Below are 115,343 nucleotides of genomic sequence, written 5' to 3' on the forward strand. Positions count from 1 at the left end.
CAACAGAAGCCTTTTTCAGGCCATTGATGAAGCGGCTGTAAGACATGCCGTTCTGACGAGCTGCTGCGTTGATACGCGCGATCCACAGCTGACGGAACTGACGCTTACGTTGACGACGGTCACGGTAAGCATACTGACCAGCTTTGATAACAGCCTGGAAAGCAACACGGTATACACGTGAACGTGCACCGTAGTAGCCTTTAGCTTGTTTTAAGATTTTTTTGTGACGTGCGCGAGCAACTACACCACGTTTTACACGAGCCATTTAGCTCTCCTGTTTATATTCTGAATTTGGCCGTTTATCTTTCGCTCTGTGACTGCGTTGGCTTCCTTTGCTCACCCCAGTCGCTTACTGATGTAAGCTCAGGGGATTCGCTCAGGTGCCGCCTTATCTCAAAGCGGAATCTGTCAGGCGATAAAAATTTACTTATGCGTACGGCAGGCAGGCGATAACCAGACCCAGATCGCCTTTAGACACCAGACCTTTCGGACGCAGGTGACGTTTACGCTTAGTAGATTTTTTGGTCAGAATATGACGCAGGTTAGCGTGTTTACGCTTGAAGCCACCAGAGGCGGTCTTCTTGAAGCGCTTAGCCGCGCCACGTACAGTTTTAATCTTTGGCATTTCAAAAATTTCCACTTCGCATTGTTAATAAAATGAATCAGACAGGCGAGTTACCGTGCAGCGCGGACGCTGCGCGGATAACTACTTGAATGGCCTACTGCTTCTTCTTGGGAGCGAGCACCATGATCATCTGGCGGCCTTCGATCTTCGAAGGGAAGGACTCGACAATAGCCAAATCCAGATCTTCACACAGGTCTTTACGGACGCGGTTAAGCACTTCCATACCGATCTGCTGGTGCGCCATTTCACGACCACGGAAACGCAGTGTGATCTTGGCTTTATCGCCATCTTCCAGAAAGCGAATCAGGTTGCGTAGTTTGACCTGATAGTCGCCATCATCGGTTCCAGGACGGAATTTAATTTCCTTAACCTGAATAACTTTCTGCTTCTTCTTCTGTTCCTTAGAAGATTTGCTTTTTTCGTAGAGGAACTTGCCGTAATCCATAATACGGCATACAGGCGGTTCGGCGTTAGGGCTGATTTCAACTAAATCAACACCTGCTTCTTCAGCTTTTTCAATAGCTTCACGCAGGCTTACAATACCAAGCTGCTCGCCTTCGATGCCTGTCAGACGCACCTCGGTAGCACGGATTTCACCGTTAATTTTATTAGGTCGCGTCGGTTGAACTCGTTTTCCGCCTTTAATACTTTATTCCTCCAATTGATGAAGATTTCGGCTGCGAATCTCTAGCTGCAGCTTTTCGATAACATCATTTACGTCCATGCTTCCAAGGTCTTTACCACGGCGGGTGCGAACGGCAACTTTGCCTGCTTCCACCTCTTTATCACCACAGACCAGCATGTAAGGGACACGACGTAAAGTGTGCTCGCGGATTTTAAAGCCAATCTTCTCATTTCTCAAGTCCGCTTTTACACGAATTCCCGCATTCTGCAGTTTACGGGTTAATTCTGCAACATATTCGGACTGACCATCAGTGATATTCATAATCACTGCTTGTACCGGAGCGAGCCAGGTTGGGAAGAAACCGGCGTACTCTTCGGTAAGAATACCGATAAAGCGCTCCATTGAACCCAGAATCGCACGGTGAATCATCACCGGCACCTGACGTTCGTTATTTTCGCCGACGTAAGATGCACTCAAACGGCTCGGCAAGGAAAAGTCGAGCTGAACAGTACCACACTGCCACGGACGATCCAGACAATCATGCAGGGTAAACTCAATTTTCGGACCGTAGAACGCCCCTTCACCCGGCTGATACTGGAATTCGATATTATTTTCCTGCAGTGCTTCCGCCAGATCTTTCTCGGCGCGATCCCACATCTCATCGCTGCCAATACGCTTTTCCGGACGGGTCGACAGTTTCACCACGATTTTATCAAAACCGAAGGTGTTGTACATGTCGTACACCATCTTAATACAGCTGTTTACTTCATCACGCACCTGCTCTTCAGTACAGAACACGTGGGCGTCATCCTGGGTAAAGCCACGTACGCGCATCAGACCATGCAGCGCGCCTGACGGCTCATTACGGTGACAGCTACCGAACTCAGCCATACGTAACGGCAGATCGCGGTATGATTTTAGACCCTGATTGAAAATTTGCACGTGACCAGGGCAGTTCATCGGTTTAATGCAGTACTCGCGGTTTTCCGATGACGTGGTAAACATCGCTTCTTTGTAGTTTTCCCAGTGGCCGGTTTTTTCCCACAGCACACGGTCCATCATAAACGGACCTTTCACTTCCTGGTACTCATACTCTTTCAGCTTGGTGCGAACGAACACTTCCAGCTCGCGGAAGATGGTCCAGCCGTCATTATGCCAGAATACCATGCCCGGCGCTTCTTCCTGCATATGATACAGGTCGAGCTGCTTACCGATTTTACGGTGATCGCGCTTCGCCGCTTCTTCCAGACGCTGCAGATAAGCCGCCAGCTGCTTTTTATCAGCCCATGCGGTGCCGTAAATGCGCTGCAACATTTTATTGTTGCTGTCACCACGCCAGTAGGCGCCAGAAGTCTTCTGCAGTTTAAAATGATGACAGAAACGCATGTTCGGTACGTGCGGACCACGGCACATATCGACATATTCTTCATGGTGATACAGGCCAGGACGATCGTCATGGCTGATGTTTTCATCAAGAATGGTGGTTTTGTAGCTTTCACCGCGTGCCGCAAATGCATCACGGGCTTCCTGCCAGCTCACCTTTTTCTTAATGACGTCATAATTCTTCTCAGCCAGCTCGTGCATACGCTTTTCGAGCAGTTCGAGATCTTCCTGCGTCAGGGTGCGGTCGATATCAACGTCGTAATAGAAACCATTGTCGATTACCGGGCCGATCGCCATTTTGGTATCCGGCCACAGCTGCTTGATTGCATGACCTAACAGGTGCGCGCAAGAGTGGCGAATAATTTCCAGACCGGCTTCGTCTTTGGCAGTAATGATAGCGACATTTGCATCATCGGTAATCGGGTCAACCGCGTCGACCAGTTCACCATTCACACGACCAGCAATACAGGCTTTCGCCAGACCAGGACCGATGTCCTGAGCAATTTCCATCACGCTGACGGCGTGATCGAAAGTACGCTGACTTCCATCAGGAAGAGTAATAACGGGCATTTTACATCCTTAATTGCAGTGGTAACCCACACGCAAGGTTACATACAAATCATAGTTTATTGATATACCTCAGGCACTTGAGACTTGAAACCGACTCACAGTTGTCAGTTTGGTACTCGCCAGCGGTACACAGGTTCAAAAGTGAGCAAAAAGCAAAAACTCCTGAAGGACAAACATCTTACACGTCGTAAAGCCTAAATGCACGGGCTGTACCCTTACGGTGAACCGTGAGGCCGTTCACAGTTCTGCTGCGGGCAGCAGATTTTTACAGGTCGGTAGCGACTGCCTCCAGTTTTTCCGCGGCGTTTAACGTTAAGTTAGCGTCTCCAAAACGAGGTAATAATTAATTGCGCAGGAATGAGGTAGATCATGTTTCGCATAGAAAAAAACTATTTAATGTGCTGCCTGTTTTTCTTATTTTTCTTTATCGGCTGGGGAAGTTGTTATCCATATCTTTCATTATGGCTGACTGACACCATTGGCATTGATTATGCCGATGTCGGACTGGTGTACTCTTTTACCGCTATCGTTTCAGTGTGTGTACAACCGTTATTTGGCTTTATTTCCGATAAATTAATTTTCCGCAAACATCTGATGTGGATGCTGGCGATAATTATCACTTTGTTTGCCCCCTACTGGATTTATATCTTTGCGCCGTTGCTGAAATACAATGTGATATTAGGTGCCTTCGCTGGTGGGATCTATATCGGCATGGCATTTGGTGCCGGATGCGGCGTCTGCGAAGCCTATATCGACAAGGTCAGCCGTATGACCGGATTTGAATTTGGCAAGGCGCGGATGTTTGGCGGTATTGGTGCGGCTATCGGCACGTTTATGGCCGGTAAACTGTACGGCATCAATCAGGATTATATCTTCTGGATGGCCAGCCTCGCGGGTCTGGCACTGTTGCTGATTGTCTGGAAAACCCAGCCGCGCGTGGCGATGTGCAGCGGTCCCGCACGACCAGCCTCGGCACCCATCTCACTTAATGACGTGCGTAATTTACTGAAATTGAGGAAATTCTGGTTCTTCGCTCTGTATATGGTCGGCGTCGGCGCGGTGTATGAAACCTACGATCAGCAGTTCGCCATCTATTACAGCCATTTCTTTGTCACCAAGGCGCGCGGTGCAGAAGTGTTTGGGTATCTGTATACCGCACAGATTTTTCTTGATGCGGTGGTGATGTTCTTCTCGCCCTGGTTTGTCAATAAAATCGGCCCAAAAAATGCGCTGATTTACTGCGGCATAATTATGAGCCTGCGCATCATTGGTTCAGCTTATGCCATCGGACCGATCTCCATTAGCGTGGTGAAAATGCTGCACGGATTTGAAAGTTCGGTATTCCTCGTCGCCGGGCTGAAATATATCTCTGCCAACTTTAATCCGTGGTTATCCGCCACCGTTTATTTAATTGGCTTCCAGTTTTCTAAACGCTTTAGCGAAATATTTCTCTCCAGCGGCATCGGTCATATGTACAAGAGCATGGGCTTCGCTGACAGCTATCTGATTCTCGGCATGATTGCTCTGACTTTTACGCTGGTTTCTTATTTTACACTTGAATCTGCCCGCGCCTTCACTCAACGCTCAGCGCTGGCAAAATAATTTGGAGGTGGTATGTCTGAACTCTATTATGGCGTCGCATATTATGATGAGTATATGCCGGAAGACCGGCTGGAAAAAGATATCGAAATGATGCTGGCGACCGGTATTAATATCGTGCGCATCGCCGAATCAACATGGAGTACGCTGGAACCTAAGGAGGGTCAATACAATTTTTATCATGTTGACCGGGTACTTGATGCCATGCACCGCGCCGGGATCGCGGTGATAATCGGCACTCCAACCTACGCTATTCCGTCATGGCTGGCGCGTAAACACCCGGAAGTGATGGTCACCACGCCACAGCGTCAGGAAAAATACGGTCGCCGCCAGATTATGGATATTGTCAGTCCGGTGTTCCGCCACTATGCGGAAAATATTATCCGCACGCTGCTGGCGCACGTTTGTTCGCATCCGGCAATCGTTGGCTATCAGGTGGACAATGAAACCAAGCATTACGATAACGTCGGCGGTGAGATGCAGCAGCGTTTTATCACCCATCTGCAACAGCGTTATCCAGATATTAACCAGTTTAACGCGGATTTCGGCCTGGATTACTGGAGCAATCGCATCGATAACTGGGATGATTTCCCACCGGTTGAGAGTACGATTAACGCCAGTCTCGGCTGCGCCTTTTCGCGCTTTCAGCGTCAGATGGTCACAGAGTATCTCGCCTGGCAGGTTGAGGTAGTTAAGGAATACGCCACGCCACAGCAATTTATTACCCATAATTTTGATTTCGAATGGCGCGGCTATTCCTACGGCGTACAGCCGCGCGTCGACCATTTTGCCGCTGCCAAAGCACTGACGGTAGCGGGCGTGGATATTTATCACCCTTCACAAGCGCAGCTTACCGGCCGGGAAATTGGCTTCGGTGGTGATGTGGCGCGTAATCTGAAAGCCGGTGATAACTATCTGGTGCTGGAAACCGAGGCGCAGGGTTTTGCGCAGTGGACGCCCTTCCCCGGCCAGCTGCGCTTACAGGCGTTCAGTCATCTGGCGCACGGTGCAAAGATGGTCTCCTACTGGCACTGGCACTCGATCCATAATTCGTTTGAAACCTACTGGAAAGGCCTGCTCAGCCACGACTTCAGCCCTAACCCGACCTGGCGCGAAGCGCAAACCATTGGCGCAGACTTCGCCAGGATCGCCAGTGAGGTGGCCGGATTGCGCATCAATAATGATGTGGCGATACTGATCAATAATGAAGCGATGGACGCACTCAACTGGTTTAAACCCGGTGAAACGCAAACCAATGTGTATAACGATATCGTCCGCCGCTTTTACGATGCGCTGTACGATCACAATATTGCCGTCGATATCATTAATGACATTGACGACAGCAGTAAAAAGTATCAGGCGATCATCGTACCGGCGCTGTATGCCGCCGACGATGCACTGCTCGGGCGCATTAATCGCTATGTTGAGCAAGGCGGTCGCGCACTGATTAGCTTTAAGTCCGGTTTCAGCGATGAGAATGTCAAAGTCAGACGCAGCGCTCAACCAGGCCAGTTAACTGCATGTTGCGGCGTCAGTTATAACCAGTTTGTGCTACCGGATGCGGTTACCGTTCGCACCACCGCCGCCGGATTTAGCGACGCTGATGCGCAACCGGTCGAGTTGTGGATGGAGCTGCTGACGCCCACCAGCCCGGCAACCCGGGAAGTGGCTCGCTATCAGCATCCATTTTGGGGCGACTATGCGGCAGTCACCGAAGCCGACTACGGCAGCGGACGGGCGATGTATCTCGGTTTCCTGCCGACCAAAGCCTATATCAGCCAGCTGCTTGATCATCTATGCCGCGATATCACGCTGGCGTCGCGCACCACTGCCGCACATTTCCCGCTGATCGTCCGCCAGGGGCGTAATCGTGATGGTCAGCAGCTGCGCTTTATCTTCAACTATTCAGCCAGTGCGCTTAACTTCACCCTCTCTGATGCTGCCCGCTGTGTATTAACCGGTGAACAGCTTAATGCCGCGCAGCAAATCACTCTGCCCCCATGGGGCTTACGTCTGTTGCTGAGCTGAAGTAAAGTAACGACGCCTGGCAGAACCGGTGAACAGAGAGAGCAGCATGGCCGTGGAATTTGATGTCAGTGATATGGTGAATTATTCACCATTAATGAAAAGTTTTACCTTCAATGCTTATCTGGTCGCCGGTTTTACTCCCATCTCCTGTGGCAGTCGGCTCGATTACTACATTAACCGGCCAAAAGGGATGAAAGGCTATATTATCAACCTGACGCTAAAAGGTCGCGGTCGGGTAAAAGCCGGCGACCACTACCTGCACTGCGAAGAAAATCAGATGTTGTTATTTCCACCCGGCGTCGCGCATCACTATGGGCGTGAGCAACACAGCGAATGCTGGGATCATTTGTGGATCTATTTTCTGCCCCGACCCTACTGGCTCGACTGGCTACGCTGGGATGTCAGTGACGGCGGTATCTGGCGAATGACGCTGCAAAACGCCGCTGGCGTTGAGTCGATGAGATCACTGTTTTCTGAAGTTATTCATCATCATTCGGTGACCGATGCCTTTTCCGAAGCGATGGCGATGAACGCGCTGGAGCGTATCATTTTGTCCTGCTTCCAGGCACAGCCACTCAGCAATCGCAATGCCGTCGACCCACGAATTAATTCACTTTGTCAGTTTATTAACGATCATATTGCTGAAGATCTGAAAATTGAGCAGCTGGCAAAGCAGATATTTCTTTCGCCGTCGCGCGTCGCGCATCTGTTCAAAAGTGAAATGCATCAGACTATTTTTGCCTGGCGCGAAAAACAGCGGGTGATCCGCGCACGCAGCCTGTTGCAGACCACCCATCTTTCAGTCAGCCAGATTGCACAAGCGGTTGGCTACGACGACCCGCTCTATTTTTCGCGTATATTCCGTCATCACTGTGGCGTCAGCCCGCGCGAGTATAAAAAGACCTTTGAAAAAATGAACAGCTTTTAACCGCGTTTGATTGCCATTATGCTGGAGATTACGTTGCCCGCTAAAGTTAACAAGGAGGTGTTATGAGTAATCTGTTTGACGGCCTGCTGAATTTAATCGTCGATTATAATAATTTTATCAATATTGCTTTTATTCTGCTGCTGATCCTTGCTGCCGTCGGGTATATCTGGCGCAAGGCTGGGTCAGCCTACAGCATTATTAACCGCATCTGGTTTTTAATCGTCGGAGGCAGGAAGTATCACGATCCGGAGATAGAAGCCTTTTATCAGTACTCTTCCGACATCGAAAAATTTAACGTCAACTTCAATATGGCGGCCGACAGTACCGGGCATATTATCAAATTCAAACAGTGGACGCTGAAATACGGTGTGGCAGTGAGAATGCTGTCATCGATTCGCGGCTATTTTGATATTGAACGGCTGAAAATCCGCAAAGGTTCAGTGAAGCTGATTCTGCTGGCTCTGTTGTTATGTGCAGCTTTTACGCTGGCGGCGGTGATTCCGGCGATTATCGCCTCGCAAAATGCGGCACTGCTGAAGCTTAAACCTGACGAGCCGTGGATATGGCTGTCTGACGATCATGCCACTAAATTTCTTAAATCCAGCCAGCGCGATCGCTGGAAAATCAGTGCTGAGCAGTGCGCGCGCGATGACGGCGATCAACGGCAGCTAATGACGGCAACCGCGCTGTCAGCAGACAGTATCCGCTCAATATGCCAGGCTTTCAGCAGCAAAAAGGATCGGCAATATATCAATGAAACCATCGCCAGTCAGAAAGTATTCTGGTGGTTTAGCGCGCTGTTTTTATTTATGGCATGGGTTTTTTATCGTGAAGGAATAAAATTAGGCCGCATTTTTGATGGCCGAAAAATGCTGTTAACAAAGTATCGCCACTACCGTAAACAGCACCGATAAAACCGTTTAAAACACGCGCTGACAGTATCGGCCCACGGTAGCAGCGGGCCGAAAGTATTCGGCCCGGGGAGGAATTACATTGCGTAGGAAAGCTGAATTGAGGTTCTGGTGTCAGTTTTATCCGGTGCAGATGCCGGTGGATTCTGGTTCCAGGTCACGTTGTAAGCCAGTTTCAGTGAGAAGTGATCGTTGATCGCCACCTGTAAACCGGTTTCGGAGTTCACCGTGGTATCGTCGCTACCCAGCACGGACACACCCTGAATAAATTTGGTGCTGTCAGTCAGCTGCCAGTTATAGCTCAGTGCGCCGTAAGCCAGTGCCTGAGTATCGTGACCGCCACCATGATATTCGTCGTAACGCACACCCGGACCGGCTTCAATACGCAGAGAGTGTACCGGGCCGTTAAGGATCTGGCGACCGTAACCGGCCGCGAAAATAGAACGACCGTCGTAGCCATTAAACCGGTCGCTTAACCAGCTGGCCTGGCCGAACAGGTAGTCATAGTCGGTCATGTTAAAACGTGAACGACCACCCACCTGATAGGTCTCAGAGGAGCGCTCATCATTGGAAGAGTTATTTGCCGCATTGCCCCAGAGACTCCACGCGGTTCTGGTCTGAAACCAGGTCATATTGGTGGAAGCAGACAGTGCAGAACTGGTGGTGTTGCCGGTTGAAGCCAGGTAACCCGCCGATGCACTGCCCTCAAACGGTTTTTTTGCAGTAGAGGGATCGTCCATTGAAGTAAAGACGTTATTATCAGCCATGGCCTGGTGGCAGAAAGCTCCGGAGAGCAAGAGAATTGCAGATAAATTTTTAAGCGCTTTCATGAAAGTATGACCCGTACGACAGTTTAAAAAAGAGAGAGTCTGAAGCGTTTTCGAGGACGATCAATGTAATTTACGGTAACTTTTGTAAAAAAATATGAAATCGCTTTTTTTATTAAGCACCCTTGCTGAAACGCTCCATTAATAAGATTCTTCTTATTAACGGCGCGCATTATAGAGGTTATTAGACGGCGGTACACTGGCTTTACAACAAGAATTTATGCACGGCGGGCACAACACTGTCGCGCCCGCCAGAGACTTAGTTTTTCGGCGCTTGCGAACCTAATACGCCCTTACCTTCCGGCACCGTGGTAAAGCGAGTCAGAATCTCATGCCAGGTATTTGCCGGGTCAAGATTGCTGAACTGCTGCGGATAGATAAACTTCGCCAGATACTCCAGACCGACGATGTTATACGGATGGTTATAGAAGTTGTGATACAGGCCGTAGAAGCGATCCTGTTTGATCGGCTGAAGCTGAGCAAAACCAGGACGCTGCTTCATTTTTTCAAATGCGGCATCAACCTGCTGCTGCGTAACGCCATAACCAAATGGCACCGCCGCGTTATTTTTACTCGCCCACTGTGATCCGGAAACGATATAAGCATCCGGCTTCATGGCGATCACTTTTTCCAGTGAGATATCACCGGTTGCGCCAGGCAGCAGCTCGGAACCAATGTTCTTCGCCCCCACCGCCTCTACCAATGCTCCCCAGCCGACGTGCGAGTGGGTAAAGCAGCAGGATTCCAGTCCACCCAGCCCGGCTTTGGCTTCAATAAATACCAGCGGCTTTGGCTCGACATCACGCACCTTATCGAGAATCGCCTGATAATGCTGCTGATAGAAATCGGTGTACTGTTTGGCTTCTGCTTCACGATTCAACGCCTCGCCCAGCAGCGTGATGCTTTTTGGTGCATTCTCCACCGGCTTCTGGAAGGTGTCGATAAACAGCACCGGAATCCCCAGCTGCTTCATTTTATCCAGCACGCCGGTCTGCGTCAGTGACGGTTTAGAACGCAGCTGCGCAATCATCAGATCGGGACGCTGAACAATCACGCTCTCCAGGTTTACTTCACCTTTATCACTAAAGCCCATATCGATGATTTTTTTCGACTCAGGCCACTTATCAGCCATCAGTTCCCAGGTGGCACCGTCACTCTTCTTCAGCAGGTTATTCCAGGCGACCACGCGCTCAAACGGATTATCACGATCCAGTAACGCCAGCGTCATGATATCGCGACCATCCTGAACAACCAGCCGTTTTGGCTCCTGTTTCAGCGTCACTTTTTGCCCGTCTGAGTCAGTCAGCGTAAGCGGATAGGTCGTCGCCAGAGCATGGGAAGAGAGCGCCAGCAGTGAGGCCAGCGTGGCAAATTTGATTGCGCGTTGCACGTCGTGCTCCTTTAGGATCGAATTGTTAACCAAGTGATAGTAATGATAATCAATTGCATTATCAAATCCAATTGTGCCGTATTGACCCCATTTTTGTGATGATGGTCTATGCTGAAAAAACGCCATATAACAACGAGGTAAATCATGAGCTCATCATTAACCCGCTATGTAGTGACCTTTCGTTACCAGGAAAAAGGTCTGACTGACCTGAATAAACTCACCAGCACCCTGACCGGTGCGGGCTTTTCACTGACGCATCACGATGACAACGGCGTTCCACATGAGCTGGGCACCAACAGCTTTGGTTTTGTCAGTGCGCTTGAACAGCAGGAAATTAGCGAAATGGCGGCCGGCTTAGGCGAAGTGGCCCTCGGCCAGCGGCCGGAAGTTGAAGTGCAAAGCTGGGAGACTTATCAGCAGCAACAGCCTTAACCGTATGATTATGTAAAGGGAGCTTTAGAGGGTGCAAAAGGCTGGATTTGATTAATATTTAAGCGTTAGAATTGGCATTACGCAGCGAAATAGAGGAAACCCCAATGTGGTCAGCCATTAGTCGTCTGTTGAGTGAGCAGTTAGGCAACGCCGAAATCCACCAGCGCACCGAGCTTCCCGGCGGTGACGTTCATCCTGCCTGGCATATTCGTTACGGCGAATATGACGTATTCGTCAAATGTAATCAGCGCGAGATGCTGGCGCTGTTTACCTGGGAAGCCGACCAGTTGGAGTTGCTGGCGCGCAGCCAGACGGTGCGGGTGCCAAAAGTGTATGGCGTCGGCAGCGACCGTGACTACAGCTTTTTACTGCTGGAATACCTGCCCGTTAAGCCGCTTGATGCCCACAGTGCCTATCAGCTCGGTCAGCATCTGGCGCGGCTGCATCAGTGGAGTGAGCAACCTCAGTTCGGCCTCGATTTTGACAACAATCTTACCACCTCCCCGCAGCCCAACAGTTGGTTACGCCGCTGGTCGGTATTTTTTGCTGAGCAGCGTATTGGCTGGCAGCTGCAACTGGCAGCGGAGAAAGGCATTCAGTATGGCGATACGGAACTGATTGTCGCCTGCGTGCAACAGGCACTGGCCGCGCATCATCCGCAGCCTTCCCTGCTGCATGGCGATCTCTGGCCGGCTAATTGCGCTGGCAGCAGCAGCGGCCCGTGGATATTCGATCCTGCCTGCTACTGGGGCGATCGCGAATGCGATCTGGCGATGCTGCCGTGGTTCGATGAGTTACCGCCGCAAATCTACGATGGCTATCAGTCAGTATGGCCATTGCCGCACGGCTTTATTCAGCGGCAGCCGATTTATCAACTCTACTATCTGCTGAATCGCGCTAACGTGTTCGGTGGCAGCTGGCTGGGTGAGGCGCAACGCGCCGTGGGCGCTCTGCTCGATCAGGATGAACTGGGAGATAAACAGGCAAAACCGGCCTGATGCCGCAGCATCAGGCTGGGAATTAATGAATAAAGCCTAACAGTGACAGGATGAAATAACCCGCGACGGCGATAATTATCGGCAGGATATACAGCGGGAAAATCTGCAAAAAGATGGTGTGGCGCGGCACCACAATCTTCTCTTCCAACTGCTGACGACTGCGTCCTTCGCTGCCTTTGGCATTTTCCAGAATCAGCTGATCCTCTATACCTTCTTTAAGGTGACGTGACTGCCGCCACATCCGTGCTCCGGAGGCCTGTAACGCCAGACCGACGAAAATCAGGATATAAATCCCCCAGAAGCTCAAATTGGTGCCACCGTTGAAGTTCGGCACCGGCGAGTTTTCCCAGAAAAAATTGAGAAACGTCGTATTAAAGCGAATCATATCGATCATCACATGAACAAAATCAAGCATGACCGCATCAATCCCCGGCTGTTTTTCACTGTGCTTAAACATAAAGCTCAGCAGTGAAATCAGGGTTGAAAGTAATGCCGGGATAAAGACAATCCAGCCGACAATGCGCTTGAGGATGGCGACTCTGCCAGCTTGTTGATAAGTCATGGTTTCTCCTTACACCTTATGTTTGGCTGTAAGTCTACCCGCTGGCGAAGAAAACTGCCTGCAAAAAACGTGGTGACCGGCTGATTTTCCCGAATCTGAATGGTTCAGACGCGCCAGGCTTCATGCTAAGGTTAGGAAAACTGTAAAACGGAGCCGTTATATGTCCTATAGCCGACCTGTGCTTGCTGCAATATTCGATATGGATGGTTTACTGATTGATTCGGAGCCGCTGTGGGAACGCGCCGAACTGGATATCTTTGCCACGCTGGGCGGTGACGTATCGCGGCGCAATGAACTGCCGGATACCGTTGGATTGCGTATCGATCAGGTGGTGCGCATGTGGTACGAGACCTGTCCGTGGAACGGCCCGGACCAGGCAGAAGTGACGCAGCGCGTGATTGCGCGCGCCCTGACCTTGGTTGAACAGCAGCGTCCATTGCTACCCGGCGTTGAGCATGCACTGCAGCTGTGCCGTGATAATGGCCTGAAAATCGGCCTGGCTTCGGCCTCACCCCTGTTTATGCTGAAGCGGGTACTGGAATTATTTAACCTGCGTGACTACTTTGACGTCATTGCATCGGCCGAATCACTGCCGTGGAGCAAGCCTCATCCGCAGGTCTATCACGATGCGGCGGCAAAACTGGGCATCGATCCATTGAACTGCGTGACGCTGGAAGATTCGCTCAACGGGATGATAGCCACCAAAGCGGCGCGTATGCGTTCAATCGTGATCCCGGCCAGCGCGGCGCGCGAGGATCCCCGCTGGTCGCTGGCAGATGTGCAACTCGCTTCGCTTGAACAATTAAGCTTACAACATCTTATCGGATAATCGCCTTCTCTCTCGACGGGCCGCAGATTGCGGCCCGTGTTTTTTCTGCTGTCGCAAAAATATGATCCACGCGACATAATAAATAAAACAGCATTTCATTTTTATTGAATTAACGTCCCATCATGCCTATCATCGGTTATCAGCTTCGCACGGCTAACCCGAATCAGAGAGGCATCGACATGCACGTTCGTCAAAGCATTCACCGCGACCACGCCAGACAACTCGATACCGCCGGACTGCGCGGAGAGTTTCTTATTGAAACTATTTTTGCTGTCGATAACTACACCATGACCTACAGCCACACCGACCGCATAATTATCGGCGGCGTGATGCCGCAAAGCCGAAGCGTCACCATTGGCAGTGAAGTGGGTAAACAGCTGGGCGTCAGTTACTTTCTTGAGCGTCGTGAACTGGGCGTCATTAATATTGGCGGTGCGGGCATCATTGAAGTGGATGGTAAATGCTGGGAGATTGACCATCAGCAGGCGCTGTATGTCGGTATGGGCGCACAATCAGTGGTTTTCAGCAGTGTTGATGCGGCAAAACCGGCCAAATTCTATTACAACAGCGCACCTGCTCACCACCGCTATCCTGACAAAAAAATTACCCTCGACGAAGCCGCCACTACCACGCTCGGTGATGCTGCGACCAGTAACCGCCGCACCATCAATAAATATCTCGTCCCGGAGGTGTTGCCCACCTGCCAACTGACAATGGGCCTGACACAGCTGGAAGAAGGCAGCCTGTGGAACACCATGCCCTGTCATACCCATGATCGCCGGATGGAAGTCTACTTCTACTTTGATATGGATGAAGAGACCGCGGTGTTCCATATGCTCGGCCAGCCGCAGGAAACCCGTCATTTATTGGTGCATAACGAACAGGCGGTTATCTCCCCAAGCTGGTCGATTCATGCCGGGGTCGGCACCAAACGTTACACCTTTATCTGGGGCATGGTCGGTGAGAATCAGGTGTTTGACGATATGGACCACGTCAAAGTCAGCGAATTGCGCTAAGCGCTAATCAGCAACGTTGCGGCCAGCGGGCCGAAGAAAAAGAGAGCGAATATGATCCTTAATGCATTTAATCTGGAAGGCAAAGTGGCGCTGGTCACCGGCTGTAACACCGGTTTAGGTCAGGGAATGGCCGTCGGCCTTGCCGAAGCGGGCTGCGATATTATTGGCGTTAATCGTAGCGTTCCGGATGAAACCCAGGCCCGTGTGGAAGCCACTGGCCGCCGTTTCTGTAGTATTGAAGCCGATCTGACCAACAGCGCCACGGTGCCACAGGTGGTTGAACAGGCCATCGCCGCATTCGGTCGTATTGATATTCTGATTAATAATGCCGGTATTATTCGCCGCGCGGATGCACTGGAATTTAGCGAGCAGGACTGGGACGATGTGATGAACATTAACAGTAAGACCCTGTTCTTTCTGTCGCAGTCGGTCGCTCGTCAGTTTATTAAACAGGGCAATGGCGGCAAGATCATTAATATCGCCTCGATGCTCTCCTTCCAGGGCGGCATCCGCGTTCCTTCTTATACGGCGTCAAAAAGCGCCGTAATGGGCTTAACCAAATTGATGGCCAATGAATGGGCACCGCATCATATTAATGTCAATGCCATTGCGCCCGGCTATATGGCGACCAATAACACCGAACAGATCCGTAATGACGAAGGACGTAACCAGGAAATTCTTGGCCGTATTCCGGCTGCTCGCTGGGGAAAGCCAGAGGATATGATGGGGCCGGTGGTGTTCCTTGCGTCATCAGCCTCAGACTATGTTAACGGCTATACGCTGGCGGTGGATGGCGGCTGGCTGGCACGTTAATCTTTCAGTTTTCTGCCGTTGGGCGGCAACGCTGTCGCCCGCGGAAAATCGAACTGCCGTGTTACTGAAGAAAGGTGACAAAATTCACCTTTAGTTACAGCGTCACATATTTAATCTACTGGATATATCCCCTATACTGGATGCATCGACAGCTATGCAGCCAGGTTATCCCCATGACGGCCGAAGGCCATATTATTTTTGCCATCGCCAGCGCAATTTTCGCCAAGCGCGCCGAGCTGACGCCGGTGCTGGCCAGCGCTGACTGGTGGCATCTGATTCCGGCTGCGTTGCTGACCTGTCTGTTACCGGATATCGATCATCCAAAATCACTGCTTGGCCAACGGCTGAAATGGATCGCGGTGCCGATATCCCGCGCCTTCGGCCATCGTGGATTTACCCACAGCCTGCTGGCGGTGCTGGGTGGGCTGGCGCTGTTTCAGATTAATGTGCCCGCCGACTGGCCGGTACCCGCCGACGTATTACAGGGCATGGTGCTCGGCTACCTCAGCCATATTATTGCCGATATGCTGACGCCCGCCGGTGTGCCGCTATTATGGCCGTGCCGCTGGCGCTTTCGCCTGCCGCTGCTTAACAGCCAGAAAGGCAATCAGCTTGAACGTGCACTCTGCCTGGCACTGGTCGGCTACGCCATCTGGTTTTCGCCGGAACAGCCTTATTTAGGCACCCATGGCTGGCCCGCGCAGATAATTAATTCCGTGCAAGATGGCATCAATCGAATAACCAATAAACAGTTAGCACAATAATTATACAATTTAATATCAAAAGGTTATAGCCCATTACTTTTGGATATAATGCTGCGCTTCATACAACTGATAATATCCCCCGCTAATAAATCTTTTTGCGCGATATAAAATATCGCCATTTGGTGATCCGAGCCAAAGCGTCACGGATTGCCCTTCACCGGAGAAATGGGATGAATCTACCGCTGATTCTGAATATCGTGGTTTTTCTCGCGCTGATCGTGCTGCTGGCACGCACCGGCCGCACAAACTGGAGTCTGTCGAAAAAAGTTCTCGCCGGCCTGGTGCTAGGCGTACTGTTCGGCCTTGGCCTGCAACTGATCTATGGCGAAAACTCCGCCGTGGTGAAGGAGTCGATTAGCTGGTTTAATATCGTTGGTAATGGTTATGTGCAGCTGCTGCAAATGATCGTGATGCCGCTGGTCTTCGCTTCGATTCTCAGCGCGGTAGCCCGCCTGCATAACGCTTCGTCACTGGGCAAAATTAGCGTACTGACCATCGGCGTGCTGCTGTTTACCACCGCGATTGCCGCGCTGGTTGGCGTGTTTGTCACTCAGTTGTTTGGCCTGACGGCAGAAGGCCTGGTGCAAGGCACTCAGGAAAGCGCGCGCCTGGTGGCAATTCAAAGCAACTATGCCGGTAAGGTTGCTGACTTAACCGTGCCACAGCTGCTGCTCTCTTTTGTTCCGAAAAACCCATTTGCCGATCTGGCTGGTGCCAGCCCGACCTCGATTATCAGCGTAGTGATTTTTGCTGCCTTCCTCGGCGTGGCAGCACTGCAGCTGTTAAAAGACGACCAGGTTAAAGGACAGCGCGTGCTGGCCGCTATCGACACTCTGCAATCCTGGGTGATGAAGCTGGTGCGCCTGATTATGAAACTGACGCCGTATGGCGTGCTGGCACTGATGACCAAAGTCGTCGCCGGTTCTAACCTGCAGGACATCGTTAAGCTCGGTGGCTTTGTGGTGGCGTCATACCTCGGCCTGGCGATTATGTTTGCGGTACACGCCCTGCTGCTGTCGGTAAACGGCATCAACCCAATGCGCTTCTTCCGTAAAGTATGGCCGGTGATCACTTTTGCCTTTACCAGCCGCTCCAGCGCCGCCAGTATTCCGCTGAGCATTGAGACGCAAACGCGTCGTCTTGGCGTGCCTGAGTCAATTGCCAGCTTCTCTGCATCTTTCGGTGCCACTATTGGTCAGAACGGCTGTGCCGGCCTGTATCCGGCGATGCTGGCAGTGATGGTTGCCCCCACCATGGGAATTAATCCGCTGGATCCGCTGTGGATTGCCACGCTGGTGGGTATCGTGACGCTCAGCTCAGCCGGTGTCGCGGGCGTCGGTGGCGGTGCCACCTTTGCCGCACTGATTGTGCTGCCAACCATGGGCCTGCCGGTCACATTGGTTGCGCTGCTGATTTCAATCGAACCGCTCATTGATATGGGCCGTACGGCGCTTAACGTCAACGGTTCAATGACCGCCGGCTCGCTGACCAGCCGCTGGCTGAAAATGACTGATAAAAAGGTGCTGAACAGCGACGAGCACGCTGAACTCATCCACAAGTAATAGCTAAAGGCCGGAATTTCCGGCCTTTTTATTATCCGCGAAACAAATCCTTACAGCTCTTTTCCCCGCTTCCCTCCGCTGATTTCTGGCATGTTGTGACATATCCATGAACTTTGCAGGCGTATAAACGCCACTGTTCTATAGTTAAGGATGCCTTAAACACGACATCAACGGGAGCACTACATCATGTCGAAAGAAACTGACAGCAAGGAGCTGAGCCACAATGCTCCAACGACAGGCCCTGAGTCGGCAAAACCCGGACTTGATTCACTGGCACCAGCGGATGGTTCTCACAAACCCTCAGCCGAGCCGAGTGCACCGGGCAAGCAGCCGACCGCCCCAGGCAGCCTGAAAGCACCAGATACCCATAACGCCAAGCTGGACCAGCTTGAAGCGCACCGTAAAGGCGGCGAAAACTTTCCGCTGACCACCAACCAGGGCACTCGCATTGCAAACGATCAGAATTCGCTGCGTGCCGGTACTCGTGGGCCAACCCTGCTGGAAGACTTTATTCTGCGGGAGAAAATCACTCACTTCGACCACGAACGCATTCCAGAGCGTATCGTCCACGCGCGCGGTTCCGCTGCTCACGGCTATTTTCAGCCCTATCGCGATATGAGCGATATTACTAAAGCTGACTTCCTGCGCGATCCTGATACGGTAACGCCGGTGTTTGTGCGCTTCTCTACCGTACAGGGTGGCGCCGGTTCCGCCGATACCGTGCGTGATATTCGCGGCTGGGCCACCAAGTTTTACACCCAGGAAGGGGTTTTCGATCTGGTCGGCAACAACACGCCAGTGTTCTTTATACAGGATGCCCATAAGTTCCCCGACTTTGTTCATGCGGTAAAGCCGGAGCCGCATAATGAAATGCCGCAGGGTCAAAGCGCCCACGACACCTTCTGGGATTACGTCTCGCTCCAGCCAGAAACGCTGCATAACGTGATCTGGGCGATGTCGGACCGCGGTATTCCACGCAGTTATCGCACCATGGAAGGCTTTGGTATTCACACCTTCCGGATGATCAACGCCGAAGGTAAAGGCACCTTTGTCCGCTTCCACTGGAAACCGGTGGCGGGTAAAGCGTCATTACTGTGGGATGAGTCGCAAAAGCTCACTGGCCGCGATCCCGACTTTCACCGCCGCGATTTATGGGAAGCAATTGAAGCCGGAGACTTCCCGGAATATGAGCTGGGCGTTCAGCTGGTACCGGAAGAGGATGAATTTAAGTTCGACTTTGATCTGCTGGATGCCACCAAACTGATCCCGGAGGAGCTGGTACCGGTCGAACTGATTGGTAAAATGGTGCTGAATCGTAACCCGGATAACTTTTTCGCTGAAACCGAGCAGGTGGCGTTCCACCCGGGCCATATTGTACCAGGCCTCGATTTCTCTAACGATCCTCTGTTGCAGGGCCGTCTGTTCTCCTACACCGATACCCAGATTAGCCGTCTTGGCGGGCCGAATTTCCACGAAATTCCGATTAACCGCCCGGTTTGCCCGTATCATAACTTCCAGCGCGGCGGCATGCATCGGCAGGATATTGATACTAATCCAGCTAACTACGAACCTAACTCAATTAATGATAACTGGCCACGTGAAACGCCACCGGCACCGCATCGTGGCGGCTTTGAAAGTTATCAGGAGCGGATTGAAGGCCATAAAGTGCGCGAACGCAGTCCGTCGTTTGGCGAATATTACTCGCAGCCACGTCTGTTCTGGCTGAGCCAGACGCCGGTTGAGCAGCAGCATATAATTGATGCTTTCTCATTTGAACTTGGCAAGCTCTCCCGCCCCTATATCCGTGAACGGGTCGTCGATCATCTGTTGCATATCGATGTGTCGCTGGCGAACGCGGTGGCGGAAAATCTGGGTATCGCACTGTCAGATGAGAAACTGCACACCGCGCCGCCAAAAGACGTTAATGGCCTGAAAAAGGATGCCAGCCTCAGCCTGTATGCCGTACCAAGCGGTAATGTTAAGGGCCGTCAGGTGGCGCTGCTTATTAGCGATGGGGTTAAAGCCGCTGATGTACTGGCGATTTTACAGGAACTGAAAGCCAGCGGTGTGCACGCTAAACTGCTGGCATCGCACATGGGCCAAATCCGGGCTGATGATGGCTCAACGCTGCCAATTGACGCCACCTTTAGCGGCCTGCCGTCACTTACTTTTGATGCGGTTATCGTGCCGGATGGCAATATCGACGCCCTGCTGCTGAGCGGCGATGCGCGTTACTACCTGCTGGAAGCGTATAAGCACTTGAAGGTCATCGGGCTGAGCGGCGATGCACGACGCTTTAAAGCACAGTTCGGGCTGGCGGATGACGAGCAGGAAGAAGGCATTGTTGCAGATGACAAAGCAGAAGGCCTGTTTATGAGTGAGTTTCTGTCATTTATGGCCGCACACCGCATCTGGTCACGCAGCCAGAAAGCGCTGAGCGTGCCGGCCTGACCTGATTAACCGGCGGCGATTTCGCCGCCGGTTTCAATTACTGTCTCTGTTTGCAGCCTTGTGGTATCACAACCATAAAAAAGCCGGGAACATTACGTTCCCGGCTTTTTTAAATCAGAGACCTGCGCAGTAATTACTGATTAACCTGCGGATCGGTATCGTAGTCTTTACAGCTCTGGAAGCCATAGTTCATCACACGGCCAGTGTCGCTGTAGCTGACGAAGTAAGTCTGTGCTTTACCGTCACGCTCGCCCAGCACATAAGTCTGGCAAGTACCGCGCGCGTGTACCATGGTGATTTCAGTAGACGGAGCGCCGGCAATCTGGCGAACCTGGTCACGTGTCATCCCTTTCTTGACGTCCTTCACCACCGGTTTGGTGACGTAGCTTTCTGCACGATCATAAGCCGTACAGCCAGATAACATCGCCAGAGCCACTGCAGCACCAATAAGTCCCGTTACTTTAGTCATCTTGTTATTCCTCATTTATTATCCATGCGAATTTAAGCCTGGAATATAAATGCTGATTTATCAAGTTTATGCCGTTAATTTTTGGTTTTTAGGACTCCGCTGATACAGCCCCGCTCAGCTGGAAGCGGCGGCGGATAAAAGGGCTGGGATTCGCAGACGGCTTGGGTATAATGCTGCGAATGAGAATGAACGTTCACACTCACCAGGAATTTGATATGAACCTTGAACGCGATGCCCGCCATCGTCAGCGCCAGGATGACATTATCACTGCGGCGCGGCGCTGTTTTCGTCAGTCCGGCTTTCACGCCGCCAGTATGGCGCAGCTCGCCGGTGAAGCGCAGCTTAGCGTCGGCCAGATCTATCGCTACTTTACGAATAAAGATGCGATTATCGAACAGATGGTAAAGAGAATTATTGATGACCGCATGGCTGAAGTTGTGGTGAACAGCCATACGCCAAAGCTGCCGGCACTGCTTGCCTGGCGTCAGGTTACTGATGAAGACGACGAGGCGCTGATGCTGGAAGTGGCGGCGGAAGCTACGCGTAATCCGCGCGTCGCCAGCATGCTGGTCGAAGCAGACAGCCGCATGTTTGACCATGCAATGCAGACTCTGCAACAGGATTATCCGCAGTTCAGCGAGGAGAAAGTTCGTGCCTGCGTGGAAGTGCTGGCGGTGATGGTGGAAGGCACCGCTTTTCGCCGGCTGACGCCACAAAAAGCATCCGCGGATCGGCTCCACACGATTTACCAGCAACTGATTAAACAACTATTCGAGACAGAAGATAAATGACACCTGCACACCCTGGTCGCATTGGCTATGCGATCACCCTTGGCTTACTGGCGGCACTCGGGCCGTTATGTATTGACCTTTACTTACCCGCGCTGCCGGAACTGGCGCGCGATCTGAACACCCCCACCGCCACCGCGCAGCTGAGCCTGACCGCCGGCCTGCTTGGCCTCGGTGCGGGCCAGCTGATTTTCGGCCCGATGAGTGACAAATATGGTCGTATTCGCCCACTGTTACTGTCGCTGGTACTGTTGTGTATCGCTTCCGTCGGCTGCGCGCTGGCACAGGATATTAATCAGCTGCTGCTGGCGCGGCTGTTTGAAGGGCTTTCTGCCGCCGGTGGTGCGGTGCTGTCGCGTGCTATCGCGCGTGATATGTACAGCGGCCATGAACTGACGCGTTTCTTCGCGATGCTGATGCTGGTCAATGGCCTGGCACCGATTGCCGCACCGGTGATGGGCGGCGCACTGATGGCCTTCTTCGACTGGCGCGGGCTGTTTATGATACTGGCGCTGATTGCCATTCTGCTGCTGGTGCTGGCCCGCACTAAATTAACAGAGACGCTACCGCCAGAAAAACGCAGTCAGGGCAGCCTGTTTTCTGCCTGGGCGGCACTCGGCGAGGTGGTGAAGCATCGCCCATTTATGGGCTTCTGCCTGACGCAGGGCTTTATGATGTCTGGCATGTTCGCCTATATCGGTGCATCCCCCTTTGTGCTTCAGGAACTTTACGGCATGTCGCCGCAGGCGTTCAGCCTCTGTTTTGCCGCCAACGGAGTTGGCCTGATCATTGCTTCACAAACCAGTGCGCGACTCTGTCCGCTGTGGGGTGAATACCGGGTGCTGAAAGGCGGCCTGACGCTGGCATTGATCTCTTCCGCTACTCTGCTACTGGCAGGATTCAGCGGTGCCGCACTACCGCTGGTGTTAGTCGCACTGTTCTTTAGCGTCGCCAGTAATGGCGTGATTGCCACCACTGCGTCATCACTGGCGATGCAAAGTCAGGGGCATCGTGCCGGAAGTGCTTCCGCAGTGATTGGGGTGACCATGTTCACCCTCGGGGCAATCAGCGTGCCGGTCACCGGTATTGGCGGAACTTCGGTGCTGACTATGAACATGACGATTTTTGGCTGCTATATGCTGGCGATTATCATGTTCACACTGTTAGCCAAAAAACCGAAAACTGCCTGATTTAACAGCATTTGATGCGAAGCGACAGGGATTGTGACTTGTCGTTTCGCCCGATGCGCGTTAGCTTTAAGCAACGCTTTCGTAACTGATTTGAGGAGAGGTTCATGGCACTGCAGCAAGACATTATCGCAGCACTCGGCGTTAAGCCGGTCATCGACGCGCAGCAAGAGATCCGCACCAGCGTTGAATTTCTGAAGTCTTATCTGAAAACCTACCCGTTTATACAATCCTTAGTATTGGGCATCAGCGGCGGCCAGGACTCCACGCTAACCGGCAAATTGTGCCAGATGGCGATTAACGAACTGCGTGCAGAAACCGGCAACGGCGATTATCGCTTTATTGCGGTGCGCCTGCCTTATGGCGTGCAGGCTGATGAGCAAGATTGTCAGGACGCCATCGATTTTATTCAGCCTGACCAGGTGCTGACTGTCAATATCAAGGAAGCGGTGCTGGCCAGTGAAAAAGCGCTGAAGCAGGCTGGCGTCATCCTCTCCGATTTTATTCGCGGTAATGAAAAAGCCCGTGAAAGAATGAAGGCGCAATACAGCATTGCTGGCATGAACGCTGGCGTGGTGGTCGGTACCGATCACGCCGCAGAAGCGCTGACCGGCTTCTTCACCAAATACGGCGATGGCGGCACTGATATTAACCCGATTTTCCGTCTGCATAAGGGTCAGGGTAAACAGCTGCTGGAAGCGTTGGGCTGTCCGGAGCATCTGTATCTGAAACAGCCGACTGCCGATCTGGAAGATGACCGACCTGGTTTGCAGGATGAGGTGGCGCTGGGCGTCACTTACCAGCAGATTGATCAGTATCTGGAAGGCAAACAACTCGAACAGCAGACGGCGAAAATTATTGAGGGCTGGTATTTGAAAACCGAACATAAACGCCGTCCACCGATCACCGTGTTTGACGATTTCTGGAAAAAATAATCCCCTGATTCATTCGGGCGGTGATCTCGCCGCCCGCAAAATACAGCGCCTTCCAGATGCTCCCCACTGACTCTTTTTTGTTCTCCCTTCAGCTGCTATACTGGATAAGTAACCAGTAACCGGAGTACAGAGTGGTAAGGCGAGTCGCAAGTCATCGGCTGGATTTTGAACCAGCCACAATTTATGAATATCCTGAACACCTGCGCAGCTGGCTGGATGAGCTCCCCAACCTGCCCGGCGTCTATTTTTTTCACGGTGACAGTGAAGTCATGCCGCTGTATATCGGTAAGAGTGTCAACCTGCGCACCCGGGTGATGTCACATTTTCGCACCACCGACGAAGCCAGAATGCTGCGCCAGGCGCGACGCATCAGCTGGATCACCACCGCAGGTGAACTGGGTGCGCTGCTGCTGGAGGCGCAGATGATCAAAACTCAGCAGCCGCTATTTAATAAACGACTGCGTAAAAATCGTCAGCTCTGCTCACTCCAGTTAACCGACAGCAAACCCGCCGTGGTGTATGCCAAAGAGCTGGATTTCTCTACTTCGCCCAATCTGTTTGGTCTGTATGCCAGCCGTTTTGCCGCCCTTGAGCAGTTAAAGAAAATAGCCGACGAACAGCGCCTCTGTTATGGCCTGCTGGGACTGGAAAAGCTCAGCAAAGGTCGCGGTTGCTTTCGCGCCAGCCTTGGGCGCTGCGCCGGCGCATGCTGCGGTAAAGAGAGTGAAGAGGCGCATCAGCAACGCCTGCTGGCGGCGCTGGAGCAGGTGCGCGTTGTCTGCTGGCCTTATCGGGGAGCGATAGGTTTAGTGGAGAAAGGACCGGCAGAAACGCAGATTCACATCATCGATCACTGGTTCTATCTCGGTTCGGTCAGTGATATCAGTGAGGCATCGGCGCTGTGCGTCACGCCGAAGGGGTTTGATAACGACGGCTACAAGATTCTTTGTCGCCCACTGCTCAGCGGCAAATATCCAATTATTGAGCTGAAATAAATGTAAAACCGCCGGGGCTGACCACAAGCTTTAGGCAATGTGGGCAACACCGGCGGTCTCAAATCATCGCATGCTAACCAGAGTCATTACTCTGCTGGAGGCTGCATTTTACCTTCATGCTTAGGTTTTTCTGTCAGACGCTTCTCAAAATTAGCGTTGTACTGTTTCTTCTGTTCCGGCGTCAGCACGTTATACAGCTTGTTCTGCGTTTCCATCATCGCGACCGCATTCTCTTTGGCGTTAGCGGTCATGGTCGCAGCCTGCGCTTCGGCTTTGCTCTTATCAAAGCTGTCTGACGCGATAATCGCGTGGTTAGCACGGCGCTCTTCCAGTGACGGACGCTTCATCTCTTTACGTGAATCTCGCATGATAGTGCGCATCTGCTCTTTCTGCGCATCGGTCAGGTTCAGACCTTTAAACATATCGTGCATACCACGATGCATCGCTGGCTTGTGCATCGGTTTTTCAGTGCCTGCTGGCGGAGGTGTCAGGTTGTCCGCTGCAGCGTGAACGATATTAGCTGCACCCAGTGCCAGTGTAGTTGCAACAAAAAGGGATGTTAATTTACGCATAATATTGTCCTTACTTTTCAGTTTTATGACGACAGCCTGTGTCGTGAGTACGGAATTAAGTTTAGGGCGCTGAACGTCAAGTACTCAGAGCGTGGGTAAAGCCCTGAAAGCATAAGAGACAATAAAGAAACAATCATGGAGAGAATAAGAAGAATTTGATTAAGAATTGCTAAAGAATATGAATTTGCAGTGATTTCAGTAGAAATTATGGAGGAGTGTAACGCTAAATACAGTTTCAGGGAAAGACTAACCGCGTGGCTTTACACTTTATTGATTTCGGGCGCGGGATGCGCCCGAGGTATTGGTCATGAACCCGTGATTTTATTATGAGCGTTATCTTCCACCAGCATTAAACCTGCCCGCAGCCCGGGGGCAACCTGCGGATTCGGAAACAGCACATATTCTCGCGCCTGCTGAACGTAGTAACGCTTTTCGCCATCTTCCGCCAGCAGTGTTCCCTGTGGAAAGGCGGTAAAATTCAGCGTCTCAGCGCTCATATGCAGTTTGAATGCGGCTGAGGCGCGGGTAATTTGCTGCGAAACCCGATAACGGCGCGGCGCCTCTGCATTGTGCGGCAAAGGCTCACCAAACAGCAGCGAAGCAAGCGCCTGCTGTGCCGCGGCAAACTGCGACAGATCGTTTTCACCAAATGGCCGGGCCTGGCCCAGCTCCAGCGTGCAGCTGGCAGCATTGAAGTGTTCACAACTGTAGTGGGTAAAGGTGCCTGCCGGTGCGCGATGAAACACCAGCGCTTCCAGCCCGGCCGCCGCCAGCCACTGCATAAAGTTCTCTGGCCACTCACGCTGATTAAGCGGCAGCACGCCAAAACGCGGATGATAAGAGCCACGGATAGCGGTGTGCAGATCGATATGCCAGCACACCTCAACATGGTCACCCGCCTGCCAGAAGGTTTCCATCGCCTGCTCCAGCCGCCAGGCGCGTCGCGCTTCCGGGCAATCTTCATACTGTTGCCAGCGCCCGCCAAACATGCGGTTGATATCACAACGGAGATAGCGTTTATCGGCACGCAGCGCCGCCGGGTTACCGAGGATCACCAGAACCCGCGGCACCAGCGCTTTCTCACCTTTTAGTAACTGAGTGATTAACGCGTTCAGAATCTCGACCGGCGCGGTTTCGTTACCGTGTAATCCTGCCGAAATGACAATCGCCTGACGCGTCGCCTGATGCGGCGTTAACTCGAGAATGCCTTCATCCCACCACTGCCAGCGCAGCCGGGAGTTTTCACCGGACTGAGGTTGCGGTGTCACACCAGAAAGCGTTTGCTGTAGAAAATCCTGCATTGATACTCCTTAATATCATCGTGCTCCTTATTATGAAGGCGGCGCTATCGCCGCCCTTACAGTTCATCCATGATCATCGTTGAAAGTGGTAAATGCTGCCTAAGTCTAGCAGCTTAGTCAGCTCATCGAGCGCTTCGCGCCCTTCAATCAGCAATTGCGGATCGGCAAGGTCATCCTGCGACAGGCGATCGCGGTAGTGGCGATCGACCCAATGATTAAGTGTGGTAAACAGCTTTTCATTCATCATCACCGCCGGATTTACCGCCGCCTGCTCCTGTGCATTCAACGCCACGCGCAAACGCAGGCAGGCCGGGCCGCCACCGTTACACATGCTTTCACGCAGATCGAACACTTCCAGCCGATCAATCGGCCCGCCGCTCTCTGACAGTTCAGTAAGGTAACGCCAGACACCAGCATGTTGCCGCGCCTCTTCCGGCAGAACCAGCAGCATTTTACCATTATCGCGGCTTAACAACTGGCTGTTAAATAAATAGGTTTGCACCGCATCACTGACCGACACGCGGTTATCAGCCACCTCAATTGCGGTGAAACCACTGACTTTTTCCTGTAGTTCGGCCAGCAGCTGCGGCTGATGGAGAAAAGCTTGCTGATGGCAAAACAGCACCTGTTGATTGCTGACGGCAATCACATCATTGTGAAATACCCCTTTGTCGATCACCGCCGGGTTCTGCTGGGCAAAAACCGTCGCCTGCGGATTCAGCTGGTGCAGACGCGCCACGGCTTCGCTGGCCTCACGCGTCTGACGTGCCGGATAACGCGCCGGGGCCTGCCCGTGACTGTTCGCCTCACGGCCATAAACAAACAACTGTACCCCAGGCTCGCCGTGATCGGCCGCAAAACGGTTATGATTAGCCGCTCCTTCATCACCAAACAGCGCCACCTGCGGCAGTGCCTGATGCACGCTAAAGTGCTGTTTATCGCGGAAAATGGCGCGCAGCAATGCTTCGGTAGTCGGCGCTTCCATTGCGCGATGAAACTTATTATTCAGGTTGGCAACCGTCAGATGCACCCGGCCATCGCCACTGTCCGCTGACGGAGAAACGGTCGCCGCATTAGCGACCCACATCGCCGAAGCAGAACTGGCAGCGGAGAGCAGCTGCGGCGCCTCTCTGGCCGCCTTCGCCAGCACCTGTGCATCGCTGCCGCTGAAACCAATCTGACGCAGTGCGCAGATATTCGGCCGTTCATGGGGGGGAATAACGCCCTGCAGGTAGCCGAGATCGGCCAGCGCCTTCATTTTCAGCAAGCCCTGCTTTGCCGCCAGACGCGGGTTTGATTGCTGATGCTGGTTGCGGGTTGAGGCTTCATTGCCAAAGGATAACCCGGCGTAATGGTGAGTTAAGCCCACCAGACCGTCAAAATTGACTTCGGCTGCTTTCATCACCGATCTCCTGCCGGACTAAAGTCCAGCCCCGGCGACAGCGCCGTAGGTAATGTCAGCTGCGGGCTTTCCAGCGAGGCCATCGGCCACGCGCAGTAATCCGCCGCATACCAGGCGCTGGCACGATGATTGCCGGAAGCACCGATGCCACCGAAAGGTGCGCTGCTGGCCGCGCCGGTCAACGGTTTATTCCAGTTAACAATACCGGCGCGCGCATCAATTAACAGTTGGTCAAATTTGTCACGCTGCGGCGAGATTAACCCACAGGACAAGCCATAGCGGGTGTTGTTGGCAATTGCAATCGCCTGCTGATAATCGTCATAGCGTATCACCGTCAGCAACGGCCCAAACACCTCTTCATCCGGCAGGTCTTTCAGCTGCGTCACATCAATAATGCCCGGCGTCAGAATCGCGCTGCTGCGCTGCGGCCATTGCATTTCCAGCAGAACTTCACCACCGGCAGCCACGCGCGACTGCCACTCATGCCAGATATGCTCCGCCGCCGACAACGAGATCACGCTCCCCATAAACGGCTGCACCTCGTCATTCCAGCGGCCGGTGGTCAGTCGCCCCGCCACTTGCACCAGACGTTTGAGGAAGGCGTCACCGGCCGCACCACGTTTTACCAGCATCCGGCGCGCGCAGGTACAACGCTGCCCGGCGGTGATAAACGCCGACTGAATGGCGATATGCACCGCCGCATCGATATCATCAGGATCTTCGACAATCAGCGCATTATTGCCGCCCATCTCCAGCGCCAGCATTTTTTCCGGCTGGCCGGCAAACTGGCGATGGAGCTGATAACCGGTACCGGCGCTGCCGGTAAACAGCAGGCCGTCAATTTGTCGATCCTGCGCCAGCGCCTGACCGGTTTCGCGACCGCCCTGCACTAAATTCAGTACTCCCGCCGGTAGCCCGGCACTTTGCCACAAACGCACGGTATGCTCAGCGGTCAGCGGCGTCAGTTCACTGGGTTTAAACACCACGCAATTGCCCGCCAGCAGCGCCGGAACTATATGACCATTAGGCAGATGCCCCGGAAAATTATAGGGACCAAACACCGCCATTACGCCGTGCGGACGATGCCGCAGCGAGCTGTCGCCCTCTTGCTGTTCGCCGGTGCGGGCATGAAAGGCTTTGACTGAGATGGCCACTTTATTGATCATCGCCTGCACTTCGGTTTGCGCTTCCCAGCGCGGCTTTCCGGTTTCTTGCGCAATCACTGCGGTCAGTTCGCTTTTATTTTTTTCCAGCAGTGCGGCAAACTTTTCCACCAGCGCCTGACGTGCAGCAAACGGCTGTCGCGCCCAGCCGGAGAAGGCCGCGCGTGCCGCTTCACAGGCGACAGCCACCTGATCGCCACTGGCCGCCTGCCCCTGCCACAGTTGCACCGCGTCAACCGGATCCCGTTTACTGAAAGCCTCACCGCGGCCGCTGAGCCATTGTCCGTTAATCCAGTGCGTCATGCTTTTTTCTCCTCAGTACAGAGTTTCACTACCCGCAGGTTGTCGCCCGCCTGACATTTCATCTGTTGCGCCACTTCCTCGCTGATAGCGATACTTCCGCTTTTGGTGTCAGCATGCAGCAACATTACGCGGAACTGCTGGTAATGACTGTTAGCCACCAGGCACAGCGGCAGGCTTTCATCCGGCGGAGCATCACTGATCGTTACCGATAACAGCCGACTTTTACGGATGGCGCGCACCCGATCAATATCGCACTCCAGCGTCGGGCCACCGTCGAAAATATCGACATAGTTTTGATACTGAAAACCTTCGGCCTCCAGTACCGCCCGTGCTGGCGCCGTTTGCGGATGCACTTTGCCAATTACCGCCTGGGCCTCAGGCGACAGATAGTCGATATATAGCGGATGCTTGGGCATCAGTTCGGCAATAAACGCTTTCTGCCCGGTGCCGCTGAGAAAGTCAGCATCGGCAAAAGCCATCGAGAAGAAACGGCTGCCGACGCTATCCCAGAACGGCGAGCGACCTTGCTCATCACTGACGCCACGCATCTCTGCCACCACTTTGTCCATAAATCGCTGACGAAACTCAGCCATAAATAAAAAGCGCGACTTCGACAGCAGATAGCCATTTTTACCATCGCGATAATCGGGATCGAGAAACAGCGTACAAAGCTCGCTGCTGCCGGTATGGTCATTGCTGAGCGACAAAGTCGGCAGATTGTTATACACATTCAGCTCTTTCGAAGCGTGAACCTGGGTGCCAACGTGAAAGTTGTACCACGGATCCTGCAAGCCGACCGCGACCTCAATGGCGCAGATGCCGACCGCTTTGCCGCTGCTGCCGTCGGCGAGGACAAAAACGTACCCCTGCTCAGCACGCGGCAAAGCATCCTGCCAGGTCTGGATTGAGCGTTCGATCCGCGCCGACAGGGTATTACTGTCGGCAGGCAAGGAGGTCAGGCCACCACCGGTTTTACCCGCCAGCGCCAGCAGCTGCGGCAGATCGTCCCGCTCAACGGGACGAATAAACATCATACGCTCACTCCTGTAACGACCGCTTCGCAAGCACGTTCAAAGCGGCTCAGTCCCTCTTTAACTTCCTGTTCACTGATCACCAGTGACGGGGCGAAACGCACCACATTCGCACCGGCGATCAGCACCATCAGTCCCTGTTCGGCAGCCGCCAGATTGAACTGTTTCGCTTTGCCGCTGTAATCTTCATTCAGCACGCAACCAATCAGCAGGCCGAGACCACGAATCTCTTTAAACAGATGCAAACGCTGATTAATCGCATTTAATCCGTCGATAAACCAGCGGTGACGCAGGCCGACACCATCCATCACATCCGGACGGTTAATCAGCTCAATCACTTTACCCGCCACCGCACCCGCCAGCGGATTACCGCCGTAAGTGGTGCCGTGAGTGCCAACCCCCATTGCTGAGGCCAGTTTTTCGCTGGTCAGCATTGCACCAATCGGGAAACCGCCGCCCAGCGCTTTGGCGGTTGACAGCACATCCGGCGTCACGCCGTAGTGCATATAGGCATACAGCGAGCCGGTGCGGCCAACGCCGGTCTGCACTTCATCAAAAATCAGCAGCGCGTTATGCTGGTCACACAGCGCACGCAGGCCGCGTAAAAATGCCGGTTCTGCCGGCACTACGCCGCCCTCGCCCTGAATCGGCTCGACGATTACCGCGCAGGTTTCATCATTAATCAGCCGGGCAGCAGAATCTAAATCGTTGAAAACCGCATGCTCAATCGCTCCCGGCAGCGGCGCAAAATCTTTCGAGTAGGCAGGCTGACCACCGGCCGAAACGGTAAACAGCGTGCGGCCATGGAAGGCATTATTGAAGGCGACGATACCGCTTTTATGTGGGCCATAGTGATCATGGGCATATTTACGCGCCAGTTTCAGTGCCGCTTCGTTAGCCTCAGCTCCGGAGTTACAGAAAAATACCCGCTCGGCAAAGGTGGCATCAATCAGCTGTTTTGCCAGCCGCAGAATGGGTTCATTAGTGTAGCCATTACCGGTATGCCATAAACGGGCCGCCTGTTGCTGCAACGCCAGCTGCAATTCAGGATGCGCATGTCCAAGGGCGTTAACCGCAATACCGCCAGCAAAATCGATATAGTTTTTATCATTTTGATCCCACAGCGTTGATCCCTCCGCTCTCACCGGTACAAAAGTGGCAGGTGCATAGGATGGAACCATCCACTGGTCAAAATTTTCACGCGAAACTGACTGTTGCATAGCGGCCTCACTGTTCACTCTGTCAGGTGAACTAAAAGTTTATAAAATGTTAATGAAATGATTCACCACAGCCCTACTGTAAAGTGCACGCATCGTGCCAGCCAGCGCTATAAATGCATAAATCGTTATCACCAACCAAATATCAATAAGTTAGCTCAGCACGATATGCATAATTAATGCATATAAAGTGAATAACAATCCGAAAGCAGGCCATATGCGGAACATAAAAAAGACAAATTATGCATTTGCCAAATAAAATATCGCTTTTGTGATCGATGATGGGATTTGGTTTTATTAAGAAGCATTTAACGCACGTTTATGGCGCATCGCGCACTGGAACAGTGCGAGTGTCTCGCCCTCTGTTATAGGGTAATCACCCTACAATGCATCTGATATAATTTTTGCCGCGGCGCTCACCTGCAATGTTTTTGTCCCTGGTTATGACCGCGTAGTCAGTACGGTGCTGTTTTCATTTCGGCAGCGATACAACAGCTAACCCGTCCAGTTTATATCTGTATTCACCTCATAAAAAACTATTTCCATCAAGAAATATTTGTAACTATGAAAATTAAAAATAAGCATTACATGTAACACGATCATATAATTATTGAGTGACAACAGGGAAGAGAATTAAATAATTCACAAATGGATAAAAATTAACCACTCGTCAGATTGCGAGTTTAGTAAAGCAGGAATTACAATAAATTATCAATCAAATACAATCAATTAAACAACAAACCGCTCACTTAGCGCACTACTCTTCTAAATACGAAAAAATGATAAGCATGGTCTTAATAGTGCGATAAACGTCATAAATGATGATAATGGTCACTTATTTACATTTTGTAACAGTTATGACTCTATTGTAAATTTATTATTTATGACATTTTCTTCCGGTCGCAAATCAGCGTCAAAATAAAAAAATAAATCACAGGATATTTTAATGATGAAGCGTAATGTAATTGCAGTGGTAATACCTGTTCTGCTAGTGCTGGGTAATGCTCAGGCTTCAGAAATTTATAACAAGGACGGGAATAAACTCGATCTGTCGGGAAAAGTTAACGCCGGTCATGTGTTCTCCAATGACGCCAATAATGATGGCGATACCACATACGCCCGCCTCGGCTTTAAAGGTGAAACGCAGATAACCGAACAGCTCAGCGGCTACGGCATGTGGCAATACAATTTTCAGGTCAATAACTCTGAAGGTTCCGATGCGCAGAATGGCAATAAAACCCGCTTAGGTTTTGCCGGTCTGAAATTCGCTAACTGGGGCTCGATCGACTACGGCCGCAACTACGGTCTTATCTATGACGCACTGGCCGCCACCGATATGCTGCCAAAATTTGGTGGCGACTCTGGCTACAGCGATGGCTTCGCCTCCGCTCGTGCCGGTGGCCTGCTGACCTGGCGCAACAACGATTTCTTTGGTCTGGTGGACGGGCTGAATTTTGCCCTGCAATATCAGGGTAAAAACGAGCGCAGCGGCAATGCCGATGCCGTTCGGCGCGCGAACGGTGATGGCTATGCCCTCTCCGCGGCTTATAATCTGGACTCCGGTTTTGGCATAACCGGTGCTTATGCCAGCATTGATCGCACTGCGGCACAGAATGCGGCAGCTCGCGGTGACGGCGATCGCGCGCAGTCCTGGGCTACGTCAATCAAGTACGACGCTAACCAGATCTACCTGGCAACGCTATACGGTGAAACGCGTAACGCCACGCCAATCAGCGGTGGCTTTGCCAATAAAGCGCAGAATTTTGAAGCGGTGGCTCAGTATCAATTCCTGAATGGCTTACGCCCTTCTCTGGCGTATGTTTCGTCGAAAGGCAAAGATATCGAAGGGATTGGCAGCGCCGACCTGTTTAAATATATCGCGGTGGGGACCTACTACTACTTCAACAAAAACATGGTGTTCTACGCAGAATACAAAATCAACCTGCTGGACAGTGATAACCCACTTGGCCTGTCTAATGATGATGTTACCGGTGTTGGTCTGACCTACCAGTTCTGATCTGGCCTGCGATCCTGCGGCAGCGCGACTGACGCGCTGCCTGCCTTCAGGGTGCCATCAGGTCAAAACTGCCGCCACGGTTATTTTCCAGTGACATTGGCGGCGAGGCTTTCAGCGTGATCCAGTTGGAGGTCACGCGCTGTTGTTTACTGTCTTCCAGCGTCACCGACAATCGGTACTCGTTGCTGGCGCCCGGCGAGTTGTCCCACTGCGGCATAATGATCGTCCAGCCCTGCGGATCGCTGTTATTGGCGGGTGGCGTCAGGCTCAGGGTCTGGGTATCACCCTGCCAGCTGACCTTACTGACAGGATTAGCCGCGCGGATTTGCAGTTTCAACGGCAGCGTTTCTCCAGGCTGCAACTGCCACGGCGGGGTCGCGAGGAACACCGACAGCGTTTTACGCTGGCGGAACTCCAGCACCGGCGTATTGTTGCGTTCAACGGTATCATAACGGCTGCCGCGCAGCGAACGCGCCTCTGCGACATTATTAGCCGAAAGCTGCTTGCTCAGCGCCACCCCAATGCGATAATTCACCTTCATACCAAACTGATCCTGAGACTCTCCCCCCTCGCCCTCTTTATGCGAAGCGGTAAAACTCAGCAGCGGCACCGGAGTGTAATTAACGCCAACTTTAACCGCCACCGGATTGCGATAGCGGTTGCCGCTGTTAAACAGATCGACATTGTCCCCGAGATACTGCTCATAAGTCAGCGATACGCCCAGCTGACGGTAAAAAGGCAGATACCCCTGAGTGGTAATGTCATAACCACGCGCCAGACGCGTCTGTGAACTGCTGCTGTCGTCGCGCCAGCCGGCAATCGGATGGTAATAATTGGCTGAAAAACGCAGGAAGTCACCCCAGACCTCGGTGCCAATTCCGGCGCGCTGCAAACCGTTGTCAAACTGGCGGTCGACAAAGGCGTTGTAGCCCAGCAGCCAGTTACCGGCGAACCAACGCTGGCCTAAACCGGCATTGCCGATGGTGCTGTTATCCGCTTCGGTTACGCCGACCTGTGTAAAGGTTAAATACTGATATTTATCCTGCCACGGCGTCAGCAACTGCGCATTGCTGCCGTTTAAGTTGCCTTCCATATCAACCTGCAATGACAAGCTGGCTGAACCATAGGGCGAAAGCAGGCTCTGGCCGCGATCGACGACCCGCTCTGCCAGCTCATCGCGGAAGTGATTGAAGGCCCACTCACCGGCCTGCTTTCTTAGCGGATCGTCAGTCGTACTGTTCATACTGGCCTGACCAATATCCCTGGCGACCGTGGCTAATTTGGTGGCAAACGCGTCACTGCTGGCACTGGCGCCGCCCAGTTCGGGCAAACCGCTTTGCATCTCACTGAAGCGTGCGGGATTGTCGAAAGGATACTCAGCAACCTGCGTGTCGGTTTGCAGCGCGCTGGCTTCAGACACGGCCAACCCGATGCCGCTAAGCATCAGGAGCGTACAGAACCCTTTATTGCGCTGCAATATCGACATCAAACCTACCGTTTAGTCTGGCCGTTGAGCAATTTATGATGGTGCTCACGGAGTTGACATAAAATAGTAGACTTTAGTTTAACATACTGCATCGGTCATTTCGAAAAATGAGCACTGCGTCGCTTCCGGTGGCTGACGATACATTTTTACCACCTCACCAACAATCAACAGGCTGGGTGATTGCGGCTGCTGCCGGGCCACACACTCTGCCAGCTGCTGCAAACGGGTGATGATTACCCGCTGATCGCGCCGGGTGCCGCGTTCCACGATTGCCACCGGCGTGTCGGCGTCGCGACCGTGACCAATCAGTTGCTGGCTCAGCGCCTGGCACCAGGTTAGCCCCATGTAAAACACCAGCGTCTGGCGCTTGTCCTGCAGGCTTTGCCAGTCAAGCTGCGGCTTACCGTCGCGCCCGTGGCCGGTAATAAAACGCACCGACTGCGCCATATCGCGATGGGTCAGCGGAATACCGGTCGCTGCCGCACAACCAATCGCCGCGGTAATGCCCGGCACGATATGACAGGCAATACCGGCTTGTTGCACCCAGCTCATTTCCTCACCGCCGCGACCAAAAATAAACGGATCGCCACCCTTCAGCCTTACCACCTGACGTCCGGTTGCAGCGAGATCGACCAATAGCTGATTAATCTGCGCCTGCTTCATACCGTGAAAGCCCGGCGTTTTACCGACATCAATGCACAACGCCTCTGGCGGTGCCAGTGCCAGAATCTCAGGGCTGACCAGCCGGTCATACACCACCACTTCGGCGCTTTCAATCAAACGCAGTGCCTTCACGGTTAACAAATCGACATCGCCCGGCCCTGCACCCACCAGCCACACCGCGCCCGGTTCACTGCCGGTGGACTTGCCGGTCAGTAACTTATCCAGAGAAGAGACAGTGTAAGTCATCAGAGTCCTCGTTAACCCGGCTGAATGATTTCACTTCGGGTAATTAACTGTTTGAGTTCAGGAATGCAGGAACCACAGTTGGTGCCGCACTGTAATTTTTTACCCAGCGCTTCGGGGGTAACGCAGCCACTGGCGATGGCCGCGACAATTTGCTGTTCGCCGACGCCAAAACAGCTACAAACCGTTCTGCCTTTCGCCTCGCCCTGTGCTGCATAACCGGCAAGTAAAGCGTGCCGGTGCTGCGCCGTCTGCACCGGCTGGCTGAACGCCGCAGCGATAAACGCCTCATCCAGCTGTGGACGAACGCCATCAGCATAAAATGCCAGCACCAGTTCTCCTGACTGCCAGCCGAGCACGCGCCCGAACATCCCTTGTCCGTCGGCATACTGCAAGGTCAGTTCACTCAGATCGAACTGCCGGGACAGCCACTGTTGCGGATCGCCATCAGCGGCCAGCGTATAGCGCGTGGCAGCAGGGTATGGCGTACGCGCCCACCACAGCGCCCGAATATCAGTGACAGTGTCACGCACGAATAACTCTCCCTGCCAGTCGCAATGCCAGCGGCGCAGGCGTACCGGCGTCTGTTTGCTTTCCGGCTGGCCAGACTCCGGGCAAAGATGCGCTGATACCAGCAAATCAACATTGGCCTGCGCGGCGAACTGACGCGTCCAGTGCATCGGTACAAACACGCTGCCGCGCTGTTGCCCGCCGGAAAGCTGGGCGCGCACCACCAGCCAGCCGGTGGCCGACTGCACCCGCACCAAATCGCCCTCGTTGATCTGATGCTGGCGGGCATCCTGTGGATGAATTTCGACAAACGGCTGGTTGTGATGCTGCATCAGGCGCGGCACGCTGCCGGTTCGCGTCATGGTGTGCCACTGATCGCGGATGCGGCCGGTATTCATCATTAATGGCCAGCCAGCGCTGACTTGCGCCACCGGTAAACGCGGGCTGATTGGCAGCAGGCGCGCTTTGCCGTTGGCATGGAAAAACGTCCGTTCACTGAACAGTCGCGCGCATCCCTGAGGATATTGAGCATTGACCGGCCATTGCAGCGGTTGCAGCGCATCCCACTGCGCGTTAGTTAACTGTGCCAGCCCGCTGATATCAAATGCACGCGTACCGTGATTTTCAAAGCCGGAGAGCGCCGCATGTTCGCGAAAAATGTCTGCCGGATGCTGCCAGCTAAACGCATCGGCAAAGCCCATGCGCTTCGCTACCTCGGCGAGAATCCACCAGTCGGGCCGCGCCTCGCCCGCCGCTGCGACAAAACCGCGCTGGCGCGAGATACGCCGTTCAGAGTTGGTCACCGTGCCGTTTTTTTCGCCCCAGCCCTGCGCGGGCAGTAGAATATCGGCCCAGGCAGTGGTGTCGGTATGCTGGCTGACGTCAGAGACGATCACCTTGTCACAGCGTGCCAGCGCCTGAGCCACCCGATGACCGTCCGGTAGCGATACCGCCGGATTGGTGCCCATAATCCAGACGGCTTTCACTTCACCGCGTTCAATTGCCTGAAACAACTCCACCGCTTTCAGCCCTGGCTGTCGCGCCACCCGATCGCTGTGCCAGAAACGTTGCAAACGGTCGATATCGTCCGGCTCGAAGTTCATATGTGCCGCCAGCTGATTCGCCAGCCCACCCACTTCACGACCGCCCATGGCATTAGGCTGCCCGGTCAGCGAAAAAGGTCCGCTACCGGCGCGGCCGATTTTTCCGCTCAGCAGATGCACATTAATAATCGCATTACATTTGTCGCTGCCGCTGCCCGACTGGTTAATCCCCATGCAATACAGCGTCAGCAGGTTGTGACTGGCAACCACCCGCTGATAAAACGCTTCGACCTGAGCCTGTTCCAGCTGGCAAAACTCAGCAACGGCCTGGCTGTCCCACGGCTGCGCCGCCGCCAGTGTCGCCTCAACGCCGTCGAGCTGCGGCAGCATGCTGCTGTCGATGGCCTGATGCTGCGACAGCCAGTGCAGTAAGCCATTAAACAATGCGGCATCACTGCCCGGCCGCAGCGGTAAATGCAGATCGGCGAGATCGCAGGTGGCGGTGCGACGCGGATCGATAACCACCACCTGCATATCAGGCCGCTGTTTTTTCGCCGCGACCAGCCGCTGATAAGCCACCGGGTGCGCCCATGCGGCGTTAGATCCGACCAGAATGACCAGGTCACTGTGGTCAAAGTCGTCATAGCAGCACGGCACCGCATCCGCGCCAAATGCGCGTTTATAGCCAACTACCGCCGAAGCCATACAGAGTCGCGAGTTAGTATCAATATTGCCGACGCCAATAAAGCCCTTCATCAGTTTATTGGCGACGTAGTAATCCTCAGTCAACAGCTGGCCGGAGGCGTAAAACGCTACCGCCTGCGCGCCATAGTTATCAATAATCTGTTGCAGATCGCTGGCAACCTGCTGCAATGCCTCATCCCAGCTGACCCGCTGACCATTGACCTGCGGATACAGCAAACGCCCCTGATGCCCCAGCGTTTCACCCAGCGCCGCACCTTTGACGCACAGCCGCCCCTGATTCGCCGGATGCTGCGTGTCGCCCTCAACCTGAAATGCGCCTGACGGCTGTGGCGTGACTTTCACGCCGCAGCCGACGCCGCAGTAAGGACAGGTGCTGTTCACGACGCCACCGCAATCGCAATCGGTGCCACACTCAGCGGGAAATTTGCCACCAGTACCGCGCCGTTTTCCAGTTTTACCGGCCAGCAGCGCAGTTGCAGATCGAGTCGATCGAGACTCTGCCCGTCGCGCAGGCGGAAACGCTGTTTGTACAGGGGAGAAATCACTATCGCCTCTCCTCCGGCATCGCCCAGTAATCCCCGCGAGATCACGCTGGCATGGGTACCCGGCTCGATATCATCCAGCGCATACAGCTGCTCACCAAAGCGGAACAGCGCGATGCGCACACTGCCCAGCCGCGCACCGATCCCGGCCATCGGCGGGATCTCGTCAAGCTGACAGAGTCGGGTCCACTGCTCTGCAGGCAGTTGCTGCAGCGGAATAGTCGCTTCGGTCGACGGGCAAATCTGCCCGCGCTGATGCTGCCAGCGCACGGTTTCATCCGGTTGATCGCTGTTGAGGGTGCTGCGAAACAGCGCGCGGCGATCCGGATTCTCCAGCGTGGTCTGCCATTCGCATTGATAAGCTTCAACTACCCGCTGCATCTCCTGTTCCAGCTCGCTGGCGATACCGAGGCTGTCTTCGATCACCACCGCCCGCAAATAGTCGAGGCCACCTTCCATATTGTCCATCCACACGCTGGTGCGTTGCAGACGGTCGGCAGTGCGCACATAGAACATCAGCAAGCGGTCGACATAGCGCAACAGCGTTTGATCGTCGAGATCGCTGGCAAACAGATCCGCATGGCGCGGTTTCATGCCGCCATTGCCGCAGACATACAGGTTCCAGCCTTTATCGGTGGCGATCACGCCGATATCTTTACTCTGCGCTTCGGCACATTCGCGGGTACAGCCAGACACCGCCATTTTAATTTTGTGCGGCGCACGCAGCCCTTTGTAACGATTCTCCAGCTGAATGGCGAAACCGGTGGAATCCTGTACGCCATAGCGGCACCAGGTGGAGCCGACGCAGGACTTCACGGTGCGCAGCGATTTGCCGTAGGCGTGGCCGGTTTCAAATCCGGCCGCCACCAGTTCCTGCCAGATTGCCGGCAGTTGGTCGAGTCGCGCACCAAACAGATCGATACGCTGACCGCCGGTAATTTTGCTGTAGAGGTTATAACGTGCGGCCACCTGGCCAATGGCGATCAGTCCTTGCGCGGTAATTTCTCCGGCCGGTACGCGCGGCACCACCGAGTAACTGCCATCCTTTTGAATATTGGCGAAGTAGCGGTCATTGGTATCCTGCAACGGCAGATGTGCCGGTTTCAGCAGATACTCATTCCAGCAGGAAGCCAGCAGCGACCCGACCAGTGGTTTACACACTTCGCAGCCGTGACCATGACCGTACTGCGCCAGTAACTGTTCAAAACTTTTGATCTGATTAACGCGAATCAGGTGATGGAGTTCCTGACGCGACCAGGCGAAATGCTCACAAATATCTTTCTTCACCTCAACGCCAAGATTCGCCAGCTGAAATTCCATCACCTGTTTCACCAGCGCTGAACAACCGCCACAGCCGGTAGCCGCCTTAGTACAGCTTTTTATCGCGGCCATATCTCCCGCGCCGCTGAGTACCGCCCCGCAGATATCGCTTTTACTGACGTTATGACAGGAGCAGATCTGCGCGCTATCCGGCAGTGCGGCAACCCCCAACGCTCTGGCCGGTGCTCCGGCGCTTTGCGGCAGAATCAGCGTTTCCGGCGCGTCCGGCAATGCCATATCATTCAGCATCATCTGTAATAAAGTGCTGTATTCGCTGCTGTCGCCCACCAGCACTCCACCAAGCAGCTTTTTACCGTCCGCCGATACCACGATCTTTTTGTAGATCTCCTGCGGACCGTTGGTCCAGTGATAACTCTGGCTACCCGGCGTGCGGCCATGCGCATCACCAAATGACGCCACTTCCACCCCGAGCAATTTCAGCCTGGTGCTCATATCCGCACCGGTAAACGCCGCCGCCTCACCGGCCAGATTGGCCGCCAGCACGCGCGCCATCTGATAACCCGGTGCCACCAGGCCAAAAATCTGCCCGTTCCACAGCGCGCATTCGCCAATGGCATAAATAGCGGAGTCGGAGGTGATACAGGTATCATGAATATCGATGCCGCCGCGCGGACCGAGGGTCAGACCGGCGTCGCGTGCCAGTTGGTCACGCGGGCGAATACCGGCGGAAAACAGCACTAAATCGGTTTCCAGCTTTTCACCATCGGCAAAGTTCAGCGTCAGGCCGCCATCAGGCTGTTCAGTAATTTCGCGCGTCTCTTTCTGCGTATGCACCGTGACGCCAAGCGCCTCAATTTTGCGCCGCAGCATCTGCGCGCCACCGTCATCCAGCTGCACCGCCATCAGTCGAGGCGCGAACTCGACCACATGCGTTTCCAGCCCCAGCTGTTTTAGCGCGTTCGCCGCTTCCAGCCCTAACAAACCCCCGCCAATCACCACGCCACGTTTAGCCTGCCGTGCGCGTGCGGCGATAGCATCAAGATCGTCAAGGGTGCGATAGACAAAGCAGTTTGCCGACTGGCTGCCCGGAATCGGTGGAACAAACGCCGAGGAGCCAGTAGCCAGCACCAGCTTGTCCCACGCCATTTCATGGCCGTTGGTATCGCGCACGCATTTACGCTGGCGATCGATCGCCACCACTTCGCTGTGGCTGCGCAGCTCTATGCCGTATTGTTCAAAAAAGTTTTCCGCGACCAGCGATAAGTCGGCATGGGTGCTGCCGGCAAAGTATTCCGACAAGTGCACGCGGTCGTAAGCGACATGGCGCTCCTCACCGTAGACCACCACCTGATAATGATGATGCAGCTGCTTATCCACCAGCTGCTCAAGAAAATGATGACCCACCATACCGTGGCCAATAACAACTAATACCGGTTTGCTCATAACATTGATCCCTGCAGCCAGCGGCTGCCTGTAAAGTGGCTCTTCAGCATCAAACAGTGCGGCGGATGTCACTGCGTCACCGCGTTGTAATTTTTTAATCAGCGCCGCTGACTGGCTGATATCGCCAAACAGCAATACGCCGCTTAACTTGCCATCGCGGAGAAACAGGCGGCGATAATCAGCACTAAGCGGATCGAAACTGGTCAGGCTGGTTTGCCCCTGTTCGCCAATATCTCCGGCGCTGAATACGTCAATACCGGTGACTTTTAACCGCACGCCGTTATCCTGCGAATAAAAGTCATTCAGCGGCTGGCCTGCCAGCCGATGTGCGAGAATAGCGGCCTGCAGCAGGCAAGGTGCCAGCAGCCCGAAACTTTCACCGTTGATTTCGCAACACTCTCCCAGCGCGTAAACATCGGGCTGGGCCGTTTGCAGCTGGCCGTTGACCACAATGCCGCGCTGACAAACCAGGCCCGCGGCCCGCGCCACGGTCGTTTCTGGCGTGACTCCGGTGGCAATAATCACCCTCTGAGCATTCAGTTGCTGTCCGCCGGATAACGTGACAGTGTCACTGTTAATCACCCTGATACCGCTACCGGGATAACAGCGAATGCCGCGCTGTTGCAGCGAGTCACACAGCAGCTCGCCTGCCTGCCGGTCCAGTTGGCGATCCATCAGCCAGGGATTACGATGAATCAGCGCCACTTCGCGACCGCGCAAGCGCAGTGCCGCCGCCGCTTCAATGCCGACCAGGCCGCCGCCCAGTACAGCCACCGGGCCGTGATCACTCAGCATCTGTTCGACATCATCCAGCGTGCGAAAGCCGCTGACGTGTGGCCGACCGATACCCTCAATATCCGGCATCGATGGTGAAGAGCCAGTGGCGAAGACCAGCTTGTCCCAGCTCAGGGTGCGCCGATCGGTAGTCAGCCTGTGACGCGCAATATCCACCGATTGCACCGCTTCACCACTTATTAGCGTGATGCCCTGTTCGGCATACCAGTGCGGGGCGTGCAGCACGGTGTCGGCAAACGCTTTTTCACCGCTTAACACTGGCGAGAGCATAATGCGGTTGTAATTACCCCGCGCTTCACGGCCAATCACCGTAATGCGATAACGCGCCGGTGCCAGTTGCAGCAGGGTTTCCACCATGCGCATTCCCGCCATGCCATTACCGATTACCAGCAGATGTTCGACCATTGCCCGCTCCTTACGCCGCGCTGGAGTGCTTTTCGTAAAGGAAATGCAGCACCTGCTGACGCAGATGGTGATAACGCGGATCATCGGCCAGCGCCACCCGCGAACGGGGGCGCGGCAGATCCACCGTCAGAATCTCACCGACGTGCGCCGCCGGGCCGTTGGTCATCATTAACACCCGATCCGACAGCAGCACTGCTTCATCAACGTCATGGGTGATCAGCACGATAGTGGTGTTCAGTTTCTGCTGAATACGCATCACCGCATCCTGTAAATGGGCACGCGTCAGTGCATCGAGCGCCCCGAACGGCTCATCCATCAGCAGCACTTTTGGCTTCATTGCCAGCGCGCGGGCGATACCGACGCGCTGCTTCATGCCGCCGGAGATCTCACCCGGGCGCTTATCCAGCGCATGGCCCATCTGCACCAGTTCGAGATTATGGACGATCCACTCGCGCATCTCTGTCTTGCTCATGCGGCCTTTAAACACCTGATTCACCGCCAGCGCCACGTTGTCGTAAGTGGTCAGCCACGGCAGCAATGAGTGGTTCTGAAACACCACCGCGCGCTCCGGGCCGGGGCCGTCGATTTCACGGTTATCACACAGCAGGCCACCTTCCGTCGGCTGGGTTAATCCGGCGATCAGATTCAGCAGTGTTGATTTGCCGCAGCCAGAGTGGCCAATCAGGCTGACGGTCTCGCCTTCGCTGATATTGAAGCTGACGTTATCCAGCGCGATAAACTCACCGCTGGCGGTGTTGAAGCGCTGACTGACGTTCTGTACCTGAATAATGTGGTTCATCATCTCTCTCCGGTTTATTCCCAGCTAAAACGACGTGCCAGCAGCATCAGCGCCTGCTCAAGCAGCAGACCAACGACGCCGATAATCACAATGGCAATCAGGATGTGCTCGACGTTGAGGTTGTTCCATTCGTTCCAGATCCAGAAGCCAATCCCCAGACCGCCGGTCAGCATCTCGGCGGCGACAATCACCAGCCAGGCGATACCAATCGACAGCCGAACGCCGGTCAGTACCGACGGTAATACCGCCGGAAACAGAATTTTGCGCATTACCGTCCACTCAGAAAGTTTCAGCACTCGCGCCACGTTGAGATAGTCCTGCGGGATCCGCTGCACCCCTTCGGCGGTATTGATGATCATTGGCCAGATCGAGCAGATAAAGATGGTCCAGCTGGAGGCCGGTTCGGCGCGCTGAAACAGCAGCAGGCCAATCGGCAGCCATGCCAGCGGGCTGACCGGGCGCAGCAGCGCAATAATCGGATTCAGCATGCGCGCCAGAAAGGTAAAGCGGCCAATCAGAAAACCGGCCGGAATACCGACCAGCGCCGCCAGCCCAAAGCCGATGGCTACGCGCTGTAATGAGGCCAGCACATTCCAGCCAATACCCTGATCGTTTGGACCGGCGTTATAAAACGGATCGGCAAACAGCGTTACCGCCGCCTGCCAGGTGTCGACCGGCGTCGGAAAACCGCTGCTGTTAAGCGCGGCTACCTGCCAGATGGCAATCAGCACCAGCAGGCCGCAGCACGGCGGAATCACCCGCTGCATCAGCGGGCGCAGGAAAGTGCGGCGCTGCTTCATTGCCGGTTTGTGGGCCGGTTTAAGTGGAGTAATGTCTGCTTTACTGTTCGGGGTATTGGCGGTGATCGCCACCACGCGGGCTTCACTGGTCATCTTCACTCTCCTCAACGTTTGATGGCGAAACTGGCGGCGTATTCGGCAGGTTTACTGCCATCCCACACCTTGCCGTCAATCAGGGTACTGCTGCGCATTTCACTACCCGGCAATGCCACGTTGCCCACTGCGCTGGCCGCCTGTTTATAGATATCGATACGGTTAACTGCGCGGGCAACGGCGAGGTAATCCGGCTCCTGCTTCAGCAGCCCCCAGCGTTGTTGCTGGGTCAGGAACCACATACCGTCGGAGAGATAAGGAAAACTGACCGCGCCATCGTGGAAGAAGCGCATCGCATGTTGATCTTTCCACTGCTTACCCAGCCCATTGTCATAGTCGCCGAGCATGCGGCCTTCAATGGTTTCCACTTTGGTGTTGAGATACGCACGACTGGCGATTGCGACGGCGGTTTCGCGGCGGTTGGCATCGGAAGCATCAATCCAGCGCGCCGCCTCCAGCACCGCTGCGGTCAGGGCGCGGGCGCTGTTGGGATGTTCATCGACCCACGCGGCCCGGGTGCCCAGCACTTTCTCCGGATGATCCGGCCAGATCTGCTGCGAGGTGGCGGCAGTGAAGCCAATATTGTCGCTAATCGCCCGTTGGTTCCACGGCTCGCCCACGCAATAGCCGCTCATATTGCCTATTTTCATATTCATCACCATCTGCGGTGGCGGCACCACTACGGTGCGCACATCATCAAACGGGTTGATACCGGCATTAGCCAGCCAGTAGTAGAGCCACATCGCATGGGTGCTGGTGGGAAAGGTATGGGCAAAGGTGTAGGTTCCGGCCGGTTTTGCCGCCACCGCCTGCTTCAGGCTGGCGGCATCGGTGACCTTCATGGCTTTCAGCTGGTTCGACAAGGTAATGGCCTGACCGTTATTGTTCAGCGTCATCAGATTAGCCATCTGATGCTGCGGCCCGGCAATGCCCAGTTGCAGACCGTATAACATGCCATACAGCAGGTGCGCCGCATCCAGTTCACCGGAAGTCAGTTTGTCGCGCACCGCCGCCCAGCTGGCTTCTTTGCTTGGGATGATGCTGATACCGTACTTTTTATCAAAGCCCTTTAGCGCCGCCATAATCACCGGGGCGCAATCGGTTAATGGAATAAAGCCGACGCGAATTTCTGTTTTTTCCGGCGCGTCCGATCCGGCAGCCCAGACACTGTTGATTAAACCCGGCACGAAATAGCTGCCGGTTAATATGGCGCTGCCGGTAAGGAATCGGCGTCGTGACAGCGGAAATCCGTCTTTGCTCATCATTAGCTTCCTGGAAAAAAGAAATAAAAAAAGGCGTCCTCCGACATGCAAATGCATGCGGCAGGACGCCTTTATCCAAAGCACTCATTACACCGCCGTTGGTGAAACAAATGCGTTATTTGTCCAGAAAGTGTTGCAAGCACTGTGCCAGCTTTTTTATCGGTGGCTAAAGCTCAGTAAATTCGCTATTTAGCCGCTTTACCGCATCGGTTGGGATTATCTGGCGACAGAATATCGCGTATTACGCACTATACTGAGGCATAAAACGCACACCCTTTGTGCAGATACTCATTTCGGGGTATCGGCAAATGCCGCCGCTACCGACAGCATCGCCGCCGCTATCTCCGCCACCCTTTTGTTTTGGTTCATCGCCATTTTGCGCAGTGTCTGCCACGCCTGCTCTTCACTGCACTGGTGATGTTTCATCAGCAGCAGCTTTGCCTGATCAATCTGCTTACGATCGTTAAGCGTGGCACGCATCATCGCCAGTTCATCCGCCTGCGCCTGCAAGCGCTGCGCCTGCTGCTGAATCAGGGTCAGTACCGAACGCCCGAGCTGCGGCGAAACACCTTCAGAATCCAGCGTAGTACTGTGCTGCTCCAGCCAATCCGCGCCGCCAACATACAGGCTGTAGCCCTGCTGCTGATTCAGGATCTGCCATTGTTCACTGGAATCGCCCAGCGCCTCTGCCGTTTCGGCGCGCTTAATGGTGCTGCGGCAGCACTGCATCAGGGTCGTTTCCAGCTGGTCTTCCACCCCTTTCATGCCATCAAGCCGTTTAGTCAACAGCTGGAACCAGCGCAGCGCCCCGCTTTCTTCAGTTTTGCTGCTCATACAGGCCACCCGACGCAGGCGCTCTGTTTCGCTGTCGGCTTCGGCAATAGTGCGCCATAACTGTAAGCTCTGCGCATCGGCAAACTGGCTGAAGGTGGCGAAGCAGCGCTGCTGCTGCTCAATCAATGCCACCAGCGTTTTACTCTGGGCCGTGCTGAAAACACCAGCGGCAAAACCCGCTGAACCGATCGCACGTTCCTGACCCGCCAGCTCTTTTCCCTGCATAAAACTGAACATGGCGATCAACGCGCGCGACACCTGCGGATCGCTGGCGGTATCGGCGGCTTCAAACACCAGGTTAAGCAGCTGGCGAATAATCTGGTTAAAGCGTTCCATCGCCACATCATGACTCACCGCCAGCCGTTTTACCTGCTGTCGCAGCGCGTCAAGGTCGCTCAGCCCCTGTAGCGCGGCGGCAATCCGAGCATACAGACGGCTGCTACCGGCCAGCGGGCCGGTTTCTGTACCCGGCAGTAACGCAGTCATCGCGTCGCACTCGCGGCTGACATCGCGTGCGCGCTGTGGCAACTCGTCGCCAAACAACTTGCCCTGCGAACAGATCCAGATATTTGAGGCTCCACGTTCACGTTGCAGCACATGGATCAACTGGCTAATCTGGCCGATCAGCCGTCCGGTATGCAGCAAATTGCGCAGGCTGGCGATTTCACTCTGACGTGAAGCCAGTAAGTAATTCAGGGCGGATGGCGTGGCGTGATTCATTAAGGCGTTTCCGGCGTGCTGACAAGATAAGGCAGATTAAGCAAAAGCCGTGCCGTCTCGCCCTGGCGCAGGCCGAAATAACATGATCACCTTTAGGCTGCAATGGTTTTAAATCTCAAAAGTGTCAGGTAGACTGACGCCAGCTTTATCTTTTTGTAAAACTGAACAATTTTTCGCGCCGTTGCTGCGGCATTCAGCGGTGAATTAACCGCCTGAAGCTGTTCATTGTTACGCCGTCATGTCTGCAATTGTCCAGACGCTCTGATGACATTCACGAGGATTACTGTGAAAATTCGTATCGCGTTAACGCTGTTAGCTGTGCTTGTTGTCGCGGGATGTAAGGCGCCACCGCCGCCCCTGACGGATGACTCGCTGGTGACCAGTGAGGTTGCGGGAGTAACACTCACTCACCGCTATGCGGTTCAGGCGCCGCAGAGGTTTAAGCCGGTTAATCAAACCTGGCGCGCACTGTATAAATCTTCGGTCATGACCACCCCCGATTACAGTGGGAAAATTGTCGGTTATCTGGACTCCGGTAAGCCATTTACCGTCTTAGGCACGGTGGAAAATCATTGGCTGGCGATTGCCGACGAGGGTCAGCAGCAGTTAGTCGGCTATGTGCCACTGAAAGCTGGCGTACCCAGCGAACGCTATGATGCCACGGTGCAAAGCGATCGCCCACGCCCGCGTAAAGCTGCCAGGCAGCAGGTGTGTGTTGATGTCGGAGGTGACAGTAAAGCCTGCCGCAGCAAGGACACCGCCACCTGGATACTCGATTAGCCCGTTGACGTGTAAGGCGCTAAGCAGCGCCTTTTCTGCTTATTAAACCGATAAAGTGCTCTGATGGATCAGACACCAAGCCAGGATTTACAATCACCCATGACGCCGGAACTTGCTGCCCGCGATACGCACTATGCGAGCGCCGAAAACCCACTCCATGCCGCCGCCGCGCCTTTGCTGAATGCGATTGTGCAGATTCGCCAGGCGGCGACTCATGACGATCCGGCCGGGCTGCGCTACCAGCTGGTCGATGAAATCCGGCAGTTTGAAGCCCGCTGTAAACAGCTGGAACTGCCGTTTGAGATGATTATTGGTGCCCGCTACTGCTTATGCAGCGTGCTGGACGAAGCTGCCGCACAGACGCCGTGGGGCACGCGTGGCGTCTGGTCAGGTAACGGGCTGCTGGTCACCTTCCATAATGAAAGCTGGGGTGGCGAGAAATTCTTTCAGCTGCTGTCACGTATCTCGCAGTCACCGCAACAGCATCTGTGGCTGCTGGAAGTGATTCATTACTGCTTACTGCTCGGTTATGAAGGTCGTTATCGCGGGGCCGCCAATGGACGCGAGCAGTGTGAAGCGATTCGCAGCCGCCTTGCACAATTGATCGCGTCCACCCGCAATAACTCGCCATCGCCGCCGACTTCGCAGGTGGTAGTCAGGCCGCAGCAGAGCACGCTGTGGCGAGCGCCAGTGCCGCTCTGGGCCTGCATTGCGGTGACGGCATTTATCGCCTGCATGATCTACAGCGGGCTGAACTGGCGTCTGGGTAATGCCGCCGAACCGCTGTTACGCGATATCTATCAAATCCCGCTGCCGCAGGTGAAAAACAGCCGAAACTTCAGTTCGCCCCAGCGTCTGCTCGATTTGCGTAAATCACTCAGTGACGTGATTGCTGCCGGTCAGTTGGAAGTCAGCGACGGCCCCTTTGGCAGCAAAGTGATGCTGTCGAGCGATAAACTGTTCGACCACGCGGCTACCGCACTCAATCCGGTTGGCCGGGCGTTGATCGCGCGCGTCGCGGCGGCGATGAGCGATATCAAAGGCAGTGTAGTGGTCACGGTGTACACCGATAATCAACCGCTGAACAGTAGCCGCTTTGCATCCAACTACGAATATTCGCAGGCGCAGGCGCGCACAATTAGCGCCCTGCTACGCCAGCAGCTGGCGATGGGACACAGCATCAGAGCCGAAGGCCGTGGTGACAGCGCAGCTCTGCACCCCAATGACAGCCCGGAGAATCGCGCGCGTAACCGGCGCGTTGAAATCACCCTGTTTGCCACTCCCGAGTCGGCCAGCACGGTTAACAAAGGAACGCCGTGATGCGCAACCTCACCTCACTGCTTACCAGCCGCCTGCTATGGGGCTTTATCGGTATCACCGCACTTTCCAGCGTAATCTGGATGCTGGGACCGCTGATCGCTATTAATGACTTACGTCCGCTGGAAGCAAAAATCAATCGTCAGGTGTTGACCGGCTTCTGCTACTTCCTCTGGATCTTATTGCAGCTGATCCCCCGTTTGTATAGCGCCTGGTTTAACAGCAAGCTGCTGCACAATTTGCAGGACAGCAGTGTCGATCAGGGTGAGCTGATGGCGACGGAAGAGCTGTTAAGCGCGCGTTTTAATCAGGCTGCCACCCTGCTGAAAAAGGCGCATTTCTATCAAAAACCCCGCGTGGGCTGGTTGCAGCGCTACAGTGCTCGTTATCTCTATCAGTTGCCGTGGTATATGATCGTCGGCGCGCCGGGTGCCGGTAAAACCACCGCGCTGATCAACTCTGGCCTGGACTTCCCGCTGACGGATACGCTGGGAAAACAGGCGATACGCGGCATTGGCGGTACTCGCCATTGTGACTGGTGGTTTACCGATCGCGCCGTGCTGCTGGATACCGCCGGACGCTATACGATGCAGGAGAGCATGCGCGCCCGCGACGCCAGCGAATGGCAGACCTTTATCAATCTGCTCAAGCACTACCGCGCACGCCAGCCGATTAACGGGGTAATTATTACCATCAGCGTCGCCGATTTGCTGAGTGACTCTGCCGATGCGCGCCATCGCCAGGCCAGCGCGTTGCGCAGTCGAATGGATGAACTTCATCAGCAGACCGGCATCCACTTCCCGGTTTATCTGATGGTCACCAAGACCGACCTGCTGAAAGGTTTTATGAGTTATTTTGCCAGCCTCGATAAAGCACAGCGCGATCGGACCTGGGGCTTTACCTTTCCATGGCAGCCGAATCGCGACAGTGAACGTGAACTGAACACGCTGTTCGAGCAGCAATTCCTGGAGCTTTCCGCCCGGCTGAACGCCGGACTGTCCGCTAAAATGGCCGCAGAAAATGACTTAACTCAGCGCGCCGACTGCTTCCTGTTTCCGCAGGAATTTGCCTCACTTCGCCCCCTGCTGGCGGAATATCTTGATGTTATCTTTTCAACGGATGCGGGCGACGTTGCGTGGTCGGCACGCGGGCTGTTCTTTACCAGTGGTACTCAGGAAGGATTGCCGTTTGATCGGGTGATGGGTGAACTGACGCGCAAGCTGCAATTACCCCAGCCGCACAGCCATTCAATCGCCAGCTGGGACAGCGTTAATCGTGCAGCGCCGATCCCGGCCAATAAGGGCCAGAGCTTCTTTATTCGTGACTTGCTGTGTGAGGTTATTTTTAAAGAGAGCGGACTGGCAGGCAGCGACCGTTCATGGGAGTACCGTAACCGTCTGCTGCACTGGATTGGCTACGGCGCGCTGGCCGCGATGCTGATGTTCACCACCGGTTACTGGCTGGTGAGCTATTATCAGAATCAGCACTATTTGCAGCAGATTGCGGCGCGCGTCCCGGCCATCAGTCAGCAGGCAGAGAGTTTTAGCCATGTCGACGACGATGCGGCAGATATGCTCGCACTGCTGCCGTTCCTGAATGGCCTGGTGAAGTTACCTCAGCCGGCAGAGTTTTCGCTTGATCATCCGCCGATGAGCCTGCGCGGTGGGCTCTATCGCGGCGATCAGGTCAGCGACGCCGCATGGACGCTGTATCAGAATGCGTTACGTTCGCTGCTGTTGCCACGCGTGGCGCGACAGATAACCACCACCCTGCGTAATGATCAGGGCAATGACAGCGAATTCAGCCGCAATGCGCTACGTGCTTACCAGATGCTGTATCAACCACGCAATTACGACGGTGAGTTTCTGCGCGGCTGGGTGATGCAGAATTTCCAGCGTTCCCTGAGGTCCACGGTGACGACCCGGGATTTACAGCAGCTGGACTGGCATCTCAGCCAGCTGCTTGATCGACAAATTCAGACTTCGCCTTATGCACGCGATAACGCACTAATGATGCGTAAGCTGGCAGATAATCTGGAAAAGGCTGGCAGTAACAGTCATGCGCTGGCATCAACGCCAGGGGGGCTTCTTCCGCCAGACACACAGGGTGTGCACTAATCAGATGGACAGGATTATGGCTGAAAATATACATCCCGGTTGGTACGGGAAGCTGCCGTCTACCGGTGACTTTCTCCAGCGGCGCTTGCCTGAACCGATTGTCGCCAGCTGGTCAAACTGGTTTCAGCAAGGTTTGACCTGGTGGCATTATCACAACGACGTCAGCAGCAATGATTTTCTGCGTGCGCCAGTCTGGAACTTCGTGCTGCCTGCCACCCCTGGCGTACAGCGCATTCAGATGGGCTGTTTACTGCCCTCACGCGATCGGGTTGGCCGCGCCTGGCCACTGCTGGCATTGCGCAGTTTTTCCCTCAGCGAGTGGCACCCGGCGCAACTGGCTCTTTCCGGCGACTGGTATCATGAACTTGGCGATACGCTGCTTCATGGCGTCAGGGATCGTCTGTCTCCCGATGCGATGGAAAGCCGCTTACTGGCACTGCCGCCACTGCCGCTGCCGAAAAATCAACGATCGGCGATTATGGATGTGATTGGCTATCAGAATTTGCCCATAACGCTTGGCTGGCGTGAAGTGGCTGATAATTTTGATCCACAACGCTATATCAGTTACTGGTGGAGCAACCGCAGTGATGGCTATCCTCACGCTACCCATAAACACAGCGGTAATCTGACCGCGCAACTTTTTTCGCTGCTTTTCAACCCGGCGGCAGGTGCGCAACCGGGTCGTAACGGCCTTTATCCGCCGATGTTTGAGTAGCACGACTTGCCGACCTGGCCTATTAATGCAGGAATTTTATGCGATTTATCCTTGTGCAAAGCAGTACCGAGATAACGCCAACCGCGGTTGATTTTCTGCCACCGGGCGGCACCATCGGCCGCAGCGTCGACAACGATCTGGTGCTGCCTGATGAGGATCGCGCCATTTCACGCCTGCAAGCATTGGTACATGTCGCCGCCAGCGGAGAGTGTCGTCTGACCAATCGTGGCAGCGTGACATCGGTGATGCTGAATGGCGTGCCGCTGGCGCGCGGCCATCAGGTTGAGCTGCAACACGGAGACGCGCTCGGGATCGGCGATTATCAGATAAACGTCGTCGACCCTACTCAGTCGCAGGCAGGCAACCTTGATCCACTCGCCCTGTTTAGTCAGGACGCGGCGCTGGCTGCCGATCCGTTAGGAATTCTGGCTGCGGAACAGCCCATCGTCGCTGCGACTCATGACAACAGCAACAGCGAAACCCCAACGGTTCGCGCAATAAAGCACAACAGCGCACGGCTGGATATCGATCCGCTGCCACACCAGACCCGCGAGCACAGTGAACAGAGCTCCGCTTGCAGTAATGAAAAATTGATTCAGGCTCTGCTGGAAGGGATGGGGCTCGACAGCCGACAAAGCGAACTGCCGCTGACGGAAGAAGATATGCGCATGACCGGCCGCATGTTAAGCCTGTTTTCACAAGGTACGGTGGCACTGTTGTCCTCACGCTCGATTTTAAAACGCGGCGTGAAAGCGGAAATGACCATGATCCTGAATGAGGCGAATAATCCGTTCAAGATCCTGCCCTCGGGTAAAACCGTACTGATGCAGATGTACCAGAGCCAGATGCCGGGTTTTATGCAGCCTGAACACGCGGTCCGCGATGCGCTGGTTGATTTACAGGCCCATCAGTTAGGTATGATCGCCGGAATCCGTGCGATTATCGCCGCCATGCTACAGTCGTTTAATCCGCAGCGGCTGGAAGATCAGGCCAGACGCGAAGGTGTGGTGAGTAAAATGAGTTTTACCAGCTCACGCAAAGCCGCAATGTGGGACTATTTTGTGCGCGATTACCAAAATACCGCGGGCGAAATTGAGGATGACTTTCATACGCTGTTTGGCGAAGCGTTTCTGCATGCCTATGACGTTGAGGTTAATCAGTATAAAGATTCACAACTAAAAGCGGACGCCGAATGAAGGTTACCTTTAGCTCAATGTCCCAGACTGGCGCAAGGCAGAGCAATCAGGACTTAACCGGCAGCCTGTTGGGTGAACGCAGTGCCTGTTTTCTGGTGTGTGATGGCGTGGCAGGGCTGCCGGGCGGTGAGAAAGCGGCGCGAATTACGCGCGACACTTTACTCGGCCAGCTGGATGGTGGCCGCGCGGCCAATCCGCAACAAACTCGTCAGGCAGTAGAAAAAACTGCCCGCACGCTGCGTGATGCACAACAGATAAATCCGAAACTACAGCGGATGAGCACCACCCTTGCGGCACTGTTTATTGACCGCACCCAAGCGCTGGCGTGGTGGGCGCACGCAGGTGACAGCCGCATTTATCACTTCCGTCGCGGTTATATTGAACAGGTGACTCGTGACCACAGTCTGGCACAGCAGATGAAGGACGCGGGCTATGAAAATACCGGAATTAACAGTAATTTACTTTATAATGCGCTCGGTGCAGAAGCCGAACGAGAGGCCAGTTACAGCGATGTGGTGGAACTGGAAGACGGCGATGCTTTTTTAGTCTGTACCGATGGTTTCTGGCTGAATTTGCAGCCGGAAGAGATGGAACAGGCATTGCGCATGGTTAACTCACCTGAAGAGTGGCTGGCGCTGATGCAGAAAGCTATAGATCGCAGTAGCAAAAGCGATAATTTAAGCGCCGTAGCCGTGTGGATCGGTTCGCCACAGGATACGACGTTACTACAATCATTGTCTGACTCGGCGCGCTTCTTGCCGCCTCGCGATTAACCCCCAAGGAACGTTATGAAATACTGGTTGCCCGGCGTTTTGACAGTGTTAATGGCTTCTGCCGCCAGTGCAGAGGATTACCGGGTGGTCTATTCACCGAGTCTCGAACTGGAAGTGTTTATCGATAATGTCGTCAGCAATGCGCCGGAGGACTGGTGCCAGCCAGCACTTCACCTGCGCATTGTATCGGGTGAGAGCAAAGAGTCGCAAATACTGAGCGACTTCCTGCCGCGCGTCGGCACGCTGTTAGCCGGACAATGTCACCAGCTGGAGACATTGCCGTGGCAGATGACCGATAAAAAAGGCTCGGTACTTGCCAGCGGCAACGCCAGCAAAATGCAGCGCTGGCAGCCGACAGTAACAGCCGATGCAACCGCCACGGCCACCTCTGCCAATGCCGCCCCGCTCGATCTTTCGCGCCCGGCAGACAGTCAGCCGTTGCAGCGTTTTGACCTGCCCAGCGGTTGCCATTTCCGCACCTGGTGGAATGAAAATGGCCAATCGCTGTTTATTCCCGACGATGGCGCGCTGAGCTGCTCCCGCGAGGGCTGGCTGGAAGGCGAGAGCCAGCTGACGCTGTCAACCGACGGAAAAGAAATCCCAGTGCCGATCAGCTTCTGGCGGGGTTATCCACTGGTGAATATGCGTTCGTCCGCCAACGGGCTGGATATCGTAACGATCAATAACCAGCGCATGGTGATCGGCAGTAAACAGGCTGCCGACAGCTGGCTGGTCCTGCCGTTTGATCATCATCTGCACGCCTGGTCATTCAGCGGCACGCTGCTGGTAAAAATGGATAAGAACGCCGCAGAGGATATGGCCGCGGTAAAAAGCCGCGTCGATGCGGTGAAGAAAAGCTGGGCAGCGCAGTACGATCGGAAAGTGAAGCTGAATGTGATGCTGGTCGATGAACTGCATGCCGATCTCGCCGATCCGGCAATTGGCGCATACCGTATCTTAAATTAATCGCAGGCGTACTGCCTGCAGTAATCAGGCCGTTAGCTCTCAGAGAGTGTCAAATATGTCGGCAAATGAGAATCAAAAAACCGTGCCAAATGCATTACCTGCCGGGCACCGTTTCAATGAATTCGAAATCAAAGAAGTGATTGGCGGCGGTGGATTCGGTATTGTCTATCGCGCCTGGGACCATTTATTAGAACGCACCATCGCCATCAAAGAGTACATGCCCATTTCGCTGGCGATGCGCAACGAGGATCTGAGCCTTGGTCTGCGCGGCGAGCGTTACCATAAAATGTTCCATGCCGGTCTGAACAGTTTTATTCAGGAAGCCCGCCTGCTGGCGCGCTTTAATCATCCCGGCCTGCTGCATGTGTTACGCTTTTGGGAAGAGAACGGCACTGCCTATATGGGTACGCTGTTTTACAGCGGGATGACGCTGAAAGAGTGGCAGCTCACCAGCCCGCAAGCGATAAACGAGAGCTGGATTCGCCAGCTGCTGTCACCGCTGTTTGGGGCAATCAATACCATTCATCGTGCGGGCTATCTGCATCGCGATATCTCTCTCGATAATATCCAGATTCAGGAAAATCAGTTGCCGGTACTGCTGGACTTCGGCTCAGCGCGTAAAGAGATTGGCAACCTGGCGGATGAAACCGAAATTATGCTGAAGCCCGGTTTCGCCCCGATTGAGCAATACAGCGAAGAGAGCGACAGCGAGCAAGGGCCATGGACCGATATCTACGCATTGGGTGCCGTGCTGCATACGCTGGTCACCGGCCACCCGCCACCAACCAGTGTGGTGCGCTGCATTGAAGACAGCTATCAACCGCTGGCGCAGCTGCAACCCGAGGGCTATTCGCTGCCACTGCTGCACGCTATCGATCGCGCGCTGGCGATGAAGCCGGAAGATCGACCGCAGAATATCGACCAGTTGGCAGCCTTGATCGATTTACCGGTCAGCGAAGTGCAGGAGCTGGTAAGCACGGTAACGCCACCCAATGAGGAAGCTCAGCAACCGGACGAAACCACCGCTGCCGAAGCAGTGATACTGGCGGTGAACCCGACAGCCGGTGCGGCGGATAATGTCATCACGCCAGCCGCTCCACGTCGCGTCTCCCCTGCCCTGATGCTGCTCAGTGGCCTTGCATTGCTGGCGGTGATTGCACTGACGGTATTGATTAATCGCGATAAGAGCGGCAGTAGCGTAGTGGAACACTCCGCCGCTGTCAGCAGTCTGCCAGCGGCAAAACCGCTGACCGTCACCGGCAGCGATACACCCGCGCTGGCAACGGTTTATCTGAAGCTGGAAAACGGTGAGTCGGTGGTGCTGAACGGTAATGCTGTGGAGATTAAGCCCGCCAGCAATGGTCTGGCATCGCTCAATCTGGCGGCCGGTGAATATAATATTGAAGTACATCAGAAAGATCGGGTGCGTACGCAGACGGTGAAAATTGATCGTGCGGGTACCTGGCTGATCAATCCTGGTCTGAAATGATGGCTGATGCCAGCCGAACAGGATCAGGTAGTGAATAGACCTGTTTGATGAAAATAAAAAATCAGCAATCAGGACGTTAACGTTCCGCCCATACTTAACAAGAGACCCTGATTATCGGGTCTCGTTTGCTTCAATGTTCCGCACTACAACCTAATAATAATCATGATAATTACTACCTTTAATACTAAAAGCATCATTAAAATATAATTCAATAATTCAATAATAGTATTAGCTCATTAAAGTGAGAAATTAAAATCATTGACATTCCATTCAGACTGATGGTAATAATATTATCGTAGTTTAAGTTAATTCTCTTAAAGCATTCCCCAATAATCCTTACCAGCAATCTTAAATATATCTTAGAGAGGTGTTTTATGAATACGCTTTCTGAAGTTGCAAAAATGTATAAACATGCCCCCCAAGTTGTAGATCAAGAAATTGATACTAATGTCTTCACCGACATGATTCTACAAACCAAAAATGCGACCACTGCGGCAATTGACAAATTAGCCTATTTAGCCGGCATAAAAAATGCTCCAGCAGATGATAAATATGCCAAGTTGAATACCAGTAATCTTTGCTCGTTGTTAAGTAGTGCAAAGGAAGCCGGTTATGACATTGAAATAGTGAATATTTGATAAAATAAGGCAGCCTGTGCTGCCTTTCTTCAACTGGACAAAAATATGAGTCATAACATTGAAGTATTAAACAGTGAAATTTTGATTGAGGGCCTTCACTGGGTCCCTCGCTGGCGGATTAATAATGGACAAGAAGACTCATTTGTCATCCCCTTCCCAACAACTTATCCTGTCAACATTGTATATCATGGTGAAAGTAAATTTAAGTATGGACAATATGGAATTCATCTTGGGCAACAGGATACTTTAACCTTCCTCGGTAATGAAAAGCAGCTAATACTCGCAAAGTTCATTGATTGTCGTAAAAACTCTTCAACATTCAAACAAAGAGTGAGTTTTTACATTACTCCCTCATCAGAGAAAACACTGATTATTCCCCCTGGGGTTGCGCACACTTTTCATAATCTTGAAAATATATTTACTTTAAATACCTATAAAATTCTCCTGCCACCACTGGATCAGATACACCATAGCAATACACAATGGTCGCCAGAAAATGACATTATCAACATTCCGGAAAACATCTCGACAAATGATATAGTTGGTTATCAGCCCATGTCAGAAGAAGCATCGGATTTAGTTTACCATAGGGTGGCAGATTTTCAGGCAGAGAATTTGATAAATCATCAGTATCAACACGCTGAGACACGTGAGTTTGTGCTTGATGATGGTAAAAAAGTAAATTTGAAGATAAGAGAAAAAATCGAGGGAATCAGTAAAACTGACCTATCCCTATCCAGTATTAATGGCGTATTATTTAGATTACTGCCGTCGATTAAAACAGGAAAAGAGAGTTGTATTATTCCTCTCACGAGAAAATCTCCATTATATCTTGTCGAACACGGAACAAAGAATTATGACTTTGACTCTTACGGATTGCATCTTGGTCAGGAAGACCACTTGGTGTTTCTTGGAAGTAAAAGTCAGCAACTCACGCTGATGCTGGTTGACATGAGAAAGGGATCAGATACCTTATTTGTAAAAGATGAGCTGACATTCTATCCATCTCCTGATGTTGAACTCATTATCCCGTGCGGGGTTGCACATGCCTTGCTCAATATGGCCAATATCATTACCGTAAATCGTCCTGTTATCTATCTTGATGAAAAAGGTGATTACTTACCAGGGCATGACATTATCGACTGGCCTATAGAGAACAGTGATTATATCAGCTACGATACAAATCAGACAGAGGCTGACATTGATTATTATGTTGATATGGTAGCCAGACAAAATGAAATATTGAAACAACCACCAACACATAACACACCGAAATCAGTTATAGTCTACGATGAAATCACTGGAAAAAATGTCAAGGTACTGTTAAAAGAAAAAGTAAAAGACAAGGCTAGCCAATGACCAATCGATTATTCTCCTTACTTTTTTTAGTATTGACCGCTGATGGGTTGATGGTTTTTTTAACGCCGGTGGTGGTTTATCTGCTCACGGGTAGCCTGGCTTATTCCGGGTTATCCTATGCCATTTGGTGGTTGCCGCGCTTAATTTTAATCCCGTTAATCGGAAAATATATCGACAACACCGGCGTCAGGCCGTTATCGATTATTTCTGACTGCATTAAAACCGCCGGATGTTTATTACTTATTTTCAGTAATTTTACTGACCCACTGACTATCGCCATTGCTTTTGGTGCCACCGGCAGTCTGATTTCCATCGGTAATTCGCAAACCATGATTGCCTATGAGAAGCTCATCGCCATGTTAAGTAAGCAGCGCGAGCATCATGTTAATTTGATGGCAAGAATGGATTTCCTCGGCATGATAATTGGCCCGGTAGTCGGCATGCTGCTGATTGATTACGGTTATAAAACTCTGCTGTTGATACCCTGCGTGTTTTACTTGATTAATGCCTGGTACTTTTATCGCCATGCTGGCCAGCTTGACAAGGTTCAGGAAGCGGCGCACTTCCCGGCAACAGGGTTAACCCTCGCGCCGCCAAAACATCCGTTTATCGCTTTACAGTTTATTCTGTCCACGCCAGTGATACTGGCGATTATCGGTCTGGCCGTCGGTAACAATATGTTTGATGGCTTAGTCGAGTCAGCCGGCACCGCTTTAATTGACCAAAATATGCAGCTGCCGGTCAAATACTTCGGCCTTATTGATGTCGCTGCCGGCGTTTGTGGCGTTGCAGGCACTTATCTTTATAGCGCGATGCTGGCAAGACTATCAAGAACACTGCTGTTATCCACTGGCTTAGTGATTATCATCATCCCTTCCCTGCTGTTAATCTTTCATACCTCTTCCCTGATAATCTTCGTTTTATGCTATGCCAGCACGATTATTGGTAAGGTCATTACCGGCAATATAAACCGGGTAATGCGGATAGAAATTATTCCAACACCCATACTGGCGAGCACCTCATCGCTGGTGGTGCTGTTTTGTCAGTCGATTCTTCCGGTGGTTGGCTTCACTCTGTTCTTGCTGGCGGGGAACAACCAGGCTGTTCTCTGGCTGATGATGACGGCGGTAGTGATAACTTTTATTTCGGGCGCCCTACTGCTGCTGCTGTTAAAACGCAAAGCGGCCATCGGTTAGCAGGCCACAAGCGGCGTCATTGCCGCCTGTGGTAACGCGCTTAGCCCTGCATCCCGTGATGACAACTCTGCAACTCGCGCACCTGCTGCACTAAGTCGGTCAGACAATCATCATGCATGCCACGCTTGCTCAACTCCTGCTCAAGAGAATATAGGTACTGCGCGTTAGTGCCTAGCGGACCACTGGCATGAGCGATTAAAGGCGCAATGGTGGTGGATCGGCTGTCGGACTCATACAGCGGATGGCGCGGATCCATCACAAACACCAGCGCGGTCACTTTACGGCCGTCTTCCAGCGCCAGCTCGCACCAGGTCGGCAAATAACAGCCGGTGATCATTTCGCGTTTCCACAGCAGCTCAAGCTCTTCATACAGCTTGTCTTCCGGCAGGCGAAATGCCAGTCCGCTGGTTTTGCCACCCTCTTTCAGCGCCAGCATGCGGCCCGGCTGATGATGAGTCCCGCGTCCGGCCGTCAGCCGCAGGCAGAAAGCGCGGTGCCAGCCATGTAGCGTGCCGCTGGCAACTTCGTCTGATTCAAAGATCGGATTCCACATCAGTGAACCATAACCAAAAATCCACACCGGGCTGTTATCCGGACGGCAGGTTAATGCTGCCGCCAGCGATGCTGCGCGCTGTTCGCAGGTCCACAGCAGCGACTCCTCGATCGATCCAAAAGCAGTTTTGCAGTCTGCTTTTAATAAGAAATCCCGCGTTAACATTCAACCTCCCGTGCCACAGCTTTACTTCCCTGTTACTGACGAGCGTTTTTATTCAGTGATTTAATGATTTGCGCACTTAGCGTTGCGCTTACTCTGCTGACCATATGCATTTATTTGTTGGCGATCAAGTTTGGCGTCGGTTAGCAGCGAAAAAAATTGATCGTTTGCCACACTGCTCATAAGGATATCGCTGTCAGGTGCGGTTAAACGCTGACGGGTCAAGCGCCTGAGCACGGGACCGCCAACATTTTTGCCACTATCTGTTAAGCCACTTTTGCGGTTATAAAGCATCTCCGTTGCCGCTTCAACACCGCTGATTTCGGGGCCTGGCGCATTTTCAGAATGTTTAAGCCGCTAGTTTTGACAGGGATGATTCAAAATGACCTATAATCATCATTTATCTTTGTTACGATGAAGGAAAACCTCAAATAAAACCTGACTATAGCGGTTCTTTACGCTTATAACCTACAGATAAACTTACCTATAATCGGGATAACACTGACTTATCACCTCTGTCAGCGAGAAATCCCCTTAACGGGTAAAATAACGTAAAGTTGAATAATTATACCGCGAACATTGTTACACTGTTACAGCTTGTAAAATAAATGAAGCGACATAATGCTTAGAAGCCTGGACTCGGGTTTCTGCTAATTGCACTAATTAAGGAGATGAATGCCTATGGGAGCGCTAGAAGGCTCAAAAACACGTCATAAAGAATTTTCACTGATTTTCCCTATTATCGCGCTGGGCGTACTGGCAATGTGGGGCTCATCGCAATCTCTCTCTTTTGTCGTCGGCATCAATGTGCTGGCTTTAGTTGCCATTCTTAGCAGCGCGTTCAGCGTTGTCCGCCATGCCGACGTGCTGGCGCACCGTTTAGGTGAACCCTATGGGTCACTGATCCTCAGTTTATCGGTGGTGATCCTCGAGGTCAGCCTGATCTCGGCGCTGATGGCCACAGGCGACGCCGCACCTGCGCTGATGCGCGATACCCTGTACTCAATTATCATGATTGTCACCGCTGGTCTGGTGGGCTTTGCTTTGCTGTTAGGTGGCCGTAAATTCGCCACCCAGTACGTCAATCTCGCCGGGGTTAAGCAGTACATGATTGCTATTTTCCCGCTGGCGATACTGGTACTGGTGTTTCCAAACGCGCTGCCGGGCGGCAACTTCACTACAGGTCAGGCACTGTTAATCGCGGCCATTTCCGCGTCAATGTACGGTGTATTCCTGCTCATTCAGACCAAAACGCACCAGAGCCTGTTCGTTTATGAACACGAAGATGATGGTGACGACCCGCATCACGGTAAGCCCTCGGTACACGGTAGCGGCTGGCATACCTGCTGGTTGCTGGTGCATCTGATCGCGGTGATTGCCGTGACCAAGATGAATGCCAATCCGCTGGAGTTCCTGTTAACCGAACTGAATGCACCGGCCCAGTTCACCGGTTTCCTGGTAGCGTTACTGATTCTGTCACCGGAAGGCCTGGGAGCGATTCGGGCGGTACTGGCGAACCAGGTACAGCGTGCGATGAACCTGTTTTTTGGTTCGGTGCTGGCAACCATCTCATTAACCGTTCCGGCGGTATCGATTATCGCCACGTTAACCGATCAGCAGCTGATTTTCGGTCTTGAACCACCGCAAATGGTGATCATGATTTCAGTGTTAATCCTCTGCCATATCTCATTCTCCACCGGACGCACCAATGTGCTGAACGGTGCCGCTCACCTGGCACTGTTTATCGGTTATCTGATGACGATTATGCTCTAACTGCCGCGGATTAACTTTCAGTGGAGCATATCGCCAGATATGCTCCATTTTTTATTGCGCGGCCTGATACTTCAGGGTGTGTCCTGCGCCAGTCAGGGTTAAGTTGCCCTGCTCCAGCTTCACTGTTGCTCCCTGATTTAACACATCGCCAATCACGCCATCCCAACGGTTCAGCTGACTGTCGCCACACATCATCCGCGTTGACCCCATCTGTTTAACCGTCAGTACATTGCCGTGCAATTCCCCCTGGCCAAAGAAACGGTTGCACATCACGCCGCTAACGGCCAAATCACTGCTGATAGCGATCTCCGGCTGTTTGCCCATTTCACTACTGACCACGACACCGTCGACGCTTTGTAAGGTGTAACTGTGCTTAGCCAGCTGCTGAGCATTAATACCGCTACCGTCACGCGCGCATCCGCTGACCATCAATACCAGCAATGCCAGTGGAAGAATCTTTGTCATGCTACTGCTCCTTATCGGTTATTTCCATAATCGTGTTGGCTTCACGATAATATGCTGATTAACCTGCTTTTCAGCAAGCAGATAACTCTTTAAAAGCCATGAATTTTGTAATGTTTTTTAAGCAAATGCCGGGATAACGCAGGAAGGAAGGTTACATAAAAGTAAGGCCCGCGAGGCGGGCCTTAAGTCTGTCAGTTACTGGTATCCAGCTCAGGGAAACTTTTGACCAGATCGTCAATCGCTTTCATCTGCTTCAGGAACGGCTCCAGCTTATCCAGTGGCAGCGCCGACGGACCATCACACATCGCGTTGGCCGGATCCGGATGCGCTTCGATAAACAGGCCAGCAAGGCCGACTGCCATACCGGCGCGCGCCAGTTCGGTAACCTGACCACGGCGTCCGCTGGATGCGGAACCAAACGGGTCGCGGCACTGCAGAGCGTGGGTGACGTCAAAAATCACCGGGCTGCCGTTAGTCACTTGCTTCATTACATTGAAGCCCAGCATGTCGACCACCAGATTGTCGTAACCAAAGTTGGCACCACGGTCACACAGAATGACCTGCTCGTTGCCGCCCTCAGCGAACTTCTCAACGATATTGCCCATCTGACCCGGGCTGACGAACTGCGGCTTCTTAACGTTAATTACCGCACCGGTTTTCGCCATCGCTTCGACCAGATCGGTCTGACGCGCAAGGAAAGCAGGCAGTTGGATCACATCAACCACATCCGCCACCGGCTGCGCCTGGCTGGCTTCGTGCACGTCAGTGATCACTTTCACACCAAAAGTCTGTTTCAGTTCCTGGAAGATTTTCATCCCTTCTTCCAGTCCCGGACCGCGATAAGAGCGAATCGATGAACGGTTAGCTTTATCGAATGAGGCTTTAAATACGTAAGGAATATCGAGTTTGTCGGTCACGGTGACGTAATGTTCACAGATACGCATCGCCAGATCGCGAGATTCGAGAACATTCATACCGCCAAAGAGTACAAATGGCAGATCGTTTGCGACTTTGATGTCGCCAATGTTAACCACTTTTTGAGTCATGCCTTCGCCTTTTCCTTTCTTCAGGTCTGCACCGGTTAGTGAAGCGTAACCTGTTTATGTTCGATAGAATGAATTTGTACTTTAATCATTTCACTGACCGGATCTTCCGGGCACTGCTCAACGAAATAGGTCAGGTCAGTTAGCGCGATATGCTCGCACTCCAGCTGAGCGTAGATCAAACCGCGATCGCGAATTTCATACGGATCGTCGGGATCGATTTGCAGCAGCACATTGCTGACATTCAGCGCCATCTCCATGCGCTTCTCTTCCATCAGCGCCGATTTCAGCGTATCCAGCATCTTGCGGATCACAGTGGTCGACTCTGCTTCTTCCAGATCGTCTTCATACAGCTCTGCGGTCGGGCTGATATTGCCTTTCAGCCACACTTCCAGCGTATGCTCATCAAGGGTTTCACCGTTAAACGGGTTAATCAGCCACATTTCCCCATCAAGCCAGTCAGCACGCAGGATCAGCTGAGTCGGAAAAATGACCGGCAGCAGCGGAACGTCCAGCTCTTCAGCAATATGCAGCAGAATCACACCCAGCGAAACGGCCGTTCCCTGACGGCTTTTCAGCACGTTATCCAGCCACAGCGCATCCGACAGTTTATAGATGCCGCTGGCACCGCCAAAGCCCCACTGGTGATAAAACAGCTCCAGCAGTTTCTCCAGCTTCAAATCCTGAGCGGTCTCGCTGGCTACATACTCGCGCGCCTCTGCAACCAGCGCCCGCAGCTGAAAGCCCACGTCTTCGGTCGGGAAATCATCGCGAATCGCCCGCGATGCGGCAATCACCGCTTCACACAGCGGTGATTCAGAAATATCAAATTTGGCTTCGGACGTCATACAATCCCCAACAGTGGCATTTTACTTATGGCCAGCTTGATGATCATTCCGATCACCACTAACGCCACGATGAAGGCAATCCAGCGCACTTTATTCGCGCGCGGACGGCGTCCAAGGACGATAATGCCGAGCACGATATAGATAATAACGCCAAACAGCTTCTCAGTCAGCCAGCTACCTTGCGGTGAAAACGGATAAAAATGAGTAATGTTTACCAACAGAATACCGGAAACAAACAGTAAGGTATCATTCAGATGGGGAACAATGCGTACCCACCGGCGTTGCAGCATGGCAGAACCCGCCTGCAGCCAGTAAAAACGCAGGATAAAGAGGGTAATGGTGATGGCAACCGTCAGCAGATGGAAGTGTTTAATTGCTGCGTAATAAGCGGCCATAAAAAAGTCCTGTTCTCTATGATATTGATTTCTGACCGACGGTAACGCGATCGTTGCCGCCGTAATCCTGACAGGTTTCAACCTGTAAAAAATGGTGCTGGCGCAAAATTTCCCGCACTGCCGCCGCCTGCTGCCAGCCATGTTCTAATAACAACCAGCCCGCTGGCTGTAAATAAGCCTGCGCGGCGGCGGCGATCTGTTTGATATCAGCCAGCCCATGATCTTCCGCTACCAGCGCACTCAGCGGTTCAAAGCGCACATCGCCCTGTAACAGATGCGGGTCTTCAGCGTCTATATAGGGAGGATTGCTGACAATCATGTCAAAACGTTGATTTTCCAGCGCGGCAAACCAGTCGCTGCGCAAGAAGTGGCTGTTTGTCAGCTGCAACCTGTCGGCGTTGTCCTGCGCCAACGCCACCGCCTCATCAATGCGGTCAACGCCGGTTATCTGGCAATCAGGGCGTTCACTGGCCAGCGCCAGCGCCACGGCACCGCTGCCGGTGCCGAGATCGAGTAATGAGGCAGGTTCAGCAGGCAGACGCGCCAGCGCCTGTTCGACGAGAATTTCAGTATCAGGGCGGGGAATCAAGGTGGCGGCTGAGACACGCAGCGGCAGTGACCAGAACTCGCGCTCGCCGGTAAGGTGCGCAACGGGCTCCCCCTGAGCGCGACGGGCGATCAGCCCTTCCAGCTGCGCAAGTTGCTCAGCCGTCAGCACGGTTTCATCAAAGGCGATCAACCAGCTGCGGGATTTGCCGGTGACAAAGCCAAGTAAAATTTCCGCATCGCGTTTTGGACTGTCACCGCCGCACAGCGCGGCAGTGGCAGCTTTTAACCAACTGCGTATATCCATTAATCCTGCTCGGACAACGCGGCCAGCTGGTCAGCCTGATATTCCTGCACAATCGGCTCGATCAGCGTATCGAGTTTCCCTTCCATCACTTCATCCAGACGATAAATGGTCAGGTTAATACGATGGTCGGTAACACGCCCCTGCGGAAAGTTGTAGGTACGGTTACGGTCGGAACGATCACCACTGCCCAGCAGATTACGACGGGTTGAGGCTTCTTCAGCCTGACGTTTCGACATCTCAGCCGCACGAATACGTGAACCGAGTACCGCCAACGCTTTGGCTTTGTTTTTATGCTGAGAACGCTCGTCCTGGCACTCGACGACGATACCGGTCGGTAAGTGCGTAATACGGATAGCCGAATCGGTGGTGTTAACGTGCTGACCACCGGCTCCCGAGGAGCGGAAGGTATCGATTTTTAGATCGGTCGGATTAATATCCGGCAGCTCTGCTTCCGGCAATTCCGGCATCACTGCTACCGTACAGGCAGAAGTATGAATACGGCCCTGCGATTCGGTTTCCGGCACGCGCTGCACGCGATGGCCACCCGATTCAAACTTCATGCGGCCGTAAGCACCGTCACCAATCACTTTGGCGATCACTTCTTTGTAGCCACCGTGTTCGCCTTCATTGGCGCTCATGACTTCGACACGCCAGCGGCGAGATTCAGCATAACGACTGTACATGCGGAACAGATCGCCGGCAAAAATTGCCGCTTCATCGCCACCGGTTCCGGCGCGAACTTCGATATAGCAGTTACGCTCGTCATCGGGATCTTTTGGTAACAGCAGCAGCTGCAGCTGTTGTTCCAGCTCTTCGCTGCGCTCACGCGCCTCTTTCAACTCTTCCTGCGCCATATCGCGCATTTCCGGATCGGCGATCAGCATTTCGGCGGTTTCAATATCTTCCTGCACCTGCTGCCACTGACGAAAACACTGGCTGACATCGGTAAGCTGGGCATATTCGCGAGACAGTGCGCGGAAACGGTCCTGATCGGCGATCACGCCCGCATCACCGAGCATCGCCTCCACTTCTTCGTGGCGCTCCTGCAAGGCTTCCAGTTTGGCAACAATAGAAGTCTTCATGTGGTGTTATTTACCTTGTAAATAGAGTTCGTTAAATGGGTAGCGTCGCGGTACTGCGGTTGACGCTACCTAATCCAGCCCGAGGCTGTCGCGCAGGATCTGCAGACGTTCGTCATCGCCATCGCGAGCGGCCTGCTGGAGAGATTTGGTAGGAGCGTGAATAAGACGGTTGGTCAGTTTGTGGGCCAGATCGCGCAGAATCGCCTGCGCATCGCCGCCCTGTTGCAGTGCAGCCAGCGCACGCGCTTCCAGTTCCGCACGCACCTGATCGGCCTGCGAACGGTAATCACGGATAGTTTCCACCGCACTTTGCGCACGTAACCAGGCCATAAACTCACCGCTCTCTTGCACCACGATGGTTTCAGCCTGGATGGCTGCGGCCTTACGCTGCGCCATATTTTTTTCGATAATCTGCTGCAAATCGTCAACGCTGTACAGATAGGCATTAGCCAGCTTGCCGACTTCCGGCTCCACATCACGCGGCACGGCGATATCCACCAGCAGCATTGGCTGGTTACGCCGCGCTTTCAGCGCACGTTCCACCATGCCTTTACCGATAATTGGTAAAGGGCTGGCGGTAGAACTGATGATGATATCGGCTTCTGCCAGGCGGGTGTCGATATCCGCCAGGTTGATCACTTCCGCACCGACTTCGTCCGCCAGCAGCTGCGCACGCTCGCGGGTACGGTTAGCGATAATCAGTTTTTTAACTTTATGCTCGCGTAAATGACGCGCGACCAGTTCGATGGTTTCACCCGCACCGACCAGCAGCACATTCACCGTCGCCAGCGATTCGAAAATCTGGCGCGCCAGCGTACAGGCGGCAAACGCCACGGAGACCGCGCTGGCACCGATATCAGTTTCAGTACGCACGCGTTTCGCAACGGAGAAGGTTTTCTGGAACATGCGCTCCAGCTCGCTTGAAAGCGAGTGGCCGCGCTGAGAGTCGGCGAAGGCTTTTTTCACCTGACCAAGAATCTGTGGTTCGCCCAGCACCAGCGAATCCAGCCCACTGGCAACGCGCATCAGATGGCTGACGGCTTCGTTATCATGATGCCAGTAAAGGCTTTTTCTCACCTCATCCGCACTCAGCTGATGATAGTCACACAACCAGCGAACCAGCTGCTCTTGCAGATTCTCTTGTTGTTCTACACTCAGATACAGCTCGGTACGGTTACAGGTAGACAGGACAACGCCGCCCTGCACAAGTGGCTGCGCCAGCAGGCTGTTAAGGGCCTGTTCCAGCGTATCCGGCGAAAAGGTAACGCGTTCGCGCAGAGCAACAGGTGCCGTTTTGTGATTAATTCCGAGGGCCAGCAGTGTCATGGTGATTAGGTCTGGTTATCCCACTCTTGATAGGGTTTTGTGCAGCGCATTCTACAAGATGCGCGAGATCAATAAAAGCCATACGAAGCATATGCATTAACAAGATATAGTTGATTGCAGCCAAATAAGACAATTTGAGCATTGACGGCTTAAACGCGGATGGTTAGCGTTAACGGTTAGACTGGGCAAGCATGCCCTGATTGCGTCTGAGGAGATGACCACGTTATGTACATGAAGCTTTTTACTCACAGGGACTGTCGCATGCTGCGCCTCCTCCCGCTTGCCAGCATTTTTCTGGCGGCCTGTACCCTGAATAAACCGCAGGGGCCAGGTCAAAGTGTCACCTCTCCGCAATGGCAACAACATCAGCAAGCTGTCGAAAAAATCACCGAATATCAGACCCGTGGCGCTTTTGCCTATCTCTCCGATAGGCAAAAAGTCTATGCGCGTTTTAACTGGCAGCAAACCGCCCCGGATCGCTATCGTTTACTGCTGACTAACCCGCTAGGCAGCACCGAATTGCAGCTGGATGCGCAAGGTTCGGTGATTCAGCTGGTCGACAACAAAGGTAAGCGCTACGTCAGCGATGACGCCGAGAAGATGATCACTCAGCTGACCGGGATGGATATTCCGCTGGAAAACCTGCGCAAATGGATGATGGGCCTGCCGGGCGATGCCACTGACTATGCGCTGAACGATCAGTATCAGCTGCGCGAACTGAACTACAGCCGCAACGGTCAGGAGTGGAAAGTCAGCTGGCAGGATTATGACAATAAAGTGAATCCGGCGCTGCCAGCCAATCTTGAACTGCGCGAAGGCAGCCAGCGCATTAAACTGAGAATGGACAGCTGGACCGTTAAATGATGACCACCTGGCCCGCTCCGGCAAAGCTTAACCTGTTTCTCTATATCACCGGCCGCCGCGCAGACGGCTACCATAATTTGCAAACGCTGTTTCAGTTTCTGGATTATGGCGACACCCTGACCATTACGCCGGACACCAGTGGCGAAATCACGCTGCTGACGCCGGTCGATGGCGTGCCAGATGAGCAGAATCTGATCGTGCGCGCCGCACGCCTGCTGATGCAACAGGCGACCGCAGCCGGTACGCTGCCCCCACAAGCGGGTGCCCGTATCGCCATTGATAAGCAATTACCGATGGGCGGCGGCCTTGGCGGTGGTTCATCCAATGCCGCGACGGTATTGGTGGCGCTCAACCATTTGTGGCAAACCGGTTTTGATTATGACCAGTTAGCGGCGATGGGGTTAACCCTTGGCGCGGATGTCCCGGTATTTGTCAAAGGCCATGCGGCATTTGCCGAAGGCGTCGGTGAAAAGTTGCTGCCGGTCAATCCGCCAGAAAAATGGTATCTGGTGGCGCACCCTGGCGTCAGCGTGCCAACGCCGCTGGTGTTTAATCATCCAGAGCTGAAACGAGACACGCCAACGCGTGATTTTTCGACTATTATGCAGGCAGCTTTCAGCAATGATTGTGAAGCAGTCGTAAGAAAACGTTTTCGTGAGGTTGAAGAGCTAGTTTCCTGGCTGCTAGAATACGCGCCGTCGCGCCTGACAGGAACCGGCGCTTGCGTGTTCGCAGAATTCGACACCGAGTCCGAAGCCCGTCAGGTGCTTGAGCTGGCCCCGAAGTGGTTACGGGGATTTGTCGCGAGAGGGGTTAACCTCTCTCCGCTGCATCGTAACCTTTCAGGGCATTAAGCGATTACGTGACAGTGTCACCCTGTTCCTGATACTGCACGTGGCGCATTAACACATCCGTATGAATCAGTCGTAATTGGTATGGCGCCCATTGCCAATTGCGATTATGTTCATTCTCTGGACGCAAAGCCTGAGGTTCTTCTCGTGCCTGATATGAAGCTTTTTGCTGGTAACGCTACGCCGGAACTAGCACAACGTATTGCCAACCGCCTTTACACCAGCCTGGGCGACGCCGCTGTCGGTCGTTTCAGTGATGGTGAAGTGAGCGTACAAATCAATGAAAATGTACGCGGTGGTGATATTTTCATCATCCAGTCCACCTGCGCTCCAACCAACGACAACCTGATGGAACTGGTTGTTATGGTTGACGCCCTGCGTCGAGCTTCCGCTGGTCGTATTACTGCTGTTATTCCCTATTTTGGCTATGCGCGTCAGGACCGTCGTGTCCGTTCTGCGCGTGTGCCGATTACCGCGAAAGTGGTTGCGGATTTCCTCTCCAGCGTTGGTGTTGACCGTGTTCTGACCGTGGACCTGCATGCAGAACAGATTCAGGGATTCTTTGATGTCCCGGTTGATAACGTATTTGGTAGCCCGATTCTGCTGGAAGATATGCTGCAGATTGGCCTGGAAAACCCGATTGTGGTTTCTCCGGACATCGGTGGCGTAGTGCGTGCTCGTGCTATCGCTAAACTGCTGAACGATACTGACATGGCGATTATCGACAAGCGCCGTCCGCGCGCTAACGTTTCACAGGTGATGCATATCATCGGTGACGTAGCGGGTCGTGACTGTGTGCTGGTCGACGACATGATCGATACCGGCGGTACGCTGTGCAAAGCAGCGGAAGCGCTGAAAGAGCGCGGTGCCAAGCGCGTATTTGCTTACGCGACGCATCCGATTTTCTCTGGCAACGCGGTGGAAAACCTGCGCAACTCGGTGATCGACGAAGTGGTGGTTTGTGACACTATCCCGCTGCCGGAAGAGATCAAAGCTCTGCCAAACGTGCGTACGCTGACACTGTCTGGCATGCTGGCCGAAGCGATTCGCCGTATCAGCAATGAAGAATCTATCTCTGCAATGTTCGAACACTAAGTTCAGCGCAGAGTGTTTAAAGCCGGGCTTGCCCGGCTTTTTTTATGCACCCAGCAGATGATTCTGGCTCAGAAAATCGATAAACACCCGCAACTTAGGCAATAAATGGCGATTACCCGGCCACAGCAGTGAAAATTCTCCACCGCCGCTGATCTGCCCGTCCATCACCGTTACCAGCCTGCCTTGCTCAATTTCCTGCGCTACCGCAAAATCCGGTACACAGACCAGACCCAAACCACTTACCGCCGCTGAAATCAGCGCCTCAAGATTGCTGAACACCAGCCGCTCCGGCACCGTCTGCGCAGCAGGCGTACTGAACGGCCAGCTCTGCACTCCGCCGCTGGCACTAAAGCGATAACGTAAACAAGCATGGGTAGCCAGGTCGGCAGCTGACTCGGGTTGCCGATGATTTGCCAGATAGGCCGGTGAGGCCACCAGGGTAAAACGATAGCTACCGAGCCGTTTCACCCGCAGCTGCGAATCACTGAAGCTGCCGCTTCGCACCACCACATCAACACCTTCGGCGATGACATCCACCAGCCGATCGCTGAAATCCAGATCCAGTTCAATATCCGGATAGCGCGCGATAAACTGTGGTAGCAGCGGCATCAGCAGGCGATAACCAATGGCGGGTAAGCTGACGCGCAACCGGCCACTCGGTTTCGCCATCACCCGTGACAGTTCATGCTGCGCCTCTTCGATTTCCGCCACAATGCGCCGCGCGCGTTCGTAAAACAGCGCCCCTTCATCGGTCAGGCTGATACTGCGGGTGCTGCGATTCAGCAGCGTCACACCCAAACTGTTTTCCAGCCGCGCCACGCTTTTGCCGATCGCCGAAGCCGATACGCCCAGCCGTTCAGATGCGGCAATAAAGCTGCCGCTTTCCACCGTTTTTACCAGTGCAGTCAGCCCACTCAAACTATCCAGCGCGTTCATTACGGAGTTTTTGTCCTTTCAGTGACGATTAACAGCCTGTTTTTTACCACAAGCGGCCATCTTATCCTGTCATCCTCGCACACATTGAAAACGGAAGCACGGTATGAGCACGCTGATGATAGATCGAATTAGCCCTCGCAAAACGTTACTGGCGGTTTGCACCGCTGGCATGATCCTGCCGCTCAGCTTTACCGGCGGCGTCATTGCCACTCCGGCGATTGCCCAACAGCTGGGAGGATCGCCGCTGGCACTTAGCTGGATAACCAACGCTTTTATGCTGACTTTCGGCAGCTTGCTGATGGCGGCCGGTAGCCTGGCCGATAATTTTGGCCGCAAACGCCTGTTTCTCGGCGGCGTACTGCTGTTTACTATTGCCTCGCTGGTGATTGGCCTGTCACCGAATGTTTTTATCCTCGATTTGCTACGCGCACTCCAGGGCATTGCTGCCGCTGCCGCGCTGGCGGGCGGTTCAGCCGCGCTGGCCGATGCGTTTAGCGGACATGGACAGACGCGGGCTTTCAGCCTGCTGGGTACCAGTTTTGGCCTCGGGCTGGCCTGCGGGCCGGTGGTTGCAGGTTTATTGATCGATCACGGTGGCTGGCGCAGCGTATTTCTTATTTGTGCGCTGTTTGGTGCGTTGGCCGCGCTGATGAGCTGGTCAGGCATGCGAGAGTCACGTGCCGTGCAGCGCGGAAAAATCGACTGCTGGGGCATTATCAGTTTTAGCCTGGCGGTGAGCTTTCTCACCTGGGGTATTTTGCAAGTCGGCGAAGATGGCTGGCAACATCCGCGCGTGACAGGCCTACTGGCTGCCGCACTGCTGTTCATTCTGCTATTTATCGCCGTCGAGCTAAAAACCGCCCGGCCGATGCTCGATTTGCGGCTGTTCCGCTACCTGCGCTTTCTCGGTATTCAGCTGCTGCCCATCGCCACCTGCTACTGTTTCGTGGTATTGCTGGCGCTGTTACCGATACGGTTGATGGGGATTAGCGGTTACAGCAGCCTGCATACCGGGCTGTGTATGCTGGCGATTTCGACGCCGATTCTGCTGGTTCCCAGCCTGGCGGTGGTGCTGACGCGCTGGTTCTCTGCCGGATCGCTCGCCAGCTGCGGTTTAGTGATTGCCGCCGCCGGTCTGTTACTGCTTAGCCAGCTCCGCAATCCTGATGATATCCGCCCCCTGCTGCTGGCGATGATGATGATTGGCATCGGCAGCGGTCTGCCATGGGGCCTGATGGACGGATTATCGGTATCAGTGGTTCCCAAACAGCAAGCCGGGATGGCAACCGGCATCTTCAGCACGATTCGCGTTGCGGGGGAAGGAATCGCGCTGGCACTGGTGATCAGTCTGCTGACCGAATTGATCGCCGCCCCGCTTTCACATCAGCTTGCTGACGGAGCCGCACGCTCTGCCGCGCAGTATCTGGTCAGCGGTAACCTGCTGAAAGCCAGCGAACTCTCTGGAATTGGCTCAGCGCAGCTGGCCACGCGCTATTTGCAGGCGTTTAATCAGTTATCCCTGATATTAATGGCGATAACGCTGTTTTCCGCCCTACTGGTCTGGCTGTGTCTGCGAGGAAAAAGAGAGGCCAGTTGCAATAGCCGAAAATGATTTCAGACTTAACGCTGCCGCTGCGGCAGCGTTAAGCAGAAAGCGCTGCCATGGCCACACTCTCTCTGCCACTCCAGCTTAAGCCGCTATTTTTCGCCTTTATTATCGTAAAATGCACCGCTTAATACTTTTTTAATCCTGCGCTGTGGCAACTGCTTTTTGCATTGATCTATTAATGCTATTTTGCAGCGATCGCTAACCGGGAAAGTTCTCACCATGCCGCTCGACGTCTATACCCTTTATATTTGTGAGCTTTTCGTGCTGGGTTTTGTCAGCATTATCATGGTGTTTGCCTGGTGCGGCTCTCAGTATGACCGGGTATTGGGTTTTAGCTGCCTGAGCATGGGCCTGACCCTGCTGGCGGTATTCCTCAGCAGCCTGCGCAGTTTTGGTTTTCATTTTTTGCCTGTTTTTGTCGGCAATCTGCTGCTGCTGCTGGGTTATGGCATGCTGCTTAATGCCTTTCGCAGTTTTTGCGCCAGACCACTGCGCTACCACTGGATACTGGGTGCGCTGGTGTGGGCAATACTCTGCCTGTTCCCGGCGTTCTACTACTCGCTACCAAAACGGATCCTGGTCAGCTGCATACTGTGTATTCTGTATACCAGCTCGCTGATCGTCCTGTTGATACGCTCACGCGCCAGCTTGCAAGTGACGTTCTGGCCTGCCCAGATCCTGCTGTGGATTCATTTACTGTTCCATATCGCCCGTATGCTGATTGATACCGGTACACTTAGCAAAGTACATGGCGCGATCGGCGGATCGACTTTTTCGCTGTATGTGATTCTGGAATCGATTCTGTTTGTTATCGGCGTCACTTTTACCATCCTGGCGATGGTTAATGAACGCAGCCAGATGATGTATAAACAGGCTTCACTGTGCGATCCACTCACTGGCGTCTGGAACCGCCGCGCGCTGTTTGATCAGGCGGATAAACTGACCCAGCGCTGCAGCCGCAGCGCCGAGCCACTGTCGGTAATCTTATTTGATCTCGACCATTTCAAGAGTATTAATGACCGTTACGGCCATTATCAGGGCGATCGCATCCTGCTGAATTTTTGTCAGGTGGTGCTACAGGTGTTGCCTGCCGGCAGCCATTTCGCCCGCCTTGGCGGTGAGGAGTTTGCCGCAATAGTTGTGGTTGATGAGTCCCTCGCCGCCAGTTTAAGCGAGCAGATACGTCGCGCGGTGCTGGCATCACAGCCAGATAATGTCAGTTATTCGGTCAGTATCGGCTTTACCACCCGCAGGCAGCAACATCAGCCGTTTGCTGAGTCAATAGTTGCCGCCGATGAAGCGCTCTACCGCGCCAAAGCCAACGGCAGAAATCGCGTCGAAGGGTTTATTTCACCAGCCACAGTGTAAATCAGCACTGTCACATTGCTTTCACACCGCCACTTTATCCTCGCTCTGTCGGTAAAATGGAGAGAAGCATGAATCGCAGAAATTTACTCAAATCAGGACTCGCCTGTGGCAGTGCGCTGTTGCTACCAAAAACGCTGTTTGCCAACCCGCTGATTAGTCGCGACACTCAGCGCCCGGCGACGCCCTCCGGGCTGCAAACCGGTGACGTACTGCACGATCGGGCGATGGTCTGGTGTCGCAGTGACCGCACCGCAAGACTGTGGCTGGAATGGGACACGGACGGCAGCTTTCGTCAGCCGCAAAAAATACGTGGCCCCTGGGCATTACCAGAAAACGATTATATCACCCGGCTCGATCTGCACGGCTTACCCGCCAACCAGCAGATTCACCTGCGCCTGAGCTACCGAGACGCAGATCTTAACCATCTGATTTCTGAGCCGCTGCTCGGTCAGTTTCGCACCCCCTCATTGCAGACGCGCAATATTCGTTTTGTCTGGTCCGGCGATACCGCCGGCCAGGGTTACGGAATTAACCCTGACTGGGGCGGCATGCGTATTTATGAAACCATGCGCCAGCAACAGCCGGATTTCTTCGTCCACTCCGGTGATACTATCTATGCCGACGGCCCCATTGAGGAAACCGTTACGCCAGGCGAAGGTGGCGTCTGGAAAAATATCGTCACGCCTGAAGTCAGCAAAGTAGCAGAAACACTGCATGAATATCGCGGACGCTATCGCTATAACCTGATGGATGACAATGTGCGCCGCTTTAACGCCGAAGTACCACAAATCTGGCAGTGGGACGATCATGAAGTCACTAACAACTGGTCCGACAGTAAACAGCTCGACGATCGTTATCAGGTAAAAAGCGTAGAATTGCTGCAGGCGCGCGCCACCCGGGCATTTCTCGATTATGCACCGATGCGCCACTTTGACGACCGCGAGAGTGAGCGCGTCTACCGTTATCTGCCCTGCGGGCCACTGCTCGATCGCTTTATTGTTGATATGCGCAGCTATCGTGGGCCGAACGGCACTAATCTGCAAACCACCCTCGATGACGACAGCGCCTTTATGGGCAGAACACAAATTGCCTGGCTGCTGGCGGGACTGAAAGCGTCAAAAGCCACCTGGAAAGCGGTGTTTGCCGATATGCCGATTGGCCTGCAAGTACCGGACGGTAAAACGGCTGAAGGCGTGGCGCGCTGGGAAGCCATCGCCAATGGGGACAACGGCGCACCTAAAGGCCGTGAGCTGGAGATGGCAATGCTGCTGAAAGCCATTAAGGATGCGGGAATCAAAAATGTGGTGTGGTTTACTGCTGATGTGCACTACACCGCCGCTCACCATTATCAGCCTGATAAAGCCGCATTTCAGGATTTCGAACCGTTCTGGGAGTTTGTTTCCGGACCGCTGAACGCGGGCAGTTTCGGCCCCAATGCGCCAGATAACACGTTTGGATTGCAGGTGGTGTACCAGAAAGCGCCGGAAAACCAGAATACTTCACCGCTGGCCGGCTATCAGTTTTTTGGTCAGGTCGATATTGATGCCGACGATCGCAGCATGACGGTGCGATTAAAAGATGTGGCGGGCACAACGCTGTTTACGCAGCAGTTGCAGCCACTGTAGACAGAACGGGCGGTCGTTTGCCGCCCGTTAAAATCATCAGCTGTGGTGACGATGGGACGCGCGACGACAGCGTTTATCACCGCAGTTACGCAGCCAGTAATAGCGATCGGCGACTTTTTCACGACCGCTGATACGGGCACCGACCAGCCAGAGTAGCGCACCCAGAAAGATACTGAAAATGGCGCCATGCGTCAGATACTGCGGTAATTGCAGCTGTGGCAACTGGTTAAGGATCGAATAACCCACGCCCACCACCATGGTAACCAACCCGAGTCCCATCAGGAAATTACCCGCAAAATGTACATTTTTACGTCTCATCAGTCACCTCCATTACCTGAGTAAAAAAAGCAATAGTTCCTATTGCCTGATGCCATAAGTTTAGGAAATGACTGGCTACTCCGATGAGTGCTGGATCACAATATTAACTTATAATTGACATTTCTTTACGCCTAATCAACTGAATTTATATAGAAAATGTATTGTCACGCTGCTGTATTATTCACTTCTCGCCGCTTATCCGGGCAATTTTGTAATCCGCGCCACGGCACAGTAAACTAGCGCCCTTAGATTAAGCACTTATCAGGAAGCTACCACTGTGAGCAGTATTAAACTGATTGTTGGCCTTGCCAACCCCGGCGCTGAATACGCCGCAACCCGTCATAACGCCGGTGCCTGGTACGTCGACCTGCTGGCTGAACGCCACAATCAGTCACTGAAGGAAGAGAGCAAATTCTACGGCTACACGGCGCGGCTGAATATCGGCGGTGAGGATGTACGCCTGCTGGTGCCGACCACCTTTATGAATCTGAGCGGTAAAGCGGTAGCGGCAATGGCAACCTTTTACCGCATCGCGCCAGAAGAAATACTGGTGGCGCATGATGAACTGGATCTGCCGCCGGGCGTGGCAAAATTGAAACAGGGCGGTGGCCACGGCGGCCATAACGGCCTGAAAGATATCATCAGTAAACTCGGCAACAACCTCAACTTTCATCGGATGCGGATTGGCATTGGACATCCGGGCGATCGCAATAAAGTCGTCGGTTTTGTGCTGGGCAAACCGCAGGCGGCGGAGCAAAAGCTGATTGACGACGCCATTGATGAAGCCGTGCGCTGTACCGAAGTGTGGCTGAAAGAAGATCGCTTAAAGGCGATGAATCGCCTGCATGCGTTTAAAGCGGGGTAATCCCGGCGGGAATTCGCCAGCATTCCTCAGAATTGCAAAGGCGGCGATTTCGCCGCCCATTTAACCGAACGTTAACCGCTCATAATCTTCAGGCGTCGTCGGCCGCCACTTTATAATCGGGATCGTCCAGTTCATGCATACAATATGGCCCGGCCTTCTGTAGCAGACTGATGCAATCCTCACTCAGATGGCGCAGACGCAAGCTTTTTCCCGCCTGCTGATAGCGGCTGCTGAGCTTATCAATCGCCTCTACGCCACTGGAATCCATCACCCGGGTGCGGGCAAAATCAATCACCACATTCTGCGGATCCTGTTCCGGGGAAAACAGTTCGGCAAAAGCGCTGGCGGAACCAAAGAACAACGGCCCTTCCAGCTGATAAGTTTTGCTGTCGCCCTGCTCTTGCTGCTGCAGAATAGTGATGCGCGCATGCTGCCAGGCAAATACCAGCGCCGAAATAATCACGCCAAAGATCACCGCCATCGCCAGGTCAGTAAAGATTGTCACCAGCGTTACCGCGACCATTATTACCGCATCGGCCTTCGGCATGCGTTTCAGGCGACGCAGCGAACTCCATTCAAAGGTTCTGATGCAGACCACAAACATAATGCCTGCCAACGCCGCAACCGGCAGTAAAGCGATATACTGCGACAGGCTGACGACAAACAGAATCAGCAAAATCGCCCCAACCAGGTTGGAGATACGCCCGCGCCCGCCGGAGGTAAAGTTGATAATCGACTGACCAATCATTGCGCAACCGGCAAAGCTGCCAAAGAAACCACAAAGGGTGTTGCCGACGCCCTGCGCCACGCACTCTTTATTACCCGCACCCTTTTTACTGCCCATCTCATCGAGCACCGCCATGGTCAGCAGCGACTCAATTAGCCCGACCAGCGCAATAATCACCGAATATGGCAGCACAATTTTCAGGGTTTCCCAGCTCAACGGGGCATCCGGCAGATGAAACATCGGTAAAGTGCCGGAGATGTCGGCTAAATCACCGACACGTTTAGTATCCAGATGAAAACCGATGGCAATGGCGCTGATAGCAATTAACGCCGCCAGTGAACCCGGAATGATTTTGGTGAATTTCGGAAACAGCCAGACGATCAGCATCGCCAGCGCCACCAGCCCGTACATCAGCGGACCCTGGTTTTTAATCATCGGAATCTGCGCCAGCATAATCACAATCGCCAGCCCGTTAACAAAACCGAAGATCGCCGGTTGCGGCACCAGCCGGATAAATTTACCGAGGCGAAACACGCCAATCAGCATCTGAATCACACCGGCAAAGATTGTCGCCAGCAGCACATACTCATAACCATGTTGGGTAATCAGGCTGATTAACACCACCACAATCGAACCTGCGGCACCCGAAATCATCCCCGGCTTACCGCCGAAAAATGCCGTCACCAGGCCCAGCATAAACGCGGTATGCAAGCCGATTGTGGGTGATAATCCTGCCAGTAATGAAAAAGCGGTCGCTTCCGGAATAAGCGCCACGGCCACGACAGAGCCGGCCAGCACGTCATTCTTGACGTTGGTCGCCCTGAGGTTGCTCAGGTTAAACATAATGTATTCACTTTTTTTTGATATCAGATTGCCGTGCCGCCGACCAGGTCGGGCACAGTAAGATTGTCATTCAGACAGCAGCAACAATTAACGCGTGCAGGAGAGGGAAAACTCAGGGTGGCGTAAGCAGAAAACAGTTCATCCGCAGGGTTCTCCGTTGGTCATAGATGGCGTTAGTATCGGAAAATTAGATCGCGATCACAAGCCATAACTTTACACTCAGAATGAAATCGCCGCCATCCCGGTAATAATTACGTGTATAATGTCGGAAGTTTTTTCTATGTCATTATTGAGGTATTTTAAAATACCTTGATTATCAAGCTATTAAGGTGATTCAAACATGGGATTCAAATGCGGTATCGTGGGCCTGCCTAACGTGGGTAAATCCACCCTGTTCAATGCGTTGACTAAAGCGGGAATTGAAGCAGCAAACTTCCCGTTCTGCACCATTGAGCCGAATACCGGCGTGGTGCCGATGCCTGATTCACGTCTCGACCAGCTGGCTGAGATCGTTAAGCCACAGCGTATTCTGCCAACCACGATGGAATTCGTTGATATCGCGGGCCTGGTTAAAGGTGCATCGAAAGGTGAAGGTCTTGGCAACCAGTTCCTGACCAACATTCGTGAAACTGAAGCGATTGGTCATGTCGTACGCTGCTTCGAAAACGACAATATTATTCACGTTGCGGGTAAAGTTAATCCGGCGGACGATATTGACGTCATCAACACCGAACTGGCGCTGTCGGATCTCGACACCTGCGAACGTGCTTTGCAGCGCGTACAGAAGAAAGCCAAAGGTGGCGATAAAGACGCTAAAGCAGAACAGGCGGCACTGGAAAAATGCCTGCCGCATCTGTCCAACGCCGGCATGCTGCGCTCCCTGAAGCTGGATGAAGACGAGAAAGCCGCCATCCGTTACCTGAGCTTCCTGACGCTGAAGCCGACCATGTATATCGCTAACGTTAACGAAGATGGTTTTGAGAATAACCCGTATCTCGATCAGGTACGTGCGATTGCTGAAGCGGAAGGTTCCGTAGTGGTGCCGGTTTGCGCAGCGGTTGAATCGGATATCGCAGAGCTGGACGATGCCGACCGTGAAGAGTTTATGGCGGAACTGGGCCTCGAAGAGCCGGGTCTGAACCGCGTAATCCGCGCCGGTTACTCGCTGCTGAACCTGCAGACCTACTTCACCGCTGGCGTGAAAGAAGTGCGTGCATGGACTATTCCTGTTGGCGCGACCGCACCACAGGCAGCCGGTAAAATCCACACCGATTTCGAGAAAGGCTTTATCCGCGCTCAGACCATCGCTTTTGAAGACTTTATCGCCTATAAGGGCGAACAAGGTGCGAAAGAAGCCGGAAAAATGCGTTCAGAAGGTAAAGAGTACATCGTTAAAGATGGCGATGTGATGAACTTCTTGTTTAACGTCTAACTAAAATTTGTTGTCTCATGAGGTTTCATTGAATCTCGTAAGAATCTCAAAAAACCATAAAATCCACGCAATTGCGTGGATTTTTTATTTTATTAATTCTCAATTCATCTCGTAACAATGCAGTCAAAAATGAGTACATGGATGAGTACAACACTCTTCCATCTTCATTTTAAGTGAGCGCAAGAGCGGCACAATAAATGATGCCCGTTATCCTTATCGATACTCACTGCCGTAATGCTAAACCTAAAGAAAAGTTGTACCGCCTCAATGGTTTCAATGGCCTGTACCTCGTAGTAAAACCTAATGGCAAAAAGGCATGGTGCTATCGGTTAACTCAGGGGTAAATCCAGCATGTGGGCGTTGGGCGACTATCCAGCGGTAGAACTCGCCGAGGCTCGCGAGAAATTCGCGGATGGAGTTAGTCCGACACAGGCTCGTCAGTTAGATAAGATCCGCAAGGTCAATGATGCATCAAACACCTTTGAGCTTATCGCCAAAGAGTGGTTGCAGATTAAAGATTGGGCCGAAATCACCAAAAACGGCGGCTGGATATGCTTGAACGTGTGGTTTTCCCCGTTATAGGCAAACTCCCCATATGAGAGAAATCAAGCCGCATCATATTCTTAAAATTCTTCAGTAAACCGCTAAACGCGGCGCACCGACAGTTGCAGCTGAAGCTCGTCGCACCGTTTCATCAGTTTTCGAGTTGGCAGTCGCGACGCTTAGAGCTGGTAGCGATGCTGTATGGCATGCGCGCAAGGCCCTTCCGGCTAATAAGATACAACACAAACAAGCACTGAATCCCCAGCAAATCGGAAAGTTATTAAGCTGTTTTGATAACAGTCGCGGCTCATATCAGGTTAACTATTGCATGTGGCTAATGTGGTGGACATTGGCGCGTCCAGCAGAAGCCACCGAAGCAGCATGGGCCGAATTCGATCTTGGTAACGCACTGTGGACTATTCCGGCAGCGCGAATGAAAGCCCGCAGAGAACACGTTATTCCCCTACCCTCTCAAGCTGTCAAAACTCTTAGAACGCTACAAGGATTAACTGGACATCGGCAGCACCTTTTTCCGGGCAGGGATAATCCGTTAGGTCCAATGACATCGCACTCGCTGCGCTAGCTACTTGAAAGCCTCGGCTGGAGTGGCATTTATAGCCCCCATGCTACCAGAACTACAGGAAGTACGCGTTTAAACGAGATGGGCTATCGTCCTGATGCTATTGAGGCCCAACTTGCGCACGCTGATACCAACAATGTTCGTCTCACATACAACCATGCAACTTATCTTGATGAGCGTTAAGTGATCATGCAGGAATGGGCTGATATGTTGGACAAATGGGTAGCAGGAGTCGTGTAGAATATACTGCACTTAGTGAACCACGAGGATAGAACTCATTCCTCAGGGTCCGCTTTGTGCCAGAAGCGGACGTTGCCAATATAGTCATCTATGTCAATTTAAAGAGAGCAGGTCAGTATCTTATTCAGCCGTCAGTAAGTTACCTACCAGAAGAGAACGTTGCTGAAATCGAATCGTGTTAATTTGTGAGCAACAGCTCAGTGGAATGCGGGCATGTAACGTGAAGCCACGGCAAAAAGTTAACAGACTCAGCTGATTATTAAGGAGAGGAATTGAAGCTTTTTGATTATCTGAAGATGGAGTTTCCGGATCTGACGCCTGAAGCCACCAAAGTCCATCTTGCGCAATTAAATGATTATAAAGAGGATCCGCTTGTTAAATTCCGTGGAGGCACTTTCGACGACTGGCAGTGCTGGCAGAAGCGACAGGAGTTTAGCCGCAGATATGTCGTTTCACTGATCAGGATCCCGGGGACTGAAACTTGGCTATTTGCGGGAGCATTTCAGCAGATAGGCAACGCGGGAAAGAAAGCCTACCCTGATCGTGAGGAACTGTATTATCAGTACCACCTCCAGAAAATCCCAGAGACTGAAGAATACGCTGGAAGGATGTATATCAGCTTTAAAAATACAGTCCGTAACTTCATTCGCCTCGGTGAAAGTATTCAGAGCGAACTGGTTATCAGCGCCATCACCCCGGCACGTCTGACCTTCGGCGAGTTTCCAGGCTACCGTAACGTCGTGCTGGACCGGAACAGCATCGGCTCGATCCTCAGACTTAATCTGCAATCCTGGCGTACCGCACTGTCCATGGTTAAAGGCATCTATGTATTAACTGATCGGGACGGCGGAAAACTCTATGTTGGAAAAGCCGATGGAATCGAGGGGATATGGGGCCGATGGGAATATTATTTTGGTTCCGGGCACGGCGGCAATGTAGGGCTTAAGGAAGCTTTCGGCACAGGCGATGAAAACCGACTGCAGAATATCACTTTCGCGATCCTCGAAGTCATGGATCTTAATGCCGAAAAAGGTGAAATTGACCGCCGCGAAACTCACTGGAAACAAATACTGCTCTCGCGGGAGTTTGGCCATAACCGAAACTAATAAAGCCTGTAAAAACACGCTGAACTGCTTCCCATTGATCAGGACTAGACATCAATTGTGGCAACAATTGCGAACTTATCCTTATTGCCGCTCTTGGCCGTTGCCATGGGCTGCTCTGTGTAGTGGTCAACTAAAACTGGCCACCGCTTTAGAGTTTTTCCAGTATCGATTTTCCGATTCGTTTGGGGGTAACCCTCCGTTATAGTCATGCGGCCTTAGCGAGCTGTAATACCCGACGATATAGTCTGTAATCGCATGAGCAGCTTCGCTAAAGTTTATATAACCTGTCACTGGCACCCACTCGTTTTTAAGACTTCTGAAGAAGCGCTCAATCGGGCTGTTGACGCTCCCAACAGTTTCCACGTCGACTCATACTCTGCCTGATCCGGCAACGCCACAGTAACTGCCGGAACTGCCTGCTTGTATAGTGGCTGCCCTGGTCACTGTGGAACATCACTCCGGCTGGTTTACCGCGAGCTTCCCACGCCATTTGCAGCGCTTTGATAGTCAGCTTGCCTGTCCAGATGTACGTCACATCGCCGCACCACACTTGGTTAGGATCTGTCACTGCGAACTGTCGCTCAAGTCGATTAGGGATAGCGATGTGTTCATGACCACCACGTTTATACCTGTGGGTAGGCTGCTGACAACTCACCAGCCCCAGTTCTTTCATGAGCCTGCCGGCAAGCCAGCGTCCCATTCTAAAGCCTCTCAGGGTTGCCATAATGGCGATAATTCTTGCGCCAGCAGAGCCATGGCTGATGTTATGCAACTCCCGAACCTGACTGCGTAACATAGCTCGCCAACCGTCTGGCTTTTCGGAGCTTTTTTCCCCAGTATTTGTAGCTACTGCGATGAACTCCGAATACGTGGCAGAGGGTGACCACAGGATACTGCGCTCTGAGTTTCCCGATTAACGAGAACTGTTCAGGGAGTCTGACATCAAGAGCGCGGTAGCCTTTTTTAATATGTCGTTTTCCATTTCAATGCGTTGTAGCTTTTTCTTTAGCTCACGTATTTCAATCTGTTCAGGGTTATAGGGGAGGCTTTAGGTATTTTGCCCTGTCGTTCATCCCGCAACTGCTTTACCCATCGCGTCATGGTAGAAAGCCCCACGTCCATAGCACTGGCCGCAGCTGCAACGGTGTGGTTCTGATCAAGGACCAGTTGAGCGGATTCGGGTTTAAACTCTGCGCTGAAATTTCTTTTTTTCATTGAGGCACCTGTAATGTTCTGAGGTGAGCATATCACCTCTGTTCAGGTGGCCAAATTCAGTAAACCACTACAAACATCCCCGTATGGATTACCGCCGGCAACAACCCTGATATGTTCGACGAAGCAGGAAAACGGGGCTGCCATGTGCTGACACACCTGATCAATCAGACATGGGAGCAGCTGGATATCAACTGCGCCCGTTATCGCCAGGCACGTATCGATGCGGGCTTCGCGCCCAAAACCGGAAAAGTTACGCTGATGATGCATACCCAGGCGGGTCCTGAGAAAGCTGCGATGCTGGATGAACTGCGACCGGCTCTGCATCAGTATTTATCTGCATTTATGCAGCTTTCCAACAATCTCAGTCAACCTTCCTCCCCGCAGACAGGCGAAACTCATAAACGGCAGGCGTACACGCTGAAATGGGGTGTTGAAAAATACCTTACCCAGTATGGCCTGTTTGGTTCGGCAGCCGAGTGCCGACAGCAACTTATCGCGCTGAAGCAAAGAGGCATTGATGAGATCGCCTGCCTGGTTGATTTCGGCATGACTGAAGAGAGTGTCAGAACAACGATTATCACCCTGGCCTCACTGATAAATAAGGAAATATCATGAAAAACACGACTGCCGGAATGACGTTCCTGGCCCTGCTTTTCTGCGGAACCGCTCAGGCCGCAGAAAAAAACATCCCGGTTGAAGCGTTCACTGCGGTAAGCGCGCAGCAAGGGATAAACCTGACGATAAAATGTGCCTCTGCTCCCGCGCTGGTTGTCTCGGGTTCCCAGGATACGCTGAATAAATTCCAGGTTACTAACCAGAGCGGTAACCTGCTGTTAAATAACAGAGCGGCCGAGGACGATCGTTTTGTGTCGAATACGCTGAATATTACCCTTTATACCAGCCAGCCGCTGACGGCCTTGTCCGGAAAAGCTGGCGTAAAAATCGATGCAGAGGCATGCTCAGTCAGCCCTGCACAGCTCAGTGTCAAAGGAAGCATGGGCACAGACATTCGCGCCGCAGGCAAAACAGATGAATTGCAACTGGAGCTGGCGATGGGCGGCAGTTTTAACCGTAAGCCCGCAGACTTTTCCGCAAAATCAGCTACGGTACGGATGAGTATGGGTGCGGAAACAGCACTATGTCATATCCCACGCATTACCGGCACGCTTGCAGCCGGAGCGCGGATGTCGGTCAGTCCTTCTGCTAATGTAGATACCGGTTCAGCTGGCACGCTTGCCAGTGAGGTCTCCACCTCTGATTGTGCTTAATGACGGGCACCGGCTTCACATCTCACCGCTGAAAAATAACCCGCCAGCGTAACGGCGGGTTTTTCAGCGCTCTGCCTGCAACGCATGCCAGAGAGTAACGACGATCTTCCTGCAGAGTCTGATAGTGTGCCAGTCCAACCGCCGCTCCTTCACGCCCACAGATTCTTGCCCTCCCTTCCTTCCCGGGTAACACGTAAAACGATGAGAGTGGTTGAGCCAGACCCGTTCCGGACATTTTGAGCCAGGCCTCTTTAAGGCTCCAGAGCGTAGTGAAGTGCAGCAGATCATCATCCGTCTGCGCCTCCAGCCATGCGCGTTCAACAGGATGAAAAAAACGGTCTGCTACTCTTCGTTTAATCTCAGCTTTCCCCGTGACATGCTCAATATCCACGCCGACCGGATACTGGCTGCTCATCGCTACCGCAGCCAGCGTGCCACTGTGAGATAAATTAAAATGCAGCCATGCATGAGCAGGCAGCCAGGGCTTGCCGGCCGGGGTTCTGGCAAGCTGTAACTCTTCAGGCGGGATCTGCAGCGTGTCAGCAAGCGTAGCGCGTAGCCAGCCCTGTATCGCATCACGCCTTAACGGGCCGTCCGGGGTGTGTTCAAACGAACGAACCAGACAATACGCCTGCCCGGACTCGGGTCCGGGCGTTGCTTTATCGTTGCAGGCTAATGGTGGCATGGCATCCCGGCATCCCGTCGCGATTTTTTAACGTTAAGTAGCCATCGTGCTGTTCAGCAATCTGGCGGCACAATATTAATCCTATTCCACTGCCTGCTGACTTGGTCGTATAGAAAGGAACAAAGAGATTGTCCGGATTGCTCAACCCGACCCCGCTGTCCAGGAGAGAGATCAGAACCCGGTCATTTTGCGCCTGCCAGATAAGGGTGATCGCGCCCGGATTATCCCCCATCGCCTCATCGGCATTTTTGACCAGATTAATCAGCAGTTGATAAATTTGCCCCCGATCGATTCTGGCCGTCAGGGGTTCTGGCCCATCAAGCTCAAACTTACGGTGCATAAAGAGTAAAGGCAGTTCTTTAATCAGCCCGGCCAGATCCTCTTCCACCCGGTTAGACGGGGCCAGTTTGTTCAGCTGCTGATAACTGCTGATGAAGGTAATCAGCTCTTTTGCTCTGCGGTTAATCAAATCGACGCCCTCCACAAAGCCCTCTGGTGCCTGAGCGGCATGGGTGCGGTAATGCTGTTGCAGCATCTGGCTTATGGAGGCGATGGGACTCAGCGAGTTATTGATTTCATGACTGATGACGCGCAGCAAATTCTGCCAGGCCTTTTTTTCCTCATGTCGCAGTAACTCATCCACGTCATTGATGAATAACAGCACGTTTTTTTTGCCATCCACGATATAGGTATCGCTGTTCACCTTATAACGACCGGGCCGGCCATTACGACTGAACTCAACAGGATGGCCGGTATTGGCATTTTTCAACAGCCAGCCTGACTGCCACTGCTCGCCGTCCTCACCGATCAGCGATTCGATGGGACGCTCCAGCATCCGTGCGGCGGCATCATTACACCAGATGACCCGATGCTGACTGTCGAGAGCGAAAATGGAAATGCTGATATTAGAGAGCACTTTCTGTAACAGGAAATCCATTTCACGCTGCTGCTGACGATGACGTGATAGCTGCATGGCAATAGCGTTGATCTGACTGATTACGCCGTCAAAGATGTCCCGTCCTTTGGTGCTTCCCCGCAGGCTGAAATCTTCCTGTTCCACGGCCTCAAGCAGATTTGAGATCACATTGACTTTATTATTCAGTTGCAGAAAAAAGTGGTAGCCAGAATAGAGTGACGTTACCGCTAAAATCAGAACAGTTAATATTTTGAGGTAAGGAGACTGCGACGGAAATCCCCAGAGAAGCAGATAGGCCAGTATCCCCCCCAGCGAAGAGAGGCTGCACAGAATGAAATACCGTAACCTGAAGGTGTCGAAAAGTTTACTCATGACTTATTTTTAGCTTGTCCAGTCTGCGATAAAAAGCACTGCGGCTAAGGCCAAGCGAGTCTGCGGCTTTAATCGCATTTCCCTCATATTGATGCAGGCGTTTCAGCAACAGTGATTTTTCTATTTCCGCCAGGGTCAGTGAGTCAGCGGACTCTCCTTCAGTCACGGGTTCAACGCGCCGCGGCTGCATCTCCTCATTTCCCGGCAGACAGAGATCCTCAATGTCGATCCTGTTATCCCTGCAGAGGAGGACGGCCCGCTCAATGAGGTGGCTTAGTTCACGAATATTCCCCGGCCAGGTGTAGTCATGCAGTCCCTGAATGGCCGGGCGGGATAACTGCGGCACGGGTTTATTGTACTTTCGTGCAAAGCGCATCAGAAAGCGCTCTGCCAGAATCTCAATGTCCTCCTGCCTTTCACGCAGCGCCGGCAGATGTAACTGAATAACATTAAGTCGGTACAGTAAATCCTGGCGGAAAGCGCCGTTAGCCACGGCTTTTTCCAGATCGGCATTGGTTGCTGCAATGATCCTGCAATTCGTTTTTTGCGTACGGGAGGAGCCGACACGCTCAAACTGCCGCTCTTCGAGAACACGCAGCAATTTCACCTGCTGTGACAACGGCAGGTTGCCAATCTCATCCAGAAACAGGGTGCCTTTGTCTGCCAGCTCAAAGCGTCCGATGCGGTTTTCGCGCGCATCGGTGAACGCGCCTTTCACATGCCCAAACATTTCACTCTCAAACAGATGTTCGTTAATGCAGCCGGTATTAACCTCAACCAGGCTATTGTCTTTGCGGGATGAGAGATGGTGAATATGGCGCGCCAGCAAACTTTTGCCCGTGCCATTTTCGCCCAGAATAAGAATGCTGGTATCCGTTCGCGAGACAGCCTGAACCATGTTCAGCAGCTGTTGCATGGAACGGGATTGAACCACCCACTTACTGTCCATGTCATCATCGCGAGCACGTTTCAGGAGTTTATTCTCTTCCCGTAAACAGTTTCCTGAACGTCTTGCACGACTGAGTTCGATTTGCTGCTGAACAATGCTCAGCAAACGTTCATTATCCCAGGGTTTTTGAATGAAGTCTGCTGCGCCGGCACGCATCGCGTTGACGATAATATCCACGCTGCCCCACCCGGTCATGGTCACAGCAGGCAGACAGTCGTCAAACTTTTTCAGCTCATCGAGGAGCTGCAGCCCCTCTTTGCCTGAAGTCGTATCCTTCTGGAAATTCATATCCATCAGCACCAGGTCAAACGGCTTACTGGTGAGATGCCGCATCAGCTGGCTGGCCTGCGTTTCAAGGGTTACATCATAGCCTTCCATACGCAGCAATAATTCAAGGCTGCTTAAAATTCCGGTATCGTCATCTATGATGAGGATCCGTTTTTTTTCATCCATAAAAAGACTCAGCTCAGCAAACCATGCCGGAACGGCATGGAGAAGATTTATTCATGTCTGATCGCTTCTGACGGTGACAAACGTGTCGCCCGACGAGATGGAAACCAGACCGCGACCGCAACCACCAGCGAGATGGTTAATGCTACACCTGCAAATAGCAACATAAAACCTGTCCTGCCATCACCCAGAATACGGATCAGTTTCGGTGCGGTAAACAGTGCCAGTGGCAGACCAATGATCAGTCCGGCCAGTAGCTGTTTTCCGCCCTGGAGCATCAGCATTTTTATGAGCATACTCTCTGTCGCTCCCATCGCCATGCGGACACCAATTTCCTGCACGCGCTGGTTGATAACATTACGCATCACCGCGTAAATGCCCGTTGCGGCCAGTATCGTTGCGATCAGGCCAAACAGCATGAACAGGCTGGCAATGAAATGCAGTCCGGCCGTGTTGCGTGCCAGACGCTGGTCCAGTGTCTGAATCTGGCTGACGGAAAGGTTACTGTCAATCTGTCTGACGGCGTTGATCAGCGCAGGCCCCGACAACGCCGGATTTCTGGCGTGCAGCAGGACATTAACTGATGGTGCCGTCTGCTGTTGCAGGGAGCGATAAACGGTAGCGCGATGCCGGAAGGTGCTGAAAGGACGCCCGTGGATAACGTCAGGAACAACCCCTATCACACTGTACCAGCGCGGATCCTCCGCATTGCGAAGACGCAGTCGCTTGCCAATCACATCCTTTTCACCCGGCCAGTACTGACTGACAAAAGACTGACTGACAACCACGACCGGCTGTGAATCGCTGTCATCACTGAACGCAAACTCGCGTCCTGTCACCGCTTTGATCCCCATACCAGAAAGACTGCCCGGCATCACCTGAACATCATTAACCAGCGGATAGGACCACTTATCGCGGCTGTTAACGGTTGAACTATCGACATCCACCTGCTGTGGAACAGTAAACTGCCCGACGGTACTGGTTGTGATCGCCGAGCGATCACTTCCCGGAATCGTATTCAGGGCATTCTGCAGTTTCTGGTAAAACAGGATCTGGCTTTTTTCATCAGGATACTGGGTGGCGTTAAGGTGAATCTGCCCCGTCAGGTAATCCTGCGTATTTACACCGTAATCCGCACGCGTAGCCTGATAAACCAGCACACCTAACAGGGCGCTGATACAAAGTATCGAACAGGATAAGCCCACTTCGAATGTCACCAGGATGCGGGAAATGCGGCCCGCACTGCGACTTTGCGCACCACGGGTTCCGTCACGCAGCACATCGTTGAAATTGCCGTGAGTAATTTTCCAGGCTGGCAGTGCACTTGTCGTAACCACTGTCAGGATGACCAGAACCAGCGCCTGAAGGATCATTCCGCTATCCAGACTCAGATGCCACCAGAAAGGGATCTTGTTAGGGACGAAGCCGGGCAGAAGGCGATTAGTCATTTCCAGTCCCCAGGCGGCCAGCAGAACAGCAACAACCCCGGAAAGAAGACAGATGATCAGACTTTCCCACATCATCTGCATCACCAATCTGGCTGCCGGCGAACCCAGCGCCACCCGAATGGCAATTTCTTTGGCGCGCTCCGTAGTGCGGGCAAGCAGGAGATTGCCGACATTACAACAGGCAAGAACCAGCACGAATCCTACAGCGACCAGCATGACGACGAAAATTGTCACCGTCTCTTCGCCCATGAAGTTTTCCTGGAAAGTCAGCACCTGTGCTGACAACCCCTTATTGGTTTCAGGATAGCGGCTCGCCAGACTTTGCATCACTGCATTCAGGTCCGCATTTGCGGCACTGGCCGAAACGCCAGGTTTCAGACGGGCATAGACGGAAATCTCCGGGGCATCCTTACGGGTCAAAAACTGTGACGGGTTCAGCTGCGAGGGAAGCCAGAGATCCTGAAAAAAAGGAAAGGCAAATTCTTTCGGCATGATGCCGACGATACGCGTCCTGACACTGTTAATCAGTACGCTGCGGTTAATCACTGACGGGCTTCCGGCAAAATAATTTTGCCACAGTGCATAACTGATCACAGCGACCGGTTCAGCACCGGGTTCAGTATCGCCCTGGCTGAACGCCCTGCCCTGAAAAGGTTGCACGCCCGTATAGGAGAACATATCGTCAGTACTGCGCGTCGCCATATATGAAACGGCTTTATTGCCATCGCTGATATCTGCACGCTCACCGTAAAAGTAGCCCACATTCTCCAGCGCGGTGCTGTGCGCTTTGATTTCGGCGTAATCAAGATAGTTAAGCCCGGAGTCGCTCAGGCTTGCGCCATTTACGACGGGGTTTAGTAACACCATATTCTTGCCGTGCGTATACGGCAGAGGTGAAAACATAAACGTATTGATCACCGACACCATATAAAGCGTCAGCGCTAGACCGCACGACATAATTAACACGGTCATGGCGGAAAAAGCGGGGCTTTTCAGTAACAGTCGCAAAGCATATCGGATATCAAATAGCATCTTATGCTTCCCTGATTAGCGTGAGTTCATGGTTATGAAAACCATCGGCGACAACCTGACCATCAGAAAGAATGATACTGCGCTGAGCGCGTTCAGCAGAGCGCGGGTCATGCGTCACTATACAGATGGTTGCGCCCTCTCTGTGCAGATTGTCCAGAATATCCATTACCGCTTCGGCATTTTTTGAATCCAGGTTACCTGTCGGTTCGTCCGCCAGCAGGACGGAGGGAGAGCCGACAATTGCCCGCGCGACTGCAACGCGCTGCTGCTGCCCGCCTGACAGCTGGGAAGGATAATGACGCGCCCGGTGCGACATATGAACCTTCGCCAGCGCATCACTTACCCGGCTCTGTCTTTCTGCTTTACTCATCTCTTTACGGTAGGTCAGCGGCAGCGCCACATTTTCTTCAATGGTCAGATCGCTAATCAGATTAAATGACTGGAAAATAAAGCCAATGTCGCGATTACGTAAAGAGGCACGCTGCTGCTTAGTCATATTTTCGACATTATGTCCGGCCAGTGTATAGGTGCCGGAAGATGCGACGTCCAGTAAACCAAGAATGGAAAGAAGCGTTGATTTTCCGCATCCTGAAGGACCGGAAATGGCCACATATTCACCTTTAGAAAGGGTAAAGCTGATTTTGCTTAACGCATGCGTTTCAATTTCATCCGTCAGAAAAATCTTGTTGATATCGTTGAGTTTTACCAAATTTTCCATTGTTTCGGTGTCCATAAATTGTCCCTTTATCGTTGCTGTCGGGTGTTGTGCATTCAGGGCGTGATTGCGATCTGATCAGCATCCTGCCAGGCAGAACTGTCGCTAAGAATAATTTTGTCGCCAGCGCGCAAGCCACTGGTGATCTGGATGAAATCAACTGAACCCTGACCAAACTCCACCTTCATTTTGGTGGCTGACTGCTCTTTTTCATCAAGCCTGTAGAGTGTGGAAGGCAGATTGTTTTGCGCGTAGGGTGGTCTTTCCACAAACAGCGTTTGCGAAATCTTTGCCACGGCAATCAAGCCATCTACACTTAAATCGGGTCGGGCTTCCAGAGGCAGAGGCCCCTCAAACGTCACATCAACTTTGACCGTACCATTAACCACCGCCGGATCAACCCTCGATACCCGCCCCTGAAACGTACTTCTTCCTGTATTCATCATCACTGGCTGCCCCACAGCTAAATCCCGCGACTGCAACTCAGGAACTTTTAGTTCAGCGTAAAGGTCTTTTTCTTTGGCCAGCCGGGCAATGTTACTTCCCGTTATAATGCGCTGCCCGGCCTGCACGGCGACATCCTGCAATACCCCATCAATCGGGGAGGTGACATTCAGGGACTGCATTTGCTCTTCGCTCAGGACGACCAGGGAGGCAGATTTTCTCAGGCGCATCAGATTGGCTTTGGTGTCAGCGTCAACACTCTGCTTCAGAGTAGCTAAACGTTTTTCTTCAAATTCAACCTGATGACGATTGAGTTCAGTCGCAATACGGGTCGTCTCATAATCCAGCACGGGTACGGCAGCGATGTACTTTTTCTGCGCTTTAAGCTTCATTTCAGAACCCGATAAACGAGACTTTGCATCCAGCAGGACGGCTTCCTGATTAAGAATTTTATTCTTCAGCTCCGCATTTCTGGCGTCAGTCTCTGCCTGCAGCGCATCATATTCCAGTTTGTTTTCCTGGTATTGTTGCTCAACCGTAGGATTACTCATCTTAACCAGCAACTGGCCTTTTTTAACCCGCGTGCCCGCTTTATAAATGACCGCCTCGACCCGGGCATCAACGCTGGCTGAAACCCAGTTAATGTCCTGTGGAAGCAATACACCATTCCCTCTGACATCCACCGAAAAATTGCCATATTTCACCTCTGCCACGGAGAGGCTACTGAGCGGGACCTTATAAGGAGAAAATTTTACGTTATAAATCACAAGTAACGTGGCGAAAACCAGCCCCCCGGAGATCCATTTAATCCCGTGCTTTCTGAACCACTGTTTATGACCTGGCTGTGTGATTGAAATATCCATTGTCTTACCCTGTGAAAATGCTGGTAAGACTCAAGCAAAGAGTGTGCCACAAACAAAAATATAATTTTTTTCTTTTAAATCATCAGGTTGAAAGAAAAAGATTATTATCCTCCCACTCTGATTTCCTGTCCGTCTCATTAACGGAACGTCCCTTTCTCACAAAACAGCCGTTTAGCAGGACAATTACACGCCTGAGACGTGTCAGACGGGCATTCCCATTATTGGGATTAATTACCAGCCCGCTCGCTTCCTTCTTCCCATTTCCGGGAAATCCGCCTTCCCGAAACAGGGAAAGTTAATAAAAAACCATAATAAACAGCATGTTATTAAGTTAACTTTTTTGGCACGTTGGTTGCTAAATGAAACTATAAGCACCGCCCGAATAAATTCACGGTTCAACTTATCATCGGTAACATAAGGAGTGTGTATGTTAGAATGCAGACTGACAGAAGCAGAAAAAGAGGGATTTAGCCGGAAAATAGTGGATGATCTTGAAAACCGGCATCTGGTCATTTATGGCAAACAAGCGAAAGCAGAAAAGGCGCACTGCATCGTTAAAGTCATTGACTACATCATTGAAAATATTTCTGAAGACATTTTATTAGAAGATCTCGAACGTATCAGCGGCAAGACCCGCTTTGATATCTGTCGCGTGTTTAACCTTTTCTACGGCATCACGCCCATAAAATGGATGTGGAAAGTCAGACTTACTCTGGCAAAAGAATTTATCGATCTGGCCCCCGACTGGTCTTTGACTGACATCAGTTGTGCGTGTGGATTTACTTCGCTGCCCCATTTTTCCAGAAGCTTTAGCCTTGCTTATAAACAGTCGCCCATGAAGTTTAAGAAAACAGCACGCGAAAGAGTGAAAGTGGATGATAAAAAAGATCATATGGAGTTTGACAGGATGTTTGGCGTTGACCGTAACAGCTTCTCAAAAAATGTGCTGATCAATAATCTTCACCTGATATAAGCAACAGGTACATCCCGATTGGATACCAGAGTGTCTATCGGGTTGTACTTTCAGGCGACGTCTACAGCAGATTAATCGTCATAAGTTAGTCTAAATTAAAATATATTCTACTACACAATAAGTTTCATAAAATAGCATAGCTGGATTATTTTAACGTACATTAAACCAGGTAACTTTCAGCATCACACTAGTCCCCGTTCAGCCATTGATACTGTGTCAGCCCCTGCCACGATAAAGTGATCAAGCAACCGCACATCCAGCATTTCCAGCAGCTCCTGAAGCTTTTTAGTCAACCGGATATCGCAGTTGCTGGGTTCAGGCTCCCCGCTGGGGTGGTTGTGGACAAGGATGACTGCGGCGGCGTTATGTTTCAGCACACGCTTGATAACTTCGCGGGGGTGAATGCTGACCGTGTTTAACGTGTAAATAGACCCGTTTTAGTTCCAGACATTTTTTGAGATTCCGGCCAAATGATGGTGTTGTCGATATTCCTCCGGCGTCATATTGTTCAGTGATTCATGCGGGCGTACACAGTTATATTCTGACAACCATTTTTCCGTGATTTCCCGCACTTCATTCAGCGTTCTGAACAGATAAAAATCGAGTATTTCTGTACGGTATGTTCGGTTAAAGCGCTCAATGAAAGCATTCTGTGTCGGCTTACCCGGCTGGATAAACTCCAGTTTACGGCATGTTTCTCTGCCCATCCAGCCAGGGCCAGAGAGATAAACTCCGGACCATTATCCATGCGCAGCATGACCGGATAGCCGCGATCATGTCGAGCACACGGACCACTCGCAGAGCTGGCAGATTCAGATTGATTTCAATCGACAATGCCTCACGGTTAAAGTCATCAACAACATTGAACGTGCGAAAACGACGGCCACAGACCAGGGCATCATGCATAAAATCGACAGACCAGCTCTGGTTAAGCGCTTCAGGCGTGGCCAGTGGCGAGGGATTACGTACCGGCAACCGTTGTTTGCCCTTACGGCGAAAGTTCAGCTTCAGCAGACAGTAAATACGGTGGATCCTTTTGTGATTCCACGGGTATCCCTGCCGCCGCAGAACCTGGAAGAGTTTCGGAAAACCGTATCGTGGGTATCGCTCTGCCACTGCCTGCAACGCGACAATGACGGGTTCGTCACGCGTGGTATCCGGGCGGTAATGATAAACCGTTTTGCTCAGGTTCAGACTCCGGCAGGCCTGACGGATACTGAGTCCGAACGTCGTTATCAGATGAGTGACCAGCTCACGCTTAAAGGCTGGTTTTAAAGCTTTTTTTCGATAACATCTTTCAGCGCCCGGTTCTCAAGGCTCAGGTCGGCAAACATCTGTTTGAGACGTCGGTTCTCGTCCTCAAGATCCTTGATCTTTTTAATATCAGAAGCCTCCATGCCGCCATAAATAGCAGGCCTACGGATGTTTAGGAGAGTTTAAAATTGCTAATATTAACTTTTGGTAGCATTCAGGAAGTGACGAATGGCACGTAGATGTGAATTAAAAGGTATAGTGAATGCTCTGAATGGAAGTTTTGTCAGCCGAAATAACGAGTTTGGAGGATACTGGTCTATTGGTCAGTTAAAATTATTGGCTCTCAATGGCGGCCTTACTTCATTGGCTATTCCTCTTAGCATGTCTGAGGCTAACACCCCATACGATCTACAACGTTATACTGTGCATCGTTACGCGAATCTGCTCGAAAGCCTGCTAATCAAACAGCAAATACCCTGCTTTTGGGTTTGTAAGGCTGTCATTATGATCGACTTTAACGCTAATGCTGAACATGCAAGATCGTTTGAACACACAACCGTAGGCGAACCTTTCCAGTGCACCTGTCAAATTACTGATGACCTTGGTCGTGACTACTCATCCATAAATTATGGACGCTGCTTGCCGCATTCTGTCGAGCGTGAGTTAAAATCGACTCGTAATTCACTTCATAGTTAATCAGATCCACTTCCATTTTTCGCCCATAGCGTTCATTACGCCCCTTAGCCTGGATGCTTTGTACCGGGACCGGGCATTAACAAATTGGCAATTTGCTATTTGGCAGTGACGACGCTACGCTATCCTCAAGAAGGAAACGTTGTTATGAAACGAAGAACGCGCATTTATTACATGCCAGAACAAAAGGCGATTATCTGGGACAGATATAAGCAAGGTGATTCCCTACAAGATACCGCCAGAATGTTCGACAGATTTCATTCTTCTATTATGCCGACTATCCACCAGCCTGGTAGGTATCGTCCTCCTATCCGAAAGCGGCACCTACTGGCTCTTTCACGTGATGAAATAAAGGAAATACCCAGAGGGCTTGTAGCAAAACGTAGCATCAAGGACATCGCTGACGGATTATCAAGAACTCCCTCGATGATTAGTCGGGAGATAAAAAGTCATGGGGATGCAAAACATTACCATGCTGCTAAAAGCGGATAAGGACGCATGGGACAGTGCTGAGAGACCAAAGCCTTGTAAGCTAAATGAATGCCCCGCATTGTGTAAAATCATTGCAGAGAATGTGCATCAGGACTGGTCGCCGGAACTAACTTGCCGGTTGGCTGACACGCTATCATCCGGATAATAAGGAAATGCATGTGTCACACGATACGAATTATAAAAACGCTCTTTATACAAACCAGAGGAGCATAAAAAAAAGAACTGCAGCAATACCTCAGAAGCGGATGAGTAGTACGTAGATCCAGAACGTCATCGCTGAAAGGGAAAGGATTAGGTTTAATTACGGATGCGATCTGCATCAGCGAAAGACCACCTGATGTTACAGACAGAGCCATACCTCACCACTTGGAAGTAGACCTAATCCAGGGCTCGGAAAACTTCTACAACGTCACCCTCATAGAACGTCATTCCCACTTTATTATGCTTGCCAAAATCAGGGATAACAATACCATGACTGTTATATCTGCACTCATCAAACAAGCCCGGGAATTACCTGTTGAGCTCTATAATACATTAACACGGGATCGGGGGTCTAAAATGACCAGCCACACCCGGTTTACTGTAGCCACAGACATACAGGTTTATTTCTTTGATCCTCAACCTCCCTGGCAACGCGGCTCAAATGAAAATATGGACAGATTGCTCAGACATTATTTCCAAAAGGAACTCACTTCTCGATTCACAGTCAGCATAGACTAAACAGTATTGCCAGACAGCTCAACGCGAGGCCGAGAAAAACGCTGGGCTATGAATCTAGCAGAGCGGTTCACCCAGTGTGTTGCAACCATCGGTTGAGCTCACAACCTGAAGCGGACATATGTTCTGGACTTACATCGGTCTGTAAAGCCCAGGCCTAGTCTACAAATGCTTGTTGACTTTAATTCTTTGTCACTTTATAGAGGAATGAAAGTCGATAAAATTTTAAAGGAAGCTGGCTCATGTTACCGCAGGATAGTCTTCAACAGGAAGTTATTGAATCTGTACAAGTATCACTAAAATTTGATTTATTGTATCAAAGAATTAGACCAGATATATCCAAGTTTATCGCTGTCACCTCAAAGCTGTCCTTAAAAAGCCTTGATGACTGGGAACGTTTAATCCGGGCAGAGATTTTCTATTCACTTCGAAAATACAGTCCGAAACAAAGTGGTAATGAGATCCACCAGGTCGGGTCACTCCGATGGATGGACATATGTAACGCCGATGGTTTTAGGCGGGAACGAGCATTAAGGACAATATCAGGTGGGGCGCCAAATAGTTTCTTATTAGCTTTAACTGTACGAAAACTAAATGACTGGGTTCCGCAGGTAAGAGCTGCAGCGTGTGATGCTCTGCCATTGATTGCTGAAGCATCTGACCCTGAATTTATTGTTGATGTCTTGTTTATAACACTTCCCTACTGGAATTCTTGGGGGAGAATGGGAGATATCGAGAAAGAGGCGCTTATGAAAGTCATTTTAATGGAGAAAGTAACTGAGGCATTAAAAAAACGCATTCTAATATCCTCTTCGGGGCCTGTCGCTACAATATTTGTACAAGCTGGGCGCACGACAGCATTAGACAAATTTTTAGCCGAGATTGCAGAAAAATCAGTTCAACCTTCTCTGCGAGCAAAAGCGTATCGTTGTCAGTTTGAAAGTAAATTTGTTTGGGCTGAGGGGCTGACATGGCAGTGGGTTGACAAAGTACACGGCATAAGGCGGAGCATTCCTGTTTTAAAAGAACGAATAATATCTACTACAACTCCCTTTATTGAGATCTTAAGATCGGCGACAACCGACCGTTCCCCAATGGTTCGGCGTATAGCGGGTGAAATGCTTATTAAAGAACTGAATAATATTGGCGATGAAGCATTTAAACTGGCAAATATACTGGCTTCTGACACATCTCAATCTGTAGCAGAGCGTGGAAGATATGCATTGACCGACTTGAAAAAGCTGTAATTGACAGTTTTTGTCAAAAGTGGGCGTTTCCAATATCAAAATGTGTTGTTCAACCGGCAGCAGCTCAAACTGGATAAACCCACTGCAGAGCACCCATAGCAAACGTTGCCTACTGTATTGAACAGACTGCTCAGCTTGTGCCGGACCTGATAATCGAGCAGTCAGGCAGGTGATTTTTGGCAGGATAGTAGGCAATTCCGAAGTAAACCTGCTGCGTTACAGCCATTTCCATTAAGTATAATTTATTGATATTAAATCATTTTTATCCGACAGGCGCATATCAAACCACTAAACACATTTACTTATTTAAATGTATAAATATAATAACCCCCTTCTTTCACACTATGGACAGCCGTTCTATGACTCAGAAAACACTCTTTACTCCCCTTCAGCTTGGCGAATTCACGCTGCGTAACCGTATTGCGCTGCCTCCGCTGACGCGGTGTCGTAGCGAGCAGCCGGGCAATGTTCCGGGAGAGATGATGGTGGAATACTACCGTCAACGTGCCAGTGCCGGATTTATGGTCACGGAAGGCACTCAAATTGAGCCGCGGGGTCAGGGATATGCCTGGACACCGGGTATTCACAGCCAGGAACAAATCGCCGGCTGGAAAAAAGTTACCGAAGCTGTCCATCAGCAGGGTGGCGTTATTTTTTGCCAGCTTTGGCACGTTGGGCGCGTTTCCCATCATGAGCTTCAGCCCGCAAAACAAGCGCCCGTTGCACCTTCTGCCGTGCCTGCTGAAGGTGTCCGTGTATTTATCGAGACCGGACCAGGTGCCGGTATGTTAACCGCCCCCAGTGTTCCGCGCGAATTAAGCACGCAGGAAGTGAAAGAGATCGTCGAGCTTTACCGGCTGGCGGCAGAAAATGCGAAAGAAGCAGGATTTGATGGTATTGAGCTACATTCGGCGAATGGCTATCTTATTAATCAGTTTATCTCTGAACACAGCAATTTTCGTACCGATGAATACGGTGGTTCACTGCAAAACAGACTGCGTTTCCTGAGGGAAATTATCGTGGCCGTGAGCGCTGTTTTTGGCAGCGATAAAGTGGGCGTCCGCTTTGCGCCACTTTTTACCACGACTGACGAAGAACGCGTTTATCTGGGGCTGGTAGAGAGCGATCCTCATGCGACCTATATTTCAGCCGCGCAAATGTTAAACGAACTGCAGGTCGGCTATCTCTCGATTGCCGAGGCCGACTGGGACAATAGCCCGGATATGCCCGAAGCTTTCCGTATTGCGTTACGTGAAACATTCCGGGCCCCTATCATGTATTCGGGGCGATACACCCGCGAGAAAGCAGAGCAGGTGCTAAGCAAGGGATGGGGAGACTTCTTTGGTTTTGGTCGTACTTTCATTGCCAACCCTGACTTACCCGCGAGATTTAAACAAAATGTCGGCCTGAACTCTGTAGATAGCGCTACGCTATATGGCGGAACCGGTAAAGGATATACTGACTACCCTGTTTATAATTCCTGAAACCCGTGAGGCTGCATGTCACCTGAAAATGCCATGAAATTACTGTCCAACTCAACCCGTCTGTCAGTATTGAATTGGCTGAAAAATCCAGGTGAAGCGTTTACCGGCTACACGCAACTTTATGATTATGACAAATATGGAGTTTGTGCCAGCCTCATTCAGGATAAGGCCGGGCTTTCTCAACCCGCCACATCGCTGTGCCTGAAAGTCCTGCAGGATGCGGGGCTGCTTGAAGCCAATAAAGTCGGTAAATGGACGTATTACCGCCGCTGTGAGCCGCGAATTAACGAGGTGACATCCGCACTGGGTGATTTTCTGGAGAATCTGTAAACAGGCCATAATTAACCGAACAGCGCCGGTGACATCAGTTGACCGGCGTTAACTGCTCGACACTGTTGTTGGCGAAAGCTGAGCGGCCGCCTCCAGTTACCGATAATCTCTATTAGTACACTGATTAGCAGCCAGAAGCTGACACTATTTTTTCTTATTAAGCATCGACTTTAAATCAGCAAAAGGATTGTAGGTCGCTGCATCAACATCTTTTTGCGCGTCCTCCCCCGCGATTACGGTTGTACCGTACTGGTCGGCTTCGGTGTACTTTGAATGTTCGTGGTCATGGCAATACAGGCATAATAGCTCCCAATTGCTGCCATCTTCCGGATTATTGGTATGATCATGATCGATATGGTGAACCGTTAATTCGCGTAGGTTTGAATAAACAAACTCTCGCGTGCAGCGTCCACATACCCACGGATAGATTTTAAGTGCTTTCTCACGATAGCCGCTTTCCAGCCGCGAGTAGTTTTTTGGGATCAGAGCCATTGCCGATGTTTTACCTGTTATAGAGTGATGATTTACGATAGTGCCAATAATCTATCCCAAAATGGCACAGAAGGAGAACTGAAAGAGGAACAGGATATTGATTTTGATGGGTGAATGCTACCGGGTCGAACCTGTAACCAGGAATGACGAGAGCGATGCTGCTCATCAGGCACTTCCATACCGCCAAACTTTTTACGCCCTATTCAGAGACTGGCGTCGGGAATGACGTGCTGACGGCAGAGTTCACGGCTGAAACCTGGCGGGGAGCAGCTCACAGACCTAAGCCATCCGGCGTTCATGCTCGGCAACGTGGTACAGGCCAGACAATTACAGGTATAATCCCTCACATTATTCAACTGGTTGAGAAACGAACATGACAAAACTCACCTTACAAGAGCAGATGCTTAAAGCTGGATTAGTGACCAGCAAGAAGATGGCCAAAGTCCAGAGAACCGCTAAAAAATCGCGGGTTCAGGCTCGTGAGGCCAGAGAGGCGGTGGAGGAAAATAAAAAAGCACAACTTGAGCGTGATAAACAGCTAAGCGAACAACAAAAACAAGCTGCTTTATCGAAAGAGTATAAAGCTCAGGTGAAGCAGCTGATTGAAATGAACAGAATCGTCATTTCAAAAGGCAATATAGATTTTAACTTCACAGATAATAACCTGATTAAAAAAATAGCGGTTGATAAGGCGACTCAAACCCAGCTTATTAACGGTCGTCTCGCCATTGCTGGCCTGGACGCGGCTAATGGCAAAGATCGCGAATATGTCATCATTCCCGCGGTTGTAGCCGATAAAATTGCGCAACGGGATGCAAATAGCATTGTGTTAAACAGCGCACTCAGCCTCGAAGAACAGAATGAAGATGACCCGTATGCCGATTTTAAAGTGCCTGATGATTTAATGTGGTAACGGACAGGTGCCAGCGAAAGCATGGTTAAAGATACTTTCGCTTTCAGAATGGGCAGTCATTACGGGCTTTGATCGACTCTCCGCTAATCGGATGAACAAAATGCAATTCACTGGCATGCAGCATCAGGCGCGGCGTGCGTTCGGTGCCCGGTAGCAACCGACCGCCATATAAGTCGCAGCCCAGTATGGGGTGGCCCAGCTGCTGGCAGTGAATGCGCAGTTGATGGGTGCGCCCGGTCTCCGGGGTTAGCTGCACCCGCGCCACTGGCAGTATCGTCAAGTCTTCCTGCTGATAATAAAAACGCTCAATAACCTGATAACGGGAGCGAGCTGGCTTACCGTGGACTGAGCAAATCGACATCAGCGGAAACAGCTGCGGATCCTTAGCGATTGCCGCGTCTATCACCCCCTGGTCGTGGTCGGGATGTCCGCAGAGCAATGCACTGTACACTTTGGTCACTGTACGCTGACTGAACTGTTGGCAGAGAGCGGCATTAATCGCCTTATTGCGGGCAACGACCATTAGCCCGGACGTACCGAAATCAAGGCGATGGACGAGGGTGCAGTCGGGAAATGCCTGTACCAGTCGATAATGCACTGAATCGAGGTTTCGCGGATTTTTTCCCGAAAGACTGAGCAGCCCGGCGGGTTTATTGATCAGTACCAGATGATCGTCCTGATAGAGCACCTCTATCTCTTCATGGCACGGCGGAGCAATAAAAGTATCGAAAATCGTAGACATCAGGCTGCCCGCAGGGTGAGTGGCTGCGGATAATAACGAATTTTAAGCCAGCTGGCGAATCTGGCTATTCGCCCCAGATGCAGCAGAATCAGAATAAATGTTTACATCTTACGCAGAACAGGCCTTGATTAATCTGGCAAGGATATAAGCCAATCACCAGCGCATCTGCTGAAAAGAGAAATTTATTCTAATTCACCCCCACTCGGGTGTAGTTCCAGCGCGTACCAAGATCGTTAATCAATGCATAGCTTAACGACTGGCTCGCCGCCACCTGCCCCACTGGCAGCGTAGTTTCAGACTCAGGAGCGACCATGACACTATCAAGACGCTGCCCGGCGTAGCTGATATCCGTCAGCGTCATATGCCAGGGTGTTGGATTGACGATTTGAAGCTGCTGGCCGCCCTGCACTTGCTGCAAACGAAAGCGCAGTTTTTGCCCGTCCTGCTCAACAGGATCATCCAGCCCGGCGGGGCGTATAAACACTTTTATACGCAGTCGCAAAGGTAGCACCACCCGCTGCCCCTGAGGGGTTGCTGAAGAGGTATTCGGCGGAATTTGATAAATATTCAACCAAAACAACGTCTCTTTATCTTTTGCCAGGCTGGTTTGTGAGGTCAACAGCAAACGCAGTGATCGCACTTCACCAGGCTTCATGCTGAAAACCGGCGGCACCGCAATCAGCGGCGTGTGGGTGCTCTCCGGCGGTGTCATAGGATCGCCATTATCACTCCAGATCTGTACCAGCGTCGGCTGTTTTTCCGAGTTGGAGAGCGTGACGGACGCCGCATTCGCGCCCTGATGGAAGACTATCCGCGTCCCTTCCACATTCACCACCGCCAGCGCCGGTAAAATGCCAGCGACTATCAGCAGCACACCGACACACCAAGGTATTCGCGATTTGCTACTGAAAACTGACCATAATCTGTAATTGCGCATTCACTGTTCCCGCCGTGATCGGCTGTTGATTTATCGCTTCCAGCGAGGCGGTGAAATCCCCCGCATAAATTTCCGTGCTGCCGCTGGACACCAGCGTAGTTAAATCCCTGAATGCATACCATCCGCGCGGATTGCCCTGTCCGTAGGAACTGGCAGTAAGATTGGGCAATAAATTCAACGCGCTGCCGTCGCTTTTGTAAATACGAATCCCGACGCCAGAGGCTTCACCCGCGCCCGCACCGTAATTGTTATCCAGTAGCCAGGTCAAACCACCGCCGCTGGTCACTAATCCTAATGAGGTTGCTGCGGCTACGGCTTTAGGCTGATTGACCAAAAATCCCATTGATACGTTTGCCGAACTGGTGGTCGACACGCTGGTGCTGGACACCGCACCGGTCTCACACTCAATGGTAACGTTGAAGCCTGTCTGGCTCGCGCCGCCCTGGCTCAGCTCCGTTGCCGTAATAGTCGGCAGGATCACCGTATTAGGAAAGTCGTTGACCCGACAGGTTGCCCCTCGCACGAAGGTGACACCTGCCGCGTAGAGGCTCCATGAACCTGGCCACGCACTGTAAAAACCATCCCAGTAGCTGGCTGAATCAGCACCTTCAGTCACGTTGGTACTGAGACCAGGGCCTTTAAAGATGCTGTAACCATGAGGTTGCGAATAAGTGTAGGTATAACGATTTGCCGCGTTGGCAAACCAGGTGGTGCTGTCGATGCGGAAAATCTCCATCAACACGTCGCTAAAAGCACTGGCGGGAACGTAGATCCAAGTACCATCAGAGAACCAGTCATCCTCGGTTAACTTGCGACCTTGCCAGTAACGTGAGAAGTAAGCTCCGGTTCTCAGGTTGGTGAGCCGAACCGCGACGTTGCGCATGTAACTGTAATACGCGCCGTCGATTTCACTCGCCGCATACATGCCGGTATAAGTGTTATCGCCATTGGTGGCATACATCTCATACAGGCTGTCCGCATCAGCGACAGCACAGCGGAAAAGAATTTGATTTGCCGAATAGGCGGTCGCCGCCCCCTGACTGAGAAAACTCATCGACGAGCTGGCCAGTAGCGTACCGGAAGACTGAAAAGTACCGTTGCTCAGGCTGATAACGCCAGGTATGCCGATGTTTTTAGCATTACAGGTATCACAGGCGCCGGTCCAACTGGCCGCCGTATAGCCAGCGTCAATGGCTGCCTGAGAAAGTGTTGCGCTGCTGGTTACCCGGCTACAGGCGGCGTTCACCGTCTGGCTCAATAGTGAAAGGGCAAGCAGTGAGAGGCCGATACGCAAATTCATAATCCCTCCCGCATCTGACAAGGCAGCTGTAAATGGGTAAAGGGATCGCTGCCACGCGGTGGCAAGACGTACTGTACTTCGCACTGCTCGGTCATTAAGGGTCCCCATTTTACTTTCAGACTACCGCGTGGATCGGCAATACGCGCATAGATTTGACCACCCTGCCCGACCATTCCCAAACTGTTACCGGCGCTATCCAGCACATCGGCTCCCATCGGCGGATAGCTGCCATCACTCAATTCGGTGGCGATTAATATTGCTCTCCCCTGTAGCGTAGTAAAATTCACTCTTGCTATTGCACCGGCATAAGGCACAACTCTCTGGCTGCCGCCCTGCAGTTCGGTTTCATCATTCATTTTGCTGGAATCCAGTGCAATGGTGTTGTACTGGTACGGCGTCATTGACGGCAGAATTGCGTAACCAAAACGATTTATCGTTGCGCCCTGTCCGTTACGAATCTGTGCGCCCTCTGCGCCAGGGGCATTAACCAGCGCAAAAGTATCGCTGGCGTAAGGGCCCATAGTCACGCCACCCTGATGTAGCACCAGCGTGCTCGATGCGCCCACGCCATACTGGCGATAGCCTTCGCCCTTGCCGGCAGAGGCCCGCACCGCGCCGAGAGAGGTTGCTTGCTGAACGCTGCCGCCAGCGGTCATCGCATTACCCCCCTGCCGATAATCTTCCAGGCCGGTATACGCTGACCAGGTCAGTTGGCTGTTATCACCTGATGCACCAGCAATATTCAAGGTGCCCGAACGTGAATCCCGGGTTCGGGTCATATCCAGCGAGGCGATAGCAGTTGATTTACCAAAATCAAACGGCACCGAAATCCCAATTGAAACCAGTGTTTCCGTCACGCGTTGCTGTCCGCTGGTGTCATAATCAGCATCATTGACGCTGGCGAAAAAGCGCCCTCTGTCCAGTACGGTTCGCTGACGCGATACGTTAAGGTTGTAACTGATGCTTTGCCAGCTATTGCTGTAACCCAGTTGCAGCTGCGTTACGCGTGACGAATCGCCGTAGTAGTCGCTGGTGCTGGCGGAGAGATTTAGCATTCCCCAGTCATCCATCGACTGATTGACAGTGGCGGAAAAACGATTTTTTTGATTCAGGTTGTCGGAAGAATAAATGACGCCATCCTGATACTGATGGCGCTGGCCGAGGACATCCGGTAAATCGCGAAATCCGGCGGTGGAATAGCGCCACGCGGCCAGCACCACGCTGGTTCCGGTGGCGAATGTCCGGCTATAACTCAACTCACTGCGCCAGCCCGTCTCGCTCTGTTCGAACACTTCAGCATGAGACCAGGTGGCATTCAGCCCTAGCGCGCCAAAGCGGGTGCTGATAACCGATCCCAATAAACCGGCAAAATAGTCGTCGGCGACGCGGACACCGCCATTTAACGTCAGAGAATTGTTGACGCCATGCTGGACAATCCCCTCGGCAAACTGATTATCCACCGAGGAGTAATTACGCACTTTTCCCATTGCCAGCTCATATCGCCAGTTACCCGGCCGTACAGAGTCCGGCACCGAAGCATAAGGAACGGTGAAGGTAGAAACGCGTCCGCCGGCTTCGATCACCTCCACCTGCAGGTCGCCCTGATCGCGCGTGTTGTACAAATCGCGGATGACAAAAGCCCCCGGCGGCACGTCAGTTTCGTAAATAATTTGCCCGAGCTGGCGCACCACTACATGCGCTGAGGTGCCCGCCACGCCACGCACTTCTGGTGCATATCCGCGTCGACTTTGCGGCCACATGCGTGTATCACTGCCCAATTTGACACCGTTAAAGGACAAGCTGCCAAACAGACTGTTGCTGGTATAATTCTCTCCCAACGACAGAATGCTCTCGATAGCCGGAATCGGGCGATCAACCCAGCTGCGCACTGAATTATATTTATAATCACTGCCGGTTAGATTACTTTCGTAGTAACGCAGGTTGCCCTGGTGGCGCAATTGCCAGAGCCCAACGTTAGTACCGGCATTGAGCGAGCTCCACAAGTAGCCGTATTGATAATTACTGTGGGTATTTTCAGTGCGGGAATAGTTAGTATTGTGGCGGAAAAAAAGCGCCGGAATGCCGCTGTCCCATTCAGAAACCGGAATAAATCCGCGCGGCGTGCGCGACAGTGCCTGCTGCGGCACCAGCAGGTTAAGGCGCAGTGCGCTCATATCAAGCTCTTCAGAGACGGTCTGACCGGTTTCTGACAGCAACAAACAATCGCCCGGCTGGCGCGCTGCACTGCCTTTTAACCGAATCGCTGTTTTCTGCATCAGTTCAGGCGACAGACAGGCCACCCCCTTGCCACCCTCATCGGCTTTAAATAATATCGGCTCAGCAGTAGCAATCAGTTGGCTGTTTACATAGACGTCGAGCGTGTGCTCACCTGGCTCAGCAGAGACATCATGCTGATTAAATCGCGCCAGATCCTGCCCGTATGACGCGCCTTTTAATAAAGCCGGATCGAAGTAATAATCTTCGGCTTGCACTGACGGCAACCCACTTCCCACAGCCAGAATTATTGACGTCGCGACATGCGTTAAACGATGAACGGACCGTTTATAACGGGAAATCCCCACTAATTCTCGCTCCCTGATCGTTGATTACTGTCAGCCTGATAGTATTTTTACCGGCAGGTGCGGCACGATTAAACCAGAAGGTGCGGCTGCTTAAAGGTGGCACCATATCGGCTGTCGCCTGCAGTGCAACACCTGTGGCATTCAGTTGAATGCGGCCGAGGTTCAGATAAAACGGTAGCGTATTGGTGATGACCACACCGCTGCGTTGTCCATCCCGTGCCGGCGCAACCTTGATGGTGGGGAAAATATTTGAGGGTGGATTGCCCAACCGCGATGGTCGATAAAATAATTTCACCCGATTTCGCAAAACCACCAGCATTTTATTCTGGCCTTCGGCTGCTGCGCCAGCAATGTTGGAAGGAGGAATTTGTTGGAAGTTAAACCAGAACACGGATTCGCGATCCTGCGGCAACTGACGGGAATTGGTGTGAGAAATCCGCACTACCTGACCGGCCTTAGCCTGGATGCGAAATGACGCGGGCGAGGCAACAAAAGGGATATTTCGTTTGCTTTCCGGGCCATCATTGATATTGCCTTCGTCAAACCAGCTTTGAATCACAAAGGGAAAATTACTCTGATTGGCCAGATTGACGTCGACAGATCGTGCATCGCTGCGATAAATAATCCGGGTGCCGGTCATCGTAACGTTGGCCCAGGCGGAAACACTCGCCATGCTGACAAACGCAAAAAATGCGCTATAAAATAACAAAAACAACGAATTACGATAAGTCATACGCATTCCCTGTTGAGCAGAAGCAAGCATATATATTGGCGTATGACAATTATAAGTGAAGGATTAAGAAACATCCGGAAATTTAAACAAACTGGTCAGCTTTCTGGCAGGTCGTACGGTAAAAAAGGGTCTGAAACAGACCCTCTGGATTTACAGATAGGATATCGCGTACTGCATGGTCGCCATCACGCTGCCGGGTGTTGCAACTCCGGTTGAAAAGTACTGCGCGGTGTAGGTTGAGCTTGCGCTGGTCTGGTTAGCGCCCAGCACCAGGTCGCGATTTCCGGTAAAGCCGTTGGTAAAGTTGATGTTGCCACCGGTTGAATCGACAATTTGCAGCTCTACATTTCCCGCCGTTCCGGTATTGCCCAGATTGCCCGCGCTGGTGACCTGATTACCGACAAACACGGTAGAAAAGCTCATCCCCTCCGCACTACCGGTACAGCCACTGACACCCACTTCAAAAGTGGTTGCTCCGGCACTTTTACCGGAAGTATCCAGCTGCGCGGTGCTCACCGTTGGCAACAAAACCACGGGCGAGGTGTCAACGCCATTAATTGAAATGCCACAGGTTTGAGCGGCGACTTCACCCTGAAACGAGATGGTATTACTGGAAGCAAATGCTAATCCAGGCAGTACAGCTAACGAAGCCAGTGCTCCACATGCTACAGAATACTTTTTCAGCATCATTTCTTTACCCTTCTGTCATTAATCAGAATATCTACCGCAATATGCGATAATCATGTAACGAGTAAATACATTGATGATTTAATAGCTGTAAAACATGTCACTTCACTGTGAGTTTTTCAGGCAACTTAACTGCTGATTATTATGCCTTAGCATTACTCGTTGGAAATAATAATACGAATATTCCTATATAGAAGTTTAATGATTATGTATAAATCACACCGGATAATGTAAAGATCAAAATATCAACAATTAATCACAAGTAAATAAACAACAACACTACAAAGCACGCATAATTATTAACATAATACATCCGGATAATAAAAATGAATTTTAGTTTACTGATGATAACCCTTCCTGGATCACGCCATTAATTTTAATCATCAATCAGAAACATCCAGCATAAAAGATAATAATCACATCCCCGTTATAAATAGCAAATTTCAAAAGAGATTATTAAAACCATAATGCACCTTAAGATAGATAGAGCGTTATTTCTACTCACGCATCAGTAAGCGTTATAACTTGAATGATAGCGAGCCGCTATTGATTCTCTTATTAATCTTGACTCCAGACACTTTCACATTACATTGCAGAAATTATGCATGTACGCTATAAAAAATATCTTATGAATAAAGCATCTCATTTTGCGGTTTAAGCTGGAGTAGTGGTTAAACCTTTGAGCTGCGACATACCAGATCTCGGAGAAATCCATTTTCTGAAATAACGGTTGCTGACTGTTACAGCTCAGTGTAACTTTTCAAGATAATGCTATACCAGCAGTCATCCCCCGCTGCTTTAGCTGGAAATGTACAAACAGCAACATTTGAATTGATAATCATTTATGCAATGTTGTACTGTAATGTTCTTGAGAATATAAGCCATATTACAAGAGTTAAACAAGGATAAACCTCAATGAGTTGCTCATCAGGATTGCTGAGCTTATTAAATCTCTGTAGAGCAGTCTGCCAACTTGAAAACATGTGACGTATTTTATCAAATTTCAATAATTTAACTCATTCAGGCAAATTCAGCACTCCAAAAAAATGGACTTTAAACTGTTGACTTTAGGGAATAAAAGCTGATGAATAAATATACACTCTCAATTATTTTGTCTGTTCTGTTACAGTCCTATGCCTATGGCTTCATGACCCGAAATATGGGGACGTCTGCCATCTTATTTTTTGTCATGATGGCTTTTATCGCGTGTAGTGTCGTCTACTTTATATTGATGCGGATAAGAAAGTTAACAGTTAAAAAAGAACACATCCCTTGCCTGATCGGATTAAATATCAGTACTGCGCTGGCTTTTGTGGCGTTTTACGTCTCAATATCCCTAATTCCCGCTTCCATCTCTGCGTTAGTTGAAGCTGCCGCAGGTCCGATCTGGATAGTGATGCTTTCTTTACTGATTTATAAAAAATCCGTGAGCTGGTCAGCGATTATGACTTCACTGCTTATTCTGATCTGCGGCGTTGTTGCACTCAGGCTGCAAAATGGCAGCGTGATAGATTTCAATACTGTTTCAGGTGTTTTACTGGCCATCGCTGCTGCTCTGGGTGCTGCACTGGTGGCATGGAATAGTGAAAAAGCAGAATCTGCCGGGATTAAGCCTGTTGTTGTGTTAGCGTGGCGATTTCATCTGACATGGCTGATTTCGCTTATCCTGTTGATGACGTTCCCGTCAGAAAAAATTGCGTTTAGCGATGCAATACGTTACTTAGGGTTGGTGCTGATTGGTGTCGTTCTGCCGATGTATTTTATGCAGTTGGGTATGCAGCGATCTTCCCCACTGGTAACAATGATGTGCCTGAGTATGTTACCGCTTATTACTTATATGTTTGAGATGCTGTTTGGTGGCGAGTTTACGCTGCAACTTTTATCAGTGCTGATTATTGGCACTGGCGCGTCATTCCTGCAGATCTGGCTGAACAGTCGCGCTACAGCCTGAATTAAACGCAGTATTGACAAGAAATTACTGCCGGATCACTTTCGGATAAACCGGTCATATTTATATCACACCGATGACCGCCCTATTGCCCCCCTTCGCCATTTAACTGCCCGGCTGGTCGGCAATGGCCAGCAAATTGCGGTCGTAAATATGCTTCTTCATCATTTCCAGTAATGCCACTCCCCGATGCTTGTCGATCCGATCGTAATATCTGCCAGCGAAAAACAGCTGCTGTAGTTCGGCTGAGCCAGCAACGAATTACTGAATCCCTGCGGCCAGTTCAACCTTTCAATTTTATGCTTTTTGACGACGTCAGGGTCAATAAAAGCCCGACTATCGCCAGCGATGCGGTTAACAGCGTAATCGCATGCCAGCCACCGTGCTGCCATAACCATCCCCCTGCGGAACCCGTTAAGCTGGAACCCATATAGTAAAACAGCAAATATAGTGAGGAGGCATGACCTCGCGTTGCGCCCGCCAATGGACCAATTGAGCTGCTGGCAACGGCATGGCTGATAAAGAAACCGGAAGTCACCAGGATGATACCGGCCACAATCGCGCCAAGCATATTGGGTAAGGTCAGTAATACGCCGATAAACATCAAGCCAAAACCGACCAGCAGTAAAGGCCGCTTACCGAAGCGATCCGCAAGGTTTCCGGCCAGCGATGAAGCAACAATACCAAAGGCAAAGGCCAGGAAGATCATGCTGACCTGTGTCTGGTTAAAATTAAATGGCGCAGCGGAAAGACGGAACGCAGCATAGTTAAACAGCGTGACGAAAATACTGGTAAGGATAAATCCAATGCCATAAATTTTCAGCAAACCCGGTTTTTTAAGGTTTTGCCCCCAGGTTTGCAGATGATATCTGAGATTGATTCCGGGTTTTCGGCTGAAATTACGCGATTGAGGCAGCAGCAGGATAAATCCCAGCGCTGATAGCAAGCAGAGCACACCCAGAATCTCCATGGCGACCTGCCACGACCAGAATTCTGTCATCATCCCCATTCCCACGCGGCCCATCATGGCGCCAAAGGCGGTGCCGCCCACGTACAACCCCATGGTTTTACCAAGGTGAGCGGGATGAATCTCTTCTGCCAGCCACGCCATCGCAACTGCCGGTACGCCGCCGAGAATAACACCTTCTGCCGCTCGGGCAATCAGCAACTGATGCCATTCAGGTACCCACGCGGCAACCAGATTCAGCAACGACGCCAGCGCCATTGAAGTAAACATTACGCCACGCCGTCCCCACGCCTGCGAAAAGGCGCCGGATAACAAAATAGATATTGCCAGTAATCCGGTAGTCAGCGATAAGGCCAGAGAACTTTGTGTCGGAGAGATATGAAAACTTTTGGCGAAGGACGGAAGTAACGGCTGCACACAATAGATCAACGAAAAACTGGCGAATCCAAGCAGAAACAGTGCCAAACCCGCGCGACGATATTCCGCTGTACCACGCACAATCCCTTGATCGCCCTCTGCAACGTTCTGCGCTAACGGCTCTGCAGCAGAAAACGGTCTGACTTCGCCATTAACCTCACTGCAGGCGTCCTTGGTGGGATTCGACAACATTACTGGCTCCTGATCGCGGAATGAGTCGAAATTGTAGATTTTAGTTAACCACTAATCCAATATATGGAAAAGGCATCTGAGATATATTAAACATATGGACATTCGTCATATACGCTACTTTCTGCAGATCAGAGAAGAGAGCAATTTCACCCGCGCCGCCGAGAAACTAGGCATTGGTCAACCGCCTCTGAGCATGCAAATTCGCGATCTGGAAAGAGAGATTGGGGCCCAACTGTTTCAGCGCACCTCCTCTGGTGCAGTGCTGACCGAGGCCGGCAAGGCATTTTATGAGGCGGTTAAACATATTCCGGATTTGATGACGCAGGCAAAAATTGCTGCTGCGCGCGCAGGCTGTGGCGAAACTGGCTCGCTGACCCTGGGATTTACCGGAACCGTGGCGCTACATAAGCTGACACGCGAATCGATACGCGGTTTCCGGACGCAGTGGCCTGAGGTAGAGCTGAATGTTAATGAAGCAAATTCTCTCGCCCTGATGGAACAATTAGCCGCCAGGCAAATCGATGTTGCTTTATTGCGCGCGCCGCAGCGTGTTGCGGATAATATCCAGCTGTTTTCATTATTCGACGAACCACTGATTGCTGCTCTGCCGGTTGAGCATCCGCAAGCCAGCCAAAGCGACCGGCTGGATTTAAAAACCTTGCAGCAGGATCGTTTTGTGTTAACGCCAGATACCCTCGGTACCAGCCTGCGTGAAGCCACGCTCAGAGCCTGCGAAAAAGCCGGGTTTACCCCCGCATCAGAGCAGCCAGCACCGCATATCGTTTCAATACTGGCGATGGTGTCAGCTGGGCTGGGGGTCTCTCTGGTTCCTGAATCTACTCGCCAGTTTCATCTGGAAGGAGTGAAATATCGTCGACTCTGCCATCCCGCGGCAGCGATAACGCTCTCAATCGCGCTGAATAAGCAGAATATTTCCCCGGCGGCCGAGAATTTTTATCAGCTGGTCAACTCAATTGTGAACCACAATTAAAAAACGGCAATCCCACGCAATAAGCTTAATTGTTGGCCAGCTTATTTTCATCATCGGCGTAATTAAAGGAAATCTGCGCGCCCTTCTCTTTCGGTAGCCTTCTGGCCTCGAGAAAAACGGATTTCCAGTAAGGGTTATTCAGCGAAGAGCGCATCACGCCTTTACTGGCCGATGCGTGAAGGAAATGTTTGTCGGTATCATAAAAGCCAACGTGCATCTGGCGATGAATACGGAAAAAAACCAAATCACCAGGTTGCAGATGCGCGGGTTCAATTCTTTTACCCATCAGGATCAGCTGACTGGTGGTCGCTCTCTCCATCGGAAGGTTAAACCGGTCTTTAAGCGTGCGCCAGACAAATCCGGAACAATCGACGCCGGTCAGTTCGGTTCCCCCCCAATGATAAGGCGTGCCTTGCCATGAGTGCATTTGGTCGTGAAGTGCAGCAATAACCGGAATAAGATCGGTATTTTTGCTGCGACTAAGGGTGTCAGATGAGGGGCGATTGTGGGTTTGCTGTGTGCCAGCAGGCTTATGAGAAGAACAACCGGCTAACGTCAGAAATGACAATACGATTAAACGGTTAAAGATTTTTAGATTTGTCATTCCCTGCGCCAGTTTGTCGGGTTTAGCTGTCTGGGAACGCATCTTAAATACTGGAGTCATCGAACTCCAGCACTAAGATATTTGATAAAATGACTGAAATTTACAGATAATGACATTAATTTATCAGCGCTGTTATGCGCTCCACCGATAACGGAAAAGCGCCGTCGCTCTGTCGTCACCTGATCACGGCGCTATCGCCGTTTCATGCAGATAGCGCCAGGCGGGCTGCCCGTTATCAATATCAATGATTGCCAGTGACCAGCGCGCCAGGACACTCTCCTGATGATAATGCGTTTCACGATAGCGGCACACCACACTTTCCGCGGTGACGGCCAGCGTTTCACAAGCATCAATGTCAATACGCAACCCCGGGCGTGCAGCCGTGTTACGTCTGAACAGCGCCTCAACGTCGTTCAGTCCAATAAGCTGACCATTGATGGTCACCATGCTGAACGACGCGCTAAAGCTACTGAGCAGTTTCTCCAACATGGACGGTGAACCGTCGCGGCCGGTAAAAACCGCTTCAATCCACTGATGCAGTTCAATCACGCTGCGGTGAGCAATTAACTCTCTTTCTGATGGCATTACGACTCCAGTTCTTAACTACAATGCCTGAACCTGTGCAGAGGCAGTCAGGCCAGCTTAATGGACAACTTCGCCGTCATTGAGGATAAAAATCACTTTTCCTTCCCAGAACTCGGCGATAAATATCTCTTCTTGCTGAATCGCTCTTTTATTTATTTCATCACTGAGCCACTCTTCATCTTTATCCACCGAATGTAGCGCATAACTCCTTACCTTTCCCTGTTTCATAATAATCACTGAAGGCATCACTTCCTCGTCACAGATCACCGTCAGCTGACCGTTGGGCTCAATCTGGGCATAGGCCACGCTTTGAAATGAGTGAACGCCCTGAGAATGAAGCT

The 115,343-nt window shown here is 52.2% G+C and carries 98 protein-coding genes and 5 pseudogenes (2 of these 103 running past the window's edge); 50 read left to right on the forward strand and 53 right to left on the reverse strand.

Annotated features, from left to right (window positions below; all coding sequences use genetic code 11):
* The 4 genes from rplT to thrS form a co-directional block, all read right to left on the reverse strand.
* Positions 1 to 265 carry the 5' portion of a 50S ribosomal protein L20 gene (rplT, locus tag ACP3TC_RS11540; protein WP_052901887.1) on the reverse strand. Its footprint begins 92 nt before the window's first position, so 265 of the gene's 357 nt are visible here — the first part of the coding sequence; its start codon is at positions 263 to 265; its stop codon lies beyond the left edge, outside the window.
* Positions 266 to 427: 162 nt separating this feature from the next.
* Positions 428 to 625: a 50S ribosomal protein L35 gene (gene rpmI / locus ACP3TC_RS11545; RefSeq protein ID WP_010275699.1), complete on the reverse strand. Its 198-nt coding sequence runs from the start codon at positions 623 to 625 to the stop codon at positions 428 to 430.
* 94 nt (positions 626 to 719) lie between these two features.
* Positions 720 to 1,271 (reverse strand): translation initiation factor IF-3, encoded by a 552-nt coding sequence (gene infC / locus ACP3TC_RS11550; RefSeq protein WP_052901890.1) that lies wholly within the window; start codon positions 1,269 to 1,271, stop codon positions 720 to 722.
* A 3-nt stretch (positions 1,272 to 1,274) separates the two neighbouring features.
* Complete coding sequence (gene thrS, locus ACP3TC_RS11555; protein WP_313857284.1) at positions 1,275 to 3,203, reverse strand: threonine--tRNA ligase; 1,929 nt, start codon at positions 3,201 to 3,203, stop codon at positions 1,275 to 1,277.
* Between the two features lie 369 nt (positions 3,204 to 3,572).
* Between thrS and ACP3TC_RS11560 the strand changes: the two genes are divergently transcribed.
* The 4 genes from ACP3TC_RS11560 to ACP3TC_RS11575 all read left to right on the forward strand — a co-directional run bounded on the left by ACP3TC_RS11560 (position 3,573) and on the right by ACP3TC_RS11575 (position 8,672).
* Complete coding sequence (locus ACP3TC_RS11560) at positions 3,573 to 4,805, forward strand: oligosaccharide MFS transporter (protein ID WP_313857283.1); 1,233 nt, start codon at positions 3,573 to 3,575, stop codon at positions 4,803 to 4,805.
* Positions 4,806 to 4,817: 12 nt separating this feature from the next.
* Complete coding sequence (locus tag ACP3TC_RS11565) at positions 4,818 to 6,830, forward strand: beta-galactosidase (protein ID WP_426816486.1); 2,013 nt, start codon at positions 4,818 to 4,820, stop codon at positions 6,828 to 6,830.
* Positions 6,831 to 6,882: 52 nt separating this feature from the next.
* Positions 6,883 to 7,758 carry an arabinose operon transcriptional regulator AraC gene (gene araC / locus ACP3TC_RS11570; RefSeq protein WP_426818270.1) on the forward strand — a complete coding sequence of 292 codons (876 nt, stop codon included), beginning with the start codon at positions 6,883 to 6,885 and terminating at the stop codon, positions 7,756 to 7,758.
* 62 nt (positions 7,759 to 7,820) lie between these two features.
* Positions 7,821 to 8,672, forward strand: a complete 852-nt coding sequence (locus tag ACP3TC_RS11575; RefSeq protein WP_426816487.1) for a DUF6216 family protein — start codon at positions 7,821 to 7,823, stop codon at positions 8,670 to 8,672.
* Between the two features lie 74 nt (positions 8,673 to 8,746).
* On the opposite strand, the gene ACP3TC_RS11580 is transcribed toward ACP3TC_RS11575, so the two are convergent.
* Both ACP3TC_RS11580 and ACP3TC_RS11585 read right to left on the reverse strand, forming a co-directional pair.
* Positions 8,747 to 9,499 carry a DUF481 domain-containing protein gene (locus tag ACP3TC_RS11580; RefSeq protein ID WP_426816488.1) on the reverse strand — a complete coding sequence of 251 codons (753 nt, stop codon included), beginning with the start codon at positions 9,497 to 9,499 and terminating at the stop codon, positions 8,747 to 8,749.
* A gap of 256 nt (positions 9,500 to 9,755) precedes the next feature.
* Complete coding sequence (locus tag ACP3TC_RS11585) at positions 9,756 to 10,886, reverse strand: ABC transporter substrate-binding protein (RefSeq protein WP_426816489.1); 1,131 nt, start codon at positions 10,884 to 10,886, stop codon at positions 9,756 to 9,758.
* Between the two features lie 144 nt (positions 10,887 to 11,030).
* On the opposite strand from ACP3TC_RS11585, the gene ghoS reads away from it, so the two are divergent.
* Positions 11,031 to 11,318 (forward strand): type V toxin-antitoxin system endoribonuclease antitoxin GhoS, encoded by a 288-nt coding sequence (gene ghoS / locus ACP3TC_RS11590; protein ID WP_313857276.1) that lies wholly within the window; start codon positions 11,031 to 11,033, stop codon positions 11,316 to 11,318.
* A 104-nt stretch (positions 11,319 to 11,422) separates the two neighbouring features.
* Positions 11,423 to 12,316: a fructosamine kinase family protein gene (locus ACP3TC_RS11595; RefSeq protein WP_426816490.1), complete on the forward strand. Its 894-nt coding sequence runs from the start codon at positions 11,423 to 11,425 to the stop codon at positions 12,314 to 12,316.
* 22 nt (positions 12,317 to 12,338) lie between these two features.
* Here the strand turns inward: ACP3TC_RS11595 and ACP3TC_RS11600 are convergent, their stop codons facing one another.
* Complete coding sequence (locus tag ACP3TC_RS11600; RefSeq protein ID WP_313857274.1) at positions 12,339 to 12,878, reverse strand: YniB family protein; 540 nt, start codon at positions 12,876 to 12,878, stop codon at positions 12,339 to 12,341.
* A 160-nt stretch (positions 12,879 to 13,038) separates the two neighbouring features.
* Between ACP3TC_RS11600 and hxpB the strand changes: the two genes are divergently transcribed.
* The 6 genes from hxpB to katE all read left to right on the forward strand — a co-directional run bounded on the left by hxpB (position 13,039) and on the right by katE (position 20,313).
* Positions 13,039 to 13,707, forward strand: a complete 669-nt coding sequence (hxpB, locus tag ACP3TC_RS11605) for a hexitol phosphatase HxpB (protein ID WP_426816491.1) — start codon at positions 13,039 to 13,041, stop codon at positions 13,705 to 13,707.
* A gap of 179 nt (positions 13,708 to 13,886) precedes the next feature.
* The gene (kduI, locus tag ACP3TC_RS11610; protein WP_426816492.1) at positions 13,887 to 14,723 is read left to right on the forward strand and encodes a 5-dehydro-4-deoxy-D-glucuronate isomerase; all 837 of its coding nucleotides are present in this window, start codon (positions 13,887 to 13,889) and stop codon (positions 14,721 to 14,723) included.
* Between the two features lie 51 nt (positions 14,724 to 14,774).
* On the forward strand, positions 14,775 to 15,536 hold the full coding sequence (gene kduD, locus ACP3TC_RS11615) for a 2-dehydro-3-deoxy-D-gluconate 5-dehydrogenase KduD (RefSeq protein WP_313857270.1): 762 nt from the start codon (positions 14,775 to 14,777) through the stop codon (positions 15,534 to 15,536).
* 173 nt (positions 15,537 to 15,709) lie between these two features.
* Positions 15,710 to 16,300, forward strand: coding sequence for a metal-dependent hydrolase (locus tag ACP3TC_RS11620; RefSeq protein ID WP_313857268.1), 591 nt, complete (start codon positions 15,710 to 15,712; stop codon positions 16,298 to 16,300).
* A 170-nt stretch (positions 16,301 to 16,470) separates the two neighbouring features.
* Positions 16,471 to 17,862 (forward strand): L-cystine transporter, encoded by a 1,392-nt coding sequence (locus tag ACP3TC_RS11625; RefSeq protein WP_426816493.1) that lies wholly within the window; start codon positions 16,471 to 16,473, stop codon positions 17,860 to 17,862.
* Between the two features lie 186 nt (positions 17,863 to 18,048).
* Positions 18,049 to 20,313: a catalase HPII gene (katE, locus tag ACP3TC_RS11630; protein ID WP_426816494.1), complete on the forward strand. Its 2,265-nt coding sequence runs from the start codon at positions 18,049 to 18,051 to the stop codon at positions 20,311 to 20,313.
* Between the two features lie 133 nt (positions 20,314 to 20,446).
* Here the strand turns inward: katE and osmE are convergent, their stop codons facing one another.
* Positions 20,447 to 20,782 (reverse strand): osmotically-inducible lipoprotein OsmE, encoded by a 336-nt coding sequence (gene osmE, locus ACP3TC_RS11635; RefSeq protein ID WP_313857262.1) that lies wholly within the window; start codon positions 20,780 to 20,782, stop codon positions 20,447 to 20,449.
* A 215-nt stretch (positions 20,783 to 20,997) separates the two neighbouring features.
* Between osmE and ACP3TC_RS11640 the strand changes: the two genes are divergently transcribed.
* The 4 genes from ACP3TC_RS11640 to cho all read left to right on the forward strand — a co-directional run bounded on the left by ACP3TC_RS11640 (position 20,998) and on the right by cho (position 24,687).
* The gene (locus tag ACP3TC_RS11640; protein ID WP_426816495.1) at positions 20,998 to 21,573 is read left to right on the forward strand and encodes a TetR/AcrR family transcriptional regulator; all 576 of its coding nucleotides are present in this window, start codon (positions 20,998 to 21,000) and stop codon (positions 21,571 to 21,573) included.
* Positions 21,570 to 22,760: a multidrug effflux MFS transporter gene (locus ACP3TC_RS11645; protein WP_313857259.1), complete on the forward strand. Its 1,191-nt coding sequence runs from the start codon at positions 21,570 to 21,572 to the stop codon at positions 22,758 to 22,760. Before ACP3TC_RS11640 ends, ACP3TC_RS11645 begins: the two co-directional genes overlap by 4 nt.
* 104 nt (positions 22,761 to 22,864) lie before the next feature.
* Positions 22,865 to 23,692, forward strand: a complete 828-nt coding sequence (gene nadE / locus ACP3TC_RS11650) for an ammonia-dependent NAD(+) synthetase (RefSeq protein WP_313857258.1) — start codon at positions 22,865 to 22,867, stop codon at positions 23,690 to 23,692.
* A 131-nt stretch (positions 23,693 to 23,823) separates the two neighbouring features.
* Positions 23,824 to 24,687 carry an excinuclease Cho gene (gene cho / locus ACP3TC_RS11655; protein ID WP_313857257.1) on the forward strand — a complete coding sequence of 288 codons (864 nt, stop codon included), beginning with the start codon at positions 23,824 to 23,826 and terminating at the stop codon, positions 24,685 to 24,687.
* A gap of 86 nt (positions 24,688 to 24,773) precedes the next feature.
* Here cho and spy read toward each other — a convergent pair whose 3' ends face one another.
* The 6 genes from spy to ACP3TC_RS11685 form a co-directional block, all read right to left on the reverse strand.
* Positions 24,774 to 25,259, reverse strand: a complete 486-nt coding sequence (gene spy / locus ACP3TC_RS11660; RefSeq protein ID WP_313857255.1) for an ATP-independent periplasmic protein-refolding chaperone Spy — start codon at positions 25,257 to 25,259, stop codon at positions 24,774 to 24,776.
* Positions 25,260 to 25,564: 305 nt separating this feature from the next.
* Positions 25,565 to 26,560 (reverse strand): succinylglutamate desuccinylase, encoded by a 996-nt coding sequence (gene astE / locus ACP3TC_RS11665; RefSeq protein WP_426816496.1) that lies wholly within the window; start codon positions 26,558 to 26,560, stop codon positions 25,565 to 25,567.
* A 73-nt stretch (positions 26,561 to 26,633) separates the two neighbouring features.
* Complete coding sequence (gene astB / locus ACP3TC_RS11670; protein ID WP_426816497.1) at positions 26,634 to 27,962, reverse strand: N-succinylarginine dihydrolase; 1,329 nt, start codon at positions 27,960 to 27,962, stop codon at positions 26,634 to 26,636.
* On the reverse strand, positions 27,962 to 29,428 hold the full coding sequence (astD, locus tag ACP3TC_RS11675; RefSeq protein WP_426816498.1) for a succinylglutamate-semialdehyde dehydrogenase: 1,467 nt from the start codon (positions 29,426 to 29,428) through the stop codon (positions 27,962 to 27,964). The genes astB and astD overlap by 1 nt, the downstream gene beginning before the upstream one ends.
* Positions 29,425 to 30,462 (reverse strand): arginine N-succinyltransferase, encoded by a 1,038-nt coding sequence (gene astA / locus ACP3TC_RS11680; protein WP_313857250.1) that lies wholly within the window; start codon positions 30,460 to 30,462, stop codon positions 29,425 to 29,427. Before astA ends, astD begins: the two co-directional genes overlap by 4 nt.
* Entirely contained in the window at positions 30,459 to 31,679 is a 1,221-nt protein-coding gene (locus ACP3TC_RS11685; RefSeq protein WP_313857249.1) for an aspartate aminotransferase family protein, read from the reverse strand. The genes astA and ACP3TC_RS11685 overlap by 4 nt, the downstream gene beginning before the upstream one ends.
* A gap of 943 nt (positions 31,680 to 32,622) precedes the next feature.
* Here ACP3TC_RS11685 and ACP3TC_RS11690 point away from each other — a divergent pair.
* On the forward strand, positions 32,623 to 33,693 hold the full coding sequence (locus tag ACP3TC_RS11690; protein WP_426816499.1) for a porin: 1,071 nt from the start codon (positions 32,623 to 32,625) through the stop codon (positions 33,691 to 33,693).
* A 46-nt stretch (positions 33,694 to 33,739) separates the two neighbouring features.
* Here the strand turns inward: ACP3TC_RS11690 and ACP3TC_RS11695 are convergent, their stop codons facing one another.
* The 8 genes from ACP3TC_RS11695 to ACP3TC_RS11730 form a co-directional block, all read right to left on the reverse strand.
* Positions 33,740 to 35,179, reverse strand: a complete 1,440-nt coding sequence (locus ACP3TC_RS11695) for a YchO/YchP family invasin (RefSeq protein WP_426816500.1) — start codon at positions 35,177 to 35,179, stop codon at positions 33,740 to 33,742.
* Positions 35,180 to 35,257: 78 nt separating this feature from the next.
* Positions 35,258 to 36,088 carry a uroporphyrinogen-III C-methyltransferase gene (cobA, locus tag ACP3TC_RS11700; RefSeq protein WP_426816501.1) on the reverse strand — a complete coding sequence of 277 codons (831 nt, stop codon included), beginning with the start codon at positions 36,086 to 36,088 and terminating at the stop codon, positions 35,258 to 35,260.
* Positions 36,089 to 36,099: 11 nt separating this feature from the next.
* Complete coding sequence (locus ACP3TC_RS11705; RefSeq protein ID WP_426816502.1) at positions 36,100 to 38,724, reverse strand: molybdopterin-dependent oxidoreductase; 2,625 nt, start codon at positions 38,722 to 38,724, stop codon at positions 36,100 to 36,102.
* The gene (nirB, locus tag ACP3TC_RS11710; protein ID WP_426816503.1) at positions 38,721 to 42,809 is read right to left on the reverse strand and encodes a nitrite reductase large subunit NirB; all 4,089 of its coding nucleotides are present in this window, start codon (positions 42,807 to 42,809) and stop codon (positions 38,721 to 38,723) included. The genes ACP3TC_RS11705 and nirB overlap by 4 nt, the downstream gene beginning before the upstream one ends.
* A gap of 10 nt (positions 42,810 to 42,819) precedes the next feature.
* The gene (locus ACP3TC_RS11715) at positions 42,820 to 43,608 is read right to left on the reverse strand and encodes an ABC transporter ATP-binding protein (RefSeq protein WP_313857697.1); all 789 of its coding nucleotides are present in this window, start codon (positions 43,606 to 43,608) and stop codon (positions 42,820 to 42,822) included.
* Positions 43,609 to 43,622: 14 nt separating this feature from the next.
* Positions 43,623 to 44,501 carry a nitrate ABC transporter permease gene (ntrB, locus tag ACP3TC_RS11720; RefSeq protein ID WP_426816504.1) on the reverse strand — a complete coding sequence of 293 codons (879 nt, stop codon included), beginning with the start codon at positions 44,499 to 44,501 and terminating at the stop codon, positions 43,623 to 43,625.
* Positions 44,502 to 44,512: 11 nt separating this feature from the next.
* On the reverse strand, positions 44,513 to 45,763 hold the full coding sequence (locus tag ACP3TC_RS11725) for a CmpA/NrtA family ABC transporter substrate-binding protein (protein ID WP_426818271.1): 1,251 nt from the start codon (positions 45,761 to 45,763) through the stop codon (positions 44,513 to 44,515).
* 288 nt (positions 45,764 to 46,051) lie between these two features.
* Complete coding sequence (locus ACP3TC_RS11730) at positions 46,052 to 47,317, reverse strand: nitrate- and nitrite sensing domain-containing protein (RefSeq protein ID WP_426816505.1); 1,266 nt, start codon at positions 47,315 to 47,317, stop codon at positions 46,052 to 46,054.
* A gap of 264 nt (positions 47,318 to 47,581) precedes the next feature.
* Between ACP3TC_RS11730 and ACP3TC_RS11735 the strand changes: the two genes are divergently transcribed.
* The 11 genes from ACP3TC_RS11735 (at position 47,582) to ACP3TC_RS11785 (ending at position 59,863) form a co-directional block, all read left to right on the forward strand.
* Positions 47,582 to 48,097: an SH3 domain-containing protein gene (locus ACP3TC_RS11735; RefSeq protein ID WP_426816506.1), complete on the forward strand. Its 516-nt coding sequence runs from the start codon at positions 47,582 to 47,584 to the stop codon at positions 48,095 to 48,097.
* 99 nt (positions 48,098 to 48,196) lie between these two features.
* Entirely contained in the window at positions 48,197 to 49,417 is a 1,221-nt protein-coding gene (gene icmH / locus ACP3TC_RS11740) for a type IVB secretion system protein IcmH/DotU (RefSeq protein ID WP_313857239.1), read from the forward strand.
* On the forward strand, positions 49,414 to 51,531 hold the full coding sequence (tssM, locus tag ACP3TC_RS11745) for a type VI secretion system membrane subunit TssM (protein WP_426816507.1): 2,118 nt from the start codon (positions 49,414 to 49,416) through the stop codon (positions 51,529 to 51,531). The genes icmH and tssM overlap by 4 nt, the downstream gene beginning before the upstream one ends.
* Positions 51,532 to 51,547: 16 nt before the next feature.
* On the forward strand, positions 51,548 to 52,246 hold the full coding sequence (tagF, locus tag ACP3TC_RS11750) for a type VI secretion system-associated protein TagF (protein WP_313857236.1): 699 nt from the start codon (positions 51,548 to 51,550) through the stop codon (positions 52,244 to 52,246).
* 38 nt (positions 52,247 to 52,284) lie between these two features.
* The gene (gene tagH, locus ACP3TC_RS11755) at positions 52,285 to 53,442 is read left to right on the forward strand and encodes a type VI secretion system-associated FHA domain protein TagH (RefSeq protein WP_426816508.1); all 1,158 of its coding nucleotides are present in this window, start codon (positions 52,285 to 52,287) and stop codon (positions 53,440 to 53,442) included.
* Positions 53,439 to 54,215 carry a PP2C family protein-serine/threonine phosphatase gene (locus ACP3TC_RS11760; RefSeq protein ID WP_313857233.1) on the forward strand — a complete coding sequence of 259 codons (777 nt, stop codon included), beginning with the start codon at positions 53,439 to 53,441 and terminating at the stop codon, positions 54,213 to 54,215. Before tagH ends, ACP3TC_RS11760 begins: the two co-directional genes overlap by 4 nt.
* Positions 54,216 to 54,230: 15 nt before the next feature.
* A complete protein-coding gene (locus ACP3TC_RS11765; protein ID WP_313857231.1) occupies positions 54,231 to 55,181 on the forward strand; it encodes a hypothetical protein in 951 nt (316 codons plus the stop codon).
* 55 nt (positions 55,182 to 55,236) lie between these two features.
* Positions 55,237 to 56,670 carry a serine/threonine protein kinase gene (locus ACP3TC_RS11770; RefSeq protein WP_313857229.1) on the forward strand — a complete coding sequence of 478 codons (1,434 nt, stop codon included), beginning with the start codon at positions 55,237 to 55,239 and terminating at the stop codon, positions 56,668 to 56,670.
* Positions 56,671 to 57,044: 374 nt separating this feature from the next.
* Positions 57,045 to 57,308 carry an XRE family transcriptional regulator gene (locus tag ACP3TC_RS11775; protein WP_313857228.1) on the forward strand — a complete coding sequence of 88 codons (264 nt, stop codon included), beginning with the start codon at positions 57,045 to 57,047 and terminating at the stop codon, positions 57,306 to 57,308.
* A gap of 45 nt (positions 57,309 to 57,353) precedes the next feature.
* Entirely contained in the window at positions 57,354 to 58,667 is a 1,314-nt protein-coding gene (locus ACP3TC_RS11780) for a dTDP-4-dehydrorhamnose 3,5-epimerase family protein (RefSeq protein WP_313857226.1), read from the forward strand.
* Entirely contained in the window at positions 58,664 to 59,863 is a 1,200-nt protein-coding gene (locus tag ACP3TC_RS11785; RefSeq protein ID WP_426816509.1) for an MFS transporter, read from the forward strand. The genes ACP3TC_RS11780 and ACP3TC_RS11785 overlap by 4 nt, the downstream gene beginning before the upstream one ends.
* Before the next feature lie 40 nt (positions 59,864 to 59,903).
* Here the strand turns inward: ACP3TC_RS11785 and ACP3TC_RS11790 are convergent, their stop codons facing one another.
* Positions 59,904 to 60,581 carry a gamma-glutamylcyclotransferase gene (locus tag ACP3TC_RS11790; RefSeq protein ID WP_313857224.1) on the reverse strand — a complete coding sequence of 226 codons (678 nt, stop codon included), beginning with the start codon at positions 60,579 to 60,581 and terminating at the stop codon, positions 59,904 to 59,906.
* A 678-nt stretch (positions 60,582 to 61,259) separates the two neighbouring features.
* Here ACP3TC_RS11790 and chaA point away from each other — a divergent pair.
* The gene (gene chaA, locus ACP3TC_RS11795) at positions 61,260 to 62,351 is read left to right on the forward strand and encodes a sodium-potassium/proton antiporter ChaA (protein WP_313857223.1); all 1,092 of its coding nucleotides are present in this window, start codon (positions 61,260 to 61,262) and stop codon (positions 62,349 to 62,351) included.
* A gap of 51 nt (positions 62,352 to 62,402) precedes the next feature.
* Here chaA and ACP3TC_RS11800 read toward each other — a convergent pair whose 3' ends face one another.
* The 7 genes from ACP3TC_RS11800 to hemA form a co-directional block, all read right to left on the reverse strand.
* Positions 62,403 to 62,816: an META domain-containing protein gene (locus ACP3TC_RS11800; protein WP_313857222.1), complete on the reverse strand. Its 414-nt coding sequence runs from the start codon at positions 62,814 to 62,816 to the stop codon at positions 62,403 to 62,405.
* Between the two features lie 191 nt (positions 62,817 to 63,007).
* Positions 63,008 to 63,862, reverse strand: coding sequence for a 3-deoxy-8-phosphooctulonate synthase (kdsA, locus tag ACP3TC_RS11805; RefSeq protein ID WP_426816510.1), 855 nt, complete (start codon positions 63,860 to 63,862; stop codon positions 63,008 to 63,010).
* Between the two features lie 35 nt (positions 63,863 to 63,897).
* Positions 63,898 to 64,707, reverse strand: a complete 810-nt coding sequence (sirB1, locus tag ACP3TC_RS11810; protein WP_313857220.1) for an invasion regulator SirB1 — start codon at positions 64,705 to 64,707, stop codon at positions 63,898 to 63,900.
* A complete protein-coding gene (locus ACP3TC_RS11815; protein ID WP_426816511.1) occupies positions 64,704 to 65,102 on the reverse strand; it encodes a SirB2 family protein in 399 nt (132 codons plus the stop codon). Before ACP3TC_RS11815 ends, sirB1 begins: the two co-directional genes overlap by 4 nt.
* 16 nt (positions 65,103 to 65,118) lie before the next feature.
* Positions 65,119 to 65,955, reverse strand: coding sequence for a peptide chain release factor N(5)-glutamine methyltransferase (gene prmC, locus ACP3TC_RS11820; RefSeq protein WP_313857217.1), 837 nt, complete (start codon positions 65,953 to 65,955; stop codon positions 65,119 to 65,121).
* Positions 65,955 to 67,037, reverse strand: coding sequence for a peptide chain release factor 1 (gene prfA / locus ACP3TC_RS11825; RefSeq protein ID WP_313857216.1), 1,083 nt, complete (start codon positions 67,035 to 67,037; stop codon positions 65,955 to 65,957). Before prfA ends, prmC begins: the two co-directional genes overlap by 1 nt.
* 69 nt (positions 67,038 to 67,106) lie before the next feature.
* Positions 67,107 to 68,363 (reverse strand): glutamyl-tRNA reductase, encoded by a 1,257-nt coding sequence (hemA, locus tag ACP3TC_RS11830; protein ID WP_426816512.1) that lies wholly within the window; start codon positions 68,361 to 68,363, stop codon positions 67,107 to 67,109.
* Between the two features lie 261 nt (positions 68,364 to 68,624).
* Between hemA and lolB the strand changes: the two genes are divergently transcribed.
* From lolB to prs, 3 genes are all read left to right on the forward strand, one after another.
* Positions 68,625 to 69,227 (forward strand): lipoprotein insertase outer membrane protein LolB, encoded by a 603-nt coding sequence (lolB, locus tag ACP3TC_RS11835; RefSeq protein WP_390902508.1) that lies wholly within the window; start codon positions 68,625 to 68,627, stop codon positions 69,225 to 69,227.
* Positions 69,224 to 70,081, forward strand: coding sequence for a 4-(cytidine 5'-diphospho)-2-C-methyl-D-erythritol kinase (ispE, locus tag ACP3TC_RS11840; RefSeq protein WP_426816513.1), 858 nt, complete (start codon positions 69,224 to 69,226; stop codon positions 70,079 to 70,081). Before lolB ends, ispE begins: the two co-directional genes overlap by 4 nt.
* A gap of 144 nt (positions 70,082 to 70,225) precedes the next feature.
* Positions 70,226 to 71,173, forward strand: a complete 948-nt coding sequence (gene prs, locus ACP3TC_RS11845; RefSeq protein WP_013201847.1) for a ribose-phosphate diphosphokinase — start codon at positions 70,226 to 70,228, stop codon at positions 71,171 to 71,173.
* A gap of 42 nt (positions 71,174 to 71,215) precedes the next feature.
* Here the strand turns inward: prs and ACP3TC_RS11850 are convergent, their stop codons facing one another.
* The gene (locus tag ACP3TC_RS11850) at positions 71,216 to 72,100 is read right to left on the reverse strand and encodes a LysR family transcriptional regulator (protein WP_426818272.1); all 885 of its coding nucleotides are present in this window, start codon (positions 72,098 to 72,100) and stop codon (positions 71,216 to 71,218) included.
* A gap of 112 nt (positions 72,101 to 72,212) precedes the next feature.
* Between ACP3TC_RS11850 and ACP3TC_RS11855 the strand changes: the two genes are divergently transcribed.
* From ACP3TC_RS11855 to ACP3TC_RS11865, 3 genes are all read left to right on the forward strand, one after another.
* Entirely contained in the window at positions 72,213 to 73,721 is a 1,509-nt protein-coding gene (locus ACP3TC_RS11855; protein WP_426816514.1) for an MFS transporter, read from the forward strand.
* 216 nt (positions 73,722 to 73,937) lie between these two features.
* The gene (locus ACP3TC_RS11860) at positions 73,938 to 75,086 is read left to right on the forward strand and encodes a GGDEF domain-containing protein (protein WP_313857211.1); all 1,149 of its coding nucleotides are present in this window, start codon (positions 73,938 to 73,940) and stop codon (positions 75,084 to 75,086) included.
* 68 nt (positions 75,087 to 75,154) lie between these two features.
* Positions 75,155 to 76,711, forward strand: a complete 1,557-nt coding sequence (locus ACP3TC_RS11865; RefSeq protein ID WP_426816515.1) for an alkaline phosphatase D family protein — start codon at positions 75,155 to 75,157, stop codon at positions 76,709 to 76,711.
* A gap of 36 nt (positions 76,712 to 76,747) precedes the next feature.
* Here the strand turns inward: ACP3TC_RS11865 and ychH are convergent, their stop codons facing one another.
* Positions 76,748 to 77,029 (reverse strand): stress-induced protein YchH, encoded by a 282-nt coding sequence (ychH, locus tag ACP3TC_RS11870; protein WP_313857207.1) that lies wholly within the window; start codon positions 77,027 to 77,029, stop codon positions 76,748 to 76,750.
* A gap of 277 nt (positions 77,030 to 77,306) precedes the next feature.
* Here ychH and pth point away from each other — a divergent pair, with 277 nt between their 5' ends.
* Positions 77,307 to 77,894: an aminoacyl-tRNA hydrolase gene (gene pth / locus ACP3TC_RS11875; protein WP_313857204.1), complete on the forward strand. Its 588-nt coding sequence runs from the start codon at positions 77,307 to 77,309 to the stop codon at positions 77,892 to 77,894.
* Positions 77,895 to 77,982: 88 nt separating this feature from the next.
* Here pth and ACP3TC_RS11880 read toward each other — a convergent pair whose 3' ends face one another.
* Positions 77,983 to 79,464 (reverse strand): SulP family inorganic anion transporter, encoded by a 1,482-nt coding sequence (locus ACP3TC_RS11880; protein WP_313857202.1) that lies wholly within the window; start codon positions 79,462 to 79,464, stop codon positions 77,983 to 77,985.
* Between the two features lie 340 nt (positions 79,465 to 79,804).
* Between ACP3TC_RS11880 and ychF the strand changes: the two genes are divergently transcribed.
* The 3 genes and pseudogenes from ychF (at position 79,805) to ACP3TC_RS11895 (ending at position 83,365) form a co-directional block, all read left to right on the forward strand.
* Positions 79,805 to 80,896 carry a redox-regulated ATPase YchF gene (gene ychF / locus ACP3TC_RS11885; RefSeq protein ID WP_313857201.1) on the forward strand — a complete coding sequence of 364 codons (1,092 nt, stop codon included), beginning with the start codon at positions 79,805 to 79,807 and terminating at the stop codon, positions 80,894 to 80,896.
* Between the two features lie 209 nt (positions 80,897 to 81,105).
* Positions 81,106 to 82,202 (forward strand): annotated as a pseudogene (locus ACP3TC_RS11890) (tyrosine-type recombinase/integrase).
* A 329-nt stretch (positions 82,203 to 82,531) separates the two neighbouring features.
* The gene (locus ACP3TC_RS11895; protein WP_313857200.1) at positions 82,532 to 83,365 is read left to right on the forward strand and encodes a GIY-YIG nuclease family protein; all 834 of its coding nucleotides are present in this window, start codon (positions 82,532 to 82,534) and stop codon (positions 83,363 to 83,365) included.
* 126 nt (positions 83,366 to 83,491) lie between these two features.
* Here the strand turns inward: ACP3TC_RS11895 and ACP3TC_RS11900 are convergent.
* Positions 83,492 to 84,580, reverse strand: a pseudogene (locus tag ACP3TC_RS11900) (IS3 family transposase).
* A gap of 87 nt (positions 84,581 to 84,667) precedes the next feature.
* Between ACP3TC_RS11900 and ACP3TC_RS11905 the strand changes: the two are divergent.
* On the forward strand, positions 84,668 to 85,195 hold the full coding sequence (locus ACP3TC_RS11905) for an LLM class flavin-dependent oxidoreductase (RefSeq protein ID WP_426818273.1): 528 nt from the start codon (positions 84,668 to 84,670) through the stop codon (positions 85,193 to 85,195).
* Complete coding sequence (locus ACP3TC_RS11910) at positions 85,192 to 85,848, forward strand: GIN domain-containing protein (RefSeq protein ID WP_426816516.1); 657 nt, start codon at positions 85,192 to 85,194, stop codon at positions 85,846 to 85,848. Before ACP3TC_RS11905 ends, ACP3TC_RS11910 begins: the two co-directional genes overlap by 4 nt.
* A gap of 22 nt (positions 85,849 to 85,870) precedes the next feature.
* Here the strand turns inward: ACP3TC_RS11910 and ACP3TC_RS11915 are convergent, their stop codons facing one another.
* From ACP3TC_RS11915 to ACP3TC_RS11940, 6 genes are read right to left on the reverse strand one after another with little or no spacing between them, the layout of a single operon-like run.
* Positions 85,871 to 86,533: a 4'-phosphopantetheinyl transferase family protein gene (locus ACP3TC_RS11915; protein WP_313857197.1), complete on the reverse strand. Its 663-nt coding sequence runs from the start codon at positions 86,531 to 86,533 to the stop codon at positions 85,871 to 85,873.
* A complete protein-coding gene (locus ACP3TC_RS11920) occupies positions 86,508 to 87,821 on the reverse strand; it encodes a sensor histidine kinase (RefSeq protein WP_426816517.1) in 1,314 nt (437 codons plus the stop codon). The genes ACP3TC_RS11915 and ACP3TC_RS11920 overlap by 26 nt, the downstream gene beginning before the upstream one ends.
* Positions 87,814 to 89,223, reverse strand: coding sequence for a sigma-54-dependent transcriptional regulator (locus ACP3TC_RS11925; protein ID WP_313857195.1), 1,410 nt, complete (start codon positions 89,221 to 89,223; stop codon positions 87,814 to 87,816). The genes ACP3TC_RS11920 and ACP3TC_RS11925 overlap by 8 nt, the downstream gene beginning before the upstream one ends.
* A 47-nt stretch (positions 89,224 to 89,270) precedes the next feature.
* Complete coding sequence (locus ACP3TC_RS11930; protein ID WP_313857194.1) at positions 89,271 to 91,700, reverse strand: ADOP family duplicated permease; 2,430 nt, start codon at positions 91,698 to 91,700, stop codon at positions 89,271 to 89,273.
* A gap of 1 nt (position 91,701) precedes the next feature.
* Positions 91,702 to 92,418 carry an ABC transporter ATP-binding protein gene (locus ACP3TC_RS11935; protein WP_390902537.1) on the reverse strand — a complete coding sequence of 239 codons (717 nt, stop codon included), beginning with the start codon at positions 92,416 to 92,418 and terminating at the stop codon, positions 91,702 to 91,704.
* 53 nt (positions 92,419 to 92,471) lie between these two features.
* Entirely contained in the window at positions 92,472 to 93,722 is a 1,251-nt protein-coding gene (locus ACP3TC_RS11940) for an efflux RND transporter periplasmic adaptor subunit (RefSeq protein WP_313857191.1), read from the reverse strand.
* A 427-nt stretch (positions 93,723 to 94,149) separates the two neighbouring features.
* On the opposite strand from ACP3TC_RS11940, the gene ACP3TC_RS11945 reads away from it, so the two are divergent.
* On the forward strand, positions 94,150 to 94,695 hold the full coding sequence (locus tag ACP3TC_RS11945; protein WP_313857190.1) for a helix-turn-helix domain-containing protein: 546 nt from the start codon (positions 94,150 to 94,152) through the stop codon (positions 94,693 to 94,695).
* Between the two features lie 182 nt (positions 94,696 to 94,877).
* Here the strand turns inward: ACP3TC_RS11945 and ACP3TC_RS11950 are convergent.
* Positions 94,878 to 95,117 (reverse strand): annotated as a pseudogene (locus tag ACP3TC_RS11950) (JAB domain-containing protein); the annotation flags it as partial.
* A 15-nt stretch (positions 95,118 to 95,132) separates the two neighbouring features.
* Positions 95,133 to 96,101: pseudogene (locus ACP3TC_RS11955) on the reverse strand (IS3 family transposase); the annotation flags it as partial.
* 76 nt (positions 96,102 to 96,177) lie between these two features.
* On the opposite strand from ACP3TC_RS11955, the gene ACP3TC_RS11960 reads away from it, so the two are divergent.
* The 5 genes and pseudogenes from ACP3TC_RS11960 to ACP3TC_RS11980 all read left to right on the forward strand — a co-directional run bounded on the left by ACP3TC_RS11960 (position 96,178) and on the right by ACP3TC_RS11980 (position 100,912).
* Positions 96,178 to 96,645 carry a hypothetical protein gene (locus ACP3TC_RS11960; RefSeq protein ID WP_313857188.1) on the forward strand — a complete coding sequence of 156 codons (468 nt, stop codon included), beginning with the start codon at positions 96,178 to 96,180 and terminating at the stop codon, positions 96,643 to 96,645.
* A gap of 144 nt (positions 96,646 to 96,789) precedes the next feature.
* A pseudogene (locus ACP3TC_RS11965) lies at positions 96,790 to 97,950 on the forward strand (IS30 family transposase).
* 143 nt (positions 97,951 to 98,093) lie between these two features.
* Complete coding sequence (locus ACP3TC_RS11970; protein ID WP_426816518.1) at positions 98,094 to 99,098, forward strand: hypothetical protein; 1,005 nt, start codon at positions 98,094 to 98,096, stop codon at positions 99,096 to 99,098.
* Positions 99,099 to 99,457: 359 nt separating this feature from the next.
* On the forward strand, positions 99,458 to 100,582 hold the full coding sequence (locus ACP3TC_RS11975) for an alkene reductase (RefSeq protein ID WP_426816519.1): 1,125 nt from the start codon (positions 99,458 to 99,460) through the stop codon (positions 100,580 to 100,582).
* 15 nt (positions 100,583 to 100,597) lie between these two features.
* Entirely contained in the window at positions 100,598 to 100,912 is a 315-nt protein-coding gene (locus ACP3TC_RS11980) for an ArsR/SmtB family transcription factor (protein WP_426816520.1), read from the forward strand.
* Between the two features lie 144 nt (positions 100,913 to 101,056).
* On the opposite strand, the gene yajD is transcribed toward ACP3TC_RS11980, so the two are convergent.
* The gene (gene yajD / locus ACP3TC_RS11985) at positions 101,057 to 101,404 is read right to left on the reverse strand and encodes an HNH nuclease YajD (protein WP_313857180.1); all 348 of its coding nucleotides are present in this window, start codon (positions 101,402 to 101,404) and stop codon (positions 101,057 to 101,059) included.
* A gap of 373 nt (positions 101,405 to 101,777) precedes the next feature.
* On the opposite strand from yajD, the gene ACP3TC_RS11990 reads away from it, so the two are divergent.
* A complete protein-coding gene (locus ACP3TC_RS11990) occupies positions 101,778 to 102,317 on the forward strand; it encodes a DUF2058 domain-containing protein (RefSeq protein ID WP_313857177.1) in 540 nt (179 codons plus the stop codon).
* 43 nt (positions 102,318 to 102,360) lie between these two features.
* On the opposite strand, the gene ACP3TC_RS11995 is transcribed toward ACP3TC_RS11990, so the two are convergent.
* The 6 genes from ACP3TC_RS11995 to ACP3TC_RS12020 all read right to left on the reverse strand — a co-directional run bounded on the left by ACP3TC_RS11995 (position 102,361) and on the right by ACP3TC_RS12020 (position 109,301).
* Complete coding sequence (locus ACP3TC_RS11995) at positions 102,361 to 103,059, reverse strand: RluA family pseudouridine synthase (protein WP_313857176.1); 699 nt, start codon at positions 103,057 to 103,059, stop codon at positions 102,361 to 102,363.
* 187 nt (positions 103,060 to 103,246) lie between these two features.
* A complete protein-coding gene (locus tag ACP3TC_RS12000; protein WP_426816521.1) occupies positions 103,247 to 103,933 on the reverse strand; it encodes a fimbria/pilus periplasmic chaperone in 687 nt (228 codons plus the stop codon).
* Between the two features lie 28 nt (positions 103,934 to 103,961).
* Positions 103,962 to 105,296 (reverse strand): fimbrial usher protein StbD, encoded by a 1,335-nt coding sequence (gene stbD / locus ACP3TC_RS12005; protein ID WP_313857174.1) that lies wholly within the window; start codon positions 105,294 to 105,296, stop codon positions 103,962 to 103,964.
* A complete protein-coding gene (locus tag ACP3TC_RS12010; protein WP_426816522.1) occupies positions 105,293 to 107,797 on the reverse strand; it encodes a fimbrial outer membrane usher protein in 2,505 nt (834 codons plus the stop codon). Before ACP3TC_RS12010 ends, stbD begins: the two co-directional genes overlap by 4 nt.
* 61 nt (positions 107,798 to 107,858) lie before the next feature.
* Complete coding sequence (locus tag ACP3TC_RS12015) at positions 107,859 to 108,611, reverse strand: fimbria/pilus periplasmic chaperone (protein WP_426816523.1); 753 nt, start codon at positions 108,609 to 108,611, stop codon at positions 107,859 to 107,861.
* A gap of 150 nt (positions 108,612 to 108,761) precedes the next feature.
* Entirely contained in the window at positions 108,762 to 109,301 is a 540-nt protein-coding gene (locus ACP3TC_RS12020) for a fimbrial protein (protein WP_390902506.1), read from the reverse strand.
* 1,081 nt (positions 109,302 to 110,382) lie between these two features.
* Here ACP3TC_RS12020 and ACP3TC_RS12025 point away from each other — a divergent pair.
* Positions 110,383 to 111,249, forward strand: a complete 867-nt coding sequence (locus ACP3TC_RS12025; RefSeq protein WP_426816524.1) for an EamA family transporter — start codon at positions 110,383 to 110,385, stop codon at positions 111,247 to 111,249.
* 280 nt (positions 111,250 to 111,529) lie between these two features.
* Here the strand turns inward: ACP3TC_RS12025 and ACP3TC_RS12030 are convergent, their stop codons facing one another.
* Positions 111,530 to 112,822, reverse strand: a complete 1,293-nt coding sequence (locus ACP3TC_RS12030) for an MFS transporter (RefSeq protein ID WP_426816525.1) — start codon at positions 112,820 to 112,822, stop codon at positions 111,530 to 111,532.
* Between the two features lie 94 nt (positions 112,823 to 112,916).
* On the opposite strand from ACP3TC_RS12030, the gene ACP3TC_RS12035 reads away from it, so the two are divergent.
* On the forward strand, positions 112,917 to 113,813 hold the full coding sequence (locus ACP3TC_RS12035) for a LysR family transcriptional regulator (protein ID WP_426816526.1): 897 nt from the start codon (positions 112,917 to 112,919) through the stop codon (positions 113,811 to 113,813).
* 25 nt (positions 113,814 to 113,838) lie between these two features.
* Here ACP3TC_RS12035 and ACP3TC_RS12040 read toward each other — a convergent pair whose 3' ends face one another.
* The 3 genes from ACP3TC_RS12040 to ACP3TC_RS12050 all read right to left on the reverse strand — a co-directional run.
* Positions 113,839 to 114,417 (reverse strand): C40 family peptidase, encoded by a 579-nt coding sequence (locus tag ACP3TC_RS12040; protein ID WP_426816527.1) that lies wholly within the window; start codon positions 114,415 to 114,417, stop codon positions 113,839 to 113,841.
* Between the two features lie 183 nt (positions 114,418 to 114,600).
* Positions 114,601 to 115,002 (reverse strand): hypothetical protein, encoded by a 402-nt coding sequence (locus ACP3TC_RS12045; protein ID WP_426816528.1) that lies wholly within the window; start codon positions 115,000 to 115,002, stop codon positions 114,601 to 114,603.
* A 57-nt stretch (positions 115,003 to 115,059) separates the two neighbouring features.
* A protein-coding gene (locus ACP3TC_RS12050; protein WP_313857688.1) for a DUF421 domain-containing protein crosses the window boundary here: on the reverse strand, positions 115,060 to 115,343 show its 3' end. The gene runs 367 nt beyond the window's last position; only the last 284 of its 651 coding nucleotides appear in the window; the start codon falls outside the window, past its right edge; its stop codon occupies positions 115,060 to 115,062.

The organism is Winslowiella sp. 2C04 (genome assembly GCF_050037805.1).
Lineage (GTDB): Bacteria > Pseudomonadota > Gammaproteobacteria > Enterobacterales > Enterobacteriaceae > Erwinia > Erwinia toletana_A.

Excerpts from the sequence above, each read along its gene's own strand:
- rpmI (WP_010275699.1), bottom strand. The coding sequence starts at position 625 with ATGCCAAAGATTAAAACTGTACGTGGCGCGGCTAAGCGCTTCAAGAAG.
- thrS (WP_313857284.1), bottom strand. The coding sequence starts at position 3,203 with ATGCCCGTTATTACTCTTCCTGATGGAAGTCAGCGTACTTTCGATCAC.
- ACP3TC_RS11560 (WP_313857283.1), top strand. The coding sequence starts at position 3,573 with ATGTTTCGCATAGAAAAAAACTATTTAATGTGCTGCCTGTTTTTCTTA.
- ACP3TC_RS11565 (WP_426816486.1), top strand. The coding sequence starts at position 4,818 with ATGTCTGAACTCTATTATGGCGTCGCATATTATGATGAGTATATGCCG.
- ACP3TC_RS11575 (WP_426816487.1), top strand. The coding sequence starts at position 7,821 with ATGAGTAATCTGTTTGACGGCCTGCTGAATTTAATCGTCGATTATAAT.
- ACP3TC_RS11580 (WP_426816488.1), bottom strand. The coding sequence starts at position 9,499 with ATGAAAGCGCTTAAAAATTTATCTGCAATTCTCTTGCTCTCCGGAGCT.
- ghoS (WP_313857276.1), top strand. The coding sequence starts at position 11,031 with ATGAGCTCATCATTAACCCGCTATGTAGTGACCTTTCGTTACCAGGAA.
- ACP3TC_RS11595 (WP_426816490.1), top strand. The coding sequence starts at position 11,423 with ATGTGGTCAGCCATTAGTCGTCTGTTGAGTGAGCAGTTAGGCAACGCC.
- ACP3TC_RS11600 (WP_313857274.1), bottom strand. The coding sequence starts at position 12,878 with ATGACTTATCAACAAGCTGGCAGAGTCGCCATCCTCAAGCGCATTGTC.
- hxpB (WP_426816491.1), top strand. The coding sequence starts at position 13,039 with ATGTCCTATAGCCGACCTGTGCTTGCTGCAATATTCGATATGGATGGT.
- kduI (WP_426816492.1), top strand. The coding sequence starts at position 13,887 with ATGCACGTTCGTCAAAGCATTCACCGCGACCACGCCAGACAACTCGAT.
- kduD (WP_313857270.1), top strand. The coding sequence starts at position 14,775 with ATGATCCTTAATGCATTTAATCTGGAAGGCAAAGTGGCGCTGGTCACC.
- ACP3TC_RS11620 (WP_313857268.1), top strand. The coding sequence starts at position 15,710 with ATGACGGCCGAAGGCCATATTATTTTTGCCATCGCCAGCGCAATTTTC.
- ACP3TC_RS11625 (WP_426816493.1), top strand. The coding sequence starts at position 16,471 with ATGAATCTACCGCTGATTCTGAATATCGTGGTTTTTCTCGCGCTGATC.
- katE (WP_426816494.1), top strand. The coding sequence starts at position 18,049 with ATGTCGAAAGAAACTGACAGCAAGGAGCTGAGCCACAATGCTCCAACG.
- osmE (WP_313857262.1), bottom strand. The coding sequence starts at position 20,782 with ATGACTAAAGTAACGGGACTTATTGGTGCTGCAGTGGCTCTGGCGATG.
- ACP3TC_RS11640 (WP_426816495.1), top strand. The coding sequence starts at position 20,998 with ATGAACCTTGAACGCGATGCCCGCCATCGTCAGCGCCAGGATGACATT.
- ACP3TC_RS11645 (WP_313857259.1), top strand. The coding sequence starts at position 21,570 with ATGACACCTGCACACCCTGGTCGCATTGGCTATGCGATCACCCTTGGC.
- nadE (WP_313857258.1), top strand. The coding sequence starts at position 22,865 with ATGGCACTGCAGCAAGACATTATCGCAGCACTCGGCGTTAAGCCGGTC.
- spy (WP_313857255.1), bottom strand. The coding sequence starts at position 25,259 with ATGCGTAAATTAACATCCCTTTTTGTTGCAACTACACTGGCACTGGGT.
- astE (WP_426816496.1), bottom strand. The coding sequence starts at position 26,560 with ATGCAGGATTTTCTACAGCAAACGCTTTCTGGTGTGACACCGCAACCT.
- astB (WP_426816497.1), bottom strand. The coding sequence starts at position 27,962 with ATGAAAGCAGCCGAAGTCAATTTTGACGGTCTGGTGGGCTTAACTCAC.
- astD (WP_426816498.1), bottom strand. The coding sequence starts at position 29,428 with ATGACGCACTGGATTAACGGACAATGGCTCAGCGGCCGCGGTGAGGCT.
- astA (WP_313857250.1), bottom strand. The coding sequence starts at position 30,462 with ATGATGTTTATTCGTCCCGTTGAGCGGGACGATCTGCCGCAGCTGCTG.
- ACP3TC_RS11685 (WP_313857249.1), bottom strand. The coding sequence starts at position 31,679 with ATGCAACAGTCAGTTTCGCGTGAAAATTTTGACCAGTGGATGGTTCCA.
- ACP3TC_RS11690 (WP_426816499.1), top strand. The coding sequence starts at position 32,623 with ATGATGAAGCGTAATGTAATTGCAGTGGTAATACCTGTTCTGCTAGTG.
- ACP3TC_RS11695 (WP_426816500.1), bottom strand. The coding sequence starts at position 35,179 with ATGTCGATATTGCAGCGCAATAAAGGGTTCTGTACGCTCCTGATGCTT.
- cobA (WP_426816501.1), bottom strand. The coding sequence starts at position 36,088 with ATGACTTACACTGTCTCTTCTCTGGATAAGTTACTGACCGGCAAGTCC.
- nirB (WP_426816503.1), bottom strand. The coding sequence starts at position 42,809 with ATGGTCGAACATCTGCTGGTAATCGGTAATGGCATGGCGGGAATGCGC.
- ACP3TC_RS11715 (WP_313857697.1), bottom strand. The coding sequence starts at position 43,608 with ATGAACCACATTATTCAGGTACAGAACGTCAGTCAGCGCTTCAACACC.
- ntrB (WP_426816504.1), bottom strand. The coding sequence starts at position 44,501 with ATGACCAGTGAAGCCCGCGTGGTGGCGATCACCGCCAATACCCCGAAC.
- ACP3TC_RS11725 (WP_426818271.1), bottom strand. The coding sequence starts at position 45,763 with ATGAGCAAAGACGGATTTCCGCTGTCACGACGCCGATTCCTTACCGGC.
- ACP3TC_RS11730 (WP_426816505.1), bottom strand. The coding sequence starts at position 47,317 with ATGAATCACGCCACGCCATCCGCCCTGAATTACTTACTGGCTTCACGT.
- ACP3TC_RS11735 (WP_426816506.1), top strand. The coding sequence starts at position 47,582 with ATGACATTCACGAGGATTACTGTGAAAATTCGTATCGCGTTAACGCTG.
- icmH (WP_313857239.1), top strand. The coding sequence starts at position 48,197 with ATGACGCCGGAACTTGCTGCCCGCGATACGCACTATGCGAGCGCCGAA.
- tagF (WP_313857236.1), top strand. The coding sequence starts at position 51,548 with ATGGCTGAAAATATACATCCCGGTTGGTACGGGAAGCTGCCGTCTACC.
- tagH (WP_426816508.1), top strand. The coding sequence starts at position 52,285 with ATGCGATTTATCCTTGTGCAAAGCAGTACCGAGATAACGCCAACCGCG.
- ACP3TC_RS11760 (WP_313857233.1), top strand. The coding sequence starts at position 53,439 with ATGAAGGTTACCTTTAGCTCAATGTCCCAGACTGGCGCAAGGCAGAGC.
- ACP3TC_RS11765 (WP_313857231.1), top strand. The coding sequence starts at position 54,231 with ATGAAATACTGGTTGCCCGGCGTTTTGACAGTGTTAATGGCTTCTGCC.
- ACP3TC_RS11770 (WP_313857229.1), top strand. The coding sequence starts at position 55,237 with ATGTCGGCAAATGAGAATCAAAAAACCGTGCCAAATGCATTACCTGCC.
- ACP3TC_RS11775 (WP_313857228.1), top strand. The coding sequence starts at position 57,045 with ATGAATACGCTTTCTGAAGTTGCAAAAATGTATAAACATGCCCCCCAA.
- ACP3TC_RS11780 (WP_313857226.1), top strand. The coding sequence starts at position 57,354 with ATGAGTCATAACATTGAAGTATTAAACAGTGAAATTTTGATTGAGGGC.
- ACP3TC_RS11785 (WP_426816509.1), top strand. The coding sequence starts at position 58,664 with ATGACCAATCGATTATTCTCCTTACTTTTTTTAGTATTGACCGCTGAT.
- ACP3TC_RS11790 (WP_313857224.1), bottom strand. The coding sequence starts at position 60,581 with ATGTTAACGCGGGATTTCTTATTAAAAGCAGACTGCAAAACTGCTTTT.
- chaA (WP_313857223.1), top strand. The coding sequence starts at position 61,260 with ATGGGAGCGCTAGAAGGCTCAAAAACACGTCATAAAGAATTTTCACTG.
- ACP3TC_RS11800 (WP_313857222.1), bottom strand. The coding sequence starts at position 62,816 with ATGACAAAGATTCTTCCACTGGCATTGCTGGTATTGATGGTCAGCGGA.
- kdsA (WP_426816510.1), bottom strand. The coding sequence starts at position 63,862 with ATGACTCAAAAAGTGGTTAACATTGGCGACATCAAAGTCGCAAACGAT.
- sirB1 (WP_313857220.1), bottom strand. The coding sequence starts at position 64,707 with ATGACGTCCGAAGCCAAATTTGATATTTCTGAATCACCGCTGTGTGAA.
- ACP3TC_RS11815 (WP_426816511.1), bottom strand. The coding sequence starts at position 65,102 with ATGGCCGCTTATTACGCAGCAATTAAACACTTCCATCTGCTGACGGTT.
- prmC (WP_313857217.1), bottom strand. The coding sequence starts at position 65,955 with ATGGATATACGCAGTTGGTTAAAAGCTGCCACTGCCGCGCTGTGCGGC.
- prfA (WP_313857216.1), bottom strand. The coding sequence starts at position 67,037 with ATGAAGACTTCTATTGTTGCCAAACTGGAAGCCTTGCAGGAGCGCCAC.
- hemA (WP_426816512.1), bottom strand. The coding sequence starts at position 68,363 with ATGACACTGCTGGCCCTCGGAATTAATCACAAAACGGCACCTGTTGCT.
- lolB (WP_390902508.1), top strand. The coding sequence starts at position 68,625 with ATGCTGCGCCTCCTCCCGCTTGCCAGCATTTTTCTGGCGGCCTGTACC.
- ispE (WP_426816513.1), top strand. The coding sequence starts at position 69,224 with ATGATGACCACCTGGCCCGCTCCGGCAAAGCTTAACCTGTTTCTCTAT.
- ACP3TC_RS11855 (WP_426816514.1), top strand. The coding sequence starts at position 72,213 with ATGAGCACGCTGATGATAGATCGAATTAGCCCTCGCAAAACGTTACTG.
- ACP3TC_RS11860 (WP_313857211.1), top strand. The coding sequence starts at position 73,938 with ATGCCGCTCGACGTCTATACCCTTTATATTTGTGAGCTTTTCGTGCTG.
- ACP3TC_RS11865 (WP_426816515.1), top strand. The coding sequence starts at position 75,155 with ATGAATCGCAGAAATTTACTCAAATCAGGACTCGCCTGTGGCAGTGCG.
- ychH (WP_313857207.1), bottom strand. The coding sequence starts at position 77,029 with ATGAGACGTAAAAATGTACATTTTGCGGGTAATTTCCTGATGGGACTC.
- ACP3TC_RS11880 (WP_313857202.1), bottom strand. The coding sequence starts at position 79,464 with ATGTTTAACCTGAGCAACCTCAGGGCGACCAACGTCAAGAATGACGTG.
- ychF (WP_313857201.1), top strand. The coding sequence starts at position 79,805 with ATGGGATTCAAATGCGGTATCGTGGGCCTGCCTAACGTGGGTAAATCC.
- ACP3TC_RS11910 (WP_426816516.1), top strand. The coding sequence starts at position 85,192 with ATGAAAAACACGACTGCCGGAATGACGTTCCTGGCCCTGCTTTTCTGC.
- ACP3TC_RS11915 (WP_313857197.1), bottom strand. The coding sequence starts at position 86,533 with ATGCCACCATTAGCCTGCAACGATAAAGCAACGCCCGGACCCGAGTCC.
- ACP3TC_RS11920 (WP_426816517.1), bottom strand. The coding sequence starts at position 87,821 with ATGAGTAAACTTTTCGACACCTTCAGGTTACGGTATTTCATTCTGTGC.
- ACP3TC_RS11925 (WP_313857195.1), bottom strand. The coding sequence starts at position 89,223 with ATGGATGAAAAAAAACGGATCCTCATCATAGATGACGATACCGGAATT.
- ACP3TC_RS11930 (WP_313857194.1), bottom strand. The coding sequence starts at position 91,700 with ATGCTATTTGATATCCGATATGCTTTGCGACTGTTACTGAAAAGCCCC.
- ACP3TC_RS11935 (WP_390902537.1), bottom strand. The coding sequence starts at position 92,418 with ATGGAAAATTTGGTAAAACTCAACGATATCAACAAGATTTTTCTGACG.
- ACP3TC_RS11940 (WP_313857191.1), bottom strand. The coding sequence starts at position 93,722 with ATGGATATTTCAATCACACAGCCAGGTCATAAACAGTGGTTCAGAAAG.
- ACP3TC_RS11945 (WP_313857190.1), top strand. The coding sequence starts at position 94,150 with ATGTTAGAATGCAGACTGACAGAAGCAGAAAAAGAGGGATTTAGCCGG.
- ACP3TC_RS11960 (WP_313857188.1), top strand. The coding sequence starts at position 96,178 with ATGGCACGTAGATGTGAATTAAAAGGTATAGTGAATGCTCTGAATGGA.
- ACP3TC_RS11970 (WP_426816518.1), top strand. The coding sequence starts at position 98,094 with ATGTTACCGCAGGATAGTCTTCAACAGGAAGTTATTGAATCTGTACAA.
- ACP3TC_RS11975 (WP_426816519.1), top strand. The coding sequence starts at position 99,458 with ATGACTCAGAAAACACTCTTTACTCCCCTTCAGCTTGGCGAATTCACG.
- ACP3TC_RS11980 (WP_426816520.1), top strand. The coding sequence starts at position 100,598 with ATGTCACCTGAAAATGCCATGAAATTACTGTCCAACTCAACCCGTCTG.
- yajD (WP_313857180.1), bottom strand. The coding sequence starts at position 101,404 with ATGGCTCTGATCCCAAAAAACTACTCGCGGCTGGAAAGCGGCTATCGT.
- ACP3TC_RS11990 (WP_313857177.1), top strand. The coding sequence starts at position 101,778 with ATGACAAAACTCACCTTACAAGAGCAGATGCTTAAAGCTGGATTAGTG.
- ACP3TC_RS11995 (WP_313857176.1), bottom strand. The coding sequence starts at position 103,059 with ATGTCTACGATTTTCGATACTTTTATTGCTCCGCCGTGCCATGAAGAG.
- stbD (WP_313857174.1), bottom strand. The coding sequence starts at position 105,296 with ATGAATTTGCGTATCGGCCTCTCACTGCTTGCCCTTTCACTATTGAGC.
- ACP3TC_RS12015 (WP_426816523.1), bottom strand. The coding sequence starts at position 108,611 with ATGACTTATCGTAATTCGTTGTTTTTGTTATTTTATAGCGCATTTTTT.
- ACP3TC_RS12020 (WP_390902506.1), bottom strand. The coding sequence starts at position 109,301 with ATGATGCTGAAAAAGTATTCTGTAGCATGTGGAGCACTGGCTTCGTTA.
- ACP3TC_RS12025 (WP_426816524.1), top strand. The coding sequence starts at position 110,383 with ATGAATAAATATACACTCTCAATTATTTTGTCTGTTCTGTTACAGTCC.
- ACP3TC_RS12030 (WP_426816525.1), bottom strand. The coding sequence starts at position 112,822 with ATGTTGTCGAATCCCACCAAGGACGCCTGCAGTGAGGTTAATGGCGAA.
- ACP3TC_RS12035 (WP_426816526.1), top strand. The coding sequence starts at position 112,917 with ATGGACATTCGTCATATACGCTACTTTCTGCAGATCAGAGAAGAGAGC.
- ACP3TC_RS12040 (WP_426816527.1), bottom strand. The coding sequence starts at position 114,417 with ATGACAAATCTAAAAATCTTTAACCGTTTAATCGTATTGTCATTTCTG.
- ACP3TC_RS12045 (WP_426816528.1), bottom strand. The coding sequence starts at position 115,002 with ATGCCATCAGAAAGAGAGTTAATTGCTCACCGCAGCGTGATTGAACTG.